The 112,720-nt window shown below is 71.1% G+C and carries 110 protein-coding genes, 2 tRNA genes and 1 pseudogene (1 of these 113 cut by a window edge); 47 read left to right on the top strand and 66 right to left on the bottom strand.

The annotated features are described in order from the left end of the window. A pseudogene (locus tag FYW99_RS09695) lies at positions 1–231 on the top strand (succinate--CoA ligase subunit alpha); the annotation flags it as partial. Then, positions 228–1,775, top strand: a complete 1,548-nt coding sequence (locus FYW99_RS09700) for an aldehyde dehydrogenase family protein (RefSeq protein WP_150251710.1) — start codon at positions 228–230, stop codon at positions 1,773–1,775. The pseudogene FYW99_RS09695 and the gene FYW99_RS09700, both read left to right, overlap by 4 nt. Before the next feature lie 52 nt (positions 1,776–1,827). Here the strand turns inward: FYW99_RS09700 and FYW99_RS09705 are convergent, their stop codons facing one another. The 7 genes from FYW99_RS09705 to FYW99_RS09735 all read right to left on the bottom strand — a co-directional run bounded on the left by FYW99_RS09705 (position 1,828) and on the right by FYW99_RS09735 (position 9,940). Next, a complete protein-coding gene (locus FYW99_RS09705; protein ID WP_150251711.1) occupies positions 1,828–2,220 on the bottom strand; it encodes a DNA-binding protein in 393 nt (130 codons plus the stop codon). After that, positions 2,217–2,501, bottom strand: coding sequence for a hypothetical protein (locus FYW99_RS09710; RefSeq protein WP_150251712.1), 285 nt, complete (start codon positions 2,499–2,501; stop codon positions 2,217–2,219). The genes FYW99_RS09705 and FYW99_RS09710 overlap by 4 nt, the downstream gene beginning before the upstream one ends. 104 nt (positions 2,502–2,605) lie before the next feature. Continuing rightward, positions 2,606–3,487 (bottom strand): formate dehydrogenase accessory sulfurtransferase FdhD, encoded by an 882-nt coding sequence (fdhD, locus tag FYW99_RS09715; protein ID WP_150251713.1) that lies wholly within the window; start codon positions 3,485–3,487, stop codon positions 2,606–2,608. Between the two features lie 102 nt (positions 3,488–3,589). Next, a complete protein-coding gene (locus tag FYW99_RS09720; RefSeq protein ID WP_150251714.1) occupies positions 3,590–4,531 on the bottom strand; it encodes a 2Fe-2S iron-sulfur cluster-binding protein in 942 nt (313 codons plus the stop codon). Next, entirely contained in the window at positions 4,528–6,498 is a 1,971-nt protein-coding gene (locus tag FYW99_RS09725; RefSeq protein ID WP_150251715.1) for an NAD(P)H-dependent oxidoreductase subunit E, read from the bottom strand. The genes FYW99_RS09720 and FYW99_RS09725 overlap by 4 nt, the downstream gene beginning before the upstream one ends. Positions 6,499–6,717: 219 nt before the next feature. Further along, a complete protein-coding gene (locus FYW99_RS09730; RefSeq protein WP_150251716.1) occupies positions 6,718–8,661 on the bottom strand; it encodes a molybdopterin oxidoreductase family protein in 1,944 nt (647 codons plus the stop codon). 268 nt (positions 8,662–8,929) lie between these two features. Next, the gene (locus FYW99_RS09735) at positions 8,930–9,940 is read right to left on the bottom strand and encodes a 2-dehydropantoate 2-reductase (protein WP_150251717.1); all 1,011 of its coding nucleotides are present in this window, start codon (positions 9,938–9,940) and stop codon (positions 8,930–8,932) included. A gap of 204 nt (positions 9,941–10,144) precedes the next feature. On the opposite strand from FYW99_RS09735, the gene FYW99_RS09740 reads away from it, so the two are divergent. Both FYW99_RS09740 and FYW99_RS09745 read left to right on the top strand, forming a co-directional pair. Next, positions 10,145–11,233: a molybdopterin-binding protein gene (locus FYW99_RS09740; protein WP_150252225.1), complete on the top strand. Its 1,089-nt coding sequence runs from the start codon at positions 10,145–10,147 to the stop codon at positions 11,231–11,233. Between the two features lie 67 nt (positions 11,234–11,300). Then, positions 11,301–11,984: a GntR family transcriptional regulator gene (locus FYW99_RS09745; RefSeq protein WP_190394611.1), complete on the top strand. Its 684-nt coding sequence runs from the start codon at positions 11,301–11,303 to the stop codon at positions 11,982–11,984. Between the two features lie 34 nt (positions 11,985–12,018). On the opposite strand, the gene FYW99_RS09750 is transcribed toward FYW99_RS09745, so the two are convergent. The 10 genes from FYW99_RS09750 to FYW99_RS09795 form a co-directional block, all read right to left on the bottom strand. Further along, positions 12,019–12,513: a DUF2087 domain-containing protein gene (locus FYW99_RS09750; protein ID WP_150251718.1), complete on the bottom strand. Its 495-nt coding sequence runs from the start codon at positions 12,511–12,513 to the stop codon at positions 12,019–12,021. A gap of 167 nt (positions 12,514–12,680) precedes the next feature. Beyond that, positions 12,681–13,499 carry an HAD-IIB family hydrolase gene (locus FYW99_RS09755; protein WP_150251719.1) on the bottom strand — a complete coding sequence of 273 codons (819 nt, stop codon included), beginning with the start codon at positions 13,497–13,499 and terminating at the stop codon, positions 12,681–12,683. A 43-nt stretch (positions 13,500–13,542) separates the two neighbouring features. Next, on the bottom strand, positions 13,543–14,469 hold the full coding sequence (locus FYW99_RS09760) for an STM4011 family radical SAM protein (RefSeq protein WP_150251720.1): 927 nt from the start codon (positions 14,467–14,469) through the stop codon (positions 13,543–13,545). Continuing rightward, the gene (locus FYW99_RS09765) at positions 14,466–15,812 is read right to left on the bottom strand and encodes an STM4012 family radical SAM protein (protein ID WP_150251721.1); all 1,347 of its coding nucleotides are present in this window, start codon (positions 15,810–15,812) and stop codon (positions 14,466–14,468) included. Before FYW99_RS09765 ends, FYW99_RS09760 begins: the two co-directional genes overlap by 4 nt. Continuing rightward, entirely contained in the window at positions 15,809–16,669 is an 861-nt protein-coding gene (locus FYW99_RS09770; protein ID WP_150251722.1) for an STM4013/SEN3800 family hydrolase, read from the bottom strand. The genes FYW99_RS09765 and FYW99_RS09770 overlap by 4 nt, the downstream gene beginning before the upstream one ends. Next, positions 16,666–17,793: an STM4014 family protein gene (locus FYW99_RS09775; protein ID WP_150251723.1), complete on the bottom strand. Its 1,128-nt coding sequence runs from the start codon at positions 17,791–17,793 to the stop codon at positions 16,666–16,668. The genes FYW99_RS09770 and FYW99_RS09775 overlap by 4 nt, the downstream gene beginning before the upstream one ends. Then, entirely contained in the window at positions 17,790–18,812 is a 1,023-nt protein-coding gene (locus FYW99_RS09780; protein ID WP_150251724.1) for an STM4015 family protein, read from the bottom strand. The genes FYW99_RS09775 and FYW99_RS09780 overlap by 4 nt, the downstream gene beginning before the upstream one ends. A 76-nt stretch (positions 18,813–18,888) precedes the next feature. Then, a complete protein-coding gene (locus FYW99_RS09785; RefSeq protein WP_150251725.1) occupies positions 18,889–19,938 on the bottom strand; it encodes an STM4015 family protein in 1,050 nt (349 codons plus the stop codon). Between the two features lie 110 nt (positions 19,939–20,048). Next, complete coding sequence (locus tag FYW99_RS09790; RefSeq protein ID WP_150251726.1) at positions 20,049–21,050, bottom strand: STM4015 family protein; 1,002 nt, start codon at positions 21,048–21,050, stop codon at positions 20,049–20,051. Next, complete coding sequence (locus FYW99_RS09795) at positions 21,047–21,502, bottom strand: MerR family transcriptional regulator (protein WP_150251727.1); 456 nt, start codon at positions 21,500–21,502, stop codon at positions 21,047–21,049. The genes FYW99_RS09790 and FYW99_RS09795 overlap by 4 nt, the downstream gene beginning before the upstream one ends. 59 nt (positions 21,503–21,561) lie before the next feature. Here FYW99_RS09795 and FYW99_RS09800 point away from each other — a divergent pair, with 59 nt between their 5' ends. The 4 genes from FYW99_RS09800 to FYW99_RS09815 all read left to right on the top strand — a co-directional run bounded on the left by FYW99_RS09800 (position 21,562) and on the right by FYW99_RS09815 (position 25,328). Next, positions 21,562–22,152 carry a class I SAM-dependent methyltransferase gene (locus FYW99_RS09800; RefSeq protein WP_150251728.1) on the top strand — a complete coding sequence of 197 codons (591 nt, stop codon included), beginning with the start codon at positions 21,562–21,564 and terminating at the stop codon, positions 22,150–22,152. A 141-nt stretch (positions 22,153–22,293) separates the two neighbouring features. After that, positions 22,294–23,091, top strand: a complete 798-nt coding sequence (locus FYW99_RS09805; RefSeq protein WP_017563928.1) for a class I SAM-dependent methyltransferase — start codon at positions 22,294–22,296, stop codon at positions 23,089–23,091. A gap of 143 nt (positions 23,092–23,234) precedes the next feature. After that, positions 23,235–24,476, top strand: coding sequence for a phospholipase D-like domain-containing protein (locus FYW99_RS09810; protein WP_150251729.1), 1,242 nt, complete (start codon positions 23,235–23,237; stop codon positions 24,474–24,476). Positions 24,477–24,569: 93 nt separating this feature from the next. Beyond that, on the top strand, positions 24,570–25,328 hold the full coding sequence (locus tag FYW99_RS09815) for a class I SAM-dependent methyltransferase (RefSeq protein WP_150251730.1): 759 nt from the start codon (positions 24,570–24,572) through the stop codon (positions 25,326–25,328). 35 nt (positions 25,329–25,363) lie between these two features. Here FYW99_RS09815 and FYW99_RS09820 read toward each other — a convergent pair whose 3' ends face one another. The 3 genes from FYW99_RS09820 to FYW99_RS09830 all read right to left on the bottom strand — a co-directional run bounded on the left by FYW99_RS09820 (position 25,364) and on the right by FYW99_RS09830 (position 28,028). Further along, positions 25,364–25,582, bottom strand: coding sequence for a calcium-binding protein (locus tag FYW99_RS09820; RefSeq protein WP_150251731.1), 219 nt, complete (start codon positions 25,580–25,582; stop codon positions 25,364–25,366). Positions 25,583–25,710: 128 nt separating this feature from the next. After that, the gene (locus FYW99_RS09825; protein WP_190394612.1) at positions 25,711–26,631 is read right to left on the bottom strand and encodes a Clp protease N-terminal domain-containing protein; all 921 of its coding nucleotides are present in this window, start codon (positions 26,629–26,631) and stop codon (positions 25,711–25,713) included. Between the two features lie 155 nt (positions 26,632–26,786). Then, on the bottom strand, positions 26,787–28,028 hold the full coding sequence (locus FYW99_RS09830) for an FAD-dependent oxidoreductase (RefSeq protein ID WP_150251733.1): 1,242 nt from the start codon (positions 28,026–28,028) through the stop codon (positions 26,787–26,789). A gap of 141 nt (positions 28,029–28,169) precedes the next feature. Between FYW99_RS09830 and FYW99_RS09835 the strand changes: the two genes are divergently transcribed. Continuing rightward, a complete protein-coding gene (locus tag FYW99_RS09835) occupies positions 28,170–28,772 on the top strand; it encodes a TetR family transcriptional regulator (RefSeq protein WP_150251734.1) in 603 nt (200 codons plus the stop codon). A 155-nt stretch (positions 28,773–28,927) separates the two neighbouring features. Here the strand turns inward: FYW99_RS09835 and FYW99_RS09840 are convergent. Further along, positions 28,928–29,000, bottom strand: a tRNA-Arg gene (locus FYW99_RS09840). 420 nt (positions 29,001–29,420) lie between these two features. Here FYW99_RS09840 and FYW99_RS09845 point away from each other — a divergent pair. After that, positions 29,421–30,527, top strand: coding sequence for a D-alanyl-D-alanine carboxypeptidase family protein (locus FYW99_RS09845; protein ID WP_150251735.1), 1,107 nt, complete (start codon positions 29,421–29,423; stop codon positions 30,525–30,527). 65 nt (positions 30,528–30,592) lie between these two features. Here FYW99_RS09845 and mscL read toward each other — a convergent pair whose 3' ends face one another. The 4 genes from mscL to FYW99_RS09865 all read right to left on the bottom strand — a co-directional run bounded on the left by mscL (position 30,593) and on the right by FYW99_RS09865 (position 33,246). Then, the gene (mscL, locus tag FYW99_RS09850; RefSeq protein WP_150251736.1) at positions 30,593–31,000 is read right to left on the bottom strand and encodes a large conductance mechanosensitive channel protein MscL; all 408 of its coding nucleotides are present in this window, start codon (positions 30,998–31,000) and stop codon (positions 30,593–30,595) included. Positions 31,001–31,106: 106 nt separating this feature from the next. After that, a complete protein-coding gene (locus tag FYW99_RS09855; protein ID WP_150251737.1) occupies positions 31,107–31,763 on the bottom strand; it encodes an SAF domain-containing protein in 657 nt (218 codons plus the stop codon). Between the two features lie 260 nt (positions 31,764–32,023). Next, positions 32,024–32,395, bottom strand: coding sequence for an FmdB family zinc ribbon protein (locus FYW99_RS09860; protein WP_150251738.1), 372 nt, complete (start codon positions 32,393–32,395; stop codon positions 32,024–32,026). Between the two features lie 206 nt (positions 32,396–32,601). Further along, positions 32,602–33,246: a 5-formyltetrahydrofolate cyclo-ligase gene (locus FYW99_RS09865; protein WP_150251739.1), complete on the bottom strand. Its 645-nt coding sequence runs from the start codon at positions 33,244–33,246 to the stop codon at positions 32,602–32,604. Positions 33,247–33,404: 158 nt separating this feature from the next. Between FYW99_RS09865 and galU the strand changes: the two genes are divergently transcribed. From galU to FYW99_RS09905, 8 genes are all read left to right on the top strand, one after another. Beyond that, the gene (gene galU / locus FYW99_RS09870) at positions 33,405–34,343 is read left to right on the top strand and encodes a UTP--glucose-1-phosphate uridylyltransferase GalU (protein ID WP_150251740.1); all 939 of its coding nucleotides are present in this window, start codon (positions 33,405–33,407) and stop codon (positions 34,341–34,343) included. Between the two features lie 138 nt (positions 34,344–34,481). Further along, on the top strand, positions 34,482–35,714 hold the full coding sequence (gene glp / locus FYW99_RS09875) for a molybdotransferase-like divisome protein Glp (protein ID WP_150251741.1): 1,233 nt from the start codon (positions 34,482–34,484) through the stop codon (positions 35,712–35,714). Between the two features lie 139 nt (positions 35,715–35,853). Continuing rightward, positions 35,854–36,363 (top strand): cyclic pyranopterin monophosphate synthase MoaC, encoded by a 510-nt coding sequence (gene moaC, locus FYW99_RS09880; protein ID WP_150251742.1) that lies wholly within the window; start codon positions 35,854–35,856, stop codon positions 36,361–36,363. Beyond that, complete coding sequence (locus FYW99_RS09885; protein ID WP_150251743.1) at positions 36,356–36,874, top strand: MogA/MoaB family molybdenum cofactor biosynthesis protein; 519 nt, start codon at positions 36,356–36,358, stop codon at positions 36,872–36,874. The genes moaC and FYW99_RS09885 overlap by 8 nt, the downstream gene beginning before the upstream one ends. A 250-nt stretch (positions 36,875–37,124) precedes the next feature. Further along, positions 37,125–37,844, top strand: coding sequence for a GNAT family N-acetyltransferase (locus FYW99_RS09890; protein ID WP_150251744.1), 720 nt, complete (start codon positions 37,125–37,127; stop codon positions 37,842–37,844). Positions 37,845–38,239: 395 nt separating this feature from the next. Beyond that, on the top strand, positions 38,240–38,887 hold the full coding sequence (sepX, locus tag FYW99_RS09895) for a divisome protein SepX/GlpR (protein WP_150251745.1): 648 nt from the start codon (positions 38,240–38,242) through the stop codon (positions 38,885–38,887). Between the two features lie 102 nt (positions 38,888–38,989). Beyond that, positions 38,990–39,063, top strand: a tRNA-Ala gene (locus FYW99_RS09900). Positions 39,064–39,337: 274 nt separating this feature from the next. Continuing rightward, positions 39,338–39,958: a TetR/AcrR family transcriptional regulator gene (locus tag FYW99_RS09905; RefSeq protein WP_150251746.1), complete on the top strand. Its 621-nt coding sequence runs from the start codon at positions 39,338–39,340 to the stop codon at positions 39,956–39,958. 252 nt (positions 39,959–40,210) lie between these two features. Here the strand turns inward: FYW99_RS09905 and FYW99_RS09910 are convergent, their stop codons facing one another. After that, positions 40,211–40,936 (bottom strand): response regulator, encoded by a 726-nt coding sequence (locus FYW99_RS09910; protein ID WP_061079965.1) that lies wholly within the window; start codon positions 40,934–40,936, stop codon positions 40,211–40,213. A 1,167-nt stretch (positions 40,937–42,103) separates the two neighbouring features. On the opposite strand from FYW99_RS09910, the gene FYW99_RS09915 reads away from it, so the two are divergent. Next, positions 42,104–42,706: a hypothetical protein gene (locus FYW99_RS09915; protein WP_150251747.1), complete on the top strand. Its 603-nt coding sequence runs from the start codon at positions 42,104–42,106 to the stop codon at positions 42,704–42,706. Positions 42,707–42,742: 36 nt separating this feature from the next. Here FYW99_RS09915 and FYW99_RS09920 read toward each other — a convergent pair whose 3' ends face one another. The 4 genes from FYW99_RS09920 to FYW99_RS09935 form a co-directional block, all read right to left on the bottom strand. Further along, positions 42,743–43,051, bottom strand: coding sequence for a sec-independent translocase (locus FYW99_RS09920; RefSeq protein WP_013155081.1), 309 nt, complete (start codon positions 43,049–43,051; stop codon positions 42,743–42,745). 347 nt (positions 43,052–43,398) lie between these two features. Next, positions 43,399–43,602, bottom strand: coding sequence for a cold-shock protein (locus tag FYW99_RS09925; RefSeq protein WP_061079964.1), 204 nt, complete (start codon positions 43,600–43,602; stop codon positions 43,399–43,401). Positions 43,603–43,912: 310 nt separating this feature from the next. Further along, positions 43,913–45,547, bottom strand: coding sequence for a dolichyl-phosphate-mannose--protein mannosyltransferase (locus tag FYW99_RS09930; RefSeq protein ID WP_150251748.1), 1,635 nt, complete (start codon positions 45,545–45,547; stop codon positions 43,913–43,915). A 28-nt stretch (positions 45,548–45,575) separates the two neighbouring features. Beyond that, positions 45,576–45,875 carry a hypothetical protein gene (locus FYW99_RS09935; RefSeq protein ID WP_190394613.1) on the bottom strand — a complete coding sequence of 100 codons (300 nt, stop codon included), beginning with the start codon at positions 45,873–45,875 and terminating at the stop codon, positions 45,576–45,578. Between the two features lie 340 nt (positions 45,876–46,215). Here FYW99_RS09935 and rsmI point away from each other — a divergent pair, with 340 nt between their 5' ends. Beyond that, positions 46,216–47,094, top strand: coding sequence for a 16S rRNA (cytidine(1402)-2'-O)-methyltransferase (gene rsmI / locus FYW99_RS09940; RefSeq protein WP_394350346.1), 879 nt, complete (start codon positions 46,216–46,218; stop codon positions 47,092–47,094). Between the two features lie 88 nt (positions 47,095–47,182). Then, a complete protein-coding gene (locus FYW99_RS09945) occupies positions 47,183–47,845 on the top strand; it encodes an AIM24 family protein (RefSeq protein WP_017563951.1) in 663 nt (220 codons plus the stop codon). Between the two features lie 400 nt (positions 47,846–48,245). On the opposite strand, the gene secD is transcribed toward FYW99_RS09945, so the two are convergent. Further along, positions 48,246–50,912: a protein translocase subunit SecD gene (gene secD, locus FYW99_RS09950; protein ID WP_150251749.1), complete on the bottom strand. Its 2,667-nt coding sequence runs from the start codon at positions 50,910–50,912 to the stop codon at positions 48,246–48,248. A 76-nt stretch (positions 50,913–50,988) separates the two neighbouring features. Then, a complete protein-coding gene (locus FYW99_RS09955; protein WP_150251750.1) occupies positions 50,989–51,435 on the bottom strand; it encodes a hypothetical protein in 447 nt (148 codons plus the stop codon). A gap of 301 nt (positions 51,436–51,736) precedes the next feature. On the opposite strand from FYW99_RS09955, the gene metG reads away from it, so the two are divergent. Both metG and FYW99_RS09965 read left to right on the top strand, forming a co-directional pair. Beyond that, a complete protein-coding gene (metG, locus tag FYW99_RS09960; protein ID WP_150251751.1) occupies positions 51,737–53,554 on the top strand; it encodes a methionine--tRNA ligase in 1,818 nt (605 codons plus the stop codon). A 79-nt stretch (positions 53,555–53,633) separates the two neighbouring features. After that, positions 53,634–54,557, top strand: coding sequence for a TatD family hydrolase (locus FYW99_RS09965; RefSeq protein WP_150251752.1), 924 nt, complete (start codon positions 53,634–53,636; stop codon positions 54,555–54,557). Between the two features lie 284 nt (positions 54,558–54,841). Here the strand turns inward: FYW99_RS09965 and rsgA are convergent, their stop codons facing one another. From rsgA to FYW99_RS09985, 5 genes are all read right to left on the bottom strand, one after another. After that, the gene (gene rsgA / locus FYW99_RS09970) at positions 54,842–56,005 is read right to left on the bottom strand and encodes a ribosome small subunit-dependent GTPase A (protein ID WP_150251753.1); all 1,164 of its coding nucleotides are present in this window, start codon (positions 56,003–56,005) and stop codon (positions 54,842–54,844) included. Between the two features lie 223 nt (positions 56,006–56,228). After that, positions 56,229–57,095: an MHYT domain-containing protein gene (locus FYW99_RS09975; protein WP_150251754.1), complete on the bottom strand. Its 867-nt coding sequence runs from the start codon at positions 57,093–57,095 to the stop codon at positions 56,229–56,231. A 146-nt stretch (positions 57,096–57,241) separates the two neighbouring features. Then, positions 57,242–58,081 carry an MHYT domain-containing protein gene (locus tag FYW99_RS09980; RefSeq protein WP_150251755.1) on the bottom strand — a complete coding sequence of 280 codons (840 nt, stop codon included), beginning with the start codon at positions 58,079–58,081 and terminating at the stop codon, positions 57,242–57,244. A 39-nt stretch (positions 58,082–58,120) separates the two neighbouring features. Further along, positions 58,121–58,258, bottom strand: a complete 138-nt coding sequence (locus FYW99_RS31725; RefSeq protein WP_190394614.1) for a hypothetical protein — start codon at positions 58,256–58,258, stop codon at positions 58,121–58,123. Between the two features lie 157 nt (positions 58,259–58,415). Next, positions 58,416–58,949 carry a TetR/AcrR family transcriptional regulator gene (locus tag FYW99_RS09985; RefSeq protein ID WP_150252228.1) on the bottom strand — a complete coding sequence of 178 codons (534 nt, stop codon included), beginning with the start codon at positions 58,947–58,949 and terminating at the stop codon, positions 58,416–58,418. 521 nt (positions 58,950–59,470) lie between these two features. Between FYW99_RS09985 and FYW99_RS09990 the strand changes: the two genes are divergently transcribed. The 4 genes from FYW99_RS09990 to FYW99_RS10005 all read left to right on the top strand — a co-directional run bounded on the left by FYW99_RS09990 (position 59,471) and on the right by FYW99_RS10005 (position 61,961). Continuing rightward, complete coding sequence (locus FYW99_RS09990; RefSeq protein WP_150251756.1) at positions 59,471–60,169, top strand: carbonic anhydrase; 699 nt, start codon at positions 59,471–59,473, stop codon at positions 60,167–60,169. A 483-nt stretch (positions 60,170–60,652) separates the two neighbouring features. Beyond that, entirely contained in the window at positions 60,653–61,141 is a 489-nt protein-coding gene (locus FYW99_RS09995; protein ID WP_150251757.1) for a hypothetical protein, read from the top strand. Positions 61,142–61,236: 95 nt separating this feature from the next. Then, on the top strand, positions 61,237–61,608 hold the full coding sequence (locus FYW99_RS10000) for a hypothetical protein (RefSeq protein ID WP_150251758.1): 372 nt from the start codon (positions 61,237–61,239) through the stop codon (positions 61,606–61,608). Between the two features lie 107 nt (positions 61,609–61,715). After that, positions 61,716–61,961, top strand: coding sequence for a hypothetical protein (locus FYW99_RS10005; RefSeq protein ID WP_019609838.1), 246 nt, complete (start codon positions 61,716–61,718; stop codon positions 61,959–61,961). A 64-nt stretch (positions 61,962–62,025) separates the two neighbouring features. On the opposite strand, the gene FYW99_RS10010 is transcribed toward FYW99_RS10005, so the two are convergent. From FYW99_RS10010 to FYW99_RS10045, 8 genes are all read right to left on the bottom strand, one after another. After that, entirely contained in the window at positions 62,026–63,030 is a 1,005-nt protein-coding gene (locus FYW99_RS10010; RefSeq protein WP_150251759.1) for a sugar phosphate isomerase/epimerase family protein, read from the bottom strand. 33 nt (positions 63,031–63,063) lie between these two features. Beyond that, positions 63,064–63,792, bottom strand: coding sequence for a hypothetical protein (locus tag FYW99_RS10015; protein ID WP_150251760.1), 729 nt, complete (start codon positions 63,790–63,792; stop codon positions 63,064–63,066). A gap of 202 nt (positions 63,793–63,994) precedes the next feature. Next, the gene (locus FYW99_RS10020; RefSeq protein WP_150251761.1) at positions 63,995–64,867 is read right to left on the bottom strand and encodes a sugar phosphate isomerase/epimerase family protein; all 873 of its coding nucleotides are present in this window, start codon (positions 64,865–64,867) and stop codon (positions 63,995–63,997) included. Continuing rightward, positions 64,868–66,067, bottom strand: a complete 1,200-nt coding sequence (locus FYW99_RS10025) for a substrate-binding domain-containing protein (RefSeq protein WP_150251762.1) — start codon at positions 66,065–66,067, stop codon at positions 64,868–64,870. 2 nt (positions 66,068–66,069) lie between these two features. Beyond that, positions 66,070–67,167, bottom strand: a complete 1,098-nt coding sequence (locus tag FYW99_RS10030) for an ABC transporter permease (RefSeq protein ID WP_150251763.1) — start codon at positions 67,165–67,167, stop codon at positions 66,070–66,072. After that, on the bottom strand, positions 67,164–68,270 hold the full coding sequence (locus FYW99_RS10035; RefSeq protein WP_150251764.1) for an ABC transporter permease: 1,107 nt from the start codon (positions 68,268–68,270) through the stop codon (positions 67,164–67,166). Before FYW99_RS10035 ends, FYW99_RS10030 begins: the two co-directional genes overlap by 4 nt. Then, positions 68,267–69,964, bottom strand: a complete 1,698-nt coding sequence (locus tag FYW99_RS10040; protein ID WP_150251765.1) for a sugar ABC transporter ATP-binding protein — start codon at positions 69,962–69,964, stop codon at positions 68,267–68,269. The genes FYW99_RS10035 and FYW99_RS10040 overlap by 4 nt, the downstream gene beginning before the upstream one ends. Beyond that, the gene (locus tag FYW99_RS10045; RefSeq protein WP_150252229.1) at positions 69,961–71,103 is read right to left on the bottom strand and encodes a Gfo/Idh/MocA family protein; all 1,143 of its coding nucleotides are present in this window, start codon (positions 71,101–71,103) and stop codon (positions 69,961–69,963) included. Before FYW99_RS10045 ends, FYW99_RS10040 begins: the two co-directional genes overlap by 4 nt. 115 nt (positions 71,104–71,218) lie before the next feature. On the opposite strand from FYW99_RS10045, the gene FYW99_RS10050 reads away from it, so the two are divergent. Further along, on the top strand, positions 71,219–72,436 hold the full coding sequence (locus tag FYW99_RS10050) for an ROK family transcriptional regulator (RefSeq protein ID WP_150251766.1): 1,218 nt from the start codon (positions 71,219–71,221) through the stop codon (positions 72,434–72,436). Between the two features lie 229 nt (positions 72,437–72,665). On the opposite strand, the gene FYW99_RS10055 is transcribed toward FYW99_RS10050, so the two are convergent. The 12 genes from FYW99_RS10055 to FYW99_RS10110 form a co-directional block, all read right to left on the bottom strand. After that, entirely contained in the window at positions 72,666–74,093 is a 1,428-nt protein-coding gene (locus tag FYW99_RS10055) for a DUF6177 family protein (RefSeq protein WP_150251767.1), read from the bottom strand. 91 nt (positions 74,094–74,184) lie between these two features. Further along, the gene (locus tag FYW99_RS10060; RefSeq protein ID WP_223838916.1) at positions 74,185–74,619 is read right to left on the bottom strand and encodes a hypothetical protein; all 435 of its coding nucleotides are present in this window, start codon (positions 74,617–74,619) and stop codon (positions 74,185–74,187) included. A 39-nt stretch (positions 74,620–74,658) separates the two neighbouring features. After that, complete coding sequence (locus FYW99_RS10065; protein ID WP_223838918.1) at positions 74,659–74,844, bottom strand: hypothetical protein; 186 nt, start codon at positions 74,842–74,844, stop codon at positions 74,659–74,661. A 54-nt stretch (positions 74,845–74,898) separates the two neighbouring features. Continuing rightward, positions 74,899–75,666 carry an immunity 49 family protein gene (locus FYW99_RS10070; protein WP_223838919.1) on the bottom strand — a complete coding sequence of 256 codons (768 nt, stop codon included), beginning with the start codon at positions 75,664–75,666 and terminating at the stop codon, positions 74,899–74,901. A 286-nt stretch (positions 75,667–75,952) separates the two neighbouring features. After that, entirely contained in the window at positions 75,953–76,408 is a 456-nt protein-coding gene (locus FYW99_RS10075; RefSeq protein ID WP_150251769.1) for an immunity protein YezG family protein, read from the bottom strand. Between the two features lie 104 nt (positions 76,409–76,512). Continuing rightward, positions 76,513–76,707, bottom strand: coding sequence for a hypothetical protein (locus FYW99_RS10080; RefSeq protein WP_150251770.1), 195 nt, complete (start codon positions 76,705–76,707; stop codon positions 76,513–76,515). 54 nt (positions 76,708–76,761) lie between these two features. Next, on the bottom strand, positions 76,762–77,652 hold the full coding sequence (locus FYW99_RS10085; protein ID WP_150251771.1) for an immunity 49 family protein: 891 nt from the start codon (positions 77,650–77,652) through the stop codon (positions 76,762–76,764). A gap of 60 nt (positions 77,653–77,712) precedes the next feature. Then, positions 77,713–78,174, bottom strand: coding sequence for a hypothetical protein (locus FYW99_RS32285; RefSeq protein ID WP_223838921.1), 462 nt, complete (start codon positions 78,172–78,174; stop codon positions 77,713–77,715). Between the two features lie 9 nt (positions 78,175–78,183). After that, the gene (locus FYW99_RS10095; RefSeq protein WP_150251772.1) at positions 78,184–81,591 is read right to left on the bottom strand and encodes a hypothetical protein; all 3,408 of its coding nucleotides are present in this window, start codon (positions 81,589–81,591) and stop codon (positions 78,184–78,186) included. A gap of 58 nt (positions 81,592–81,649) precedes the next feature. Continuing rightward, positions 81,650–82,024 carry a DUF6507 family protein gene (locus tag FYW99_RS10100; protein WP_150251773.1) on the bottom strand — a complete coding sequence of 125 codons (375 nt, stop codon included), beginning with the start codon at positions 82,022–82,024 and terminating at the stop codon, positions 81,650–81,652. Continuing rightward, entirely contained in the window at positions 82,021–82,392 is a 372-nt protein-coding gene (locus FYW99_RS10105) for a hypothetical protein (RefSeq protein WP_150251774.1), read from the bottom strand. Before FYW99_RS10105 ends, FYW99_RS10100 begins: the two co-directional genes overlap by 4 nt. Positions 82,393–83,673: 1,281 nt before the next feature. Continuing rightward, a complete protein-coding gene (locus tag FYW99_RS10110; protein WP_150251775.1) occupies positions 83,674–84,399 on the bottom strand; it encodes a DUF6069 family protein in 726 nt (241 codons plus the stop codon). 220 nt (positions 84,400–84,619) lie between these two features. Here FYW99_RS10110 and alr point away from each other — a divergent pair, with 220 nt between their 5' ends. The 5 genes from alr (at position 84,620) to tsaD (ending at position 88,775) form a co-directional block, all read left to right on the top strand. Further along, the gene (alr, locus tag FYW99_RS10115) at positions 84,620–85,750 is read left to right on the top strand and encodes an alanine racemase (RefSeq protein ID WP_150251776.1); all 1,131 of its coding nucleotides are present in this window, start codon (positions 84,620–84,622) and stop codon (positions 85,748–85,750) included. A 324-nt stretch (positions 85,751–86,074) separates the two neighbouring features. Then, positions 86,075–86,587 carry a tRNA (adenosine(37)-N6)-threonylcarbamoyltransferase complex ATPase subunit type 1 TsaE gene (gene tsaE / locus FYW99_RS10120; protein WP_150251777.1) on the top strand — a complete coding sequence of 171 codons (513 nt, stop codon included), beginning with the start codon at positions 86,075–86,077 and terminating at the stop codon, positions 86,585–86,587. Between the two features lie 10 nt (positions 86,588–86,597). Then, positions 86,598–87,275, top strand: a complete 678-nt coding sequence (gene tsaB, locus FYW99_RS10125) for a tRNA (adenosine(37)-N6)-threonylcarbamoyltransferase complex dimerization subunit type 1 TsaB (protein WP_150251778.1) — start codon at positions 86,598–86,600, stop codon at positions 87,273–87,275. Next, positions 87,272–87,748 carry a ribosomal protein S18-alanine N-acetyltransferase gene (gene rimI, locus FYW99_RS10130; protein ID WP_150252232.1) on the top strand — a complete coding sequence of 159 codons (477 nt, stop codon included), beginning with the start codon at positions 87,272–87,274 and terminating at the stop codon, positions 87,746–87,748. Before tsaB ends, rimI begins: the two co-directional genes overlap by 4 nt. Then, positions 87,741–88,775, top strand: a complete 1,035-nt coding sequence (gene tsaD / locus FYW99_RS10135) for a tRNA (adenosine(37)-N6)-threonylcarbamoyltransferase complex transferase subunit TsaD (protein ID WP_061079932.1) — start codon at positions 87,741–87,743, stop codon at positions 88,773–88,775. The genes rimI and tsaD overlap by 8 nt, the downstream gene beginning before the upstream one ends. Before the next feature lie 66 nt (positions 88,776–88,841). On the opposite strand, the gene FYW99_RS10140 is transcribed toward tsaD, so the two are convergent. Both FYW99_RS10140 and FYW99_RS31730 read right to left on the bottom strand, forming a co-directional pair. After that, positions 88,842–90,275, bottom strand: coding sequence for a GntP family permease (locus FYW99_RS10140; protein ID WP_150251779.1), 1,434 nt, complete (start codon positions 90,273–90,275; stop codon positions 88,842–88,844). A 130-nt stretch (positions 90,276–90,405) separates the two neighbouring features. Beyond that, a complete protein-coding gene (locus FYW99_RS31730) occupies positions 90,406–90,567 on the bottom strand; it encodes a hypothetical protein (protein ID WP_190394615.1) in 162 nt (53 codons plus the stop codon). Positions 90,568–90,917: 350 nt separating this feature from the next. On the opposite strand from FYW99_RS31730, the gene FYW99_RS10145 reads away from it, so the two are divergent. Continuing rightward, positions 90,918–91,700, top strand: coding sequence for an IclR family transcriptional regulator (locus tag FYW99_RS10145; protein WP_150251780.1), 783 nt, complete (start codon positions 90,918–90,920; stop codon positions 91,698–91,700). A gap of 58 nt (positions 91,701–91,758) precedes the next feature. Here FYW99_RS10145 and FYW99_RS10150 read toward each other — a convergent pair whose 3' ends face one another. The 4 genes from FYW99_RS10150 to FYW99_RS10165 all read right to left on the bottom strand — a co-directional run bounded on the left by FYW99_RS10150 (position 91,759) and on the right by FYW99_RS10165 (position 94,502). After that, positions 91,759–92,634, bottom strand: a complete 876-nt coding sequence (locus FYW99_RS10150) for a hypothetical protein (RefSeq protein ID WP_150251781.1) — start codon at positions 92,632–92,634, stop codon at positions 91,759–91,761. A gap of 37 nt (positions 92,635–92,671) precedes the next feature. Further along, a complete protein-coding gene (locus tag FYW99_RS10155) occupies positions 92,672–93,217 on the bottom strand; it encodes a hypothetical protein (RefSeq protein WP_150251782.1) in 546 nt (181 codons plus the stop codon). A gap of 299 nt (positions 93,218–93,516) precedes the next feature. Next, the gene (locus FYW99_RS10160) at positions 93,517–93,699 is read right to left on the bottom strand and encodes a DUF397 domain-containing protein (RefSeq protein ID WP_150251783.1); all 183 of its coding nucleotides are present in this window, start codon (positions 93,697–93,699) and stop codon (positions 93,517–93,519) included. After that, positions 93,696–94,502 carry a helix-turn-helix domain-containing protein gene (locus FYW99_RS10165; RefSeq protein ID WP_150251784.1) on the bottom strand — a complete coding sequence of 269 codons (807 nt, stop codon included), beginning with the start codon at positions 94,500–94,502 and terminating at the stop codon, positions 93,696–93,698. The genes FYW99_RS10160 and FYW99_RS10165 overlap by 4 nt, the downstream gene beginning before the upstream one ends. Positions 94,503–94,793: 291 nt before the next feature. Between FYW99_RS10165 and FYW99_RS10170 the strand changes: the two genes are divergently transcribed. The 8 genes from FYW99_RS10170 (at position 94,794) to FYW99_RS10205 (ending at position 102,777) form a co-directional block, all read left to right on the top strand. Then, the gene (locus tag FYW99_RS10170) at positions 94,794–95,243 is read left to right on the top strand and encodes an ATP-binding protein (RefSeq protein ID WP_190394616.1); all 450 of its coding nucleotides are present in this window, start codon (positions 94,794–94,796) and stop codon (positions 95,241–95,243) included. Between the two features lie 240 nt (positions 95,244–95,483). Next, entirely contained in the window at positions 95,484–95,789 is a 306-nt protein-coding gene (locus FYW99_RS10175; protein WP_150251785.1) for a glycosyltransferase family 2 protein, read from the top strand. A 38-nt stretch (positions 95,790–95,827) separates the two neighbouring features. Then, entirely contained in the window at positions 95,828–98,437 is a 2,610-nt protein-coding gene (locus tag FYW99_RS10180; RefSeq protein WP_150251786.1) for a TPR repeat domain-containing protein, read from the top strand. Positions 98,438–98,448: 11 nt separating this feature from the next. Continuing rightward, entirely contained in the window at positions 98,449–99,699 is a 1,251-nt protein-coding gene (locus FYW99_RS10185) for a hypothetical protein (RefSeq protein ID WP_150251787.1), read from the top strand. A 28-nt stretch (positions 99,700–99,727) separates the two neighbouring features. Next, on the top strand, positions 99,728–100,093 hold the full coding sequence (locus FYW99_RS10190; protein WP_150251788.1) for a hypothetical protein: 366 nt from the start codon (positions 99,728–99,730) through the stop codon (positions 100,091–100,093). 296 nt (positions 100,094–100,389) lie between these two features. Then, positions 100,390–100,845 (top strand): DUF6098 family protein, encoded by a 456-nt coding sequence (locus FYW99_RS10195; protein ID WP_150251789.1) that lies wholly within the window; start codon positions 100,390–100,392, stop codon positions 100,843–100,845. A gap of 75 nt (positions 100,846–100,920) precedes the next feature. Then, positions 100,921–101,889: a zinc-binding dehydrogenase gene (locus FYW99_RS10200; RefSeq protein WP_150251790.1), complete on the top strand. Its 969-nt coding sequence runs from the start codon at positions 100,921–100,923 to the stop codon at positions 101,887–101,889. A 285-nt stretch (positions 101,890–102,174) separates the two neighbouring features. Beyond that, the gene (locus FYW99_RS10205; protein WP_190394617.1) at positions 102,175–102,777 is read left to right on the top strand and encodes a hypothetical protein; all 603 of its coding nucleotides are present in this window, start codon (positions 102,175–102,177) and stop codon (positions 102,775–102,777) included. Positions 102,778–102,923: 146 nt separating this feature from the next. Here the strand turns inward: FYW99_RS10205 and FYW99_RS10210 are convergent, their stop codons facing one another. Together FYW99_RS10210 and FYW99_RS10215 are read right to left on the bottom strand one after the other, a co-directional pair. Next, on the bottom strand, positions 102,924–105,128 hold the full coding sequence (locus tag FYW99_RS10210) for a hypothetical protein (protein WP_150251792.1): 2,205 nt from the start codon (positions 105,126–105,128) through the stop codon (positions 102,924–102,926). Positions 105,129–105,688: 560 nt separating this feature from the next. After that, positions 105,689–106,267 carry a TetR/AcrR family transcriptional regulator gene (locus FYW99_RS10215; protein WP_150251793.1) on the bottom strand — a complete coding sequence of 193 codons (579 nt, stop codon included), beginning with the start codon at positions 106,265–106,267 and terminating at the stop codon, positions 105,689–105,691. 91 nt (positions 106,268–106,358) lie between these two features. On the opposite strand from FYW99_RS10215, the gene FYW99_RS10220 reads away from it, so the two are divergent. Then, entirely contained in the window at positions 106,359–106,805 is a 447-nt protein-coding gene (locus tag FYW99_RS10220) for an anthrone oxygenase family protein (protein WP_150251794.1), read from the top strand. Positions 106,806–107,324: 519 nt separating this feature from the next. Here FYW99_RS10220 and FYW99_RS10225 read toward each other — a convergent pair. Continuing rightward, positions 107,325–108,629 carry a class I SAM-dependent methyltransferase gene (locus FYW99_RS10225; RefSeq protein ID WP_150251795.1) on the bottom strand — a complete coding sequence of 435 codons (1,305 nt, stop codon included), beginning with the start codon at positions 108,627–108,629 and terminating at the stop codon, positions 107,325–107,327. A 270-nt stretch (positions 108,630–108,899) separates the two neighbouring features. On the opposite strand from FYW99_RS10225, the gene groES reads away from it, so the two are divergent. The 4 genes from groES to guaB all read left to right on the top strand — a co-directional run. Next, positions 108,900–109,211 (top strand): co-chaperone GroES, encoded by a 312-nt coding sequence (gene groES / locus FYW99_RS10230; RefSeq protein WP_061079917.1) that lies wholly within the window; start codon positions 108,900–108,902, stop codon positions 109,209–109,211. A gap of 115 nt (positions 109,212–109,326) precedes the next feature. Then, a complete protein-coding gene (gene groL, locus FYW99_RS10235) occupies positions 109,327–110,937 on the top strand; it encodes a chaperonin GroEL (protein WP_150251796.1) in 1,611 nt (536 codons plus the stop codon). 316 nt (positions 110,938–111,253) lie between these two features. Further along, complete coding sequence (locus FYW99_RS10240) at positions 111,254–111,850, top strand: sigma-70 family RNA polymerase sigma factor (protein ID WP_082768295.1); 597 nt, start codon at positions 111,254–111,256, stop codon at positions 111,848–111,850. Positions 111,851–112,321: 471 nt separating this feature from the next. Further along, positions 112,322–112,720: the beginning of an IMP dehydrogenase gene (gene guaB / locus FYW99_RS10245; RefSeq protein WP_150251797.1), read on the top strand. 1,098 nt of this gene lie beyond the right edge of the window; only the first 399 of its 1,497 coding nucleotides appear in the window; the start codon lies at positions 112,322–112,324; the stop codon falls past the right edge of the window.

Here is a 112,720-nt window from a genome sequence, read left to right on the forward strand (position 1 = left end):
TACGTGGCGGGCTTCACGGCTCCGGAGGGCAAGACGATGGGTCACGCGGGCGCGATCGTCTCGGGTTCCTCGGGCACGGCCGCCGCGAAGAAGGAAGCTCTGGAGGCCGTCGGCGTCAAGGTCGGCACCACCCCCAGCGAAGCGGCCCGGATGGTGCGTACCGTCCTGGCCGGAGCACCCCGCGGAGAGGAGGCGGGCGCCCTCTCCGAGGCGGCGCCCACGGCGCGATGACGGCGACGCTCAAGCCCGGCACCGACTGGGCGACCCTGTACACCCGCTGCCGCGAGGAGGCCCCGGAGGCCTTCGGACCCGACCGGACGCACAACCACTGGGGCGGCCGGTGGCGCGCCGACGGCGAGCCCCGGACCGCGTACTCGCCCGTGGACGGCTCGGAGATCGCGGGCCCGCCCATGCTCGACGGCGCCACCGCGGCCCGCGCGGTCGCCGGGGCCGCCGAGGAGCACCGCCGCTGGAGCGCGCTGCCCCTGGCCGAGCGCCGGGAGCGGGTCCGCGCCGCGGTCCGGGCCTGGGAGCGGCACCGCGACACCCTCGCGCTGGCCCTGGTCTGGGAGATCGGCAAGCCCTGGCGGCTGGCCCGCCAGGACGTGGACCGGGCGATATCGGGGGTCGAGTGGTACCTGGACGGCGTCGAGCCCATGCTGGAGGGACGCCTGCCCCTGGACGGCCCGGTCAGCAACATCGCGAGCTGGAACTACCCGATGAGCGTGCTGGCGCACGCGATGTGCGTCCAGGCGCTGGCGGGCAACGGCGTGATCGCCAAGACCCCCACCGACGGCGGGCTGGTCTGCCTGACCCTGGCCGTGGCCCTGGCGGTCCGCGAGGGCCTGCCGTTCACACTGGTCAGCGGAGGCGGCCGCGACCTCTCCCCGGCGCTGGTGCGCGGGCCCGAGATCGGCTGCGTGTCCTTCGTGGGAGGCCGGGACACCGGCGGCCGGGTGGCGGCCGACCTCGCCGACCTGGGGCGGCCGCACGTCCTGGAGCAGGAGGGGCTCAACTGCTGGGGCGTGTGGGAGTTCGAGGACTGGGAGACCCTCTCCGGGCAGATCCGTAAGACCTTCGACTACGCCAAGCAGCGCTGCACCGCCTATCCCCGGTTCGTCGTGCAGCGCTCGCGCTTCGACGCCTTCCTCGACGCCTACCTCACGGCGGTCCGGGCGGTGCGCTTCGGCCACCCGCTGGCCGTGGAGTCGGCCGGGGACGACCTGCCCGAGCTGGACTTCGGCCCGGTGATCAACGCGGCCAAGGCCAAGGAGCTGACCGACCGGGTGGCCGAGGCCGTCGCGGGCGGGGCCGTGCCGCTGTACCGCGGTGGACTGGAGGACGCGCTCCTGCTGCCGGGCCAGAACACCGACGCCTACGTGGCCCCGGTGGCCCTGTTGGAGCCGCCGCGCTCCTCGCCGCTCTTCCACGCCGAGCCCTTCGGCCCGGTCGACTCGATCGTGCTGGTGGACACCGAGGCCGAGCTGCTGGCCGCCATGAACGCCAGCAACGGCGCCCTGGTCGCCACGGTCTCGTGCGACGACACCGACACGGCCGCGCGCCTGGCCGCCGGGGTGCGGGCCTTCAAGGTCGGCGTCAACCGGCCGCGCTCGCGCGGGGACCGCGAGGAGCTGTTCGGCGGTTGGGGCGACTCCTGGCGGGGCGCCTTCGTCGGCGGTGAGCTGCTGGTCCACGCGGTCACGAGGGGACCTGCGGCCGAGCGCCCGCCCGGCAACTTCCCGCACTACACCCTGCGCCCCGAGGGACGCGTCTAGGGAGAAGCGCGGTCTTCCGGGTGACCGGCGGCTCCCCGGAAGACCGTCCTCCTCAGACAGCGACCAGGCGAACTGCGGAGCCGCACAGCCGGGACATGTCCCCGACATCCGATGTCAGCATCGTGACGGGAGACCGCTGCCGTAGGGCCACCTCCGCCACCATCGCGTCGATGGCGTACTGATGACCGTGCAGACCGGCCCGTTGGAGGAGTGCGGCGGCTGACCGCGCACTGTCCTTGCCGAGGTCCTCAACCCTGAGACGAGAGAGCACCCAGTTCAGCCTCGCGGTACCCACTCCTCGGTGTTGGACCTCGATGATGGTTGCCGCGCTGATGACCAGAGAACGATCCTCCTGGACCGCGGCGTCAATGAGGAGCATGGTCTTGCGGTCTCTGGTGATGAACCCGGACAGCCCTGCCGAGTCCAGGACGAGGGTGCCCCTCACACGGCCTCGCCCGAATCCCTGGCATCCTTCTGCTCGCCAGCCAACTCCGCTTTGGCCCAGGCGCGCTCCTCCTCAGTGAAGGCGCCGTACTCCTCCTGGTAGTCCGCGAGGTCCTGGGCGATCAGGTCGCTGCGCAACCGGTGCTCGACCGCTTCGGTGATGTAGGCGGAGAACTCTCGTTTCCCGGTGATGGCGCGCACCGCCTCAGCGGTGCCCTCCGGAAGCGAGAGGCTGACCCGAACCGAGGAACCACTGCCCACGGGAAGCTTGCCTTCAGTCATACGGCAAGTTTATCAAAGCGAGTGGGAATTGCTTCGGTTCTTCGGGGACCGGATGTCGGGAGCGGTCGGTGCAGGGGGCTGGAGCGCACCGGCCGCTCCCGCGTCTACCGACCCGGACCGCGGACGCCTCCCGTGGCCGCCGAAGGCGTGGTGTGCGCCTTCTTCAGGAGGATCCGGTGCCGTCCGGCGTAGACGTTCATGGAGGTTCCCCGGAGGAAGCCGACCAGGGTGATGCCCGCCTCCGCGGCGAGGTCGACGGCCAGGGACGAGGGCGCGGAGACGGCGGCCATCATCGGGATGCCGGCCATCCACGCCTTCTGGACCAGTTCGAAGGAGGCGCGCCCCGAGACCATCAGCACCGTCTCGCGCAGCGGGAGCCGTCCGGAGCGCAGCGCCCAGCCGACCAGCTTGTCCACCGCGTTGTGGCGGCCCACGTCCTCGCGCAGGGCCAGCAGTTCGCCGTCGGCGGTGAACAGCCCGGCGGCGTGCAGGGCGCCGGTGCGCTCGAACACCCGCTGCGCCTCGCGCAGCCGGTCGGGCAGCGAGGTCAGGGTCCGCGCTTCGACGCGCAGCCCGTCCCCGTCCACCGGCCACACGGCCTGGGTGCGCACGGCGTCCAGGCTCGCCTTGCCGCACAGGCCGCACGAGGACGTGGTGTAGAAGTTGCGCTCCAGGGAGGTGTCCGGGCGGGGGACCCCCGGGGCCAGGGACACGTCGAGCACGTTGTAGGTGTTCGAACCGTCCTCGGTGGCCCCGGCGCAGTAGCGGATCGCGGTGACCTCCTCGCCGCGGGAGACCACGCCCTCGCTCACCAGGAACCCCGCGGCCAGGTCGAAGTCGTTGCCGGGGGTGCGCATGGTGATGCTCAGCGGGTCCCCGTCCAGCCTGATCTCCAGGGGCTCCTCGACGACCAGTGTGTCCACGCGCTCGGTCGCGGACCCGTCCCTGATCCGGAGCACCTTCTCCCGGACCGTGACCCGTCCCATCCGCTCCACCGCCTTCCGGTGTACCTCTGTCCCGGTTCTATCTGATTTCGCCCGGTTTCTCATCCCCCGAGGTGGGCCCGCTCCGGAGCGGGCCCGCGGGGGTCAGCCGCCGCCGCGCCGCTGTACGTGCTGGAAGCCGAACCGGCCCTTGATGCACAGGTTCCCGTGGGTCACCGGGTTGTCGTGCGGCGAGGTGACCTTGACGATCTCGTTCTCCTGCACGTGCAGCGTAACGTTGCAGCCCACCCCGCAGTAGGTGCAGATCGTGGTGGTCTCGGTCTGCGCCTCCTCGTCCCAGGTACCCGCCTCGCGCATGTCGAACTCGGTGCGGAAGGACAGGGCGCCGGTGGGGCACACCTCGATGCAGTTCCCGCAGTACACGCAGGCCGAGTCGGGCAGCGTGACGTCGTGCTCGGTGGAGATGCGGGCGTCGAAGCCGCGCCCGGCCACCCCGATGGCGAAGGTGTTCTGCCACTGGTCACCGCAGGCGTCCACGCACTTGTAGCACATGATGCACTTGGAGTAGTCGCGCACGTACAGGTCGTTGTCCACCTTCGGGGGCTGCTCGACCGTCTCCGCGGCCGCGCCGTCGCCGGGCTCGTGGTCGCCCGCGTGGCGGGCGTCGCGCACGCCCAGCGCCGCGGCCTCGGCGCGCGGGCCGAACCGCTCGGGCTCGGCCTCGTAGCGCTCCATCCACTCGGCCACCTTCGGGGTGGTGGACAGGTCCACGGAGGAGCCGAGCAGTTCCAGGACCATCTTGCGGCTGTGCCGCACCCGCTCGGAGTCCGTGGCCACGCTCATGCCGGGCTCCAGCCTGCGCGAGCAGGCGGGGGCGAGCGTGCGCGCGCCCTCCACCTCCACCACGCACACCCGGCAGGCGTTCCGGGGGGTGAGGGTGTCGCCGTAGCACAGGGTGGGGATCTCGGTGCCCTCCCCGGCGCAGGCCTCCAGGACGGTGGTGCCCTCCGGGACGCGCACGGTGCGCCCGTCGATGGTCGCGTCGATCAGCCGCTTGGGCGGGGCCAGGAGTACGGGGACGGTCATCGGGCCTCCTCGGTTGCCGCCCGGGTGTCCGGGCCGGTGCTCTGGTGGGTGTCGTCGGTCGCGTCGAACAGGCCGAGCCGGTCGATCGCCGACTCCACGGCGTTCCACGCGGTCTGCCCCAGGCCGCAGATCGAGGCGTCGCGCATCGCCAGGCCGACCTCGCGCAGCAGGGGGACCTCGGCGGCGGCGTCGCCTCCGGACCTGATCCGCAGCAGCGACTCCTCCTGGCGCACGGTGCCCACCCGGCAGGGCACGCACTGGCCGCAGGACTCGTCGCGGAAGAAGGCCGCCACCCGGACCAGTGTCGCGACCAGGTCGGCGGTGTCGTCCAGGACCAGCACCACCCCCGAACCCAGGGACGTGCCCGCCGCGCGGGCCCCCTCGAAGGTCAGCGGGATGTCCAGCTCGTCCGCGCGGACGAAGGTCCCGGCCGCGCCGCCGAGCAGGACCGCCTGGATGGTGCGCCCCTCGGGCATCCCCCCGGCCGCCTCGACGAGGTCGCGCAGGGTGGCGCCGAAGGGCAGCTCGTACAACCCCGGGCGGCGCACGCCGCCCGACAGGCAGAACAGCTTGGGGCCGGTGGACTGGCCGGTGCCCACGGCCGCGTAGGCCGGTCCGCCCATCAGCAGGACGGGCAGCACGTTGACCAGCGTCTCGACGTTGTTCACGGCGGTGGGCTTGCCGAACAGCCCCTTCTCCACGGGGAAGGGCGGCTTGCTGCGGGGCTCGCCCCGGTAGCCCTCGATGGAGCCGAAGATCGCGGTCTCCTCGCCGCAGATGTAGGCGCCCGCGCCGCGCCGGATCTCGATGTCGAAGGCGAACCCCGAGCCCAGGATGTCCGGGCCGAGCAGGCCGCGCCCGCGGGCCAGGGCGATGGCGTTCTCCAGGTGGCGCAGCGCCCGGGGGTACTCGCCCCGGATGTAGAGGTAGCCGGTCCGCGCGCCCACGGCGTACCCGGCGACGGTCATCGCCTCGACGACGGAGAACGGGTCGCCCTCCATCAGGACCCGGTCCTTGAAGGTGCCGGGCTCGCTCTCGTCGGCGTTGCACACCAGGTAGTGCGGGCCGTCCGGCTGCTGGGCGGTGGCCTGCCACTTGCGTCCGGTGGGGAAGGCGGCCCCGCCCCGGCCGACGAGGCCGGAGTCGGAGACCTCCCGGATGACGCCGGCGGGGCCCAGGCGCAGCGCCTGGCGCAGCGCGGCGTACCCGCCCGCGGCGCGGTAGTCGTCCAGGCTGAGGGGGTCGACGGTGCCGATCCGGCGCAGCAGCACGTGGTCGGGCGAGCCCGCGTCGGGCACGGCCGCCGCGGGGTCGGGCTCGGGCGTGCTCCCGGGCAGGGGGTCCGCGCCGAAGGTGGTGGCGGGCTGGTGGCCGTTGGTCTCCGGCGCCCCGGTGTCGGGCAGGGCCTCCGCGGCCATGGCGTCCAGCGCCTCGGGCGTGGCGGGGGCGGCGACGGCGTACCGTGCCGGGGCGCCCGCCTCCACGGCCAGGGCGGCGGGCGCGCGCTCGCACATGCCCAGGCACGGGCTCTCGTGCCAGGCCGCCTCCCCGTCGTGGCCGCCGGGCGGGCCGAGGCGCTCGGCCAGCCGGGCGCGCATCCCGTCCGAGCCCGCCGCCGCGCACGCGATGTCGGTGCACAGGTGCACGACCCGGCGGGGCCTGCGGTGCAGGGCGAACATCGCGTAGAAGGAGGCGACGGCGTAGGCCTCCGCCGGGGGGACGGTCAGCCTGCGGCAGATGTGGTCGAGCGCGGGGCGGCTGATCCAGCCCACGCGGTCGTTCACCGCGTGCAGGGCCGGGAGGAGCAGGTCGCGCCGGTCGCGTGCGGAGTGGCCGCCCCGCGCGTAGCGCAGGTCGGCGTCCTGGCGGGTGCCGCCGTCCCAACCGGACTCGGGCGGCCCGAGCACGCTCTCGACGGCCTCGCGTTCGGCGGTGGTGGGCGTCTCGTCCAGGAATCGCAGGTCCACGCCGTGGTCACCTCATATCGAGTGTAATCCAGATCACAGGATTCTGTATACAGAGAACAGTATGATGACGGTGTTCGGGTTGACAACCCCTGTAAGCGGTAAGATCGCGTAAGGATGCCCCAGGGCGTCCGATGCGCTCTTGCAGGGCGTTGACCTGGCACGACGGGCCGTGCCGCCGCCGCAGGGGGCTGGGGCGACGGCACGGCCCTCCTTCTTTCCTCAGCTCGCGGCGGCGGCCGGGCGCGCCGGCCGCTCCACCCGTTCGATCCGCACGGCGGCGGCCTTGTACTCCGCCGTCCCCGCGATGGGGTCCGTGGCGTCGATGGTCAGCAGCTGGGTGTCCACCTGCTCGGGGAAGTGGAAGGTCATGAACACCAGGCCCGGCCGCATGGCCTCGGTGACCGAGACCGGGACCAGGACCGAGCCCCGCCGGGAGGTCACCCGGACCGTCTCCCCGTCGCCGACGCCGAGCTTGGCCGCGTCCTCGGGGGACAGGTCCAGCAGCTCGCCACGGCGCAGCGGCGAGGAGAACCCGCTGGTCTGCACCCCCGTGTTGTAGTCGTCCAGCCGTCGGCCGGTGGTCAGGCGGAAGGGGAAGTCCTCGTCCAGCAGGTCCACCGGCGGCGAGTGGCCCACGATCCCGAACGGCGCGGGTTCGCCGCGCTCGGCGGGGTCCTCCGACCACAGCCGCGCGTGCAGGTAGCTCGGCTCCACGGCGTCCTCGGAGTAGCACGGCCACTGGATGCCGTGCAGTTCGGCCAGACGCGCGTAGCTCATGCCCCGGTGCATGGGGGAGAGTGCGCGGACCTCGTTCCAGATCTCCTCGGCGGAGGGCCGCGCCCAGTCGTGGCCCAGCCGGGTGGCCAGGTCGCACATGATCTCGATGTCGTCGCGGGCGCCCTCCGGCGGGTCCAGCGCCCTGCGCACCAGCTGTACGCGGCGCTCGCTGTTGGTGAAGGTGCCGTCGGACTCGCACCAGGAGGCGCTGGCCGGGAGCACCACGTCGGCCAGTTCGGCGGTGCGGGTCAGGAAGATGTCCTGCACGACCAGGTGGTCCAGGCCGCGCAGGCGGCGGGTGGTCTTGTGCGTCTCGGGCTCGGACTGGACGGGGTTCTCCCCGATCACGTAGAGCGTCTTGAGTTCGTGCTCGTCCATCGCCTCGAACATCTGGGTCAGGTTCAGGCCCTTGTCGGGCTGGATCTCCCGTCCCCAGGCGGCCTCGAAGGGCGCGCGCACCCGGGCGTCCAGGAGGTCCTGGAACCCGACCAGGCGGTCGGGGATGGCGCCCATGTCGCCGCCGCCCTGCACGTTGTTCTGGCCGCGCAGCGGGTTGAGCCCGGACCCGTACCGCCCCACGTGCCCGGTGAGCAGCGACAGGTTGATCAGCGAACGGACGTTGTCGGTGGCGTTGTGGTGCTCGGTGATGCCCAGCGTCCAGCACATCTGGGCGCGTTCGGCGCGGGCGTAGGCGTGCGCCAGCTCGCGGATGGCCTCGGCGGGCACGCCGGTCTCGGCCTCGGCGGCGGCCAGCGTCCACGGCTCCACCAGCGCGCGGTACTCGTCCAGGCCGCTGGTGGCGCGCTGGACGAAGGTGTCGTTGGCCAGTCCCGCGTGCAGGATCTCGCGGCCGATGGCGTGCGCCAGCGGGATGTCGGTGCCCACGTTCAGGCCCAGCCAGCGGTCGGCCCACTCGGCGGTCGGGGTGCGCCGGGGGTCCACCACGAACAGGCGCGCCCCGCGCCGCACGGCCTTGAGCACGTGCTGGAAGAAGATCGGGTGGGCGAAGCGCGGGTTGCCGCCCCAGATCACGATGAGGTCGGTGTCCTCGATCTCGGTGTAGGAGGAGGTGCCCCCGCCCGAGCCGAAGGCCGCGGCCAGCCCGGCGACGCTGGGCGCGTGGCAGGTGCGGTTGCACGAGTCGACGTTGTTGGTGCCGACGACGACGCGGGTGAACTTCTGCGCCATGAAGTTCATCTCGTTGGTGGCCCGGGCGCAGGAGAGCATGCCGAAGGAGTTGGGGCCGTGTTCGGCCACCCCGCGCCGGAACCCGGCGGCCGCGCGGTCCAGGGCCTCCTCCCAGGAGGCCGGGCGCAGCTCGCCGCCGTCACGGACGAGGGGCTGGGTGAGTCGGTTGTGGGGTGCGGAGAAATCGTCGGATCGCATGTGGCCTCGCATGGTGTTCGTGGCCGGATTCGTCCGGGCCGCCGGGCGGCGACATTGTTCGGATACTGCATACAGTATTGAGACGGTGCGGACAAGGGTCAAGAGTGCGTAGGAAAGCGGACTGGTCGGAAGTGTTGTTGGTGTGTCCCGTGGGTTCTGACCTGCGGTGATCTCGTACTTGTGGCGCGTCTCGACCGTCCGACCCCGCTATGAGTACAAGATCACGGCCGGGGAGGGGTCCACCGGCGGACCTTTGCGGTCAGTGCGTCTAGGCCGCGACGGAGGGCTCCGAGGGCGTGGGGGCGGGTGCGTCCAGCATCCGGGCGTTGAGCAGTCCCGCGACGGCGTCGACCGCCCGGAGCGCGGGAGCGGGGGCGCCGGTCAGGTCGGCCAGCTCCACCACGGCGGACAGGATGACGTCCAGCTCCATGGGGCGTCCGCGCTCCAGGTCGTGCAGGGTGGAGGTGCGGTGGTCGCCGGTGCGCTCGGCCCCGGCCAGGCGCCGGTCGATGGAGACGGCGGGGCGCACGCCCAGCCGCGCGGCCACGTCCAGGGTCTCGGCCATCATGGTGCGGGCCAGTTCCCTGGTCGGGCGGTTGCGGCAGATCTGCACCATGGTGGAGCGGCTCAGCGCGCTCAGCGGGTTGAAGACGATGTTGCCCATCAGCTTCACCCAGATGTCCTCGCGCAGGTCCTGCTCGATCGGACACTTGAGCCCGCCCGCCTCCATCGCGGCCTGGAGGTCGCGGCAGCGCCGGGAGGAGGAGCGGTCCGGTTCGCCGATGGAGAACCGGGTCCCCTCGATGTGCCGGATCACGCCGGGTCCGGCGATCTCGGTGGCCGCGTAGACCACGCAGCCCACGGCGCGCTCGACCGGGATCGTCCGGCTGACCGCGCCGCCGGGGTCCACGCTCTCGATCCGGTGCCCGGCCAGGGGCCCCTCGATCCCGTGGAAGTACCACCAGGGGATGCCGTTCTGGGCGGCGACGACCATGGTGGAGGGGCCCATCAGGGGGCGCAGCAGCGGGCCGCAGGCCGCGTAGTGCTGGGCCTTCAGGCCGAGGATGACGGCGTCCACGGGCCCGACCTCGGTGGGGTCGTCGGTGGCGTGGGGGTGCGCGTCGAAGTCCCCGCGCGGGCTGAGGACCCGGACCCCCCGCTCGCGCAGGGCCCGCAGGTGCTCGCCGCGCGCGATGAGGTGCACGTCGGCCCCGCCCCTGTGCAGCGCGGCTCCCGCGTAGGCGCCGATCGCTCCGGCGCCGAGTACGGCGATTCGCATGAGGACTCCTTTCCATAAAATACTGTATACAGTATGCTTCAGGGCAGCGTTCTTCACCCGACGACAGGGAGAGAAGGAATGCCCGACCCGGTTGCCCCGGAAACTTCTCCGCTTCTTCACGGAAAAAGCCACCCGCGCGCACCGCTGCCCTGGACCAAGGCGCGGGAGCTGGCGTGGGTGACCGGCGCCGAGGGTGGACAGCCCATGGCCGAGGAGCCGCTCGACGGCGCCCTCGGTGCCACCCTCGGCGCCGACCTCGTCTCGGCGGTCGACGTCCCGGTACTGGACAGCGCGGCCATGGACGGGTACGCGGTGGCCGGTGAGGGCCCCTGGACCGTCCTCGGCCGCTCGCTCGCCGGGCGCCGGGGACCCGTCGTCCGCCTGAACCCGGGGGAGGCGGTGGAGGTCGCCACGGGCGCCGTCGTGCCGGAGGGCACCACCGCCGTCCTCCCCTGGGAGCGGGCGACGGTGTCCTCCGGGCGCGTGCGCGGCGGGGCCGAGACCGGCAGGCACATCCGCCGCAAGGGCGAGACCACTCCCGCCGGGGCGCTGGCCGCGCGCCGCGGCAGCCCCGTCACCCCCGCCCTCCTGGGCCTGGCCGCGAGCCTGGGCCTGGACACGCTGCCCGTGGTCCGCCCCCCGGTGCGCGTCCTGGTCACCGGGGACGAGGTCGTGCGCGAGGGAACGCCGCGCCCGGGCACCGTGCGCGACGCGATCGGCCCGCTGCTCCCCGGACTGGTCGCCTGGGCCGGAGGGCGCTGCCTGCCCGCCCTGGCGGTCGCCGACCGCGGCAGGGACACGGCACGGGCCCTGGAGGCGTCCCCGCCCTCCGAGGTCGTCGCGGTCTGCGGGTCCTCCTCGGCCGGGCCCGCAGACCACCTGCGCCCGGTACTCGCCGGACTCGGCGCGCGGATGGTCGTCGACGGCGTGGCCTGCCGCCCCGGGCACCCGCAGGTGCTGGCCGTGCTGCCCTCGGGAACGGTGGTCGTGGGCCTGCCGGGCAACCCCGGCGCCGCGCTGGCCGCCGCGCTCACGCTGCTCGTCCCGGTGCTCACCGGCCGCGCGGACCGGCGCGACCCCGCCCACCTCGGCCGCCGGGTCCGGCTCATCGGACCGACCCCGCCGCACCCGACGGACACCCGCCTGGTGCCGGTGCGCGTCAGCCGCGACCTGGCGGTGGAACTGCCCGGCACCGGTTCGGCCGACCTGCGCGCCGCCGCCGTCGCGGACGCCCTCGCGGTCGTGCCGCCGGGCCGCCGGGCCGGCCGAGTCGAACTCGTGGAGCTGCCGTGACGGCGCACCCGCCTGCCGCCTTTTGTACACTGTCTACAAAGCCCACGCATCCGGATGGAGCCGCCCTATGTCCCCACAGGGGTTGAACGCCGTCGCGGGACGGGTCCAGCGCCCCGTGCCGCTGCGTGAAGCCGTGTACGAGGCCATCCTCGACCTGATCACCAACCGGTCGCTCTCGCCCGGTCAGCACCTGGTCGAGACCGAGCTGGCCCAGACCCTCGGCGTCTCGCGCCAGCCGGTCCGCGAGGCGATGCAGCGGCTCAGCAACGAGGGGTGGGTGGACCTGCGGCCCGGATACGGGGCGTTCGTGCACACGCCCACCGAGAGCGAGGCCGACCAGCTCCTGGCCGTGCGCGCCCTGCTGGAGACGGAGTCGGCCCGCCTGGCCGCGCAGAACGCCTCGTCCGAGCAGATCGGGTTCCTGCGCGACCTGGTCGCCGCCGGGCGCGCGGCCACCGACCGCGCCGACACCGACGCGGTCGTCCAGGCCAACGCCGACTTCCACCGCACCGTCACCGAGGCCTCTGGCAACGGGGTGCTCGCCGAGCTGGCCGCGCAGGTCGACCGGCGGGTGCGCTGGTACTACGCCCCGGTCGCCCGCGTCCGAGGGGCGGCCTCCTGGGACGAGCACTCCGCCCTCGTCGACGTCATCGAGGACCGTGACGCGGACGCGGCGCTGAGACTGATGAGCGAGCACACCGAGCGCACCCGGCGCACCTACCACGAGCAGGTGGACGGCGTGGAGGCCTGAGCCGCCGCGGGTGACGGGACGGGCGCGCGGAGGCTCAGGCCTCCACGACCCGGTACGCGCTGCCGTCGTCGTCGCGGGTCAGGTAGCCCTCGTCCACGAGGTGGCGGCGCATGGCCGAGTGGTCGTCACAGCAGGACCGCAGGGCGGCGTTCACCTGCTTCTCGGTGTAGGTCGCCCCGGGGGCGAAGAACCGGTCGGTGATCCGCGCGAGCACCCGCACGCGCAGCTCGCGCCTGGCGGGCAGCGCGCTCAGCCGCCCGTCGTGGAACAGCGCGTCCACCGGGTCCCGGCGCACGGGCCGGTGCTCCTCCAGGGCGGCGGAGAACACCTCCGGCACGCACACCACGCGGCCGTCGTCCTCGCGCACCAGTCCCGCGTCCGAGAGCCGGGCCAGGTTCCTGCGCCCCCGCCCGTCCGCGCGGACCTCCCCGGCGGGCAGCCCCCCGGCTCCCGCGGCGACCACGCGGGCGTAGAGCGCCAGGCGGTCGGAGTTGGCCAGGGACGAGACGATCTGGGTGGGGTGCGGCAACGGTGAGCCCTTCTCCGGGTACGTGTGGGGCGACCCTAGGAGGCGGACCCGAGCCCGGTCCAGGTGTTTTCCGGCGCGGTGTCCGGGGCCGGCTCCCTTCGCCGTGATCTGGTACTTACAGCGAGGCCGAGCGCCGACATCGGCTACGAGTACAAGATCATCGCAGTTCAGCGCTCCGCGAGCAGCTGCTCGACCACCCGGCCCACGCCGTCCTCGTTGCTGGACGGGGCCACCCGCAGTCCCAGCGCGGGGTCGAGCAGGTCGGGGTGCCCGCTGGACATGGCGTACCCCGCGCCCGCCCAGGACAGGGCGGCCAGGTCGTTGGGCATGTCGCCGAAGGCCACCACCTCCTCGGCGGACACCCCCCACCGCTCGCAGACCATCGCGAGTGTGCTGCCCTTGTTCACGCCCGGCGCGCTCAGCTCCAGCAGGCTGTAGCTGCCCGAGTAGGTCACCTCCGCCAGCGACCCGACCGCCGCCGCGGCCGTCTCGTGCAGCTCCTCCACCGGCATGTCGCGGGCGCGCACGAGCAGCTTGGTGATCGGGGTGGCCCGCTTCAGCAGCGTCTCGGTGTCCTCCAGCACCTCGCGCACCCACTCGCCGGACAGCCACGGCTCCAGGTGGTAGTCGGCGTCGTGGAAGAAGTCGGTGCCGGTCTCGATGCCGTAGCCGATCCCGGTCAGCTCCGCGTTGAGCTTCTCGACCACCGAACGGGCGGTGTCCGGGGAGATGGCGCGCACCAGCGGTTCGTCGCCGGGCACGTGGGCCAGCGAGCCGTTGCCGCAGAGCACGGCGGCGCAGGGAAGCTGCTCGGCGATGTGCTGCGTGGTCCGCGGCGGGCGCGCGGTGGAGACCACCACCCTGACGCCCGCCTCCGCGGCGGCGGCCAGCGCCCGCCGGTTGCGTTCGGAGACCAGGCCTCCCGCGTCCAGGAGTGTGCCGTCGAGGTCGGTCGCGATAACCCGGGGAAAGACCATGGTGGGCATTATGTCGGTTCCCTGTGACGTTGCGAAGCGGTTTTGACCCGTCTCACACGAGAGGGAGCGGGGAGCCGAAGGCGGCGGGGACCCGTTCCACCACCCCGCCCCGGAACACGTCGTACAGGTCCAGGGACTCAAGGTGGACGTAGCCGATGTGACAGTCGCAGCTGGTCAGCGGGCACGCGCGGGGGCCGAGTCGGGCGGCGAACGAGCCGTCGTAGAGGTTGCCCATCGGGGTGTCCACGAAGTGGCACCGGCGCACGTCGCCGTCCCCGTCCACGGACAGCACAGTGTCACCGGTACGGCAGGGCAGACCCCGGCTGGGGTGGGGGCTGCGGCTGTAGTGGAAGTGGGGGTCCAGGGCCTGCCACCGCGCGGCCTCCGCGTCGGTGTAGGTCCGGCCCTCGGCGGCGTTCACCCACAGGTACACCTGCTCGGGCAGGTCGGCGCGCATCCGCCGGGCCGCCGCGAGGTGCTCCGGTTCGCCGACCACGCCGACGCTGAACCGCACCCCCATGCCGACCAGCTCGCGCGCCTTGGCCAGGAAGCGCTCATGGGTCACCTGGCCGGGGTGGTAGGTGGTCCACAGCGCGGCGGTGCCGGGGTCGCAGTCGGCCAGCCAGCCCAGGCGTCCGCTCAGGTTGGTCTGGATGGCCACCCGTTCCACGTGCGGCAGGTGGCTGAGCCGGGTGATCGCGGTCCGGTACCAGGACCGCACCAGCCCCTCGCCCCACGGGGTGAACAGCACCGAGACCCGGGTGCCGGGGTGCTCCGCCTCCAGCGCGGCCACCCAGTCGGTGAAGCGCTCCAGCGCGGCGCGGTCGGCGCGCAGCGTCTCGGGGTTGTCGCGCCGCTTGGCGAAGGGGCAGTACGGGCAGTCGTAGTCGCAGCTGGCCAGCGGACCGCGGTAGAGCAGGGTCAGGTGCGACGGGAGCGCGGGGCCCGAGGCCGGGGAGGAGGGGGTCACCGCGCTCACCGGGCCTCGTAGTCGGCCATCAGCGCCGCCACCCCGGCGGAGAAGAACATCGGACCCACCGCGTCGGAGTGGGCGAGCCCCTCCGGGGTCAGCCGCAGCAGGTCCGGCGCACCGTCGCGCTCCAGCCAGCCGCGCCCGTCGAGTACCGCCAGGGTCGCGGCGAAGTCCTCCTCGGGGCGGGAGCCGAACCGCTCGGCGTAGGCGGCGGTGTCCATCCCCTCCGCGAGCAGCAGCGACTGGAGCAGGTGGCGGCGGCGCCGCTCGTCCCCGTCCATGTCGAACCCCACCTCGGCCCGGGCGAAGTCGGCCCGGTCGCGGCCCGTGTAGTCGGCGATGATCGACCGCACCTGCCCCACGCCCACGGCGTAGTCGAAGGAGTAGTGCGCGGCGGAGGTGTAGGAGCGGGCCCCGCAGCCCAGTCCCACCATGCCGTCGGTCTGGCAGGAGTGGTCCGGCCCCTGCGCCGCCGGGGCGTCCGCCCGCCGGAACATGCGCATGGACACCTGCTCGTAGCCGCGTTCGCGCAGGTGGTCGCGGCCCTGGCGGTACAGGCCCAGCCGGTGGTCGTCCCACGCGCGTGCGCGGCGGCCCAGCCCGGTGAGCGGACGCACGTACAGCGGGTACAGGTAGACCTCCTCCGGCTCCCACTCCAGCGCCGTGTCCAGGGAGTAGGCCCAGGTGCGGGCGTCCTGGCGGTCGATGCCGTAGATGAGGTCCAGGTTGAGGTCGGCCGAGGCGTGCTCGCGGATCGCGGCCAGCGCCCGGTCCACCTCGGCGCGCTTCTGCGGACGCCCGGCCGCGTGCGCCTCGGAGTCCAGGAAGCTCTGCACACCCATGCTGATCCGGGTGGCGCCGCGCGCGTCGAGCACCGCCAGCCGGTCGGGCGTGGCCGTGGCCGGGGAGGTCTCCACCGACACCGGGACCGCCGACAGGTCCACCCCGAACGCGCGCTCGGTGAGGTCGTAGACCCGGGTGAGCTCCTCGGCGGTCAGGTAGGTGGGGGTGCCGCCGCCCAGGGCGGCCCGGGCGAAGGCGGCGCCCTCCGGCAGCGCCCCGGCCACCGCCTCCGCCTGCCGCTCCAGCGCGTCCAGGTAGGCGGTGACCTGCTCGGCCGGGGGAGTGGAGCGGGTGAACAGGTTGCAGAACCCGCAGCGCATCTCGCAGAACGGGATGTGCGCGTACAGCGACAGCGCGCCGACGTCCTCGCCGCGCCACAGGTCGGCGAGCGCGGGGCGCTCGGTGAAGGGCCGGTAGGCGCTCTTGTGCGGGTAGGCGTAGACGTAGGACTGGTAGGGGGAGTCGGCGCGCACCGGTTCGGGGCGCGGGGTCAGTGCGGTGGTCACGCGGTCGCCTCCTGGGCGTCGGCGGGAGCGGTGCGTCCCCGGGGCAGGAACGCGTGGGCGTAGGGGACCGTCCACACGGTCTCGTGGCCGATCCGGTGGCCGGTGTAGCCGTCCTCCCCGTAGGCGGTGCCGTGGTCGGAGCACACGATCGCGAAGCAGGGGCGGCGGGCCGACATCGCGGCCAGCAGCGGCGGCAGGTGTCGGTCCACGTACTCCAGGGCCGCGGCGTGGCTGCGCCTGGTGTCGCCGTCCTCCCGGACGGCCCCGGGCAGGTGGAACCAGTTGGGCTGGTGCAGCGCCGACACGTTGAGCAGCAGGAACAGCGGCTGGTCCGCGGGGCGCTCCCCGGCGATCCGGGCGGCGCACGCCACCTGGTGCTCGAAGGAGCGGGGGTCGGTCACGCCGAAGGACTCCTCCCAGTGGCTCTCGGCGAACATGTCCGGGATGACCGAGCCCACCGCCGACCGCCGGTTGAAGAAGCCCGTGCCCCCCACGCAGGCCGTGTGGTAGCCGGCCCGGGCCAGCCCGGAGGCCAGGTCCGGAGCGTCGAAGGTCCAGGTGCCGGGCGCGGTGGACACGCTGCCGGGGAACGCGGCGGCGAACAGGCGCGGGTGCGGCCCCGGAGAGGCGGGGGTGGGCAGGAACCCGGCGAGCATCGCCAGGTGGGAGGCGTAGGTGAAGCTCGCGGGCGCGTGCCTGCGCTCCCACCGCCCGCCCGGCAGCAGGCGGGCCAGGTTCGGGGTGCGGCCCGCCTCGGCCAGTTCGGCGGCCACGTCGTGGCGGAGGGTGTCCAGGGTGAGCAGCAGGATGTCGTGCGTGCCCACCACGGCGTTCATGTCGGGTGCGGTGCTGTTCATGCGCTCTCGGGTTCGGGGACGGGGAAGGGGACGGGGAAACGTCCGGTGGCCAGGGCGTGCAGTTGCTCGGCGTAGGTGTCGCGGCCCTCGTGCAGGACGCCGGGGAGCAGGTCGCCGAAGGCGTTGACCTCGCACACGGCGAACTCCCGCCACCCGGGGGAGGCCAGCAGGTCCACCCCGGCGTGCAGGGTGCGCGGGAAGCACGCGGCGGCGGCCTCGGCGGTGGCCATGGCCCGCGCCCAGGCGTGCGGGCCGACCGACTCCCGCAGGGCCGCCAGGTCGCCCCGGGCGTTGCCCAGGTGCAGGTTGGTCATGGGTGAGGACGAGGAGCGCACCACGACGTGGGCGGCCCGGCCCGCGACCACCACCACGCGCAGGTCCACGGCCTTGCCCGCGAACCCCGCCTTGGGCACCCACCGCTCCACGTGCAGGTGGTCGGGGGCCAGGGCGTCCACCACCGCCGCGACGTCCTCCTCGCTGGTGTAGGTGCGCAGCCGCAGGCTGTTGTACAGCTCCGCGGACCCGTCGGCGCCCCGGACCAGGTCGGCCGAAGTGACCGCGCGGATCCGCCCGCCGGAGGCGGTGGCCAGCGCCACCACGCCGGAGGCCGAGGAGCCGTGCGCGGGCTTGACGAACACCCGCGGCCAGCGGTGGGCGTCCATCGCCGCCCGCAGCGACGCGTAGCCGGTGACCGGCCCGGGCAGGGCGGGCGGCACCGGCACCCCGGCCGCCGCCAGACGGGCGTGGCAGCGCCGCTTGTCGCACATGTCCACCAGGTCCGCGGGCTCCTGGAGCAGGGCCGCGCCCGGCGTGACGCGCACCGCTTCCGCGAGCCGGTCCAGCGCGGCCCGGAACCCGGCGTGCTGGTCGCCGGTGCCCTCGGCCCGGTACAGGTCGGGGGTGTGCTCCCAGCCCCGCAGCAGGCGCTCGGTCTCCGCGTCGCCACCCGGCGAGTCCACCCGGACCACGGCGTCCTCCGGCAGCTCCACCGGCCCGGAGGCCAGCGCGCGCCACGGCACGACCACCGGTCCGGGAAGACCGCGGGCCTCGGCCGCGGCGCCGAACAGCTCCAGGCGCCGGTGGCCGGGGACCCCCACGACGACCAGGGGGCGTTCGGGGGTCATTCGGAGACCGCGGTGAAGTAGTACACCCTGTCCCCGTGGGTGTACGGTTCCCGGTGCTCGGACAGGTCGACCTCCACACCGGGCAGGGCCTCGCGGACGCGCGCCTGCGTCTCCTCGGACAGGTAGTGGTGGTGCAGGTCCAGGCGGCGCAGCCCCGCGAACGCGGACGCGGCCTCCACCAGGGCCTGTCCGCCCTTGTCGGTGAGGACGCCCAGGGACAGGTCCAGGACCTCCAGGGAGGCCAGGGCGGGGGCCTGGGCCAGAACGGGGATCCAGTCGTCGACGTCCTCGGCGTTGCGCAGGCCCAGGTGGCGCAGCTCGGGGAAGGCCTCGCCGGAGAGCACCCGCGCCAGGTCGTCCGGGGCGGTGTCACCCCGGTAGTTCTCCACACCCAGCCACAGTTCGAGGTTCTCCAGCGCGGGCAGCGGCGAGGCGGCGACCTCGCGCGAGACCTGGCCGGGCAGGCCGCCGCTCTGGAGGACCAGGGTCCGCAGGCCGGTGTGCTCGGCCAGGGCCATCTCCAGCTTGCCGTCGCCCAAGTAGGGGTCTCCGGTGCCGCGCACGGTCAGCTCCTCCAACCGGGGGAACGCCGCGACCAGGGGCGCCAGGTCGGTCTGGTGGATCCAGGAGATCTCGTACTCCTCCTGGAGGATCTCGCCGAAGAACAGCGCACGCAGCCGGGGGAACGCGTCGGCGCTGCCGATGAGCGCGTCGCGCGGGACGGTCGAGGGCGGCTCCTCCTCGAAGTCGCCCCAGCCGCCGATGATCAGGGCCCGGATCTGACCGGTGTCCACGGCCGCGAGGAACCGGGCGAAGTAGTCCCCGAAGTCCTCGGCGGGGTAGACCGACGAGACGCGCAGCCGCCACGCCACCGAGCCGGGGTCGGCGATCGCCGCGGCCAGCTCCTCGGGGGACTGGGCGGGCTCCTCGGAGTAGGTGCCGGCCTCCTCGGTCTCGACCGCGGGGAACTCGACCACGGGCAGGCCCGCGAACTCGGTGACGTGGTGGTTGTTCAGCATCGGGGGGCTCCTACCTCGGGGTTTCGGGCAGGAACATATCTAGCAGCCCGGGGCGACACAACGGACGGTGCGGGCCCTACTCGGTGACGGCCGCGTAGTAGCCGGCCGAGTCGTAGTCGAAGTTCTCGCTCTCCCAGTCGCTGTCGACCTCGCGGTCGGACAGGTCCACGTCCACACCGGTCGCGGCGAAGGCGGCCTGGACGTGCTCGCTCATCTCCTCGGACAGGTAGTGGCGGTGCAGGTCGAGCCGCTTCAGGTGCCCGAACGCGGGTGCGGCCTCGACCAGGGCCCGCGCGCCCTTGTCGGTGAGGGTGCCCAGGGACAGGTCCAGGGTGTGCAGGCGCGAGGTGACGGGGGCCCCGGCGAGGACCGGAACCCAGTCGTCGGTGTGCTCGGCGTTGCGCAGCCCCAGCGACCGCAGCCGGGGGAAGGCCTCGCCGGACAGCACCGGGGCGAGGTCCTCCGGGGTGGTGTCGCCCCCGTAGTTCTCCACGCCCAGCCACAGCTCCAGGTGCTCCAGGTTCGGCAGCCCGGACGAGACGGTCTCGCGGGTGAGCTTCGCGGGCAGTCCTCCGCCCTGGAGGGTGAGGCGGCGCAGCGAGTCGTGCCGGGGCACGTGCAGGCTCATGTCGCCCGTGCCGCGCACCGCGAACTCGGTCAGCCGGGGGAGGGCGTCCAGGACCGGGGCCATGTCGCCCAGTTCGATCCACGAGGCCTCGATCTGCTCGTAGGTCACGTCGCAGTAGAAGAGGGAGCGCAGCCCGGTCAGGTCCGGCGCCACCTCCAGGAGGGCGCGCTTGAGGGGGTCGGGACACTGCACGGAGAAGGTCTCCCGCATGTCCCCGAGCACGACGGCGGCGACCCGGTCCTGGTCCACCTGCGCGATGAACCGCCGGTAGTCGTCCAGGGGCTCCTCATCGTCGCTGAGGCGCCAGGCCACCGACCCGGGGTCGGCCAGGGCCGCGGCCAGTGCCGGGGGCGGGTAGGGGCCGGGGCCGGCGAAGCTCCGGCCCAGCCGCTCCGCCCTTTCGCGCTCCTTCTCCGCCTCCCGCGTCCACCCCTCTGAGGAGCGGTACTCCACGACGGGCAGTCCGGCGAACTCGGTCAGGTGGGTGTCGAAGGCCAAGGGGACTCCCGGTCTCTCGGAGGGTGTGCGTCCATACCTACCAGTGCGCTCCGACGTCCCCGGGTCACCCGCGTCCGAGCGGCCCGGAGGCTCCCCGGCGGTTTCCGGGACTACTCCGAGACCGCCGGGTAGTACACGGCGCCGCTCCCCCAGACGTCCGGCTTCCCGCGTTCGGACAGGTCCACCTCCACCCCGGCTCGGGTGAACACCGCGCGGACCTCCTTCTCCGCCTCCTCGGACAGGTAGTGGCGGCGCAGGTCCAGCCTTCGGAGCCCGCGGAACACGGGCGACTCCACCAGGGGCGGGACGTCCTCGTCGCGCAGGGTTCCCAGGGACAGGTCCAGGGTGTGCAGGCGGGAGGTGACCGGTGCCTCGGCGAGGACCCGCACCCAGGCGCCCGTGTGCTCGGCGTTGCGCAGGCCCAGCGAGCGCAGCCCGGGGAAGGCCTCGCCGGACAGCGCCGGCGCGAGGTCCTCCGCCGTGGTGTCGCCCTCGTAGTCCTTCACCCCCAGCCACAGCTCCAGGTGCTCCAGGGCGGGGAGCCGAGCGGAGACGACCTCGCGGGTGAGCCCCGCGGGCAGTCCTCCGCCTTGGAGGGTGAGGCGGCGCAGCCCGTCGTGCTCCAGCGCCTCCAGGCTCAGGCGGATGGTGCCGCGCACCGCGAACTCGGCCAGACCGGGGAGGGCGGTCACCATTGAGGACAGGTTCCCGTGCTCGATCCACGACGCCTCGCACTCCTCGAAGGTCAGGTCGGCGTAGAAGAGGGAGCGCAGGCCGGGCAGGCGCGGAGCGAGCTCCGCGAGGGCGTCGCGGACGGCGTCGGAGGACTCCACCTCGAATTCCTCCAGCAGATCGCCGACCACGAGGGCGCGGACCGCGGCCGGGGCGCCGACGAACTCCAGGAAACCCTCCAGGTGGGCCCGGGGGTCGTCGTCCCCGACGCCGTGCCGGTCCAACCGCCAGGCCACCGACCCGGGGTCGGCCAGGCCGTCCCGCTCCGGAGAACGGACATCGGGAGCGGTGGTCCCCCCGTGCTTTTCCAGGCGACGGGCCTCCGGGTAGCTCGCGACGGGCAGTCCGGCGAACTCGGTCAGGTGGTCGTTGAAGGTCAAGGGGACTCCCGGAGACTCGGAGGGTGTGTGCGGTCATGCATGGCAGCGCACTCCGAAACCGAGGTCTCCTCCAGCACCGCCCTCATGGTCGGGCACTCCAGGATGTCCGGCGCCTCGCAGGAGAGCGTGTGCGCCACCATGTCGCGGACCGCCCGCAGCCGGGCCATGCGCTCGTCCAGCCGCGCCAGGTGTTCGGTCAGGCGCTCGCGTCGTGCCGCCCCGTCCTCGGCGCCGAACAGCTCGCGGATCTGCTCCAGGCTGAACCCTGCCTCCTGGGCGCGCAGCACCAGCGCCACCCGCAGGCGCTGCTCCGGCGTGTACCGGCGCTGGCCCCCCACGCGGCGGGACGGCTCCAGGACGCCGACCGACTCCCAGTGCCGCAGCACGTGGGCGGCCAGTCCGAAGGGTTCGGCCAGTTCGCCGATGGACAGCTCCGACTCGCTTGACTTCATGTGGACATTAACTTCCACACTGGGGCTCCGGTCAAGGAACCGAACTGAGGGAGGACACCGTGGACGAGCGGACCGAGCGTGTGCGCGGCGAGTGGGACCGGATGGCGCGGGGCTACGACCGCGGCGCGAGGGTACAGAGGGCCGTGCTCGGCCGCACCCGCGCCAGGCTGTGCGCCGGGGCGCGCGGCCGGGTCCTGGAGGTCGCCGTGGGCACCGGCCAGAACCTGCCCTACTACCGGGACGGGGTGGAGGTCACCGGGGTGGACCTGAGTCCCGGCATGCTGGCCAGGGCCCGGGAGCGGGCCGCCGGACTGGACGGGCGCTTCACCCTGTGCGAGGGCGACGCGCAGGACCTGCCCTTCGGCGACGGGGAGTTCGACACCGTCCTGTGCGCGCTCGCCCTGTGCACCATCCCCGACCAGTACCGCGCCCTGTCCGAGATGCGCCGCGTCCTGCGGCCGGGCGGGCTCCTGCTGCTGGTCGACCACATCGAGTACACCCGTTGGCCCCTGAGCGCGCTGGAGGCCCGCAGGGACCGGCCCCGGCGGCTGCCCCGGCACGTGGCCGTCGACGCGGGGTTCGCGGTCGACCACCACGACCGGACCGCGCTGGGGTTCGTGGAGCGCGTGGTCGCCCACCGCGTCCCCTGAGCGGCGGACGGTCGGGGTCGCGAGATCCGGCCCTTCGCCTTGAGGACGCCAGGATGTCCGAAAACCGGCCGCACGCGGCTCGCCGGGGCCGTTCCGGCGCTGCGGCGGGACTTCCCGCGGGCGCGGTGTGACAGTGGTCCCATGGCTACGCACAGCGAACTGCGAGACTTCTGGGAACGCCGTCTCGAAGGCGACTGGACCGAGAGCGGCGTCGGCTACCGGGCCCTGGGGCGCCCCTTCAACACGTGGATGTACAAGGTGCGCGAGGAGGTGTTCCTGCGCGAGGCCGCCCGGCTGACCCCCGGCCGGTCCGGCGCCAGCGTCCTCGACGTGGGCAGCGGCACCGGCTTCTACGTGCGCCTGTGGGGGCGCATGGGCGTCGGTGACGTCACCGGGTGCGACATGACCGACGCGGCCGTGCAGCGCCTGCGCGGCAGGTTCCCCGACCACCGGTTCGTCCGCCAGGACGCCGCCGACCTCGACGCCTTCGACGACGACTCCTTCGACGCGCTGTCCTGCATGGACGTGCTCTTCCACATCACCGACGACGAGCGCTACACCCGGGCCGTGGGCGAGTTCGCCCGGGTGCTGCGCCCCGGCGGCCTCCTCGTGGTCTCCGAGAACTGCCTCCGCCGTCCCGAGCAGCGCGGCGAGCACCAGGTCAACCGCACCCTGGAGTGGATCACGGACACCGCGGACCGGGCCGGGTTCGACCTGGTCCGCCGGGTGCCCATGCTCATGCTGATGAATGCCCAGGTGGACGCCCCCGCGCCCTGGCGCAAGGCGTGGGGCGGGGCCCTGCGCGCGGCCACCCTCACCGCGCCGACCGGGTGGCTCGCGGGTGCGGCGCTGTACCCGCTGGAGCGGCGCCTGGTCCGGGGCCGCAGTGAGAGCCCGACCACGGAGCTGGTGGCGTTCCGCCGCCGGGAACGGGGGTAGGGGGAGGGTCCTGTGTCACAGGGGACACGGGGCGGACGCGCCGCCGTCCGCCGGTGCCCCGGGATACGGTTGACGTCCACTTTGTACCAGGGGCGTCCGCGGTCGGGCCCGGCACCGCGGAGGTCCCTGCCCGGGAGGCGACTGTGCGACGCTCCACCATCACCTCGGTGGCCAAGTGGGGGCTCGTCGGGCTGGTGACCACCCAGGTCGCGGTGGCCGCGACCCTCATGGGGGTCAACCACTGGCGCAGGAAGGTGCGGCCGCGCCGGGCCTTCTTCCCCCGCACGGCGCCCGCCGAGCTGCCGATCGGCGACAGCGGGACCACGGCCACCGTGTACACCTACGGCGAGGACCTGTTCGAGGACATGATCGCGGCGATCCGGGGAGCCCGGCGCCGCGTCCTGTTCGAGTCCTACATCGTCAAGGACGACCGGGTGGGCCAGCGGTTCAAGCGCGCGCTCATCGAGGCGGCCGACCGGGGCGTCGAGGTGTACGTCATCTACGACGGCTTCGCGAACCTGGTGGTGCCCCGGTCCTTCTTCCGCTTCCCGTCCAACGTCCGGGTGCTGGAGTACCCGGCCTTCCGGCCCGGCGTGCTGCTGCTGAACATCCGCAAGTCCGGCCGCGACCACCGCAAGATCCTCACCGTCGACGGCGAGGTGGGCTTCGTCGGCGGGTACAACGTGGGCTCGCTCTACGCCACCGACTGGCGCGACACCCACCTGCGCGTGACCGGCCCGGCGGTGTGGGAGCTGGAGAACGCCTTCAGCGACTTCTGGAACATGAACCGGCGGCCGCTCCAGCCCGAGCTGGAGAACTTCGGCGACCCCGACTGGGACGCGCACTTCCGCGTGCACCGCAACGTGCCCGAGATGCTCATCTACCCCATCCGGGCGATGTTCCTGGAGGCCATCGACCGGGCCAAGGAGCGGGTGCTGTTCACCCAGGCCTACTTCATGCCCGACCGGGAGTTCCAGAGCGCCCTGGTCGACGCGGTGGAGCGCGGCGTGGACGTCAACGTCCTCGTGCCGGAGGAGTCCAACCACGTCGTCGCGGACTGGATCTCCCGCAGCCAGTACTCGGTGCTGCTGCGCGGCGGCGTGCGCCTGTGGCTGTACCGCAACGCCATGGTGCACGCCAAGACGGCGACGGTGGACGGACGCTGGTCCACGATCGGCACCGCCAACGTGGACCGGCTGAGCCTGACGGGCAACTACGAGATCAACGTGGAGATCTTCGACGAGGGCGTGGCCGGGCACCTGGAGGAGGTCTTCGCCAACGACCTCGCCAACGCCCGCGAGCTGTCCGAGTGCGAGTGGCGGGAGCGCCCCTGGTACGCCAAGTTCGGCGAGGCCGTGCTGGCCCCCTGGCGGCCCTTCCTGTGAGGGGCGGGGGGAGGGCGCCGCCTCCCCCCGCGAGACCCGCGCCGAACTGCTACGTTCACCGGTGCACCCGTCCTCCAGCGCACCGGAGCGAGCATGGAACCCGACTTCGACGACCCGTCCCTGAAGGCCGCACTGGCCCTGCACGAGGGCCAGGAGCGGCAGGGGCCCGGGTCGCGCGCCACCACCCGCCTCCTGCTCTCCCTGGCGTCCCCCCTGCCGCGGAGCCCGCGGGTACTGGACCTGGGCAGCGGCACCGGAGCGGCCTCGCTGCTCCTGGCGAGGGAGCTGGAGGGGGCGAGGATCACCGCGGTGGACCTGTACCCGCCGTTCCTGGCCGACCTCGCGGCCGCCGCCGAGGCCGCGGGCGCCGCGGACCGCGTCACCACGCGGACGGGCTCCATGGACGACCTGGACGACCTCGCGGACGGGTCCTTCGACCTGCTGTGGAGTGAGGGCGCCGCCTACAACGTCGGGTTCGCGCACGCGCTCGCCTCGTGGCGCCGTCTGCTCTCCCCCGACGGGGCGCTGGTGGTCACCGAGTGCGGGTGGACCACGGACGAGCCGTCGGCCGGGGCCCGGGCCTACTGGGACGCCCTGTACCCGCTGAGCACCACGGCCGAGAACGTGGCGGCGGCGACGGCCGCCGGATACACCGTCACGACCGCGTACCTGCTCCCGGCGAGCGACTGGGAGGCGTACTACGCCCCGCTGGAGGCGCGGGCCGCGCTGACCGACCCGGCCGACCCGCACGCCGCGGCGGCCGCCGCCGAACTGCGCCGCGAGGTCGCGGTGTACCGGGAGCACGGCCACGAGTACGGCTACGTCGGCTACGTGCTCCGGCCGCGGCGCTAGGCGCCCCCACGGTCGTACCGCCGCCGGACGCCCGCTCAGGGGCGGCGGCGTGTGGGCGGCGGCCCCAGCCGGTTGGGGAAGAACGGGTCCGGGTCCGTCTTGCGGGGCCGGGGCCCGCCCCAGTGCTGGGGGCCGGGGTGCGGGGTGCGGTGGAGCGCCCCGGCGATGGCGGCGGGCGAGCCGCCCCGCTGCCGGACGGGCGTTCTGTCCGGTTCCTCCGACCGCTCGTCCCGGAAGTGCTCCGTGTGCGCCATCCGTGTGACCTCCCCCGTCAGGTACCTGCTCCCGCTCCATGATCGGACGAGCCGCCCCCCGGTGTCATGGCGACACGTGGGGGAACCGGCACCGTTGACCAGGGGAGACGCGGACGCACCGGGCCCGGTCACGGGCCGGTCGGCTCCGGAGCCGCGCCGAACAACCGCTGGCGCGCCGTGTCGGCGTCCAGCCCGGCCTCCGTCAGGATCCGCGCGCCCGTGCTCTCGGGCACGCGGAGGATCCCGGTCAGGACGTGTGCGGCGGTGACCTCGCCCTGGGACCGCGTGAGGCGCTCCCGGTGGCTCAGCTCCATGGCGTGCCCGGCGTACGGGGTGAAGGGCAGGACCCTGACCTCCGCGGGCGCCTCCGCCCGCCCGCGGCCGACCAGTTCGTCGACGCGGCGCAGGACCAGGGGCAGGGTGACGCCGTGTTCGAGCATGAGCCGGACGGCGTCGTCACGGTCCTGCCCGGTGTGGAGGAGGCCGAGCAGGAGGTGTTCGGTGCCGATCTCGGCGTGCCGGTGCGCCACGGCCTCCGAACGCGCAAGGCCGACGGCGGTGCGCACCGTGTCGCCGAGGTGGTCGAGCACGCCTTCGGTGTTCCTGGAGGGGGTGTTCGTCTCCGACGCGTCGAGTGTGGTCCGGCGCAGCGCGTCGGGGTCGGTGCCCAGGGCGGCCAGGATCCGGACGGCGGTGCACTCGCGGTCGTGGATCAGCCCGAGCAGCAGGTGTTCGGTCCCGATGTAGTTGCGCTTCAGGGCGAGGGCCTCGCGCAGCGAGTTCTCCAGGGCCTTCTTCGCGCTGCCGGTGAAGGGGACGTGTCCCTCCGGCGCGACGGCGCCCGAGGGGCGCAGCGCCAGCGAGACGCGCTCGATCGCCTCGGCGTCGAGGCCGTGTCCGGTCAGGCAGCGGCCTCCGGTGCTCTGGGCCTCCAACGCCAGGCCCATCAGGAGGTGGTCGGTGTCGATGGTGTCGTGGCGCAGGTGTTTGGCCTGGGCCTGGGCCCGCACGACGATCCGGCGCGCGTTGGTGGTGAACCTCTCGAACACGTGTCCCTGCTTCCGGAGGAGGGGGGCTGGGGCGGGCGCCGTCGGGGACGGGCCGCCGCGGAACGGACGGCGCCAGTCTTCCAGACATCGGGGACCGAGGCCCGCTGCCAGCCGTTCGCCGCGTCCTGCCGCCTGCCGCCTGCCGCGGCCCTCCGTCACCCGTCCGTCGCGGCGTACTGCCTGCTGGCGCGCCGGATGCCGCGCTGGACGAGTCCGCGGACGCCCGGGAGCAGGACGGCCCGGATCGCCAGGTCGTTCATCCACACGTGCGCGCGGCTGGAGGGGGCGTACTGACGCGTCCCCCGGCGTGCGAGTGCCTGCCGCTTGCGGGTCTCGGGGCGCAGTCCCGCCTCCCACCGCGCCAGGGCCCCGGCGACGTCGTCGCCGTGCCGCTCCAGGGCGTCGCCGAGCCGGTCCGCGCCGCTGAGCGCGAGGGCCGCGCCGTACCCGGCGAACAGGGAGGGGCACCAGGCCGCGTCGCCCAGCAGCACGACCCGGCCGCGGCTCCACCTGTCCATGGAGATCTGGCTGACGGAGTCGAAGTAGGCGCCGGACGGGTCGTCGCGCAGCTGGCGGAGCACGTCGGGCACGTCCCCGCCGAGGTCGCCGAACGCCGCGGTGAGCGCCTGGGCGGGTCCCCGCGCCAGTTCGGCGTCCGGGTCCGCGCAGCGGTAGGTGAAGAAGGCCGAGGACCGGCCCGGCCCGAGGTTGACGACCGCCGCCGTGCGCCTCGGTCCGATGAACGTGGTGCCGGTTCCCTCCGGCACGCCCGGAGGGAGCCGGTCGAGCGGGAGCGCGCCCACGACGTGGTTCAGGTCGACGCGGAAGTCCGCCTCGGGACCGAACACGGCCGCGCGGACGCCCGAGTGCAGCCCGTCGGCGCCGACGAGCAGGTCGGCGCGCTCGGTGGTGCCGTCGCTGAGGCCGACCCGGACGCCGCCGGAGTCCTGGGCCACGTCCAGCGCGGTGGTGCCGAAGCGGAGAACCGCGGTCTCGCGCACGGCCTCGTACAGTGCCGACTCCAGGCCTCCCCGGAACACGGTGAGCGCCCGGTCGCCGAGGGCGGCCCTGGCGATCTCGGGAGGGACGGCGAACTTGCGCCGACCGTCGGCCCTCACCAGGACCGTGGAGAACAGGCCGAGGTCGCTGTCGGACAGCGCGGGGACGAGGCCGAGGCGCTCGGCGGCGTCGTAGCCCCACCCGACCAGGTTCACCATGTAGCCGCCGCTGCGGCGGGCCGGGGAGCGCTCGACCACGAGCGTCTCCCAACCGGCCCGGTGGAGCCGCAGCGCGGCGGCGAGACCGGCGATGCCCGCGCCGACGATCACCGCCCGCCTCGGCGGCGGGCCGCCGTCCCCGCCACCGACACGCTGGGAAGCGTCCTCGACGTTCGTCACCGCGACCTCCGGGCCACATGGGATTGGTATGAGCAAGCGTTCATACAAGTATGAGCACGTGTTCATACTGAACGCAAGCCGGTGGCCCGGTGTGCGGCGGACGACCGCGCCGGGGCCGGTCGAGGGCCTAGAATTCCTGGCATGCCACGTGGTGTCGCCATCCCCGAACTCAGGCAGCGGCTCTTCTCCGCGGTCGAGCGGGTGATCGTCCGGGAGGGGCCCGGCGGGCTCAGCGGCCGGGCCGTCACACGCGAGGCCGGTGTCGCCGCCGGGCTGCTGTACGCCCACTTCGCGGACACCGACGACTTCCTGGCCGCCTACGCCGTCGATCGGGGCTTCCAGGTCTGTGCCGGGGCCGCGGCCCTGCCGGGGCGCGCCGGTACGGGCGCGGTCGCGGACAACCTGGCCGAGGCCGTGCTGGCGACCCCGCCGACGGTCCTCCTGGCGCTGGCCAGGCTCATGGTCTCCCGCCCGGAGCTGGCCGGACGCGTCCGCGCGGTCCTCGGCGACCGCACGGCCGGTCTGGAGGCGGTCGAGGCCGAGGCCGCGGCCTACCTCGGCGCGGAGCGGCGCCTGGGGCGCCTCCACGGGACCGCCGACCCCGAGGCCCTGGCGCTGGCGGTGGTCGGCGCGGTCCACCACCTCGTGCTCACCGGCGCGGAGGAGTCCGTGGTCCGCGACAGGATCCGGCGGACGGTGGCCGCGCTGGTCGCGGGTTCCACGGTGGAGGTCGGCCGCCGGTAGCCGCCAGCGGGTGGGGCCGGACGGGTGCGCGCCGCGAAAGGCCCACGCGGGTGCGCGGGCCGCCGCGTGACGAGAGCTGTGGAACGCGGCCCAGAACGGGCCCCGGAAAGCGTTCTGGGGTCCCTCCCCGAAGGAGGAACCCCAGTTCACAGACGCGGCCCCGGCAGGATTCGAACCTGCGGCACCCGCTTTAGGAGAGCGGTGCTCTATCCCCTGAGCTACGGAGCCATGGGTCGGACGCAGGTATGTCTTACCCCGTCACCGGACCAAGCCTAACCCAGGATGGGCGTGGATGGGGTGTCGGTCCGCCTCCGGCGGGGGCGGTTGGGGGACTCTGCGTGCATGGCGGAGTACGCTGACCTACGATTGGTTGTCCTGGTGCGGTGTGACGTTGTTCATGGCGCATGTCGTGTTATGGCCGCGTATGTACCCTCGATAACGACGGGTGACCGGGCTCGGCGTCGACCAGCCCGGCGGTGACCAGGTGTTTCACCGAAGCCCGGAGTGGAGGGCGACGGGGCGGGGAGGGGCCCGCCCGCGACCCGCTCCGCCCGGTGGACCGATCTCGCGTGGCCGCATGTGGACATGTAGTACGTTGCCTTGCGGCCACGGGTAGGTGTTCGAGGAAAAGCAGCCGGAGGATCATTCGTGCCGTTCACTTCTGATGCGGCGCGGCGCAGGTCCCGCGTACCGGGTGGCGGCGGGGCGCTCACCGCCTTCGCCCTGTCCTACCGGGTCCGCTTCGCACAGGCGCTGACGCTCACGCTCGTCACCGCGCTCCTCGTGGCGCCGGTGCACACCGGCGCGCTGGAACCCGCCGAGGCGAGCCTGGAGGAGTTCCGGGAGAGGGCCGAGACCGCCTCCCAGGAGCTCGAGGAGGCCAACCAGGGCCTCGTTGACCGCCAGGAGGCGCTGGAGGACGCCCAGTCGGAGCTGGTCCAGACCATCTACGACCTCCAGCAGACCGAACTCGAACTCAACGAGATGCGCGAACCGCTGGCCCAGCTGGCCAGCACGCTGTACAAGCAGCCCGACGGCGGCATGCTCGCCCTCCTGGCGTCGGGGACACTCACCGAGGACCTGCAGATGCAGGCCTACGCGGCGAAGATCTCCCAGGACAACCAGGTGCTCATCCAGGACGCCACCGACCTGCGCCAGGAGCAGGTCGAGCTGGCGAGCCAGGCGCAGGAGCTACAGACCACCACCCAGCTGGAACAGGTCGAGCTGGCCGCGGACATCGAGGCCCTGCGCGAGCAGTCCGAGCAGACCACGAACGAGCTCGTGCAGGAGCTGGAGGACCGCGGCATCGACCCGGAGGCCTACATGGCCGCCGCGGACTGCGACCCGGACGCGGCCGCGAACGCCCAGGGCGCGGCCAACGGCCTGCTCCCGGCCAACTCCCTGTGCGACCTCTACGACGACAAGAAGCTGCGCGCCGACGCGGCCGTGGACTTCCTCCAGCTCAACGCCAGGTACGTGGACGAGTACGGCGAGAACATGTGCATCACCAGCGCCTACCGCGACCTGCCCAACCAGCACCGTGTCTACGGCCAGGTGGCGCCGGGCTTCGCGGCCGTCCCCGGCACGAGCAACCACGGTCTGGGACAGGCGATCGACCTCGGCTGCGGCATCCAGAACTACCGGTCCGACCGCTGGCTCTGGATGGAGGCCAACGGCGCCGACTTCGGCTGGCATCATCCGGCCTGGGCCAAGTCCAGCCCCTTCGAGCCCTGGCACTGGGAGTACACCGGCTGATCCTCGCCCGGCCCTTTTTCCGGGGGCGGCCCCGCACGGGGCCGCCCCCGACGCGTCCGGCCGCCTCAGACGGCGGTCTCGGGCACCACCTCGCTGGTGCAGTGGGCGCAGCGGGACGCCTTCTTGCTGATCTCGGTGCAGCAGTGCGGGCACTCGCGCGTGGTGGCCTCCTCGGCCTTGACGAAGCGCTCCATCACCTTGGCGACGGGCAGGACCACGAAGAAGTACACGATCGACGCGGTGATCAGGAACGAGATCAGCGCGTCGACGAACGCCCCGTACAGGAACCGGCTCCCGTTGATCTCGAAGTAGAGGTCCCCGAAGGTGGGAACCCCGCCGAAGATGCCGATCAGCGGGGTGATGAACCCCTCGGTGAACGCGGTGATGAGGTTGGCGAAGACCGCGCCGATCACGACCGCGACCGCCAGCTGCACCAGGTTGCCCTGGAGCAGGAACTTCTTGAAGCCTTGCATGGATACAAGCCCTACATACTCGTGGTGTCCGTACGGGCGCCGCGGCGGGGTTCCCCTGGTGGGAGCCCGCGGCGCCCGGCCAGCTTTGCCCACCGGAGGTCGCCGGTCAACCGCGGATGGTGATGGACAGCCGCGAGCCGGCCGCGTGGCCCGCCAGACTCCTGGCCTCGACGGGTGTGGCCGCGATGACGATCAGCGCGCCGCCCTCCCCGCCGCCCGAGGGCTCCTCCTCCGGGAGGGCCAGGACGGGGCGGTCGCTGGCCACCTCCACGGCGGGGCCCGCGCGGGCGGGCGCGAGGTCGTCGCGTCCTCTGGCGGCGAGGACGTCCACCCGGCTGCCGGGGGAGAGCAGGTCCACCGCGCCGGGGTCGGCCACCCGCACCGGGACGGCGACCAGGCCGGGACCGTAGGCCCGCGCGGGAGGGTCGGCGAGCCGGGCGTCGGTGATCACCTCTCCCCGGCGCACCGGGGCGTTGAGGCGGAGCCCCGCGGTCGCGGTGTCGGCCGCGAGCGCGCCGCCCGGCACGGAGCCGGCGGGCAGGTCCCGGGCGGTGAGGTCGCCGTCGGTGAGGGGGTCCGCCGCACCGAGGTCGCGGGAGGCGACCAGGACACGGGAGGTGGGCGCGGGCGGAGGGCGTACGGCCAGGGCGGCGCTGAGGAGCGCGGCGGCGGCCAGGAGGGCGGCGACGACGCGCCGGTGCCGGTCCAGGAGCCGGGTGAGCGCGCGACGGTGCCGGTAGGGAAGGGGCGCGGCGTTGTTCATACCCTCAACGCTAGGTCGCGGAGGGGCCGTTCGGAGGTTGTCCACAGGCCTGATCACACGGGCCGCGCGCCCCGGGTCCGAGCGTTCCCGGACGGGGAGGTGGAGGGCCGCCGGCGCGCCGACGCGCCCGCCGGGTCCGGGCGCTGACGCTCCCGGGCGGGGACGCCGCGGGTGCCCGCCCGGTGCCTCCGCCCCGGGGCCGGACATGCCGCGCGCCGCCGAGGGATCGGCGGCGCGGTGGCGGTCAACGGCCCGGCGGGTCAGCCCGTCGCGGCGGTGGCGCTGGTGCTGCTGCTGGCCTTGCTCGTGGTGCTGGTGCCGCTGCTGGTGTCCGAGGAGGAGCTCTTGGCGTCCGAGGAGGTGGACGAGGCGGAGGAGGAGTCGGTGGAGCCCGAGTTCCCGCCGTCCTTGCCCTCACCGGAGCCCGAACCGGTCAGCACGGAGCTGTTGGAGGACTTGCCGCTGTCGGTGCGGTAGAAGCCGGAGCCCTTGAAGACGATGCCCACGGCGGAGTACACCTTGCGCAGGCGGCCCTCGCACTCGGGGCAGACGGTCAGCGCGTCGTCGCTGAAGCTCTGCACGACCTCCATCTGGGCGCCGCACTCGGTGCACGCGTACTGGTACGTAGGCACTGTTCGGGTCCTCCTTGCTGGCACTCTCGCCCGTTGACTGCTAAATAGTACGCGCTCGCCGACCGGAGCCGTGACAGGGCCTCGCCCACGGAGATCGGTGCGGTGACGCACGCGGCCGGGCGCCGGGCGCCGCCGGAGCGCGACCGCCAGCGACAACGCCCCCGGCGTTCGGGTTAATCCCGCCCTGCGCGTCCCGCCCCTCCCGCTCAGCCCCTCCCGCTCAGCCGGTCCCGCTCCGCCGGTCCGCCCGGCCACACGCCCGTGCCGAGGACCCGCACCCCGCCGGACGGGGTGACCACGGCGTCCACGGGCCGGTCGTGCGACTCGGCGGGCAGCGACTCCACGAACTCCTCGTCGTGGACCAGGGCGATCGCCGGGGTGTGCGGGCCCTTGCGGGCCAGCGCGCGGTCGTAGCACCCGGCGCCGCGCCCCAGGCGCGTCCCCCGCCGGTCCACGGCCAGGGCCGGGCAGACCACCGCGTCGGCCCGGGCCAGCGCGTCGGGCCCGTAGCGGCGGCCCACGGGCTCCAGCAGCCCGTGCCCGGCCGGGACCAGGGAGTCCGGCCCGTCGAAGGCCGCCCAGTCCAGCTCGCCGCCGGGCAGGAACACGGGCAGCAGCACGTAGGCGCCGCGCTTCCACAGCGCCGCCACCAGCTTGCGGGTGTCGGGCTCCCCGCCCACGGAGTAGTAGCAGGCGACCGTTCCGCCCATGGCCAGCCACGGGACGTCCAGCAGCGCGTCGCGGACCGCCGACCCGGTCCGGGAGCGTTCCTCGGGGCTCCGGGCGCGCCGCCGCTCCAGGAAACCCCTCCGCAGCCCGGCCTTGGCCTCACGCAGCTCGCTCTCGCCCATGGCCCCAGTGTGGCACCGCCCCGGCCCCGGCCGTATGCCCCGTGCGGTGAACACGCGGTGGCGGTCCGCCCTCCGCCGCCCGAAACCGTCGGGACTTCTTGGCGCCCTCCCGGGTGTGGAGACGCTGAGACGGCCGACCGCTGTCCTAAAGTGCCGACATGAACGACTCCACCGACCAGAAGCGACCCTCCGGTTCCGCGTCCGTCACGAAGGCGGTCGTACCCGCCGCGGGCCTGGGCACGCGTTTCCTGCCCGCGACCAAGGCCACGCCCAAGGAGATGCTGCCGATCGTGGACAAGCCCGCGATCCAGTACGTCGTGGAGGAGGCGGTGGCCGCCTCCCTCCAGGACGTCCTGATGATCACGGGTCGCAGCAAGCGCTCCATCGAGGACCACTTCGACCGGGCCTACGAGCTGGAGGAGGCGCTGGAGGCCAAGGGCGACGACGCGCGGCTGCGCTCGGTGCGTGAGTCCAGCGACCTCGCCCAGGTGCACTACGTCCGCCAGGGCGAGCCGCGCGGCCTGGGCCACGCGGTGCTGTGCGCGGAGGCGCACGTGGGCGACAACCCCTTCGCCGTCCTGCTGGGCGACGACCTCATCGAGTCCGCCGACCTGCTGCGCCGCATGATCGAGGTGCGCGAGCGCCACGGCGGCAGCGTCGTCGCCCTCATGGAGGTGGAGCCCGAGCAGGTGTCCCTGTACGGGTGCGCGGGCATCGAGCCCACCGACGAGGAGGACGTCGTCACCGTCACCGACCTGGTCGAGAAGCCCGCCCCCGAGCAGGCGCCGAGCCGCTGGGCGATCATCGGCCGCTACGTCTGCGACCCGGCGGTCTTCCCCGTCCTGCACGAGACCCCGCCCGGCCGGGGCGGTGAGATCCAGCTGACCGACGCCCTGCGCGAGCTGGCCCGGCGCAAGCCCGAGGACGGTGGCACGGTGCACGGCGTCCTCTTCCGCGGGCGCCGCTACGACACCGGCAACAAGGCCGACTACATCCGCACGGTCGTGGACTTCGCCTGCCGCCGCCCCGACCTCGCCGACGAACTGCTGCCCTGGCTGCGCGACTTCGTCGACCGTGCGCAGGCCCAGCGCCCCTGACCGGGGACGCCCGAGCGCCCCGACCGGGGCCCGGCGCACCGCACGCGGGGCCGGACGCGGCGAGAATGGGGTGTGAGCCGTCTCCTGAGGGAGGGGAGGCGGGGCCGCCAAAGGAACCGCGAACCGGGAGGAACCCCCGTGAAGAGCGTCGAACAGCACGTCGCCGATGTCCTGGCACTGATCCCCGATCCCGTGCCGACCGAGCTGGACCTGCTCCAGGCACACGGCGCCGTGCTGGCCGAGGCCGTCACCTCGCCCGTGTCGCTGCCGGGCTTCGACAACTCGTCCATGGACGGGTACGCGGTGCGCGCCGCGGACCTGGAGTCGGCCTCGCCGGACACCCCCGTACGGCTGCCGGTCGTCGCCGACATCCCGGCGGGCGACCCCTCCCCGACCGCGGTTCTGCCGGGCAGGTCGGCCCGGATCATGACCGGCGCGCCCATGCCCTCGGGAGCCGACGCGGTGGTCCCGGTCGAGTGGACCGACGGCGGCACGGCCAGGGTGACCTTCGACCGGCCGGTGAAGGCGGGCAACGCCGTGCGCCGCGCGGGGGACGACGTCACCGCGGGTGCCACCGTGCTGCGGCCCGGCGTGCGCGTCGGTCCGGGGGAGATGGGCGTCCTGGCGGCCGTCGGGCGCCGTTCGGTGCCCGTCTACGCCCGCCCCCGTGTGATGGTGCTCTCCACCGGCGAGGAGCTGGTCGAGCCCGGGCGCCCGCTCGGCCCCGGCCAGATCTGGGAGTCCAACAGCTTCATGATCGCCGCCGCCGCGCGCGACGCCGGGTGCGAGGTGCACCGCCACGGGTTCGTGGGCGACCACCCGCAGACGGTGCGCGACACGCTGGATGACCTGCTGGTGCGCGCCGACATCGTGGTGACCACGGGCGGGGTGAGCATGGGCGCCCACGACGTGGTCAAGGAGGTGCTCACCCGCGAGGGCACCGTGGAGTTCACCCAGGTGGCGATGCAGCCGGGCAAGCCCCAGGGCTTCGGCGTGATCGGCCCGGACCGGACCCCCATCGTCACGCTGCCCGGCAACCCGGTGAGCGCCTTCGTGTCCTTCCAGGTCTTCGTCCGGCCCGCGCTGCGCCGCCTGCGCGGGCTCGACCCCCGGCCGCTGCCGAGCATGCGCGCGCTGCTCACCTCGCCGGTCACCTCCCCGCCCGGGCGCCGCTCCTTCCTGCGGGCGGTGCTGGAGGAGTCCCCCTACGGACGCGACGCCGAGTCCACGGTGTCCCCGGCTCTGCACCAGGGCTCGCACCAGCTGTCCGCCCTGGCCGGGGCCAACGCGTTCGTGGTGGTGCCCGAGGAGGTGACCGAGCTGGCCGCGGGCAGCCGCGTCGAGGTGGTGCGCCTGCCCGAACCGGCCTGAGCCGCGCCCTCCCGAACCCGCGGACCTGTGGACGGGGAGCGTCCGAAAGTGCCGTACGGTCGTGGTGGCGCGCTCCGGCGCGCCCGGACGCGGCCGCCCGGCCGCGTCCCGCGTTCCGAGCGGAGGAGTTGGCGGACCCATGACCGACACCCCACGGCGTGAGGGGGCCGACCACCCCTCCGGGTTCACCCACCTGGACGGGTCCGGCGCCGCGCGCATGGTCGACGTCTCACAGAAGACGGTGAGCGCGCGCACGGCCACCGCGTCGGGCCGGGTGCTGCTCGGCTCCGAGGCCGTCGCCGCCCTGCGCGGGGGAGAGGTCCCCAAGGGCGACGCCCTGGCCGTCGCCCGGATCGCCGGGATCCAGGCGGCCAAGCGCACCCCCGACCTGGTGCCCCTGTGCCATCCCATCGCCGTGCACGGCGTGGACGTGGACCTCACCGTCGTGGACGAGGGCGTGGACATCCGTGCCACGGTCCGCACCGCCGACCGCACCGGCGTGGAGATGGAGGCGCTCACCTGCGTCATGGCCGCCGCCCTCGGGCTGGTGGACATGGTCAAGGCGATCGACCCCGGGGCCGAGGTCACCGGGGTGCGCGTCGAGGAGAAGACCGGCGGCAGGAAGGGCCACTGGAGGCGTGGTGACTGAGGCCGTGCCCCCCGTCCTCCGCGTCGCGGTCGTCACGGCGTCCAACCGGGCGGCGGCGGGCGTCTACCCGGACCGCTCCGGACCGGTCGTCGCCGAGGGACTGCGCGGAGTCGGCTGCGCGGTCGTGGGGCCGTGGGTGGTCCCCGACGGCGAACCGGTGGCACAGGCCATCGGCCGCGCCCTGGACGAGCGGCTCGACGCCGTCGTCACCACCGGGGGCACCGGGCTGACCCCGCACGACCACACGCCCGAGGTGACGCGCGCGCTGCTGTCCTACGAGATCCCCGGGATCGCCGAGGCGCTGCGTGCGGCGGGCCGGGACAAGGGCGTGCCCACGGCGATCCTGTCGCGCGGTCTGGCCGGGGTCGCCGAGCGCGCGGGGCACCGGATGCTCGTGGTCAACCTGCCCGGCTCCCGGGGCGGTGCCGCCGACGGGATGGAGGTGCTGGCGCCGGTGCTGCGGCACGCGGTGGACCAGCTGCGCGGAGGGGACCACGCCCACTCCGAATGACACCGGAGAATGACCGGAATCACATCCCGGGCATTCCGACCGTTGAGAATTCCTTGGGGTAGGGCCGGTTTTCGGTACGGAAGTATTGGAGTTAGGAATCATCCGATTCTTGCCCGCTGGGGCGACGACAGCCATGCCGCATCCCAGGGAGTGGAATACTGGAGCCCGTCACCGGCGACGGCAACCCGACGCCCCGGCGTCCGGTGTCGCACCGCTGGGCTACGGTGCCGAGGGCATCGAAGGGACGGTCGTGAATCGCAGACATGGGTGGCCCGTCACCCTCCAGGAGGGGCCGGTCGTACTCCGGCCGCTGCGGCTCCGCGACGCCGCGGCGATCAGGGACACGCGTTCGCGCAACGAGGAGTGGCTGCGTCCCTGGGAGCCCACCTATCCGGAGATGCCGCTGCGTACCACCGGGCTCGCCCCCTACGTCTCGATGCTCCAGTCCATCCGCCACGAGGCCAGGCAGGGCCTGTCCATGCCCTGGGCGGTCCTCTACGACGACAGGTTCGTCGGTCAGATCACGGTGGGGGCCATCGCGTGGGGTTCGGCCAGGTCGGCGCAGGTCGGGTACTGGATCGACAGCGCCCACGCCGGGCGCGGCATCACCCCGACCGCGGTCGCGCTGGCCGTGGACCACTCCTTCTTCCGTGTCGGGCTGCACCGGATCGAGGCCAACGTCCGGCCCGAGAACCGGGCGAGCAGACGCGTGGTCGCCAAGCTGGGCTTCCGCGACGAGGGCGTGCGCAGAAGACAGCTGCACATCGACGGGGCCTGGCGCGACCACATCTGCTACGCGATCACCGCGGAGGAGGTCCCCCGGGGGCTGCTGTACCGGTGGCGCCACGGATCGCCTTCCGGACCGTCCGAGGAACCCGGTTCCGGCCCCGGTTCCGCTTTGGGGCCACAGGGCCCGAACGGTGGCCGGGATCCGCGCGATCCGGCGAGTCCACACCCGGGGCCGAACTGAACGTGCCAACATCACAGAAGCATCTGGAACTTAAACCTGACTTTAGTGACATTGATTCATTACTTTGCGTTGAATTGGGGCTGCGCTCCGCAGTCGTTGACTGACCTGCACTTTCACCCCCGGGGTCAGGGCGTCCGAAACTGAGAGTCCACAATCTTGCGACACTCCGGTCAGAATGTGGCGCATTTATGGACACGGGGTCGTACCGTGCGGAACATAGACGCATTGACGATGCGGGCAACGCGTGGATATGGCGCACCGGAAACTCCCCGGACCGGGGGAGGGGCGGGGGCGGCGTTCCCCGGCGGGACGTCTCCGTCCCCGGGAGCACCACGCGGCGCGGTGTCGACGAGGTGTCGATCAACGTCCAGTGGCCGTCATCGTGAGGAGGGGTGATGAGCAGCTCTCCTCTGTACCTGGCCATCGTGGTGGTGTGGCTCATAGTCCTGGTGCCGATGCTGCTGCGGAAGGACCCCGTGGACACCTTCCACGAGGACCAGCGGGAGGACGGGGAACCCGCGGGGACCGAGGACGGGGAGGACGGGGAGGACGCCGAGGGGCGTGCGGAGGACCCGGACGCCACCGAGACCCGGGTCCTGCGCCGCGACGACTACGTCACCGCCCCGGCGGACGCCCCCGGGCTCCGCGGGGACGCGCCGCGCCCGGGGCGGTACCGCGCCGAGTCCGGACCGCGCGCCCGCGTCATCGCCCGACGCCGCCGTCGCACCACGACGCTGATCCTGGTGAACGTCGCCACCCTCGTGGCCGTGGCCTTCGGGCTGGGGCCCTGGTGGGTGGCCGCCCCGCCGGTGCTGCTGTTCGCCGGACACCTGGTCCTGCTCCGGGAGGCCGCCAAGGCCGACGCCGAGCGCAGGGAGGCGGTCCTGCGGGCACGCCGCAGGGAGGTCCAGCGCGCCCGCCGGGAGGAGGCCGAGCGACGGCGTGAGGCCGAGCGCGAGGCCGAGGTGATCGCCCTCAAGGAGCGGCGCAGCCAGGTGTACGACCAGTACGCGGACGCCCGGCTGCGCGCCGCCGGGGACTGACCCGGGGTCGGACCGCGAGCGGGCCGGTCCGGGGCCGGAGCCGGACCGGGAAAACCCGGTTCGGACCACTCCGGGTTTCCTGCTAGTCTGGATCTCGTCTTCGGGGCTATGGCGCAGTCCGGTAGCGCACCTCGTTCGCATCGAGGGGGTCTGGGGTTCAAATCCCCATAGCTCCACCGCAGACAGCAAGGCCCCGTCCCACCCGTGGGACGGGGCCTTCGCCGTGTCTCCGGGGACTTCCGGGAGACACGCGGGCTCCGGGCCGGAGGCGGTGCTGCTGTTCCCTGCGGCGGGCGGTCGTTTCCGGACCGGAGCCCCGAGTGTCACCGGCGAAGCGGCTATCCCCTGTGGCGGGGTGCCGGTACCCGTCCAGCGTACTCCGCGTCTTCGCCGCGGAGTCGGCCCGTAAAATCTTTACAGTGGAAACTTGTCGGCGTAGGGTGCGGGGTCATGGCAGACGGATACCACCACGGGAACCTCAGGGCCGCCGTCCTGGAGAAGGCGGCGGAGGTCATCGCCAGGGAGGGGCCCTACTCCTTCAGCCTGCGCTCGTTGGCGCTCGAACTCGGGGTGAGCCACACCGCCCCCCGGCACCACTTCGGCAGCCGTGAGGGCGTGCTCAACGCCCTGGCCACCGAGGGCTTCCACGAGTTGGCCGCACGGCTGCGGGCCAACCGCGAGTCAGGCGGGGGCTTCCTGGAGGCGGGTGTGGAGTACGTGCGCTTCGCGACCGGCCATCCGGCGCACTTCGACGTGATGTTCACCCCCAGCCTGCTGAGCGGGGACGACGACGAGCTGAACGCCGCGCGCACGGCGGCCTTCGACGAGCTCCGCGCCGGTGTGGAGTCCCTGGCCGAGGAGGGCCGGGAGGTCGGGGACGCGGCCGCCGCCATGGTCGCGGGCTGGTCGGTCGTGCACGGCATCGCCACGCTCTCCCTCACCGGGAACCTCGAGGGTTCGGGGTTCGGGGACCTGTTCCGCGGCGCCGACCTGCTCACCGTCACCCGCCGCAGCGCCGGACTGCTCTTCGGCCCGTCCTCCGCCGCGCGGGGCCCCTCCGAGGAGGAGTAGGCCCGCCCCGGTCAGCTCCCGGCCGCCCGCGGGACGCGCGCCGGGCGGTGCCGCGCCTCCCCGGCGTCCGCGTGGGACCCTCCGCGCGCAGGACGCGCCCACGCGGACGCTCCTGGTGCTCTTGGGACTCGTGGTGCTCCTGGGACTCTCCACGTGGTGCGCCTGGTGCCCAACGGGCTCCAGCGCCCGGCTGGCGGCCGCCCGGGGGCAGCCACGGGCCGCGCCCGGCGCGACTCCGCCGGGATGCGGGCCTCAGCGCCCGGAGACGTACTCGGCCCGGACGGCGTAGATGGCGGCCTCGGTGCGCGAGTGCACCTGGAGCTTCTCCAGGATCTTGCGGACGTGGTTCTTGACGGTGTTCTCGGTGATGAACAGCCGTTCCCCGATCTCCCGGTTGTTCAGGGAGCGGGCCAGCAGCTTGAGCACCTCGGTCTCGCGCCGGGTCAGCTCGGGGATGGACGCGCGGCTGGGCGGGGCGCTCTCCTGCTTGGCCAGCTCGGCGAACTCCCCGATGAGCTTGGTCGCCATCGCCGGGTTGATGAACGAGTCGCCCTTGACGATGGCGCGCACCGCCTCCGCGAGTTCCGTCACCGAGATGGCCTTGAGCAGGTAACCGGTGGCCCCGGCCTTGAGCGCGTCGAAGAGGTCGCTCTCGTCGTCGCTCATGGTCAGCATGACGAACCTGGTGTGCGGCGCCGCCTCACGGATGCGCGAGCACGCGTCGATGCCGCTGGTGTGCGGCATCATCACGTCCATGATGACGACGTCCGGACGCAGTTCGGCGGCCAGGCGGACGGCTTCCTCCCCGTCACTCGCCTCGCTGACCACGTCGATGTCGGGCTCCTCGTCCAGGACGGACACCAGACCCCGGCGGAACAGCGCGTGGTCGTCCACGACCATGGCGCGGATCGGGGCGGCCGGAGCGGCGGGCTCCCCGGGGTAGGGGGCCTGGGCGGGAAAGAGGGGGTGTGCGCTCATGGGTTCCCCACACGCCCCGTCCCTCGCCGCGGAAGCGGGCTCTCGCGCACCGACACCTCGGGTCTGTCCAGGTGGTTGCGGTACGGGCATGTCCAACCGCTGGCCGGGGGGAGAAGGGCCGGCCGGGGGAAAGAGATGCGCATGGAGACCTCCTGCTGGGGCTGCCCATTGTCTCATGTGCGCTCAGTGAGCGGGGTGGTAACGGAGGAACTCACCGCCCGCTACCCGGGACACACCCGCGGGAAACGGTGCGAACGACACCGCGGGGAGGGCAGCGGAAAGGTGCCACCGGCGTGCGCGTCCGGGAAGCGGTAAGTGAGATATTCGGTTTTGTCCATGACCGAAACAGGTGCCCTGGGGGTTCCCTCTTTGGAGGCGCGTCCGGGTGACCGGACCGAAGGAGTCATGACACGGAGCCGGTCATGACGCGGAGCCGACCATGACGCAGAGTCACGATCAGACAGAACGGGTGTCATGGTGCAAAGCTGGGCATAGCTCTGCTTTCCGACATTCTGTTCGACGGGTTCTCCCTGGTAACAGCCCGTGTTGTTCCGTGGAGTCGCTCCCGGGTCCACCGCCGGATATCCCGATTTCCCGTTCCACGGAAATGGGAACGCCGTCGCTCTCCGTTATATTCATGGTGTTGATTTGACCTGGCCGATGTCCTGTTTTGGCAGGCCACCAAGCCGTGAGGTGTTCTGCCAACGGTAATGGAAGCCCTTCTGAGCTGCGAAAACGGGTCAGGATTCGGTTATTTGGACGATGCCCTGGCAGGCTTTGGTGGTGCCCGTGCCATAAAATGATGAACGTTCGTCTACGGGGCTTGCGGACGGAGAGCGCTCTGCGCCATCGTGGTTCCGGGATGGGCTGGAAGTCATACGAAAGGTAGATGCCATGACCACGCGCGTTATTACTGCCCGTGACAACGGGTGGGCCTGGCTGTAACCAGCCCGCCGAAAGGGTTCCGCCGAACCCCGGCACAGGGACCCGACCGGACCCCCGAGGACCGGTCGGGTCCTTCTTCGTCCCCGGTGCCCCCGTCCGGCCCGCACCGCCGTCGGAAGGCCCCCGGAACGGGGATTTGACCGGGCGCGGCACCGGGTAGGGATCCGGACACCGATCCCGGCCCCGCCAGGGGGCCACCGCGCGACCGTGAAGGGGCGGACCGTGTCCGACTCCCCGAAGTACCCCGGCGGATACCACCCCGAAGAGTTCCCGCCGCAGGACCCCCCGACCCCGCCGCAGGACTCCGTGCCCCCGGCGGAGGGCATCCGGCCCCCGCAGGGGGCCGCACCCGTCGGGGGATACGAGCCCCCGCCCCCGGAGCCCCCGCCTCCCGGACCGCGTGAGACCACGGTGGAACCGGTGGAGGAGGAGCCCGCGGTCGCGGCGGAGCGCTTCCGGCGCACCACCCCGGCCCGGCGCAAGGTCATCCCCGCCCGCAGGGGCGGCGGGCACTGGCGGCTGCTCGCGGGAACGGCGACCTACGTGATGGTGGTCGGCGGGATGGCCGACTACGTCGATCCGCAGACCCGAGCACTCGCCCACCTGGTGTTCTGGCTGCTCATCGGGGCCGCGTTCCTGATCACGCTCAACCGCGAGCGCCGTCACGACTGGGAGCCGGGCGTGCGCTGGCCCTGGCTGGCCGGGGCCTTCGGCGGAGCGCTGGCGGTGGAGGTCCTGGTCCTGGCCTTCGGGTCCCCGGCGATCATCGTCGGCTCGGTGATCCTGCTGGGCCTGGCGCTGTTCGTGCTGATGCTCGTGGGATGAGGCCGCGGGCGGGGGAGGGTGTGGCCGGGGCCGGTGTCAGGTGGCCTCGTCGTCGAAGGGAGGGCGCTTGCCGTTCAGCCGGGCCACGGGCTTGCTCTCCTGCTCCTCTTCCTCCCAGAAGTGCTTCTGCACGAAGCGCCGGGGGTTGAGGTCCTGCACGTCGAAGTCCTTGAACTCCGGGCCGAGCCCCTCCCGGATGTCGTTGGAGGCGGAGTTGGCCATCGTCCGCAGCTGGCGCAGCACCCTGCCCACCTGCTGGGCCGCCTTGGGAAGCTGGTCCGGGCCGAAGATCAGCAGCGCGAGCAGGAGGAGGACGACGAACTCTCCTCCGCTGATGTTGAACATGCGCGACCTCAGTCCTTCGGTGTACCGACCGGCTTCAAGCAGGTTAACCGGTATCGGGGGGCTTGGGTAACCCTGCCCCGGCCGTCCGGAAGGGGTGGACGCGGACCAGCCCCCCGCTCGACGAGCGGGGGGCTGGGTACAGGCGCTCCCGGTGTCATCCGGGGTCGGATCCGGCTCCGGGGCCCGGTGCGGGGCCGTCGGGCGGAGCGCCCCGGTCCGGGGCCGGGAAGGTCGTTGGACGACACCCGGTCCCGGCTGCTCGGGTGTGCCGGTAAGTAAGGGAACGCGGACGCGGACGGTGCCGTCGGGCGACCGTGGATTCCGCCGACCGCGTGGAAAGGACGACTCTAGACCGCTCTGACGTCAGCGGCCTGCGGGCCCTTGGGGCCCTGGATGATGTCGAACGTGACCTTCTGGTCCTCTTCCAGGTTCCGGAAGCCGGTGCCCGTGATCGCCGAGTAGTGGACGAACACGTCGGGCTGGCCGCCCTCGACGGCGATGAACCCGAAACCCTTCTCAGAGTTGAACCACTTCACGGTGCCCTGAGCCATGTGCTCTCCCTTGGGGACTACTGCGGGGCCGCACCCTGCTGGCCCCGGGCCGCCGGGCGCCTGACCGGCGGGTGAATCCCGCATCGACGAGCGCCCACGTGAAGTTCCGCGAGGCGCCCCGGGCATCCATGGAAACTACAACAGCAACCAGTCGCTGACATTACCAGGGAGGGTGCTGCCCTGCCGAGGCTTTCCACGCGGGAATCGCGCTCTTTCCCTGTCCTGTTTCGGCTACTCGTAACTGTTGATTTCCGTCCGCCGGACCACTAATGGAGTGCGGCCGAACACGGATACGCCGGGGCGCCGTTCGCTAACCGCCGTTGCCGTAGACCCACACGTCGAACCACAGGCGTTCGCGCCACATCCCCTCGTCGATCGGATACGCCGACAACACCGGGTAGAAGTAGGCGAAATTGGCCACGATCAACAGCAGGACCACGCCGTAGACGATGCCGCCCACCGCACGCGTGTAGGGGGCGAAGCGCGGACTGTCCTCCCCGGCCCCCATCGCCAGCCCCAGTGCCAGCACGATCGCCAGGACCAGGAAGGGCAGCAGCGGGGCGGCGTAGAACAGGAACATGGGCCGGTCCGGGTAGGCGAACCACGGCAGCCACCCCGCGGCCACGGCCAGCAGCACCGCCCCGGCGCGCCAGTCGCGGAAGGTCACCCACCAGCCGAGCATCACCGTCAGCGCGAGCAGGCTGGACCACCAGATGACCGGCGTGCCGATGGAGACCACCGAGGTGACGCAGTCGCCCGTGTCGCACGAGGCGACCTCGCCGTTGTAGTGGAACATCACCGGAGTGCGCATGACCAGCCACTCCCACGGCGCGGAGATGTAGGCGTGGTCGCTGGTCAGGTCGGTGTGGAAGGTCATCATCCGCCGGTGGTAGTTCACCAGGCTCCACAGCGCCTCCACCGGCTCCCGCAGGAGACCGGGCACCCATTCGGGCACCAGACCGTCCGCGAAGTCGCGGTTGTAGCCGCCGCGGGTGAACAGCCACCCCGACCACGAGACCAGGTAGACGGCCCCCGCGACCACCACGGTCTGCACGAACGCCGGGACGGCGTCGATGCCCAGCCACCGCCAGAAGAAGCGGCGCTGGCCGACGCTGCTGCGGGCCCCGTAGTCCCACGCCACCGTGAGCAGGCCGAACGCCGCGACGAAGAACAGGGCCGACCACTTGGTGCCCACCGCCAGGCCGAAGCACAGCCCGGCCGCCAGCCGCCACCAGCGCATCCCCAGCCAGCCCACCGCCGCCAGGTCCCCTCCCGCCTCCGCCAGGCGGGCCAGCCGCTCCCGGGTGTTGTCCCGGTCGATCACCAGGCACGCGAACCCGGCCAGGATCCACAGGGTGAGGAAGATGTCCACCATGGCGATGCGGCTCAGCGTGAAGTGCAGGCCGTCCAGCGCCATGATCAGCCCCGCCGTGCAGCCCAGCAGCACCGAGCGCGTCAGCCGGGTGGCCAGCCGTACCAGGATGAGGACCGAGAGCACCCCGGCCACGGCGGAGGCGAACCGCCAGGCCTCGGGGGTCATGGTCGTGCCGAACGGCAGGAGCGACCACAGCCAGTCGCCCAGGGCGATCATCCACTTGCCCACCGGCGGGTGCACGATGAAGTCGCCCGTGCCGGTGAAGATGTCCTGGTACCCCTGGGCGAGCAGGTCGTCGGCCTCGACGGGCTCCTCGACGGTCTCGTGCTCGTAGCCGAAGTTCCAGAGCCCGTAGGCGTCCTTGGCGTAGTAGGTCTCGTCGAAGTAGATCCGGTCGGGCTGGCCGAGGTTGACGAACCTCAGCGCTCCGGCGAACAGCGCGACGGCGAAGGCGCCCAGCCAGCCCAGCCAGCGGGGCGCGGGGTTGACGGGCAGGAAACGGGCGCGGATCCGCGCCGACCGCGGCGGGGGCGAGGGCTCTGCCTCGGAGAAAGGTGCGGTGGTGGTCATCGGGTGTACGGGGTGGATACTCCCGCCCTCAGGCGGTGGAGGGAGCCCCTGCCTCCTTCTGGGTGGTGTAGCCGTAACCGTCCGCCCGCTGGAGCAGACGCAGGTTCTTCCATGAGGTCTTGGTCGGCCCGTGCGGGGTCCGCGGGGTGTGGCTGCCGCTCCCGCTGCCGATGCCACTGCTGCGCACCGCCACACGACCGGTGTGCGTCCCCACGTGTCCGCCCGACGGCACGGCCGCCCGGACCAGGTCCCCGGCCCTTACGGGAGCGGGGATGCCGTACCCGACGCCAGGTGAGACACCGAGCGTCTCCCCTCGCGCGTGTTCCACGCCGGCTGCCGCGAGAACGCGGCCTCCGTGCTCCGTTCCGTCCCTGTCCCCGGGGGTGACCACTGACCCGTGTTCCGGAGCAGGCCGCTGAGGAAGCACGGCCTGGTGGGTCTTCTCACCCGTGTGGAACGTGGCCAACTGGTCACCTCCCTGGTGTTGGCTGGTGCTGGTAACGCCAGGCCCTCGACCCGGGGGTCGAAAGCCCCGCCTCCAAGCGGGGAACGCGTTGCCTCGGCTCGTAGGTTGGGGTCGGAGATGGTTGTCCTTTGCGGACGGACCACGAAACCAGGTTTCGGATGGCGTGATGAGCCAACCGTAGCGCGACAGGACGGGGATCACAGTGGTTGAGGGTGGAGCTGGGACGAGTGGGGGGACGGGAACCCTGACGCTCGCCGGTGTGCCCATCGGGAACGTGGAGGACGCGCCGCCCAGGCTGCTGCGCGCCCTGGAGGGCGCCCGCGTCATCGCGGCCGAGGACACCCGAAGGCTACGCCAGTTCGCCTCCCGCGCGGACGTGCGCCTGGGCGGGGACGCGGGCGCCCGCGTCGTGTCCTACTACGACGCCAACGAGAGCCGCCGCACCGACGAGCTGCTCGGCGACCTGCGCGCGGGGAGCGACGTCCTCGTCGTCACCGACGCCGGGATGCCGGGGGTGTCCGACCCCGGCTACCGGCTGGCCGCCGCCTGCGCGGGGGAGGGCATCCCGGTGACCGCGATCCCGGGGCCGTCCGCCGTCACCACGGCGCTCGTGGTCTCGGGCCTGCCCACGGACCGGTTCTGCTTCGAGGGCTTCCCGCCGCGCAAGGGCCTGTCGGGCTACCTGGCCGACCTGGCGGCCGAGCGCCGCACGATGGTGTTCTTCGAGAGCCCCCACCGCGTCGCCGCCACCCTGGAGGCGATGGCCGCGGCCTTCGGCGCCGACCGCCGCGCAGCCGTGTGCCGGGAGCTGACCAAGACCTACGAGGAGGTGCGCCGGGGCGGCCTCGGGGAGCTGGCGGCCTGGGCCGCCGAGGGCGTGCGGGGGGAGATCTCCCTCGTGGTGGAGGGCGCCCGCCGCGATCCCGGGAAGGTCGGGGACGCCGACCTGGTCGCCGCGGTCTCGGACCTGGAGGAGGAGGGCGTGCGCCGCAAGGAGGCGATCACCCGTGTGGCCAGGGAGTTCGGGGTCCCCAAGCGCCGGGTCTACGACCTGGTGCACGGGATCGTGTCCGCCGACTGACCGAAAACGGGGTACCCGCGGCGGAACCTTTCCGGTCCTGGAGCGTCTGACCAGGTGAACCAGCCAGAACGTCGATGGGGAACCGTTCATGAGAAGCCACCTCTTCCAGCAGGCCCAGGAGACCAGCCAGCCGGGTATGCACCTCCAGAACCACAAGATGCTCCGGGTGGGCCTCAACGGCGAGTTCTTCGCCAGGCAGGGCGCCATGGTCGCCTACCAGGGCCAGGTCGACTTCTCCTACGAGGGGGCGGGCAGCGTCAGCAAGTTCTTCAAGAAGGCCTTCACCGGCGAGGGGCTGCCGCTGATGAAGGTGTCCGGGCGCGGCGACGTGTTCCTGGCCCGCGACGCCTGGGACGTGCACCTGGTGGACCTGGAGGACGACCACCTCACGGTCAACGGCGACAACGTGCTCGCCTTCGAGGCCGGGCTGAACTGGGACATCCGCCGGGTGGAGGGCGCGGGCATGGCCGCCGGCGGGCTCTTCAACACGGTCTTCAGCGGCCGAGGCAGGGTGGCCATCGCCTGCCACGGCGCCCCGGTGCTGATCAACGTCGACCAGCCGACCTTCGTGGACACCGACTCCGCGGTCGCCTGGTCCAGCTCGCTGAGCACGGGCGTGCGCCGCACGGCCAAGGCGGGCGCGCTCATCGGCCGGGGCAGCGGCGAGGCGCTCCAGCTCTCCTTCGAGGGCCAGGGGTTCGTCCTGGTGCAGGCCTCCGAGGGCGCGCCGGTCGCGGCCCAGACGGCCTGACCCGTCACAGGTGAAGGGCCCGGGGGACGCGCGTCCCCCGGGCCCTTCGCCGTCCGGCCCGCCGCACCACCTCCGGGGCGGCGGGCTCCCGGCCTCGGGGCCGGAAACCCTTTCGCGGCGCTAGACAGTGTTTTCTTGGACCTTCGCTTCGGCCCGCCCGTCGCCCGCCACCGCCCGCCGGGGGCGCTTCGCGCCGAGGCGGACCACCGCCCTCGACGGACGCTACGCGCAGCATTTTCCTTGTTCGGGCGCCCGGAGCACGGGAATCGGGTTGAAGGAGCGCCGTGGTGCCTGAGGCGGGTTCGCCCGTTCCTCACGAACCCGCCTCCGCCACCTCCAGAACCCGGTGGGCGCCCGAACCAACCCCCCTGGGGCTGTGAGGCCCGTCCAGAAACAGACCCTAGACGACGGCGCCGTCGTCGGCCTCGCGGGCGGCCTTGGCGGCCACCTTCTGCTTGGCCTTGCGCTCCTTGACCACGTGGGGCGGGTCGGTCCTGTCCCACCTCTGGAGCCAGATGGCCAGCGGGACGGCGACGAAGATCGTCGAGAGGACGCCCGTCGTCAGACCCACCAGCATGGCGATCGAGAAGTCCTGGAGCGAGGACCCGCCGAAGAAGGTCAGGAAGCCCAGGATGATCAGCGCGCCGATCGAGGTGTTGACGGTACGCGGCAGGGTGTTGAGCACCGCGCGGTTGGCGATCTCGGAGAACTTCGACTTGTCGTCGCGGGCCCACTCGTCGCGCACCCGGTCGAACACCACCACCGTGTCGTTGACGGAGAAGCCGATGACGCTCAGGAGCGCGGCGAGGAACACGCCGTCGATCGGCTTGCCCAACCAGATGAACAGCCCGATCACCAGGACCAGGTTGAAGGCCAGCGACAGCATGGTGGACACGCCGAACGACCAGCGGAAGCGCCAGGCCAGGTAGACCATCTGGAGAGCGAGGGCCGCGCCCAGGGCGATCAGCGCGCGGTTGCGCAGCTCGTCGCCCATGCTCGGGCCGATCAGCTCGTCGCTGACCAGCTCCACCCCGCCGGTCTGCTCGCCCAGGGCGTCGGCGATCCTGGCCGCGTCGTCGTCGGAGATGCTGCCGGTGCGCACCGAGATGTCGCCGTCACCGGACTCCTGCACCACGGCCGTGTCCGAGCCGGGGAAGTCCAGCGCGGAGATGACCGAGCGGGCCTCGTCGACTGAGACGCCCTCCCCGCTGCTGACCTCGTACTCCAGCACGCGGCCGCCGGTGAACTCCACACCGAGGTTGGTGTCGCGGATGAGCGGCGCGGCGACCGCGGCCGCCACGATCAGACCCGCCACGATCAGACCCTTGGTGCGGTGGCCCATGAGGTCGGGGTTCCTGTTGACCAGCCAGGTGCGGACGCCGCCGATGCGGTTCAGGCCGCTGACGGCCGGGTGCTTGCGCACGACCGCGCGGCGCACCGCCCACTCGACGAACACCCGCGCGATGACCAGCGCGGAGAACATCGAGACGAGGGTACCGATGCTCAGGGTCACACCGAAGCCCTGCACGGTGCCCGAAGCGAAGAAGAACAGCAGGGCGGCGGCGATGAGCGTGGTGATGTTGGTGTCGAGGACGGCGCTCCACGCCTTGCGGGAGCCCACGACGAACGCCTTCTCCAGGCTCGGCGGCACCGCCCGGCGCCGCCTGCGGGTGAGCACTCCGGACTCGGCCTTGGCGGCCTCGTCCTCGGTGGCGTCCCGCAGCCCCGCGGACTTGTTGGCCTCGTAGAGCTTGGCCTGGCGTTGGTGTTCCTCGCGCGTGCGTTCGAAGATCAAGACGTTGGCGTCGATGGCCATACCGATCGCCAGCACGAAGCCCGCCAGGCCCGGCAGTGTCAGTGTTGCGTTGATGGCGACCAGGGCGCCGTAGGCGATGAGCGTGTAGAAGCCCAGCGCGAGGGCGGCCAGGAAGCCGACCAGCCGGTAGACCAGCGTGATGTAGAGCGTGGTGAAGGCCAGGCCCAGGATCGCGGCGACGGCGCTGGCCTGGATGGCCTCGGCGCCCAGGGTCGGGCCGACCGTCTGGCGCTGGACCTCGGTGACCGGCAGCGGCAGTGAGCCGCCCTCGATCAGCACGGCCAGGTCGTTGGCGGTCTCACTGGTGAAGTCGGGGCTGGTGATGGTGGTGGTGTTGCCGGGCATGCCCACGTCGCAGGCGAACTCGGGGTTCACCTCCGGGGCGGAGATGATCTGCCCGTCCAGCACGATGGCCACGCGGCGGCGCGGGTCGCCCTGGTCGTAGCAGGCGGCGTCGGCGGTCAGCGCGGTCCACTGGTCGGCGCCCTCGCCGCGGAAGTTGACGTTGACCGTCCACTGCGCGCGGTTGACGCTGTCCAGCGCGGCGTCGGCGCTGGCCACCTGGTCGCCCTTGATGGCGGTCTCGCCGAGCTGGAGCTGGGTGCCGTCGGAGTCGGGGAGCGTCATCACGACGTCCTCGGGGTTCTCCGCGCTGGGACCGGCGGGGGGCTGCTGGCCGCCCATACCGCCCATGCCGCCCTGCTGCGCCATGAGCTCTTCGAGCTGCTCCTGCGTCATCTCCTGGCCGCCGCCCTCGGCGGCCTCGTCACCGCCCTCGGCCGCGGGGTCGGACGGGGCGCGCGCCTCGTCCGCGGTGGCCTGCGGGGCGTTGGCGGAGTCGCCCGGGGCGGGCGCCTGCACGCCCTGGCCGCCGGCCTGGCCCACGCCCAGCACGGGGTGGAAGGACAGCTGGGCGGTCTGGCCGATGATCTGCGCGGCCTCCGCCGGGTCCTGCACACCGGGCAGTTCGACGATGATCCGGTTCTCGCCCGAGCGCGACATGGTCGCCTCGGACACGCCCAGGCGGTCGATGCGCTGGCGCAGCACCTCGACGACCTGGTCGGTGTTCTCGGAGTTGGCGGGTGTGCCCTCGGGACCGTCCTGGGTCTCCAGGACGATCTGTGTGCCGCCGCTGAGGTCGAGCCCCAGACGCGGCGGGATGAACCACGCCGCGCCGAACGCGACGAGGATGACGAGAAGGGAGATGAGGGCGCGTATCCAACGCGCGCCCGCTCCCGTTTGGCTGGACAAGGGCCTGGTACCTCTTCACTGCGAATACGGGTGATCCCGACGCACGCCGGAGACAGGGGGGTGCGCGCGGGGATGGTCAGATGGCGGTGTTCGCGGTGGGAGGGGGAGCCCGTGTCGGCGGCAGCTCCCCGGGGGAGTCCAGGTCCGGGACGGGAACGGGCGCGGGGGGCGAGAGAGGCCACCAGGGCTGGTCCCACACGGCCAGGCGCAGTGCGCTGCTGGGCACGGTGTCGGGCAGGTCGCGCAGTACCGACCGGTGGTCGCACGTGGAGGCGGGCGGCCCGACGGTGACCATCGGGTTCTCGGCCAGGTCCGCGCGTTCGCGCGGGGTCACCCGGGCCTGGTCCGCAGAGGGGGCCGCGGCGCCCTCGGGGGCGCTGAGAAGGCCGTGCGGCGGCAGGGGCGGTCCGGCCGGCTGCCCGCCGCCGGAGGCGACGGGGAAGGACAGGATGACGAGCAGGACCACGCTGGTCAGCAGCGCGGTCGTGTGCCGGGCAGGGCGGGGTAGGGCACCGGTAACCATGGTGACCACCGCCTTGGGGAGGGACCGGGAGGGAAGTGCTGCCCGACCATGCGTCCCGGTGGCACACGGCTCGTCCAGCAGAGCATACGGGTAGCGGCAAGCCCCGGGGAATGTCCCTTCGGCCCCTGGTGCACCGCGGGGCCGCCGTGCCCCCGGGCCGCGCGCGGGGAAATCGGGCTCGGCACGGTGCGGGCGGCGCCGTGTGGGCGGCACGGTGTGTGAGGCGCCGTGCGCGCGCCCGCGGACCGCGTGCGGGAAAAAGGAGGACGGCGTGGCCCGGCAGTACCTTTAGGCTTGGGTCATGTCGTCGAATCGTCACATCCTGACCGCGGTCGCCTGGCCCTATGCCAACGGACCGCGCCACATCGGTCACGTGTCCGGCTTCGGGGTCCCCTCCGACGTCTTCTCCCGCTTCCAGCGAATGTCGGGCAACCACGTGCTGATGGTCAGCGGGACCGACGAGCACGGCACTCCGGTCCAGGTCCTGGCCGACCAGGAGGGTGTGACCCCCCGCGAGCTGGCCGACCGCTACAACCGGATCATCGCCGAGGACCTGGTGGGCCTGGGCCTGTCCTACGACCTGTTCACCCGCACCACCACCGGCAACCACTACGCCGTCGCGCAGCAGCTGTTCACCGCGCTGTACGAGAACGGGTACGTGTTCGCCCACACCACCAAGGGCGCGGTGTCCCCGTCCACCGGCCGCACGCTGCCCGACCGCTACATCGAGGGCGTCTGCCCCATCTGCGGTTACGACGGCGCTCGCGGCGACCAGTGCGACAACTGCGGCAACCAGCTCGACCCGATCGACCTCATCTCGCCGCGTTCGCGGATCAACGGCGAGAAGCCGGAGTTCGTGGACACCGAGCACTTCATGCTCGACCTGCCCGCCTTCGCCGACGCCCTCACCACCTGGCTCAAGGGCAAGGAGGGGCAGTGGCGTCCCAACGTCCTCAAGTTCTCCCTGAACCTGGTGGAGGACCTCCAGCCGCGCGCGGTCACCCGCGACCTCAACTGGGGCGTGCCCGTCCCCCTGGAGGGCTGGAGCGACAACGCCAACAAGCGCCTGTACGTGTGGTTCGACGCGGTCATCGGCTACCTGTCGGCGTCGGTGGAGTGGGCCCGGCGCATCGGTGAGCCCGAGGCCTGGCGCCGCTGGTGGCAGGGCGACGAGGCCCGGTCCTACTACTTCATGGGCAAGGACAACATCGTCTTCCACTCGGTGGTCTGGCCCGCGATCCTGCTGGGCCACAACGGCGAGGGCGACCGGGGCGGCGAGCCCGGCCCGCTGGGCGGGCTGAACGTGCCCACCGAGGTGGTCTCCAGCGAGTTCCTCACCATGGAGGGGCGCAAGTTCTCCTCCTCGCGGCGCGTGGTCATCTACGTGCGCGACTTCCTGGAGCGCTACTCCGCCGACGCGCTGCGCTACTACATCATGGCCGCCGGTCCCGAGACGCAGGACACCGACTTCACCTGGGCCGAGTTCGTGCGCCGCAACAACGACGAGCTGGTGGCGGCCTGGGGCAACCTGGTCAACCGTTCCATCTCGATGGCGGCCAAGAACCTGGGCGAGATCCCCGCGGCCGGTGAGCTGACCGACGAGGACCGCCGGGTGCTGGAGGACTCGCGGGCCGCGTTCGCCAGGGTGGGCGAGCGGCTGGAGCGGTCCCAGTTCAAGGCGGGCCTCCAGGAGGCCATGCGCACCGTGGCCGAGGCCAACAAGTACATCTCCGACCAGGCCCCGTGGGCGCTGAAGAAGACCGACCCCGACCGGATGGCCACCGTGCTGCACGTGGCCCTCCAGCTGGTCCAGGACGCCAACACGCTGCTCACCCCGTACCTGCCCGAGTCGGCGAACAAGGTGTACGCGATGCTCGGCGGCACCGGCACCTGGACGGGCATGCCCCGTATCGACTCCGGGCGCGACACGATCGGCGGCTCGGAGGAGGAGGTGGAGTACCCGGTCATCACCGGGGACTACGCCGGCAACGAGGCGCGCTGGGAGTCGCGGCCGATCGTGCCGGGCACCCCGCTCGGGCGCCCGGAGCCGCTGTTCGCCAAGCTCGACCAGTCGGTCGTGGACGAGGAGCTGGCCCGGCTGGAGGGCGCCGCCGACTAGGCTCCGGCCACGGCGGCGAGAGGGACGACCGCGCCGGCGGGCACAGCCCGTCGGCGCTTCTTCGTGGAGGAACGTGAGCATGGGAAAGCGCAGCGGTAAAGCGGTCAGGGAGCGCAACGACCAGACGCCCCCTCCGGTACCCGAGCCCCTGCGCGTACCGGTGGCCGACAGCCACACCCACATGGACATGCAGACCCCGGAGGTCGAGGAGATCATCGCCGCCGCCGAGGGCGTCGGGGTGACCCCGCTGGTCCAGGTGGGCGTGGACCTGGCCTCCTCGCGCTGGGCGGCCGAGGTGGCCGCCGCGCACCCGGGCCGCGTGTGGGCGGCCGTGGCCCTGCACCCCAACGAGGCGCCGCGCGTCGTGCACGGTGACGGCGCCCCGGGCGTGGAGGTGGACGACACCGACTGGGCGGGCAAGCTCCGCCAGCCCGGCGGGTCGGCGGAGCTGGAGGCGCAGCTGGCCGCGATCGACGAGCTGGCCGCGCTGCCCCAGGTGGTGGCGGTCGGCGAGACCGGCATGGACACCTTCCGCACCGGTCCCGAGGGCGCGCGGGCCCAGGAGGAGTCCTTCCGCCGCCACATCGCCATCGCCAGGCGCCACGGCAAGGCCGTGATGATCCACGACCGCGACGCCCACGAGGACGTGCTGCGGGTCCTGGAGGAGGAGGGCGCTCCGGACAGGGTGGTCTTCCACTGCTTCTCCGGCGACGCGGCCATGGCCAAGGTGTGCGCCGAGCACGGGTACTTCATGAGCTTCGCGGGCAACGTCACCTTCGCCAGCGCGGAGTCCCTGCGCGAGGCCGCCGCGGCGGCGCCGCCGGAGCTGATGCTGGTGGAGACCGACGCGCCCTTCCTCACCCCCAAGCCCTACCGGGGCCGCCCCAACGCCCCCTACCTGATCCCGCACACGCTGCGGACGCTGGCGAGGGTCAAGGGCATGGACGAGGACGAGCTCGCCGGGGTCATAGCGGGCAACGCGGCGCGCGCCTTCGGGTTCTGACCCGCGGTTCCTGGCTCCGTGTCTCCGCCGCCGGGCTGCGGCGGCCCCGAACGGCGGCGGGGTCCCCGCGTCCCACCGGGAACGCGGGGACCCCGCCGGGCCGACAACCCCGTCCACGAGAGAGGACGAGGCGCCAGCCGGTGTCCGGAAGGGCTCACCGGTCCGCCCGCCCTCTTCACCGTGATCTCGTACCTATGGCGAGCTTCGAGCGCCGACGTCGACTACAGGTACAAGATCATCGCAGGTCGGGGTTTCTCGTATTCCATGGGCAACATTTCTGGTCACTAGCCGCCCCGTTTGCGCGGGAAGGCTGCGCGCGAAGCGCGTCCGTTGAGGGTGGTGGCGGGCGACGGGTGGGAGTTCTCGCGGCCCTGCCGGTCGGCGGCCTTCCACTGCTTCCTGCGCTCGGCGCGCAGGCGCGCGTCGCCCCGGGAGCGGTTCCACCCGGACTCGCGCCGGAGCCGGTTCCAGCGCTCCAGCCGCCTGGCGTCCAGCTCACCCTCGTCCACGGCGGCGTTGACCGCGCAGCCGGGCTCGCTGCCGTGCCGGCAGTCCCGGAAGCGGCACTGTTCGGCGAGGTCGGAGATGTCGGCGAAGGTCCGGTCCAGGCCCTCCGCGTCGCCGGGCACGTCGATGCGCCGTACCCCGGGGATGTCCAGGACCAGCGCGCCGCCCGGCAGCTGGAGGAGCTGGCGGCGGGTGGTGGTGTGCCGTCCCCGCCTGTCGTGGCGGATCTCGCCGGTGTCCATCAGCTCCCGACCGGCCACCGCGTTGACCAGACTGGACTTGCCCGCCCCGGAGGTGCCGAGCAGGACCCAGGTGGCACCGGGCAGGAAGCGCGCGGCCAGCTCCTCCACACCGAGGCCGGTGTGCGCGCTGACGGTGTGCACGTCGGCGCCCGCGGTCACCGAGCGGACGAGTTCGAGCACCTCGGGGAGGCGGTCCCCGGCCAGTTCGGCCTTGGTGACCGCCACGACCGGGGTCGCACCGCTCGCCCAGGCCAGGCTGAGGAAACGTTCCAGGCGGCCCACGTTGGGCCCCTGGTCGGCGGCCTCGCAGATCAGGACGCCGTCGATGTTGGCGGCGAGGACCTGGTCGTGGGAGTCCCGGGCCACGCCCTGGCGGACGAGGCTGCCGGAGCGTTCGAGGACGGCCTCGACGACCCAGGTGTCGCCGGAGCGGCGCACCGCGACCCAGTCGCCGCTGCACGGAGCGGAGGACGGGTCGGCCTGGGCGGCCCTGGTGACGGCGGGGGAGTAGTCGGCGGACGCCTCCCCGGGGAGGCGGACCACCGCCCCGCCGCGGCGCGAGGAGGAGACGCGCGCGGGGACCACCGGGTGGGGGCTCGCCGCGGCGGTGGCGTCGAAGGCCCGCTCGACGCGGCGGTTCCATCCCAGCGCGGTCAGCGGGGAGGGGAGGGGTGTGTCTGTGCTGTTGTGCGTGTTCACGACGGACTCTCTGGAGTGGCGAGCCGTCAGGAGGGGTGCCGCCCCTCAGGGCTCGCGAACGGTCGGGAAGGTCGGGTTCGAACCATGCGCAGGAACGGTCATCACTGCTTCCTCTCCGTCGTCGGCGCCGAGGACACGGCGCGCTCCGCTCCGGTGAGCGTAGGACCGCCGGGCCGGAGCGCGCCACGGGTTTTTCGGGCGGGGGCCGGGGGAGCGGGGCGGCTCAGCGGCGCCGGGTCCACACGTCGTCGGACAGCGCGGTCTGCGGGCCGGTGGCGTGCCGCGGCACGTACCCCGTGGCGGACTCCTCCGGCTCGCTTCCGGAGGCGGGCGGGGCGGGGGCGGCCGTGCGCGGGGAGTAGTCCGGGCGCTCCTCCTCCACCCCCAGCAGGAGGAAGAGGCTGCAGATCAGCATGAAGACGAACAGGCCCGCGAGCAGGGGCAGGACCAGGTCCGGCGCGCTGGAACCGGGCGGGGGGCTGTGCCGGGAGAAGCGCGGCTCCGTGAAGTGGACGCCCATCATGCCGGTGTAGTGCATGGTGGTCACCGCGACGGCCATGGCCACGGAGGCGGCGCTGATGGCCGGGAGGCCGCGCAGCCGGGAGGCGAACCACAGGGAGGCGGTGGCGGCCACCAGCGCCACCGCGCAGGCCAGGGCGACGTAGAGCGGGTCGTGGTGGATCTCCCCGTGCACGTTCATCGAGTACATGCCGAGGTAGTGCATGGCGATGACGCCGGTCCCGGCGATGAACCCGCCCAGCAGGAGCCAGGCGGCCGTCCTCCTGGCGATGGTCAGGGTGAGCGCCACGGCCATCACCACGATGGCGATGACGCCGCTGACCACGGTGAGCGTGGCGTCGTAGCGGATGGCCGTCCCCGACACCTCGAAGCCCATCATGGCGATGAAGTGCATCGACCACACGGCCATCCCGCCCAGGGCGAGGGAGGCCAGGGTCAGCCACTGCCACCGGACGAGTCCCGTGGTCCGGCGCGCACGTGAGGCGAAGGACAGTCCGAGGAACGATCCGATCATCGAGACCGCGAAGGCGATGGAGGGGGTCAGCCAGTCCTGGGCGAGGTGGTCGAGCACGGCTCACTACTTTCCATGACCTTGGTCCCATTTCGGTCGGGTTCCATGGATAGTAGGGAGGCCGGAGACTGGTGCGCCAGAGGTGTTCTCAAACGCGTGTGGCCTGATGTGGCCAGCGGCAACGCAGGGGAACAAGGACGCGACCCTCAGTTCCGCCGGGCCCACACGTCGTCGGAGCGGTGCCGGGCGGCGTAGGCCTCGGCGCTCTCCTCCGGGGGCGCGGAGGGGTCCTCCTCGAACCGTGCCGCGCGGTCCCGGCCCGCACCGGTGTCGTCCACGCCCAGCATCAGCAGCAGGCTGCACGCCAGGAGGAAGACGAACTGCCCGATGACGAGCGGCAGCAGCAGATCCGCGCCGGTCGACCCGGGCACGGGCCCCGCCCCCGCGGCCTCGTCCATCGTGACGTGCACGCCGAACATGCCGGTGTAGTGCATGCAGCAGACCGCGACCGCCATGACCGCGGAGGCGGCGAGGATGGCGAGCACCCCCCGCAGGCGCAGCGCGAACCAGAGGGCGACCGTCGCCGCGACCAGGGCGATGACGGCGGCCAGCACCACGTACAGCGGGTCGTGCCCCATGTGGCCGCGCATGTTGATGGAGGCCATTCCCATGTAGTGCATGGCCACGATGCCGGTCCCGGCGATGGCGCCTCCCGCCAGCAGCGACCAGGTGGTGCGCAGGTTGATGGTCAGGTGCAGGGCGACGCCCATGACCAGGACGGCGAGCAGACCGCTGGCCATGGTGAGCACGGGGTCGTAGCGGATGGCCGTTCCCGACACCTCGAAGCCCATCATCGCGATGAAGTGCATCGACCACACGGCCGTCCCGCCCAGGCAGACCGCGCTGAGCGACAGCCACGTCCAGTGGGGGGCGCCGGTGGTCCGGCGGGCCCGGGCGGCGAACATCAGCCCCACGAAGGAGCCGGTCACGGAGACCGCGTAGGCGATCGCGGGCGTCAGCGGCCCCTGGGTGAAGTGGTCGATCATGGGACGCCGCTCCGGAGGATGAGGGGGAGAAGAATAAGGTCATCCTAAGGAGCACTGGTCAGAGCCGGGACGCACACCGGTGAGGCCGCGGCGGCCGATCCCCGAACAGCGCTCGGCGCGGCCCCGTCCTTCGGGGATGCGGCGCACGGTGACCGCGCCGTCCGTGACGCTTGTCATGCGCGGGATGCTCGTGTGCGGGCCGCCGGGAGGAGCCGCGGAACGCGGCCGTGCGCTCGGGCGCGCAGCCCGGCGAAAGCGTTCCCCGGCCTTCCTCCGCTCCGGCTTCCGGGCCCGCCGACCCGAAGGCGCCTCCTCTGCCCAGGCCCGCGATTCCTCAGGCCCGCAGACCCGCGAAGGCGATCCTCGCCAGGGTGTCGGCGACCTCGTCGGAGCCCAGCCCGCGGTCCGGCTTGTACCACTCCGAGATCGAGTTGACCATGCCGAACAGCAGGCGCGCCGCGACCGCGGGGTCCACGTCCGGGCGGATGTCGCCGTCGGCGGCGCCCTCGCGCACCAGGTCGGCGACCAGGTGGTCGAACTCCCGGCGCCGCTCCAGCGCGCGCTTCTCCACCTCGGTGTTGCCGCGCACCCGCAGCAGCAGGGTCACGTGGGGCAGCTCGTCCACCAGCACCCGGACGCTGCCGCGCAGCACGTGCTCCAGGCGGTCGATGGCCGGGCCGGTGGTCGAGGCCTCCTCGCGGGTGACCGCGAACAGGGCGTCCATGGCCAGGTCCAGGGAGCGGCGCAGCAGCTCGGCCTTGCCGGTGACGTGGTGGTAGATGGCCGACTTGGTCACGCCCAGGGCGCGCGCCAGGTCCTCCATGCTCGTGCCGTCGTACCCGCGTTCGTTGAACACGCGCGCGGCCACGCGCAGGACGGAGTCGGCGTCGTGGCCGGGGCGGCCGGAGCGTCGCCGCCCCGCTGCCCCGCGGCGGGAGGGCGCTGGTTCGACAGGGGAAGATCTGGACACGGTTGTCGAATCTACCTGGTGGGAGCGGCCCTGTGGGCGGGGACGGCCGCAGGCGCGTCCTCAGCCACCGGGCCCCACGAGGATTTCTTAACGAACGGTCGGTTGGTAATGCATCCTAACCCGGACCCGCGGCGTCCCCGGGCGGCTCCTCCGTCCGGTCGCGCGCCGTGTTCGGGGAGGCACGTTTCGTCGGACTCGGAGAAGTCTGCGCAAAGCCGGAGGAAAGCCTCCGAGTCCGGCATTGTTCGAGTTCAGCGGCGCGGAAAGGGCGCTTTCGTATCCGTTCCGGCGTGCGCGCCGCGGTGAAGGACGTTAGGGGCGCGTTAAAAGCCCTTGATCCGGTTCGTGGTGCAAGAGTAATTTGGCCCTCGTTTGGCGGCAAAAGTCCACATTTGTCGACGTCAAGAATGAGACCTCACATGGCCATCACCCGTCGTAACGCACTGCTTGCCTCACTCACCGGAGGGGTCGGGGCCGCGGTCGCCACCGCCGCCTCCGCCCCCGCCTGGTCGGCCCCCATGCCCGCGCCCCGGCCGGGGGACGCCGCGGAGGCGCTGCGCCTCCTCAAACAGGGCAACAGGCGCTGGCGCCGGTACGACTCCCGCCACCCCAACGAGGACCGCGCCCGCAGGGAGGAGATGGCGCAGGGGCAGGCCCCCTTCGCCGTGGTCCTGGCCTGCGGGGACTCCCGTGTGGCGCCCGAGCTGGTCTTCGACCGCGGGCTCGGCGACCTGTTCACCGTCCGCTCCGCGGGACAGGTCCTGGACGAGTCCGTCCTGGGCAGTATCAGCTACGCCGCCGAGCACCTGGCGGTTCCGCTCATCGTCGTCCTGGGGCACTCCTCGTGCGGCGCGGTCACCGCGGCCGTGGAGGCCCACGAGACCGGAGAGGTCCCGCACGGCCACGTCGGCTACCTGGTGGAGGGAATCCTGCCGGTGGTCGAGGCCACCCCCGACGACGGCGGCGACTTCGTGGACGCCTGCGTCCGGGCCAACGCCGAGTACATCGCCGACCTGCTCCGCGTGGACGACGACCTGCGCGAACTCGTCGAGTCCGGGCGCCTGGACGTCGTTCCCGCCCGCTACGACCTGGAGACCTCCGAGGTCGTCTGGCTCTGACCCCGCGCAGCCCCGCGTTCGCTCCGACACGGACCCGTGCCCCCGGTCAGTCCCGCTCCCTCCCCGCTCCCTCCCCGCTCGTCTCCCCCGCCTTCCTCACGGGCGGCCGCTCCGCCCGCCGTCCCGCTCCCGCCTTCCTCCCGGGCGGCCGGTCCGCCCGCGGCCCCGCCGCCCCGCTCCGTCCACCCCTCACCGGCGCGACCCGGGTCCGAGGTCCCGAAGCCCCCTCCGGGGAGAAAAGGTGACCGCGCGCGACACTCCGCCCGATCGCCTTTCTTCGCGGGGCGAAACACGCGCCAGCGCCTCCTCGCTCTCCTTTCGGATTTCCCTCACCCCCTCCGGTCAGGCATAACATAATAAATCACTGAAAAGGCTGCGGTGTGAACGTCTGGCGCCTATTCTCGTGATGTCCGCAAAGGACAGTTAGCCTGATTCGTCGCGGGCCGACGCAAGTCACGGCCCCAGCCTTCGCAAAGGACCGACGTGCGCTTCGACCAGCAGTTGCGGGAGATGCTCCAGACGCCGGGGGTGCGCAGCGCCTGCCTCGTGGACTGGCGGCGAGGGCGCGTCCTCGCCCACGCCGGCGCCGAAGATCCGGCCGCGGACGCTGCGGCGATCCTCAGGGCCGTCCGGGAAGGGCCCCTGTGCGCCGACCAGCGGGTCGAGGACGTTGTCGTCACCGACACCGACCACCACGTGCTGTTCGCCGTCGTGGAGGGCTCCGACCTGTGTGTACGGGTGCGGATGGGCCGCACGGAGGGCAGCCTCGGCTTCGCCCTGCGGCGGCTGCGCGACCTGGTGCGCGCGGCGGGGGTGCCGCCGCCCCGCGACGACACCGACCGCCCGCCGCGGCGGGACCTGCCCCGCCCCGCCGCGCCGGCGGTCGCGTCCGTGGACCGCAAGGTGCTGGAACGCGTGCTCACCGCGCTGCGGACGCTGTCCGTCGACCGCCCCCGGCCGGTGGCAGCGTGACCGGTGGGCAGCCCCGCCGAGGCGCCTCCGGCCTGCGCCGCTGGATCGCCGACCGCGGGGCGCCGCGCCGACCCACGTCAAGGAGAGAGAAGGACATGCCGAACATCGAAGCCGGGCTCAAGGAAATGATGGAGATCGACGGGGCGGTGGGCGCCGCCGTCGTCGACTACAGCAGCGGAATGGCGCTGGGCACCCTCGCCTCCACCAACTCCCTGGACCTCACCGTGGCCGCCGCGGGGAACACCGAGGTGGTCCGCGCGAAGATGCGCACCATGGACCAGCTGGGGCTCAACGACGTGATCGAGGACATCCTCATCACCCTGTCCGGGCAGTACCACATCATCCGGCCCCTCACCAGCCGCAAGGGGCAGGGCCTCTTCCTCTACCTGGCCCTGGACCGCTCCCGGGGCAACCTCGCCCTGGCCAGGCACCGCCTCAAGGGCATCGAGGCGGACCTGGAGGTGTGACCGGGAGGGCCGTCCCGGCGCCCCCGTCCTCCCGGAGGATTCCCAGCCGGGGAGGCGATGGGGCAGAATGCCGGTGTCCGCCCCCCGGCACCCTAGGGAGACAGCACATGTTCCGGGTCGTTATCAGCCGTCTCACCGACAACGGACTGCGTGTCACCCCAGAGCAGAAGGACACCGCCATGTCCGTCCAGGAGGCGGTGTCCTTCATCCGCGAGCACCTGCCCGGGGTGGACACCGCGGCCTTCGGCGACAGCGCGGTGCAGGGTTCCGTCAACCGGGTCAACGACTTCCGCTGCGACGTCTCCACCGCGGACGGGGGGCACTACCGGGTGGTCATCGCCCCGATGATCTGACCCCGCCTCCCGGTGGAGGGGGACCCCCGGTACGCGCCGCCCCGCCGCCGCGCCTGGGCCCGGGTCAGTCCGACCCGAAGGCGGAGTCGAACGACGCCTCGGGAGGGTCGTAGGCGTGGGAGCGCACGAAGTCCACCGCCTCGGCCGCCCCGACCAGCCGGTCCATGCCCGCGTCCTCCCACTCCACCGAGATCGGTCCCTGGTAGTCGATCGCGTTCAACGTGCGGAAGCAGTCCTCCCAGGGCACGTCGCCGTGTCCGGTCGAGACGAAGTCCCAGCCCCGGCGCGGATCGCCCCACGGCAGGTGGGAGCCGAGCCGCCCGTTGCGGCCGTTGCCCACCCGCTTGCGGGCGTCCTTGCAGTCCACGTGGTAGATCCGGTCCCGGAAGTCCCACAGGAACCCGACCGGGTCGATGTCCTGCCACACCATGTGGCTGGGGTCCCAGTTCAGGCCGAAGGCCGGGCGGTGGCCCACCGCCTCCAGCGCACTCTGGGTGGACCAGTAGTCGTAGGCGATCTCGGAGGGGTGCACCTCGTGCGCGAAGCGCACCCCCACCTCGTCGAACACGTCCAGGATCGGGTTCCACCGGTCGGCGAAGTCGCGGTACCCGGCCTCGATGACGTCCTCGCCCACCGGCGGGAACATCGCCACGTACTTCCAGACGGCCGAGCCCGTGAAGCCCACCACGGTGGACACGCCGAGCCTGGCGGCGGCGCGGGCGGTGGCCCTCATCTCCTCGGCGGCCCGCTGGCGCACGCCCTCGGGCTCTCCGTCGCCCCACACCCGCGCGGGCAGGATGTCGCGGTGGCGGTGGTCGATCGGATCGTCGCAGACGGCCTGGCCCAGCAGGTGGTTGGAGATCGCCCACAGGCCCAGCCCGTGGCGTTTGAGCGTGTCCAGTCGGTCGCGCACGTAGTCATCGTCCACGGCGGCACGGGTGACGTCGAGGTGGTCGCCCCAGCAGGCGAGTTCCAGACCGTCGTAGCCCCACGAGGAGGCCAGGGAGCACACCTCCTCGAAGGGCAGGTCGGCCCACTGTCCGGTGAACAGGGTGACTGGTCGCGGCATGTTCGTCTCCTCCTGGAGTAGGGGGTTTGGTGGTCAGTGGTCGTGTCCGCCGCCGGTGCCCTCCCCGGCGTCCTCGGCCCCCGTGCCCTCCTCGGAGCCGTCGGGGGCGAGGGCGCCGCTGTCGGGGGCCGCGGGCAGGTACAGGTGGACGTGGCCGTGACCGGCGTCCACGCTGACCGCGTCCAGGTGCGTGGCTGCCACCGACCACGACACGACCGCCTGGTCGCGCAGTTCCATGGCGATGTGCAGGACGTCCATGCGCAGGTCCTCGTCCTGGACCAGGGCGGCCTTGGCGTAGGTGTCGACCGACATGGACAGCAGCCGGACGGAGGAGACCAGGCCCGCGTGCGCGGTCCGGTGGGCGCCACCGGACTCGGGGACCTCGCCGAAGTGCACCGAGGCGTCCTGGACCTCGGTGCGCCAGGAGTTGACCACCGAGGCCTCGGTCAGCTCCAGGGGCGGATGCGATCCGTCGGTGGGCAGGAACTCCTCCATGTCCTCCACCACGGGGACGAGTCCCTCGTGGGCCGTGCGGGTGTGGGCGAGCAGCGAGCCGACCTGTTCGGCGTCGGGGTGGTCCGCGGAGGCCTCCGGCGCGGCGGAGGCGCCGTTCGCGCCGTTCCCGCCGAGGAACACGACGGAGGCGACGGCGGCACCGGCCACCGCGAACGACACCCCGGTCAGCCACCAGGTGGCGGGGGTGTCCGCCACCGGGTCCGGGAACTCGGATCCGGCGGCGGAGGGGGTCTTGTGAGCGGGCATGGTGACGTCTCCTCGTGGGGATGGAGCCGCCCTACCTCAGTCAGCGCTTTCCGGCGAGCGCGGCACCGAGCGGGGGTGGTGGACGTTTCCTCCTGGCCCGGGGTCACCGTCGGCCGTGGTGCGGACACGGCGGCCGGTTCCCGTCCTCCGCGGGGCACGACCGCCCCTGTGCGGGCGGACCGGAGCCCCCGGGGAGCACTGCCTACCTGCACGGCGGCTCCTCTCGTCGGCTCAGGGCGCGAAGGAAGGCCAGGCCGTCGACGGCGATCGCGTCCTGGGTCGCCGCCAACGGTCGCCAGACGGAGGCCGCCGTGGCGATGCTGGCATTGTCCGCCGTGAACGACTCGATCACCAGGGGTCCTCCGTACCCCGCGTCGCCGAGCGCGCCGAGGATCGCGCTCCAGTCCAGGTGGTCGGCCCCGGGGGCGCCGCGGTCGTTCGCGCACACCTGCACGTGCGCCACCCTGCCCGCGGCGCGCCGCACGGCCGCCGCCACGTCCCGCTCCTCGATGTTCATGTGGTACACGTCCAGGGCCAGCCCGCAGTGCTCCGCGGGCAGGTCGGCCAGCATCTCCAGCCCCTGGTCCACCGTGTTGAGCACACTCGTCTCGTACCGGTTGAGCGGCTCCACCGCCAGGCGGACCCCCGCGGCCGAGCAGTGCCCGACCACGGGGGCCAGCGCCTCGGTCAGCTCCGCGCCGATCCCCGCCCGCTCGCGCGGGGACATCCGCCAGGTGCGGCCGACCGAGGCGTAGGCCGGACCGGCGGCGACGGGGGAGCCCACCGCCGCGGCCGCGTCCACGACCCGCCTGAGGTAGTCCTGCGTGGCCGAGCGGGTGGCCGCGTCGGTCGCGACCAGCTCCCGGCCCGGCCCCATGACCAGTACGACGCTGGCCGTCAGACCCAGCCCGTCCAGCAGGGCACGGGCGCGCCGGGGGTCCCAGTCGCCCGCGTTCTCCACGGGGAGCTCGATCACGTCGAACCCCCACTCCGCCACGCGGGGCGCGATCCGCTCCAGCGCGGCGTCGGTCAGCGGCGACGTCCACACCCAGGTGTTGACCCCCAGCGCGCGCATCTACCGGTCCGTCCAGGCCTCGGGGAAGCCCGGCAGGTCCTCGCCGCCGAACTTCGCGTAGTGCAGGGACGGCATCTCCGCGTTGCGCTCCAGGTACTCGTCCAGCTCGTCCTGGCGGACCGGCTCCTGCGGCAGGACCCACTCCGAGGGCACCTCCTCGCCGGCGAGGATCATGCTGGCGGCCAGGACCGGGGTCCGCCACTGGAAGTTGGAGTAGACGGGCGCGATCGCGGTGAGCTCCTCCTCCTGCCACTTGCGCATGAAGCTCAGCTCGTCCTCCCCGGAGATCACCGGGTAGGGTTGGCCCGCGTCCTCGAAGGCCTCCAGAGCCGCCACGGCGCCGTCCCCGGCGTCCATCCAGATGCCGTCGACCTCGCCGCGCTGGAGGTGCTGGGAGACCAGGTCCTTGATCATGGCGCCGTCGCCCTCGGTGAACTCGTGGCCGAGCACCTCCAGCTCGCTGTCGGCGAAGATCTCCTGGGCCGCCGCCCAGCGGTGTTCGAGCACGTCCACGCCGGGCAGGATGCGCAGCGCCAGCACCGTCGAGCCGGGCTCCAGCTCCTCGACCAGGAACTCGGCCGCGTCCGCGCCGTAGGCGTAGCCGCCGATCGGGTGGATGAACGTGACCATGCAGTCGCTGTTCACGCCGCGGTCGAAGACCACGACCGGGACGCCGCTCTCGCAGGCGGTCTCCACCGCCGGGGTCAGGGTCGCGGTGGTGGAGGGGGAGATGATGATGACGTCGCAGTCCCCGGAGTCCACGAAGGCCTGGATGTCGGAGATCTGCTGGTTGTCGTCGTCGGCGGCGTCCGACACCCGGAACTCGCCGATGCGCCCCTCCTCCTGGAGCGCCTCCACCTGCTGCTCCATGGTGATGAAGCCGGTGACGCGCCAGGGGTTGGACACCGAGGCGTTGGAGAAGCACAGCGTCGCGTCCTCGGGCGCGTCGTGTACGAACTCCGAGGTGTCGATCCACTCGGGCTCGATCGCCTGGAGCCAGGGCTGGTCCTCGGGGCCCTCCGGGGTGATCTCGCGCTGGGCCAGCTGGGCCTCGAACTCGGCCTCGTCGAACCACTCCCCGTCGGGGGTGAGCTCGGCGCCCGCCTCCTCGGGGGCGTCGGTGGGGGCGTCCGTCGTACACGCCGTGAGCGTCAGGGTCAGGCCGGCGGCGCCGGCGAGCAGCACGCGGGGGACGCGCATGGTTACCTCCTGGAAGTGCCGAGCGGCCGCTCGGTCGGGTGGTCCGGTCGCCGTCGCAGGCGCTCCGGCAGTCGAAGGTCGCCCCGGCGGGCGGCGTAGGCCACCGCGGCGATGATGATGAGCCCCTGCACCGTGGGCTGGAGCGTCGAGGGCAGGTACAGCTGGTTGAACAGCGTGAACAGGGCCTCCACGGTCAGGGCGCCCAGGACGGCGGCGACCACGGTGCCGCGCCCGCCGCCCAGCACCACCCCGCCCAGGACCACCGCGGTGATCGCGGTGAACTCCAGCCCGTCGCCGACCTGCGCGGTGACCCCGGCGTAGCCGCCGATGAGGACGGCGGCGACGGTGGCCATGAGGGAGGAGCCGACGAAGGCCGTGGTGCGTACCCGCCACACCCGCACCCCCGAGAACCCGGCGGCGACGTCGTTGTCGCCCGTCGCCACCAGGGAGCGGCCGTAGGGCGAGCGCATGAGCACCACCGCGCCCGCCGCCAGCACCAGCGCGATGAGCAGCGCCCACGGGATCTCGCCGAGGACGGGCACGCCCTCGATCCCGTGCCGCCCGAACACGCGGAAGGACTCCGACAGGGCGCCGGTGGGGGCCCCGCCGGTCCAGTAGCGCACGGCGCCGAACAGGATGAGCATCGTGCCGAGCGTGGTGATGATCGACGGCACCCGCAGCAGTGTGGTCACCAGGCCGTTGACCAGGCCCACGACCAGACCGAAGACCAGCATGACGCCGATCACCGGCAGGGTCATGGCCTCGTCGCCGTCGATGAGGCGGGCCGCGACCACCACCTGCGCGCCCACCAGGGACCCGACCGACAGGTCGAACTCCCCGGAGACGATCACCAGGTACTGGCCGATGGCCAGGATCACCAGCGGTGCGGCCTTCTTGGCGAAGGCCATCAGCGGCGGCCCCTCGAAGAACGAGGGGTTCTGGGTGGCGATCACCACGAAGATCAGCGCCAGCAGCAGGGCGACGGTCGCCGTGCCGCCCCGGCCCAGCGCGGCCAGCGCCGCCAGCGGACCCGGGCCGCGCGACTCGGGCCCGCGCGGCCCGACCGGGCCGCGCGCGTCCTGGGTGGGGGTCGGGGTCATCGACGGCCTCCGAGGGGTTGCGGTGCGGACCCCGGCCCGGGGTCCGGATCGGGGGCGGCCCCGGTGTCCGGGGCGGGCCGCGGCACGGGGGAGGGCGGCGCGCCGCCGGAGGGGAAGCGCGTACGCACGGCGGGGCGCCCGCCGCGGGCGTAGACGGCCACGGCGGCGATGACGATGACGCCGCGCAGCACGTCCTTGACGAACGGGTCGACCGCCAGCACGTTGAACACGGTGTCGAGCGTGGCGAGGATGAGCACGCCCGCCACCGTCCCGGCCACGCCGCCGCGCCCGCCGAGCAGGTAGGTCCCGCCCAGCACCACGGCCGCGATGGCCTCCAGTTCGTAGCCCCCGGAGTAGACGGTGGCGCTGCCGGTGCCGAACCGGGCGGCCAGCAGCAGGCCGGCCACACCGGCGGTGACCGAGCACAGCACGTGCGCGGTGACCGTGGGCACCCCGGAGCGGACCCCGGAGAGCCGGGCCACGTCGGCGTCGCCGCCGACGGCGTAGATGTGGTAGCCCATCCGGGTGCGGCTCAGGAACAGCACCGCCGCCACCGCCACGCCCAGCATGACCAGGGTGGAGACGGGCAGCACGCCGATCCGGGTGTAGCCGAAGGCCTGGAAGGCGGTGGGCACCGATCCGGCCGGGCCCTGGAAGTTCGTGTCCAGGTAGCCCTTGATCACCAGCCCCATGCCCAGGGTGGCGATGAAGGGGTTGACCCGCAGCCCCGTGACCACCAGCCCGTTGACCAGTCCGATCAGCGCGGCCAGACCGAGCGCGGCGGCCACGCCGAGCACGATCCGGGAGGGGTCGCCCGCCATGGTGGTGGCCGCGACCACGGTGGACAGTGCGGCCACGTAGCCGACCGACAGGTCCAGGGAGCGGCACAGGATGACGAGGGTCATCCCGATGGCCAGGAAGCCCAGCAGGCTGCTGCGGGTCAACAGGTCGACGGTGTTGGCCGTGGTGAGCAGGTTGCCGCCCCGGGCGGCCACGAAGGCCGCGCTGACCGCGAGCAGCAGCACCAGGGCCAGGTAGACCAGGCCGGTGGTGCCCGTCCGGGCGCGCAGGCTCCGGAGGAGCGAGGTCGGTGGGCGTGTCACGGGGCGGCCTCCTCGTGCCGTGCGGGGGAGCCGCCGCCGTCGGTCCCGGGGGACGGGGCGCCGGGGGAGGCGTCGTCGGACGAAGCGCGGGGGCGGCGGGCGTCCGTCCCGTTCTCCTCGGGGGCGGGCGGGGTGGGACCGCCCGGGTGCGGCGACCCGGTGGCCGGGTCCTCCCCGGTGGCCGGTACGGCGGATCCGCCCGGGTGCGGAGATCCGGTGGCCATCGCCATGACCGCCTCCTCGGCGGCCCCGCCGGGCAGCTCGCCCGCCACCCGGCCGTCCCGGAGGACGACCAGCCGGTCGGACATACCGATCAGCTCGGGCAGCTCGGAGGAGATGAGCACGATCGCCACGCCGGTCGCCGCCAGCTCGCGCATGAGCCGGTAGACGGCCTGCTTGGCGCCCACGTCGATGCCGCGCGTGGGCTCGTCGAGCACCATCACGCCGGGTTCGGCGGCCAGCCACTTGGCCAGCACGACCTTCTGCTGGTTGCCGCCGGACAGGTACCGGACCTCCTGGTCCTGGCCGCCGCGCGCCACCAGCTCCAGTGAGGAGAGGATGCCGGGCAGCCGCCGGGCCCCGCGGGCGGAGCCCAGGGGCCAGACCGCGTCCAGGACCAGGCGGCCGTTGGCCGCCACCGACTGGTTCAGCGCCAGCCCCTGCGCCTTGCGGTCCTCGGTGACCAGCACCAGCCCGGCGCGTACCGCCGTGCGCGGCGAGCGCGGATCGACCCGCCGCCCGTCCACGCGGACCTCGCCCCGGGTGAAGCGTTCGACGCCGAAGAGGGCGTGGGCGACCTCGGTGCGCCCGCTGCCCTGGAGCCCGCCCAGGCCCAGGATCTCGCCGCCGCGCACCTCGAAGCCGATCCCGTCCAGCTGGGTGTTGCCGCCCGCGTCGACCGACAGCCGCACCCGCCCCACGTGTTCTCCGTGCGGCTCCAGGCGCTCGGGGAAGACCGCCGAGACCGGGCGTCCCACCATCTTGCGGACCAGCTCGGCGGGACCGATCTCGCTGGCGGGGACGGTGTCGACCAGGTGGCCGTCCTTGAGGACGGTGATGGTGTCGGCCAGGTCGAAGATCTCCCGCATGCGGTGCGACACGTACAGCACCGCCACACCGCGTTCGCGCAGGCGGCCGATGATCCGGTAGAGCACCTCCACCTCGTGGTCGGCCAGCGCGGCGGTCGGCTCGTCCATGGAGATGATGCGCGCGTCGTGCGAGAGCGCCTTGACGATCTCCACGATCTGCTGCTCGGCCACCGACAGCGACCGCACCCGGGCACGGGGGTCGATGCCCTCCAGGTCGAGTTCGGCGAGCAGCTCGGCGGTGGCCCGCTCCATGGCCCGGCCGTCCACCAGGCCGCGGCGGCGGATCTCCCGGCCGAGGAAGACGTTCTCGGCGACGGTGCGGTCGGGCAGGAGGTTGAACTCCTGGAAGACCGTGGTCACGCCCGCGCGCTGGGCCTGGACGGGGTGCTCGAAGGAGACGTCCCCGCCCTCCAGTTCGACCGTGCCCCCGTCCGCCCGGTGCACCCCGGCCAGCACCTTCATCAGGGTGGACTTGCCCGCGCCGTTCTCGCCGACCAGGGCGTGCAGCTCACCGGGGTGGAGTTCCAGGTCGATCCCGTGCAGGACGCGCACGCCCAGGAAGGACTTGGTGATGCCGCTCATGCGGAGCAGGGGCGGGCCGCTCATGCCCCGTCCACCTCCGGCACGTCGACCCAGCGGCGCTCCCGGGCCGAGGCCAGGACGGCCTCGGCCAGGACGGCGGCGCGCAGGCCGTCGGCGAACACCGGCAGGCCCTCGGGGGTCCGCCCGGCGACGGCGGCCCCGGTGTCGGCCACGAGCGCGTTGAAGCAGTCCTGGTAGCCCTGCGGATGGCCGACGGGGGTCGTGGACAGGCGCGCGGCGTCGGCGCTCAGTTCGGGGTCGTCGCGGCTGATGGTGCAGGTGCGGCCCCGGCCGCCCGCCCAGAGGGTCTCGGGCCGCTCCTGGTCGAACAGCAGGGTGCCCTCGGTGCCGGAGACCTCCAGCACGAGCCGGTTCTTGCGGCCGGGGGAGACCTGGCTGATGACGGCGCTGCCGACCACGCCCCCCGCCGTGGAGAACTGGAAGGTCACCAGGTCCTCGGTGGCCACCGAGCGCCCGGCGCGGGTGTCGTTGATCCGCGAGGTCTGGGCGCTGACCGAGGTGATGCGGTCGCCGGTGACGAACTCCAGCATGTCGCACCAGTGCGAGCCGATGTCCCCGAACGCGCGGGTGGGGCCGCCCAGTTCGGGGTCCACCCGCCAGTTGTCCTCGTCCGGGTACAGGAGCCAGTCCTGGAGGTAGCCGCCGTGGGCGAGGCTGACGCGGCCGATGGAGCCCGAGGCCACGCGGGCGCGCGCCTCGCGGGCCATGGGGTGGAAGCGGTAGGCGAAGGGAACGACGGCGACCCGGTCGGCCTCCGCCGCGGCCCGGACCAGCTCGCGGGCGGTGTCGGCGTCGGTGGCCAGGGGCTTCTCGCACACGACGTGCTTGCCGGCGGCCAGGGCGGCCAGGCTCAGCGGCGCGTGCAGGTGGTTGGGCGTGCACACGTGGACCACGTCCACGTCGTCGCTGCGGACGAGTTCGAGGGCGTCGGCGTGGGCCCGGGCGAGGCCGTGCGCGGTGCGGAACTGCTCGGCCTTGTCGGGGGAGGAGCCCGCGACCCCGACGACCTCGCCTCCCGCGGCGCGGACGGCGTGGGAATGGACCCGGCCCATGAAGCCGGTGCCGATCACCGCGGCGCGGTAGGCGTTGGGGGCGGTCGACCCGGGATCCGCCGCCTCACCCAGGCTTGTGACCTTACTCACTGACATGCTTCGAACGGTACGCCGGACTTCTGTCGATCGTCAAGCAAAAGTCGTAGGATCTATCTGCAATAGGCGGATGACGGACAGTCAATAGATCCTGTGCTTCACTGTTCGCATGACGGAAGACGCGCTGACCCATGCGGAGGGACGACCCGGACTGGCCGTCGCTCCGACCACCGCACCCGGTGCGGGCACCCTGCTCCGACTCCTGCGCGACGGCCGACCGCGCACCCGCTCGGAGCTGGCCTCGGTCACCGGTCTGGCCCGCTCGACCGTCACCCAGCGCGTGGACGCCCTGCTCGCCAGCGGACTCATCGGGCCCGCCGGGGAGGCCGTCTCCACCGGGGGCAGACCGCCCACGACCTTCTCGTTCCAGCCCGAAGCCCGCGTGGTCCTGGCCGCCGACCTGGGCGCCACCCACGCCCGCCTGGCCCTCACCGACATGTCGGGGACCGTGCTCGCCGAGGAGCGCGCCGACCTGGACATCGCTCTGGGCCCCGAGCACGTCCTGGACTGGGTCGTGGACCGGGGCCGGGGCCTGCTGGAGGGCGCGGACCGGCGGGTGGACGAACTGCTCGGCCTGGGCATCGGCCTGCCCGGCCCGGTCCAGCACACCACCGGGCGCGCGGTGAACCCGCCGATCATGCCGGGGTGGGACAACTTCGACGTGCCCGGCTACGTCCACGACCGGCTCGACGTGCCGGTCCTGGTCGACAACGACGTCAACATCATGGCGATCGGGGAGCACCACACGGCCTGGCCCGAGGCCAGCCACCTGATGTTCGTCAAGGTCGCCACGGGCATCGGCTGCGGCATCGTCAGCGAGGGCAGCGTCTACCGGGGCGCGCAGGGCGCGGCCGGGGACATGGGGCACATCCACGTCCCCAGCGGCCACGAGCGGCCCTGCCGCTGCGGCAACACCGGCTGCCTGGAGGCCGTGGCCAGCGGCGCCGCCCTGGCCGCCGCGCTCACCGCCGAGGGAGTGCCCGCGAGCGGCGCCCGCGCCGTGGTCGAGCTGTCCCGCAACGGGTCGGTGCCCGCCCTGCGCGCGCTGCGCCAGGCGGGCCGCGACATCGGCGAGGTGCTCGCCGCGTCGGTGAACATGTTCAACCCGTCGGTCATCGTCATCGGAGGCGCGCTCGCCCTGGCCGGGGACCACCTGCTCGCCGGGGTGCGGGAGATCATCTACCAGCGGTCGCTGCCGCTGGCCACCGAGCACCTGAGCATCGTCTCGTCCGTGGCGGGGGAGAGCGCGGGCGTGATCGGCGCGGCGGTCATGGTGATCGAGCACTGCCTGAGCCCCGAGCACGCCGACGCACTGATCAACGGCTGAGCCGGGCAAGGCCCGCGGTCCCGGACGGGGGCCTCAGGGCGGGACCCGGACCGTGCCTCGGCGCACGGAGCCGCCCCGGGACGCGGGGCGCTGGAGTGCGGGTGCTTTGTCAGCGTGTGGACGCGCTCGCGCACCCTGAGCGCTCCGCCAGGCGCCGGGCCCGGACGCGTCCTCGGTTCTGGGGTGCTCTGTCAGGGCTCGGACGCTGGTGCGGGCCTCGGGTGTTCCGTCAGCGTGTGGACGCGCCTTGGGGGTCGAGGTGCTCCATCAGCTCCCGGAAGCGGCTCCAGGCGTCGGGTTCCACCCCGTCCCCGATCCGGTACCAGACCAGTGGGGCCATGGGCGGACCGAAGGCGACGCCCGGCACCGGCGCGGCCAGCGCCCGCTCCCGTCCCGCCTCCAGTACCCCCTCCGGTCCCACGGCCAGCCCGACCGGGACGGACACGCCCGCCCACCGGGGCGCGTACGTCAGGTCGGCGCGCCCGAGGGCACGGTGCACGGTCATGCTGCGCAGACCGTCCCGCGCGGTCAGCTCGTGTACCAGCGGGTCGAGGGCGTCCAGGTCGGGCGCCTCCCCGGGCAGGTGCCCCACCGAGAACAGGATCCGCTCGCGCACCCCCGACGGCGTACGCGACACCCGCAGGCTCCCCGCCAGGGGGCGCGCCCCCTCCTCCCGGACGCCCTCGGGCTGCCCGGCGAAGGCCAGCAGGGTCTCACCCGGGGAGCGGCGCCGCGCCATGGCCGTGACCCGCTCGGTGTCCCACGCCCGGGTCAGCGGCTCGGAGACGCCCCACACCGCGGGCGGACCTCCGGCCAGACGCTCGGCGAGCAGTTCCACGGTGGTGCCCAGTTCCAGGCTGTCGCCGACCGGGTGGTCGACGCTCAGGTCCACGTGCAGGTGGGTGCCCGGTTCCTCGTCGGCCGACGCTCGGAAGGCCTGGTTGGGGCCGTCCTCCGCGTTCACCCCGGGGTCGGGCACGAAGCCGGTCTCCGCGTCCCACACCAGCGGCAGACCGTTGAAGCCGTCGTAGTAGCGCCCGTCCGGGGCGCGCACGACCCACGTGGCGCGGGGTCTGCTCAGGAACCAGCGCAGCGCGTGGGTGATGACGCTCGTGGACGGGGTGACCACCTGGAGGCCCCGCCCCTGGCGGCCGTGCTCGGCCAGCGCGTCCACGAACCAGCTGGACAGGGGGACCACCGGCCGGTCCTGCACCAGGACGGCGTTCGCCCCGGTCACCGTGCTCACCGCCGGGTGCTCGGTCGCTCCCAGCAGGTGCGCGTCGTCCCGGGGAAGCCGCGGCTCCGGTTCCCACACCGCTCCGCCGTGCCGTTCGACCAGGCAGCGGGCGAACCGGCTTGCCGTCGCGGCCGTGTCGGTGTCCGCCAGTTCCGTTCCGCGGACCTCGACCCACAGCGGCTGCGCGGGCAGGTCGTCAGCGATCCCGTCGTCCAGGAGGCGGTCGGCCTCCGCCGACACCGCGAGCCGCTGCGCCGCCTGCATGGCGATCACTAGGCGGTCGGAGTCGTCGCGCAGCTGCACCACGGTGCCCTCGGCCACGAGCCGGACCCGCAGCTTGGGTCCGGCGGCGACCAGCGCGTCCAGGAGGGAGCGGCGGCTGGGGCTCTCGGCGAGGAGGGCGACGACGTCGTGGCTCAACGGGGTTCCTTCGCGGGGGTGGGTCGGTGGGAACGGTGCGGTGGGGTCGGTCGGGGCCTGGCCGGTCAGACGGGGAACTCTCCGTGCCAGATCAGCCCTCGTGTGCCTGGCGGATTCTCTCCCGAAGCCAATCAGGGATTTTTTCTTCCGGCCTGGGGAATTTCTTTAGATCCACGTAGTAGGTGTAGGGGTCGATCTCGAACCCGAAGTCGGGTTCGTTATCATAGTCGAAGTCGACGTAGTACTTCTGGTCGCTGGTGATGGTGTACTTGAGACTGAACCATGTTCCGGCGTCGTTCCGGTGCATTCCAGAGCGCAGGTCCGTAAGAAGCTTTTCCGAGCCCATGGGAAGGGTGGGGTAGAAGAATTTCCCATTGGTCGCCGTGGCGGTCATGGTGCTTCCGCTCATCCTGTGCGTGGCAGAGAAGTACATTTCTATTCTTGCCCATGGTTGGCTGATGGAGTCAAGGATTGATATTCCAACACCTCGAAGGATGGCGTTCTCTTCTTCTGGGTTCAGGTTCATTTTCCTCTCTAGGTGGTTGTTGTAGGCGGTCGGCCTCCGCTATACCGCGAGCCGTTGCGCAGCCTGCATGGCGATCACGAGGCGGTCGGAGTCGTCGCGCAGTTGCACCACGGTGCCCTCGGTCACGAGCCGGACCCGCAGCTTGGGTCCGGCGGCGACCAGCGCGTCCAGGAGGGAGCGGCGGCTGGGGCTCTCGGCGAGGAGGGCGACGACGTCGTGGCTCAACGGGGTTCCTTCGTGGGGGGGCAGGGGCGGTGCGGTGGGGCAGGGACTGGCCGGTCAGATGGCGAACTCTCCGTGCCAGCTGCGCTGAAGGATGTGCTTGGGCAGGTAGTCCGAGCTGAGGTCGGGGTTGAAGTCCGGGGCGAGCTGGTTCATGTCGTAGGCCAGGCAGGCGATGCCGAGCAGGAACAGCGGGACCGCGCCGTTGACGTCCTTGGTGCGCTCCTCGTCGGCGGTGTAGTAGTCGTGGAAGAGCTGGATTCCTTGCGCCATGGCTTCGTCGAACTTGGCGGTGTCGTGTTCGGCGAGCCGGTACAGGGCGTTCATCGGGGGGAAGACGAACGTGTTCAGGTTCTCGGCGCTGCTGATCTCGGCGTGGTCGGGGTCGGAGAGCCGCATGGCCTCGTAGAGGTTGTCGCCGAGTTCGGGCCGGTTGAGGATGAAGTCCTGGAGGGCGGCGACCCAGGGGTAGATGTAGTCGTCGTAGCCTCCGCCGTCCCGTTCTCCGGCTTCCTTGAGGAAGGAGACGGGGATCTGGCACAGGGAGCGGACGCGGTCCTCGTCGCGGCAGGTGATGGCGAGGAAGAACGCGGTGATCCAGGTTCCCGCGTCGCTGGTGGGACCGGGGTCGATGGCGTCAAGGGTGCGCGTCTTGTGGTTGATGAGGCGTTCGACCGTGCTGTCCGGGGGCGCGGTGGACATGGCGAAGACGGCTTCCGAAACCTGCATCCAGGTGGTCCAGGCCTCCCAGGTGACCAGCTCGGAGGCGTCCGGGTCCATGGCGAGGGCGATTCTGGCGCCGAGCGCCATCTCGTCTAGGGACATACCCACAGAGAAAGGCACATCCACCATATCGGCGATCTCACTTTCGCGTTCCTCTTCTATGTCCTCCAGAAAGTTCATGTACCCGGGTAGGCTCGCATCATGCCGGATGTGCTGGCGAGCATGGAACATGGTTTCGCTACCACTTTTCAAATCCATGGGTTGGGTTTCGGTGAACACCTTGGCGTCGGTAACGCCCCCTGGGGTGTTCGCAGGGTTCAGAAAATCTGGATCCAGAAGTGTCGCGGACTTCGTTCACTGCTGCTGAGGTCAGAGTTCCAGACCTGAATCAAGAAGGACTTTCCTCTCGGTCGATGATCTCCTGGGCTTTGGAGATCTCGTCTCGCAACCAGTCGGGAACCTGGTCGAAGGGGCGGGGGAATTCGTTGAAGTCATTGTAGTACGTGCGTGGATCGAGGTCGAAGGGGAACTCGGGTTTGGAGTCGTAGTCGTAGTTGACGGTGAAGTTGCCCGGTTGGGTGATGATGTACTCAGCGGCATACCAGGTTCCTGTATCTTCCCGGTGCATTCCGGATCGAAGCTTTTGCAGCAGCGATCCTACTTCGCTGGGAGGGGCGTCCGCCTTATGGGTACCTCCTTCATTGTTCGTCAGGTAGAGCTTGGTAGAAGCAGCGGAACTGGTTGCCGAGTATTTTACCGTGATTTCCTGCCAATCGCTCTCAATTGAGTCCAGGATGAGCCCACCGATCTCTTGCAGGATTTCGTGTTGTTCCTCGGGTGTCATGCGAAGGTTTCCTTGGCCAGGCAAGACGTGGCTAGCAGGATCACCGGAAACGTGCCCTTGACGTCATTGGTGTGTTCCTCGTCAGCGGTGTAGCAGAAGTATTCTTAGGCATATGAAATGGCCAGGGAAAGTTCGCTGTTCAAGGCGTCTCCGTTGGCGGTTTCCGTTTTCAAAGAGGCCGAACAGGCTTCGACGAGGCTGGAGAAGTTCACCTTGATGCGCCGCCAGTCTTGTTGTGCGTCAGAGGCGATGATCCGCACGATCTCCAAGAGCTTTTGTTGTTGCTCTTTGGCTTCCATGAGGAAATCTCTGGTGTCCGGTCGTGGAGTATTCGTCGGGCGGGTCCTGGCCGGTCAGATGGGGAACTCCCCGTGCCAGCTGCGCTGGAGGATGTGCTTGGGCAGGTAACCGGATTCGACGTCGAAGTGGAAGTCGGGATCCTGCCCGGCGGTGTCGTAGGCCAGGCAGGCCAGGGCCAGAAGAGGAATGGAGGTTCCGCCTTCGATTGACTTGGCGCGTTCTTCGTTGGCGGTGCGGAAAGAGCGGAACAGCTCCAGCCCTTCTGCCAGAGCCTCGTTGAACTTGTCGCTGTTGCGCCGCACCAGATGCATCAGGGTGTTCAACGGCGGGAAGGTCAGCTTGTTGAGGACCTCGGTGGTGCCGATCTCCGCGTTCGCGGGGTCGGACAGTTCCATGGCCTTGAGGAGGTTTTCTCCCAGTCCGGGCCGATTGAGGACGAAGGCCTGCAAGGCTTCGACCAAGTGGTAGATGTAGGGGTTGTACTGGCTTCCCAGGCTTTCCCCGGCCTGGCGCAGGGTCTCGACGGGAATCTGGCACAGGGAACGGTAGCGTTCCTGATCGCGGCAGGTCACCGCCAGGTAGAACGCGGTCAGCCAGTTGCTGGCGTTGGTGAAGTAGTCGGGTTCGACCGCGGTCAGGATGTGTTCCTGATGGTTGATCATCCGGGTGAACTGGGTACCCGGTTCGGTGGTGGAGACGGCGAGAGTCGCCTCGCTCATCTGCATGTAGGTGACCCAGGCCTCCCAGGTCTCCAACCTGTCCACATCAGTGTCCATGGACAGACACAACTCGGCCTGGTCTTTAACCCCACTTAGAGGGCCTCCTGCGTCAAAGGGCGAGTCGATCAGCCACTGCACATAGAACTTACGCCTTTCGGGGACCTTGGCGATGAACTGGGGATAATTGGGATTGCTGATGTCGTGGCGCTCGATGTGGAACGTCAATCTCTGAGTTTTTCTTGAAGATGCGGCCGAGGCTCTCCGAGGTAGCGTCGCAAGGAAAGCTCAGCTTCCGCGGTTGGAATCTGCCTCATCGATTTTTTCGCGCAGCCAGTCGGGCATGAAATCTGCATTGCGAGGAAATAGTTTCACCTCTCGTGAGTACTCACGCAGATCGGGATCGAAGAGGAAATCAGGATGTTCGTCATAGTTGAATTCGGTTCGGTACCTTCCTTCGCTCCAAAGCTTTATCTTAAAGGAAAACCAAGTTCCTTCTCCTGGTTTGTACATTCCGGCTCGGAGCTTCATGCACTTCATTCCGGAGTCGGGTGGCAGGTCTGTCCTGACGATTTCCCCGCTTTCTTTCTCTACCTCAACCATTTCGTTGGCATAGCGGCCCATGATTCTCACGTGGTAGGTTGCCGAACTCCAGTCCTCAGGAAAGTAGGGAGGGAGACTGGAGGCGATTTCAGTGATTGACTCCTGTTCGTCAAGCGGTCCCATGTGGCCTTTTTGTGGTCCGTACATAATATACTCCTAGGTGAGGTCGGGGGCGTTCGGGTAAGTGATCTTCTGCTGCGGAAACCCGTTGATCCAGTATTCAACGAAGATGGCGCTGGGTGGTGGATCCAGGATTTCTATCACCTTCCCCTTTTTTGTCTTTACTTCGAATCTAGGGAGGTCTGGATCATAAACCTGGCTCACTCTAACGTGGAGTTTCGGAGGGTTGGGGCCGTTCTCCGCGCAGGATTGCCAGTAGTCTACCTCAGCATGCCAGGATGGTTTGTCAATTTTCCCTCGCGGGTAATCGAAATCGCTGTTCAGGACCGAAAGCATATAACTTTCGAAGTTCCTGTAGGAGGCGCTGAGGCTCCAGTCGTTCATCTGGTGCTTGTTGACCTCCTCCATCATGGCAACCTGATTGAGGCGTTCGGGGATGCCTCCGTACTCTGAGACTCCGATGACGTGTCCTCCGTTCCACCGGGTCAGCTCGTACTGGGGTGCCTCTGTTGAGCCAGGGTACTTTCCGGGGTTCCTTTCAAAATCTTCCTTCAAGATCCTGTTGTAAGCTTCGTAGTACCTCTCGGCCGCCTTCCTTACGGCAGTGTCCTCGCTGGGTATCCGATGCGCCCTGTCCTGGGTGAAGTGCCCGTCGGAGATCAGGTTTCTTCCGCGCGAGTTCGTTTCGAACGTAAACGTAGTGTTGTTCGTTTTGATGTGGTAGGCCGTGTGTGGCCTAGGATTTGCCAGTTCTGGATGCGCCCTATCGCTGTATGTTGCCTCCATTTCTATCCTCCTGATCTCGCCATCTTCGTTGGTTGTATATTCTCCTCTGTGGTTTCCGTTTTCTTCGAATACATCGTATTTGGTGTTTGGGGATAGGCCCCCTCTGTCCCCGAATCTCTCGTCGAATGCTGGTGCAAGGGTGTTGCTCGCTTCGATCTTCTGACTTGCCAAGTCGCGCTCTGGTTTTACTGGTCCCGCGCCTTCGTTGGGTGTGGGTCCGGATCCACCTATATCTTCAATAAACCTTGCTCTGCTAAGTTTAGCTGTTCGCGCCTCTGCAAGGTTCGATGAGCTTCCCCCTGTGGGTTCCTGTGTTCCAGTGACTGCTTGTGTGCTGTTTGCTGAAGTCTCGTCGTGGGCGGAAGCGCTGACATCCTGGTTGACGATGGCAGGTTCCTGGTGGCTGGTCTGTGAGTTGGTGTTGTCGAGACCACCGGCACGGGGTTCGTCACCACGGTCGCCGCGATTGTTGCGTAGTTCGGAGCCGCTCCGCGCGTCAGGTGCACCGACCCGTGAGGCGTCGATCCGGTGGCCGCTGCTGTCCCCCAGGTCCACGTGCTGGACACGGCTGTGGGGGATCGGTTTCTGCGCGCTCACGGTGTCGGCGTGGGGACGCGGTGCCGTCGTCGCGAACTCCTTGTCGGTCTCGGGCTCATCGCGGCCGTCGTGTCCGTTCCGCACGTCCCGCCCGTCGCCGGGGCCACCCTCCCAGTTCACATGGGGGTAGTCGCTCGCCACCGCGCGCATGTCGGAGAAGGTGGCGTTCACGCGGCCGTCCAGCCCGTACCTCTCCGCGACCTGGGAGTCCTTCAGAGGAGAGGAGCCCGGGTCCACGGTGGCGCGGTCGCCCTCGTACAAGGCGGTCTCGGCGCGTTGGTTGACCTGGAAGTTCGCGTGGTCCTCAGTCGTGAACATGCCGTTGACCTGTTGCAGCAGCCTGTTGCTCTCGCTGAGCTGCTCGGCGGTCGGGTCCTGAGAGCTGCTCTCGTTCGGCGAGGACCGGTGGGAGGTGTCCGAGGTGTCCGCGAGCGCTGGTGCGGGAGAGCTGACGCGGTCGTTCTCGGCACCGTCGTCGAGAGAACCCTGTTCGTCGTCCGTCTCGGCACGGTCGGGCTCGGGTTCTGTCCTGGCGGGCTTCCGAGGTTCGTCGGAAACCTCCGTTGTCTCGGTCCTGGGCCTGGCGGGCCTCTCGTTCGCCTCGGTCTCCCGGTCCGCGACCGGCTGCGCGGCGGGCCTCCTCGGCTGGGAGGGGTCGCCCTCACCCTGAACGGGTGTGGACCGCGGTGGAGGGGACCCGTCCGCGTGCGAGCCGTCTGCGGGATCGTTCGCGATCCTCTGCAAGCGGTCCAAAGACCCCCTCAGCTCCCCCAGTTGCTGCGGGCTGAGTCCGTCGGGGTCGAAGACACTGGTGTCGATCCGTAGGACGGGGGCACCGCTGCCCCCGAAGGTGGGGACGTTGGCGGGCAGGTCCACGTCGGTGTCCGTCGCGCCGCCGGATCCGCTGTCACCGCCGCGACCGCCCATGCCGTCCACGATGGCCATGCCGCGCCAGGCCATCAGCGGCACGCCGACCACCGCGCCCACGCCGGTGGCGGACAGCGCGGCGCCCAGGGCGGTGACACCGATGTTGAGCACGGCGGTGCCAATCACGTAGCCGGGCCGCTCGCCCCACTCCTCCCAGGGCACCACCGAGTGGGCCAGGTCCTTCCACGCCGAGCCGACGGTGTCCCAGCCCGACCAGCCGTAGCTGTCGGACTCGGCGTCGTACATGCCCACCAGCGAGGCCACGGACTGGATGTTGCTCTCGTGGTACTCGTACAGGGCGTCGCCCCAGGACATCTCGAACCAGCCCTCGGAGCTGTGCATGCCCAGCATCGCGCCGGTGCCCTCGACCGCCCCGACCCCGAAGTCCCACACCGCGTCCCAGCCGTCGACCAACCAGCTCTCGTCGACGGCGGCCCCGCCCATGCCCCACTCGGTGGCCAGGTCTGACAGGTCCTCCTCGTAGCCGTGGTAGAACACGTCCGGGTCGAGGGCGCCGTCCCCGGAGGGCGTCTTCTCGAACGGGGTGCGGCCGGGGACGAACCGGTTGATGGCGTTGGCGCAGGCGAGCTCGGCGTCCGCGTAGTCCTCGATGATGCGTGTGCCGTCCTCGATGAGGCGCTTGTTCTCCGCGACGTCGGGGTGCTCGCCGATGCCGAAGAAACCGGACACGCCCTCGGCCTTGCGCCAGTCCTCGCCCTTGGCGTCGATGCGGGCCCGGAACCCGAAGGCCTCGGCGCTCAGGCTGGACCAGCGGGACTTGATGTCGCGCAGGTCGGCGGCGAAGGTCTCCAGCGCGCTCGCGGCGTGGCCGAGATCGGTCGAGACCGTGTCGCCGTCAGCGGCCACCGGGTCGAGCACGGAGTGGAGCACCTCCGCCTCGGGGGCCTTGTAGTGGGTCGTCAGCCCGCCCCAGGCGGACGTGATGTCGTTTCCGGTGTCACCGACCGACTCCCCCGCGCTGCGCAGGTCGGAGGCCAGGGTCTCGATGTAGTCGGGGGAGGGGGTGGGCACGGGGAAGGTCGCGGGGCTGACCTTGTCGTCAACGCCGGTGAGCATGTCGGTCTGTTCGCCGATGGTCAGTGGCGCGCTCGGGGCGATGTCGGGAGGAAGCACGTGGGAGGACTCCGGGGGAGAGGTGACCGGGGGAGGAGGCGGCGAGGGGCGGTCGGGGTCAGACGAGTTCGGCGTTTCCGCCCGGAGCGGGCGGCGGGGGCGGGTCGGGGACCACGCCGACGTTGCGCTGCGCCTCCAGCGCCATCTCCTCGTTGCCCGTGACGTAGGCGGTGGTCGCCTCGCTGGTCTGTGTGACGGCGTTGCCGGTCAGGGAGAGCATGTCGCCCATGAGCCCGAAGTAGTGCTCGGCGAACTCGCCCAGGGCGACCCCGATGGGGGCGCTGTTGATGTGGGTGCTGAGGGTGGTGACGCGTTCCTCGATCGTCGTCATGTCACCGAACAGGCCCTCGGACCCGCCCTCCTCGCCGAGGTGGGAGAGGGTGGTGACGAGCACGGCGCCGATCTCCGGGGGGTTGATGTCCCAGACGGTCACGGGGATTCCTCCTGACACTGTTCACGGGGTTCTTCGGGGGCGGGGCGGGAGCGGAAGGCCTCGGGGCGGAAGGTCCCGGTCCCGTGGTCGGGGCCGGAGCGGACCACGGGCTCGGGCTCGGCCCGGAGCGCCTCGACGGTGTGGAGCATCTGGTTCAGGGCAGAGCGGACCCGGGTGAGGTCGGTGTGGGCGCGCAGGCGCATGTACTCCGAGGAACGCTGGATCCTGAGCCCGGGGTGCGGATGCGGATGCGGGTGCGGATGCGGTGCCGACGGCCCCCCTTCCTGCCCGGGGACCCGCGCCGGGGGCCGCTTCCGCGGTGGGAGTGCCTCCTCGTCCTGGTCGAGGCGCACGATGTCGAACTTCACCGGTCGTTCTCCCCTCTCCGTCGTCCCCCGCGGCATCCGCATGGACGCGCTCACCATGTGGTGTGTACCGACGTACGGAATGTAGGCAATGGTTCCATTGTGGAGTGGTCCGCCGACATCCGCCGAGACGGGTGTGGACGTCTGCCGGGGCGGGGTGTCAACGATCCGCGGGCACAGGAGCAGGTCGGGAGCGGTGCACGCGGAGCACGGACGCTCCGAAACCGTCCGGATCCGTGCGGTGTGCCACATGTGCCTGGCCGGATGCGGCCAGGTCCGACGCACCCGCTCGGTTTCCCATGCCCGGACGGAGGCTCCGAGACGCCCCGCACGGCGGGTGGTGAGGGCCCTGGTGGACCGCGCGGTCGCCCGGGTGCGAACGGGACGCCCGCCCCCCGGTCGGTATCGCGCATGCGGCTGGCGGCCGGGACGCGTACCGGATTCCCGGAAGGAGATCCGGGCCCCCGCACGCGTCGTCCGCCCTTGCTGGAAAAGGAGATCCGGCCGGTCCTGGAGGGCGGGGACACGGCCGGATCTCCGCTTCACGGACCCGGAGGTCGGCTCATACGGGGCGGCTCGCCGCGGTGGCGTCGTGGACAGGCGCCGACCCGCTGGCCGACATCCTCTTCGGGGTCCTCGGGGGAGCGTGTTGGGCTGGAAACGGCAGAAGGTGCGGGGTTCCGGTCCGGGAGGCGCGCAGGTGGGCGCGCAACCTCCGGAAGGCGGACGCGGTGAATCCCTTTTTCTTTTCCCTTTTCCTTGCTCTGACTGTGCTGTGGTTTTGCCCGGGCACGCGTACCCCGAAACACCCGCTTGCGGCTTCACCGGTCGTTTATTCGGGGTGTTCTTGTTGTGTCCCGACAGAAATTGGTGTGCTTTTTCCTGAGAATGGAGAAGATGAGGAGATATGCGGATCAGGTGATGTTTTCGGGGTGGCTGCGGTCATACGAACCGCTTGGTGGTGCTTCGTCGTGCCCGGTGCCCATCCCGTCCCCGTTCGCGCCCGTCCCGCACCCGCCTCGTCCCGCGCCTCACCCGGGCCCGCGCATCTCCGTTCCCACCCCGCCTCCGCCCCGCGCCCGCCTCCTCCCCTCACCCGGACACACGGGCCCGGGCATGCGAAAGGGGGCGGAGCCGCTCGGCTCCGCCCCCTCGTGCGCCGCGGGTCAGGGGGCGCCGCTCTGGTTCCCGGGGTCACGGGTCACCTGGTCCGGTTGCGCGTCCGGATCGTCCGGGTCGTTCGGCGTGCTGGTCGACCGGCGTGTCGGCCGCCCGGCCCGCCGCTCATCCGGCGTGCTGGTCACCCGGCGCCTGCCGGTCGTGTCGCTCGCGGCTGGCCTGTTCCGCCTCCGCGTCCATCTCCTGGGCGCGGATCTGGTTCCTGTGGTACTCGCCCTGCTTCACGTCGGGCAGGATGCCCTCGTGTCGCAGGACGGGCTCCTCGCGGGGGCTCCGCGCGGGCTCCCGAGGATCCACGGGCTGCGTCTCGTCCCTCGGCTCGGGTGCCGGTTCCCCGACGGGCCGCACGGTCGCCTCCTGCGCCGTGTACGCCGTCCGGCCATCCCTCGGTGTCCGGCTGCTCAGGGTGGAGGCGCGCCCCACGCTCCGCAGCAGGGTGATGATCGCGACGCCCGTGACCAGGTTGATCACGGCCGTGCTGACCTGGCTCGACGTGTCCACGGGTTCGCTGAACGGGGCGACGGCGGCGATCGCCGTGATCAGCCCCAGGATCCACCCGAAGAACTTCATCGCCCGCGGGGCGCTGAGCAGCAGCATGTGCATCAGCCCCGTGGCCAGCAGCGCCGCGACGGCTGCCATCAGCGCGTAGGCCACCGTGCTCGCGTCGCCCAGTGCCCCCGCGCTCTCCGGTGCGAGCACCGGAACCCCGAACACCCCCCGGAAGACCAGGGCGCCCGCGAAGATCACCAGTGCCGCCACGACGGCGGTGGCCATCCCTCCGTACCACAGCCTCGTGGTGTTGACGGGTCGTTCGCTACCTATCTCGGTCATGCCAGTACCCCCAGATACTGTGCCTCTGGGCCGATCCCCTACCCCGCATGCGCCCATGTACTACGAGTGACCGAGAAAACCCGCGTCGTGCCTGGTCATCCGGGACGCCCTGGGGCGCCGGGAAAAACGGTCACGCCTTCCCGGGCGTGTCCGGGCCTCTCCCCGGGCGTGTCCGGGCGTCGCTCCGCCCCGGTCCCCCGCGCGTGGAACACTGGAGTACATGTCTCACTTCGCGCACGCTCGCGTCGACCTCGACGCGATCTCCCACAACGCGCGGGTGCTCCGCGAGTTCGCAGGGGGCACCCCGCTCATGGGTGTGGTCAAGGCCGACGGCTACGGGCACGGCATGCTCCCGTCCGCCCGCGCCCTGATCGCGGGTGGCGCGACCTGGCTGGGCACGGCCTTCATCGGCGAGGCCCTCGAACTGCGCCGTGCCGGGCTGACCCTGCCCGTCCTGGCCTGGATCATCCCGCCCGGTGAGCCGGTCGCGGAGGCCGTCGGGGCCGACATCGACCTCGGGGTGAGCGACCGCGCGGTCCTGGACACCGTGATCGCCGAGGCCCGCCGCCTGGGCCGCACCGCCCGTGTGCAGCTCAAGGCCGACACCGGCCTCAACCGCGGCGGCGCGGGTCCCGCCGACTGGGGCTCCCTGACCGAGGCCGCCGCCCGCGCCGAGGACGAGGGGCACCTGCGCGTCACTGGCGTGTGGTCGCACTTCGCCTGCGCCGACGAGCCGGGCCACCCCTCCGTCGCGCGCCAGCTCTCCCGCTTCCACGAGGCCCTGGAGGTCGCGGACAAGGTCGGCCTGACCCCCGAGGTCCGGCACATCGCCAACTCGGCCGCGCTGCTCACCCTCCCCGAGGCCCGCTTCGACCTCGTCCGCGGCGGGATCGCCGGTTACGGCCTGTCTCCGATCCCCGGCTTCACGGCGGCCGGACTGCGGCCCGCGATGACGCTGCGCTCCCGGCTCGCCCTCACCAAGCGCGTCCCCGAGGGCAGCGGCGTCTCCTACGGCCACCGCTACGTGACCGACAGGGAGACCACCCTGGCCCTGGTACCGCTGGGTTACGCCGACGGGGTCCCCCGCGCCGCCACCAACCGGGGGCCCGTCCTCCTGGGCGGACGCCGCCGCGTCATCGCGGGAACAGTCTGCATGGACCAGTTCGTTGTGGATGTCGGCGACGACGCCGTGGAGGCCGGTGAGTACGCGGTGCTCTTCGGGAACCCGGACGAGCACCCGGACACCCCGACCGCCGAGGACTGGGCCGAGATCCTGGACACCATCCCGTACGAGATCGTCACGCGGGTGGGGCCCCGGGTCCCGCGCGAGTACGTCGGCGGGGACGCCTGAGCCCCTCCGCCGCGCCAGTCCGTCCGCGGGCGTGGTCCGTCCGCAAGCGGACCCCGTCCGGCACGGAGTCCGTCCGAGCGCCACGGAGCCCGGCACCGGCGCGGCACGGCTGCGCGGGTCCCGCCGGACCACACGGCACACCGCGGCGGCACGGCGGCCCACACGGCGGCGGGAGTCTGACCGGTCACCGCGATCCGGTCACAGACCTCCTCCATCCGGCCTAACCTGGGTGAAGGGGGTGCGCTCCGGCGGCCCCGCCCGCACACGCCCTGACCCGGCGCGCCGCGATCCACCATCCACACCAGATCACGAGCAGCGAATCTGATGACAGACGCGACAGCAACCACTCCAGGTGCGGCCACCGTCCGCGAGGTCACCGCGGCCACCGACGACGCCATGCGCACCCTCGGCCGCGACCTCGCCGCCCTCGCCCGACCCGGCGACCTGCTGATCCTGTCCGGGCCGCTCGGCGCGGGAAAGACCACCCTCACCCAGGGCCTGGGCGAGGGCCTGGGCGTGCGCGGATCGGTCACCTCCCCGACCTTCGTCATCTCCCGGATCCACCCCTCCCTGACCGGAGGCCCCGACCTCGTCCACGTGGACGCCTACCGGCTCGGCGGGCCCGGCGAGATCGACGACATCGACCTGGACATGACCCTCCCCGACTCCGTCACCGTGGTGGAGTGGGGCGAGGGCGTGGCCGAGGGGCTCTCCGACGACCGGTTGGAGATCCGCATCGAACGCCACCCCGACGACACCCGCTCCGTCCACCTGCGCGCCGTCGGCGCCCGGTGGACCGGCGCTGACCTGCCCGGCACCGCCGCCGGGCGCGGATAGGCGGTCACCCGTGCTTCTCCTGGCCTTCGACACCGCCACCCCGGCGGTCACCGCCGCCATCGGCGAGACCGGCGCCGACGGCTCCTTCACGCTGCGCGCCAGCGCGAGCTCCGTGGACGCCCGCCGCCACGGCGAACTGCTCGGCCCCACGATCGCGCGGCTCACCGAGGAGGCCGGGATCGTCCTGGCCGACCTCGACCACGTCGCCGTCGGCGTCGGCCCCGGGCCCTACACCGGCCTGCGGGTCGGGCTGGCCACCGCGCACGCCCTGGCCGACGCCCTCGGCGTCCCCTGCCACGGCGTCACCACCCTGGACGCGCTGGCCTTCGCCACCGGGCGCTCCGAGCCCTTCGTCGCGATGACCGACGCCCGCCGCAAGGAGGTGTTCTGGGCCCGCTACGACGACCGCCTCACCCGCGTGGGCGAGGTGCGCGTCGACCGCCCCGCCGAGGTGGACACCGGCGGGCTCGCGCTGGTCGGCGACGGCGCCCGCATGTACGCCGACGTGCTCGGCGCCGGTTCCGCCGCGCCGGACCCCCTGCACCCGGACGCCGCCGCCATGGCGGAGCTGGCCCTGCTGCGCCTGGGCCGCGGCGAGGAGCTGCCCGCGCCCACCCCGCTCTACCTGCGCCGTCCGGACGCGGTGGAGCCCGGTGCCCCGAAGAAGGTGCGCCAGTGGGTGAAGTGACGCCGACGCCGGGCCTGACCGGCGTGAGCCTGCGCGCGATGACCTCCGACGACGTTGCGGCCGTCATGGACCTCGAACACGCCCTGTTCCCGCTCGACGCCTGGAGCGAGGGCATGCTCAGGGACGAGCTGGCCGAGCCCACGCGCCACTACCTGGTCGCCGTGTCCGGGGACGCCGTCGTCGGCTACGCCGGGCTGCGCGCCGTCCCGCCCGAGGGCGACGTGCAGACCATGGCCGTGTCCGAGCAGGTCTGGGGCCGGGGCGTGGGCAGCTCGCTGCTCACCGAACTCCTCACCGAGGCCGGACGGCGCGGCGTCACCCACATGTTCCTGGAGGTGCGCTCGGACAACCCGCGCGCCCAGAGGCTCTACGGCCGGTTCGGCTTCGTGCAGATCGGTGTGCGGCGCGGCTACTACAACGGGGCGGACGCGCTCGTCATGCGGCGCGTCGCCGAGGAGGGGAACCATGAGTGACCTGCCGCTGGTCATGGGGATCGAGACGTCCTGCGACGAGACCGGCGTCGCCCTGGTGCGCGGCTGCGAGCTGCTCGGCGACGCCGTGGCCTCCAGCGTGGACCAGCACGTCCGGTTCGGCGGTGTGGTGCCCGAGGTGGCCAGCCGCGCGCACCTGGAGGCGATGACCCCAACCGTGCACCGGGCGCTGGAGCAGGCCGGGGCCAAGCTGTCGGACGTGGACGCCGTCGCGGTCACCGCCGGCCCGGGCCTGGCGGGCGCCCTGCTCGTGGGCGTGTCCGCGGCCAAGGCGTACGCGATGGCCCTGGGCAAGCCGCTCTACGGCGTGAACCACCTGGTGGGCCACGTGGCCGTGGACCAGCTGGAGCACGGCCCGCTGCCCAAACCCTCGATCGCCCTGCTGGTGTCGGGCGGCCACACCTCGCTGCTGCTGGTCAACGACCTGGCCACCGAGGTGGTCTCGCTCGGCGACACCGTGGACGACGCGGCCGGTGAGGCCTACGACAAGGTGGCGCGCCTGCTCGACCTGCCCTACCCGGGCGGTCCGCCCATCGACAAGGCGGCGCAGCGGGGCGACCCCAAGGCGATCCGCTTCCCGCGCGGCAAGTGGGGCGACGGCACCTACGACTTCTCGTTCTCGGGCCTGAAGACCGCCGTGGCCCGCCACGTGGAGGACACCGACCGCCGGGGCGAGCCCCTGGTGGTCGCCGACATCGCCGCCGCCTTCCAGGAGTCGGTGGTGGACGTGCTCACCCGCAAGGCCGTGGACGCCTGCGTGGAGCACGGCGTGAGCACGCTGGTCATCAGCGGCGGCGTGGCGGCGAACTCGGCGCTGCGCGCGCTGGCCGAGCAGCGCTGCCGGGAGGCGGGCGTCGAACTGCGCGTCCCGCGCCCGCGCCTGTGCACCGACAACGGCGCGATGATCGCCGCCCTGGGCGCCGAGGTCGTGGCGGCGGGCCTGCCCGCGTCCGCCCTGGACCTGGCCACGGACACGTCCCTGCCGGTGAGCTCCCCGCTGGCGATGTAGCCCACACGTGACCGCCCCGGCCCGGCCCGGAACGGTTCCGGGCCGGGGCGGTCACGCCGGTGTCCCTCATCCGGCCAGCGCCAGACCCGCGCTGATGGCGGCGGCGATCAGGAACGCGATGGACCCCATGAGGGTCTCCATCACGGTCCAGCTCTTGAGGGTGGTCTTGATGTCGATGTCGAGGTAGCGGTTCATCAGCCAGAAGCCGGAGTCGTTGACGTGCGAGAGCACCGTCCCGCCCGCCGCGATCGCGATGACCACGAGCGCGATCTCGGGCTGCGACATCCCCGCCTCCGCGATGAGCGGGGCCACGATCGGGGCGGTGGTGACGATCGCGACCGTCTTCGACCCCAGGGCCACGCGCATGATCGTGGCGATGATGAACGCCAGGACGACGGCGGGCAGGGCCGTGGCGGACAGGATCCCTGCCACGGCGTCGCCCGCGCCCGTCGCCTCCAGGACCTCGCCGAAGACCCCGCCCGCGCCGGTGACGAGCAGGACCAGGGCGGTCGGGCCCAGGGACGCGGAGGCGGCCTTCTCCACCCGCTCGCGCGTCATGCCCCCGCGCAGGCCCAGCAGCCAGAAGGACAGCAGGGTGGCGATCGTCAGCGCGGTGACGGGGTTGCCGACGAAGAGCAGGGCCTCCAGCACGGGCCCCTCGGGGACCACCAGCGGGGAGAAGGTGTTGAGCAGGATGAGGGCCACCGGCAGGACCACCACGGCCAGGGTCAGCGACAGCGGGGGCGCGTTCTCGGGGACCTCGCTCAGCTCGTCGCCCTCCCCCTGGAAGGAGGCGGGGACGGGGACGAAGTTGCGGTCGCCCAGCCGCTTGCCGAACACGTAGGCGCCCAGGTACCAGGCGGGCAGGCCGCAGACCAGGCCCATGAAGGCGATCCAGCCCAGGTGCCCGCCGAGCAGCTCGGCCGCGGCCACGGGGCCGGGGTGGGGCGGCAGTACCGCGTGCATGATGGCCAGCCCGCCCGCCGCGGGCAGCGCGACGCTGATCAGTGACCGGCCAGTCCGAGCGGCGACCGCGTACAGCAGCGGGACCATGATGATGAAGCCCACGTCGAAGAAGACGGGGACGCCCAGGAGCAGCGCGGTCAGCCCCATGGCGAGCGGGGCGCGGCCCTCGCCGAAGAGGGTGAGCAGGCGCTGTGACAGGAGCTGGGCGGCGCCCGTCTCCTGCATCATGCGGCCCAGCATCGCGCCGAGGGCGACGATGATGGCGATGCCGCCGAGGGTGTCGCCCATCCCGGCTTCGAGCAGGCCCGGAATGCTGCTCAGGGGCAGGCCCGCGGTGAACGCCACGGCCGCGCTCACCAGGAGCAGCGCGATGAAGGCGTGCAGTTTGGCCCGCAGGACCAGCACGAGCAGCAGGCCCACGCCGAGGGCGACGGTGAGGATGAGGGCCCACGGCGGGAGGGACCAGGCCGCGGCGGGGGCTTCGCTCGCGGAGAGGAACGCCCCGGCGGCGGAGGGGTGGGTGGTGGAGAGCATGGGAGACCTTGTCTCGGAAGGTGCGGGCGCTCCGCCGAGGCGGGACGCCGGGGGCCGCGGCACCGGAGGGGGATCCGGTGGCGGAGGTGGTTCCTGGAGCTGGTTGAGGCTCCGGAGAACCCGGGGAGAGCTACCGGCGCGGTAGGTCGGCGGCGGGGTCGAGCCCGGTGGCGAGGACGGGTCCGACCCGGCTGCGCTCGGCGGGCGGGGTGCGGGGGAGGGAGAGCGCCGATCGGCGCATGCGTTCGGTGAGCCTCCCGGGGAATTCGGGATCGGTCCCGATGACGCTCATATCGTCTCCATGTGTAGATGGCATCTTTGTGTGTAGCCGCAGGTTATTTTGGGGGACACATCACGTCAACCTGGGACACGGAGCACAGAGGATGATGAAACGGGCAACACCCCGGCCAGTGCTGCGCGTGGCGCCGCAGGCGCGGGCCCGGGGGAGGGCAGGGGTACGGGCGGCGGGAACTCCTGTGGCGGAAGGGTTTCGCCACGGGTTCCGGGGCGCGCGGGACGGTGTCCGGGCGAACGGCGTTCTACACTGAGAACCCCGAGGCGGACGTCCTCGCTCGCCCCCGGCGGGCCGTCCCCGGCCGGGGGGCCGACCCGGCCCGCACGCAGCAGGAAGGAGGCGGTCGAGTGTCGGCCGCGGAAGGTCACGGCGGTGTCCGAGAGGTCAAGTCGGCGGCGCGCACCGTCGAACTCCTGGAGATCCTGGCGCGCTACCGGGACCCGGTCACCCTGCGCACCCTCTCGGAGGAGATGGGTATTCCCCGCAGCAGCCTGTACGCGCTGGTGCAGACCCTCGTGAACCGCGGCTGGGTGCGCTCCGACCCCACCGGGGCCCTCTACGCGCTGGGCATCCGCGCGCTCTTCACCGGGACCGGCTACATCGACGCCGACGCCCGCGTGGCCCAGGCGCGCGGCCACCTGGACTCCCTCGCCGAGAAGCTGGGGGAGACGGTCCACCTCGCCCGGCTCGACGGCGGCGACGTCGTCTACCTGGCCACCCAGGAGTCACGGCACTACCTGCGGCCCTTCAGCCGGGTGGGCCGACGGCTGCCCGCGCACAGCACCGCCCTGGGCAAGGCCCTGCTGGCCGAGCGCGAGGACGGGCAGGTGCGCGACCTGCTGCCCGCGAAGCTGGAGGCGCTCACCGCCGAGACGATCACCGACGTGGACGCGTTGCTTGAGGAGCTCGCGCGCATCCGCGAGCGGGGCTACTCCACGGACGACGGGGAGAACGTCGTGGGCCTGCGGTGCGTGGCGGTGTCCCTGCGCTACGACAATCCGGCCGTGGACGCCCTGAGCTGCTCGGTCCCGACCCCCCGGTACACCGAGGACGTGGCCGCGGCCGTGCTGGAGGCTTTGATGGAGGCGCGGGCGATCCTGGAGCGCTACTGGCCCCCGACCCTGGGGTGAGGCGTGCGGGGGCGGGGAGCCGTGGCTGCCCGTCCCCACACGATTGTGGTGTCCGGCCTCAGTCGAAGAGTTCCTCGGGGCTGTTCACCTTGGCGGCCTTGCGGGCCCAGCCTTCGAGGGTGTCGAGGTCGTCACAGGATTCGATCCGCTGGCGGACGGAATCGGAGACTTCGAAGCCCCGGGAGGAGAGGAAGAGGATCACGCTGCGCGCGACGCCCTCCTCGCGGCCCTCCTCACGGCCCTCCTCGCGCCCAATGCCGACGTACTCGCGGGCGAAGTCGCTCTGCCAGTTGTAGGTTCCCACGGACATCAGGTCCTCCAGGTATTTCCGGGCCTCGTCGGAGCGCCCGGCCAGTACGTAGTCATAGTAGAACGCGCGGTGGTCGGGGGACACGGCGTTCAGTGCCTCCATCACCGCGTCCAGGGTGCGCGGATCGTGGTCACCGTGCGCCTTGGCCGACAGCACCGCCAGTTCGGGCATATTCCGTGCCTGCTCCGGGTCGGCGACCACCGGAGTGTTGGACGGTCCCACCACGAGAGGCGTGAGGTGGTCGCCCGGATGCCCGGTGTGGATCGGACCGGTGTAGTACCGGGCGAGTGCGTCGGTGGGACACAGCGCCAGCAGCACTGTCGGGCACTTGACCTGGGCTCGGACAGTGGCGTGATAGACCGGCCAGGTCCAGAACTTGTCCTGTTCCTGCTTGTGCTGGCGCTCCACGACCACGGCCAGGACCTTCTCGGTGCCGTTGCGCAGCACCACTGCGCCATCGCTGGTGTAGACGCGCGGTTTGCTGTCGGTGCACTCGGAGGAGGTCATCGAGGCCTCGGTGTACTCGGGCAGTTCGAAGCCCGCCGCGTCACGGAGCAGGGGGATGACCACCTCCGGTGCGTTCCGAATGATCTTCAGGGGTATCTCGTGTTCTTCGCTGGGCACTGCGTTCCTTGCTGTTGTCGTAGGGGCGGGGAAGAGCTCACGCGGGTGCGGCCTGGCGTTGCTGGTCGTGCCAGGTGCGGACGAGGGAGGCCAGTTCTCCCCACTCGGCGTAGAGGGTGGGCGTGGTGGGCTTCACGGGTTCGCTGGGCCGGACGACGCCGAAACGGGGCGCGGGTTCGCCGAGCAGGTCGCCGCCGGGATCCTCCCTCCACTGCTGGAGCAGGGCGGCGGCGCGTTCCTGGACGAGGGCGAACGCACGCCGGACCTCGTCGGCCCCGGCTTCGGGCTCGGGGCTGCGGGGCGCGGGAACTCGAACCGTGGACGCGCGTGCGCGGAGGCGCTCGTGGGCGGCGAAGTAGGGCCTGACCAGCGCGATGTCCTCGGCGGGCGGGGACTGGCTGGGCGGTGCCAGGCGGGGAGGCGGGAGCTGAGCAGGGGGAGGGGCGGGGACGTGGCGGCGGACGCGGGTGGAGCGGCGTCGGCGGCGACCGGCCACCGTGGAGTGGCGTCCGCAGGGAGCGGAGAGGAAGGCGATCAGCGGGCCGAGGGCACGGCGGAGAAGGGCAGCGCTAAACTGGCGCATGCTGGCAATCCTTGTGGTTGAAGAGGTGAATGTTGCTGGCCAAGGCCCCGGGCGGTTGTATCCGCTGCGGGGTCATTTCATGGGTTCAGTTGTGTGTTCGGGAAAAGGGTAAGGCATCGCGGGAGTACTTGGCGAAACTACGTCGAAGTAAGGTTCGAAAATTTCACAGAACGGCCGTTGTGGCAGCTCAGCAGCCTCACGAGAACATTTCTCGTCAAAAAGGCAAAAGGTTCCATCCGGGCATGGAACGCAAAAAGGCCCCCGTCCCGGAAGGTGGGACAGGGGCCGGTGCGGTGCGGTCAGCGGTCGCCCTTGACGGAGGCGAGGAAGCCGGACCAGGCGGGGCTTCCGAAGGCGAGGTGGCCGTGGTCGCGGTGTTGGGTGTCGCGGACCAGGGTGCGCTCGGAGCCCTCGGCGACCTCCACGCAGTCCTGGTGCGAGCCACCGCTGTAGCTGCTCTTGTGCCACTGGACGTCACTCATGGCGGAAATCCCTCAATCGTCTCTTCGACCAGCCGCAGCGACCGGCTCGGTGGCATGGCCGCTGCTTGCAGGCGGTGGAACCTCAGTTTGAACTCTCCCACGGCGTCGGGATCGTGGACGAACTGACCTTTGTAGGCCGACTCCGCGTAGACGAGCTCCCGTTCCGGCGGGGGGTCGAGGATCTTGAAGGGCCCGACCAGTCCGGGGTGCAGAGGCTCCTCCGTGATCTGCAAGGTTATCCGCTCGCGCGCGGCGAGAGCGTGGATGCGCTCCAGCTGCTCGCGCATGATCGGCCCGTGGTCGACGGGTTCGGTGAGGACCGCGCGGCCGATCACCACCATCATCACCGGGGTGTCCGCGCTCTGGAAGCGCTCGCCGCGAGCGATCCGCTCGCGCACGCTCGCCTCGGTCCGCGCGGGCGGCTCCCATGGGGTGACCGCCCGCATGACGGCCGTGGCGTAGGCGGTGGTCTGGAGCAGCGAGGGGACCAGGAAGGGGTGGAACTCCAGGATGGAGGCCGCCTTCTTCTCCAGGTCCTCCATCTGGCCCAGCCACGGGATCTTGCCCTCCTTGACGAGCTCGTCCCACAGTCGTTCCAGCTCATCGCCGGTCTCCAGGGCCTCATCCAGCGACTCCAGCACCTCGCGGGTCGGTGTGGTCCGGCCGCGTTCGAGGTTGGACACCGCCGTGCCCTTCACCCCCAGGGCGCGGCCCAACCTCTCCTGGGTCATCCCGAGGTCCTCGCGTCGCTGTTGGACGACGCTGCCCCAGCGTTCCTTGATGTCGGTGCTCACCTTCGGCATGCCTGATATTCGCACATCAGAAATGGACAAAAGGGTACTACCCTGCTTTTCCTTCATGCGATGGAGTTTCGCAGGAACTCCATCCGCGCGAATGGACTTTCGCGGGAACTCCATACGGAGAGGCCAAGGGCCTGGGCCGCGGCCAAGCTGTTCGGTGACGGCTAAGCGCAGGTCAGGGGAGTGGCAGCGACGGTGAACGGCAGCGGCGAGGGCTGGAAGCAGTGGCGGGCGGAACTCCCGAAGAGGATTCCGTCCCGAATTCCGGGCGTCCGGATGGTGAGTTGGGGATCGATGCCGCAGCAGGTGGCCTCCGCCCGGATGTGGTGCTGGAACGGCAGCAAACTCGACTACCACCGGGCCCATCCCCTCCTGACGGTCCTGTCCGAACTCCACACGAACGCCCTGCGCCACACGGCCTCGGGAAGCGCGTGCGGTCGCGTGCGGATGGAGATGGAGGGCTACCGGGGCGTGTTCTGGCTCGCGGTGACCGACGACGGGGCCCTGCCGGGCAGGGCGCTCACCGTCCCGGAGGTGGGTACCGGCTTCGGCCTGCGCCTGGTCGACCGTATGGCTGTGGCCTGGGGATGGTTCGGTCGGCCGGGACACCCGATCACGGTCTGGGCGGTGGTGGACCCGCGCGGGGAAGCGTCCCAGGCGGTTCCGGGGCGGAAGCCGGGGGTTCCGGCATGTGGTCCAGCGGTGCCCGAGGTGGTGGTCCCCGCCCAGCGCGCCGCCGGTTGAGCGGGGTTTGCCGGGGCGGGCCGCGAGGGTTGGCGGCCCGCCCTTCGCTGTGCAAGGACTCCTCGGTGACCTGACCACATCCGGACACGGCTGGGACGTCGTCCCAGTTGGTAGGAGCCGACTGACCAGCGGTGTTCCCAAGTCTCGGTATTGTCGGTGGAGTAATCAGCCCATTACCTCCCACTATCCCCCTTCTGGCCATGTACTCCCAGGCCAGCGCAGCGAAGCAGGTGGAATGTCATGCCATCCAACACGGCAGGGGTCAACCCCGAGGATGCCCATACCGGAGGTGTGGCCGCAGAGCAGGCCGCAGCACTCCTGAAGGATCTTCCGACGGAGTTCGACGAAGCCGTCCAAGCCGTCCAGAGTGCGATGAACCCGGAACCAGGTGTGAAGGGATGGAGTGCTTTCGGCGATGACCATGTGGAGCACATGGAGGACGTCAAGCGCCACGCGGACACCATCGCCGGGAACATCCAAGGCGGAGCCGAAGAAGGTGCCAGGACCGACCAGGAGTCGGCCGAGCAGTTCCCTCCCAACATCTGACAGCAGCCTTAATCCCCCGATCCCCTGGAGTAAGAGACGTGGCTTCCCTCAGCTACACCGAGTGTGAGATCGACACCGGGGCCCTTGAGTCCCAAGCCGAAACATTTCAGGAGCTTCACGCCAAGATCAGCGGCCGGTCCGGAGAGTTCAACACCATCGCTGAGCCCGTCGCCACGCACTTCGAAGGCTTGGTCGGCGAGGGGCTCAAAAGCGTCGCTACCGAGAACCAGGAAGCATGGAGCAGCGCCATGATGGCGTGCTACCACGCCTACGGCATGGTCCAGAAGGTCATCACGGACGTCGAATGGTACGAGGGCAGGATCGAGGAGATCAAGGCGGAGCTGGCGACCGCGTTGGGTTCCTCTCCCTCCACGGGAGATGAGACAGATGACGCCAGTCTACGCAATGCTGTCGTTGTGAGACACAACGAGCTGGCAAAAGAAGCCTGGGAGAAATTGGAGACCCGGTGCGAAACCACTGAGGAACGACTAAGGGAGGGGCCCACTCCAGAAAATATCAAGGAGCTTATCGAGGCAGGGCACCTCGGGGGCGACATCGCCTACTACACGACCGGTGATGTAGATTATTTCTATTTCGATGGGGATTCTGGAGAAAACGTCGCATGGGCAATCAAGAACGCCGCACTGGATGGGGGCACAGGGAGTGAAGAATTCCTTGAAGAACAGCTTTCTATCATCGCTGCCATGGTCGCGCTGGCTGCCAGAAAGCAGGAAGGCGGGGAACAGCTCACGGAAGAAGAACTTGCTTTCCTTGAAGCATTGAATGGTGAGTTGGACATAGCGGGCTCTGAGTCCACCTATACACGAATCGAGGAGATCGACGGGGAGTATCTCAGTACGATCAGAAGCATCAGTGAAAGCGAGTGGTTGACAGGCGACCAGAAGGAGCGAATTTCTGAACTTTTGGGTGGCGCACTTCTTGCATCAACAAACGAGGAAATCGGCGGGTCCTATGAAAACCTTCCTGAAAGTTTGCAGAATGTAGTTGAAGGCCCAATGCCCAGTGATTTCAATGGCACTAACGATGATCCGCAAGGGTTGGCAGAGTGGACTGAAGATGTAGAAACTTTGGCGGAGCTCCTTGGAAGTACGGAAAATGGGGTTCAAGGGGGAACGGAGTTTTCTGCGACAGTGACCACAACTTTCGGCCACATCATGGGGCAAGCAGGCGAGTCGCTTGAACTCTCCGCTGCTATAGAAACTTCGGAAGCTTCAATCGGCCAGCTACTTGAAGTGGCCATGAGAAACGAGGATGCCAATTATACAGTTCTTGTGGGAGAAGGGCCCGAGGCAGATTCGGATGTTTTTGAGCACCCAATCTATGGGGAAGTTGGCCTGGGTGAAATTATTGATTCTCTTTATACTTACGAATGGGAAGACGGTGGAAAATCCATAACTGGACTTACTGACTGGATCGTTGACTATGAGATGAGTGGTGATACCACAGAAGACAGAATGGCAACGCGAGCAGCCTTCGAGCTTATATCAACTATGACGGAGGAACCTCTTCGGACTCAGCTTCAGGGGACCGGAAACGAAGTCAATGGAAATGTCGATGCAGCATTTACGGAATACAATAACTACCTTGCAGCAAGTCTGAACAATTTGTATATTGTGAACATTGACGATTTTGCGATGTTCCCTGACCCTCAAGGGGGGGACGTTGAGGATCGATGGGGTCTAATGTCAGTCGACGACCTCGATCGGAATCCCCTCCATGAAAACGATGACATCGCACTGTTCCTATCCCAGGACACGAAAAGAGACTTCCTGCAAATTCTCCTTGCAAATGACGAGCTCGCCCCAAATATTCTTGCTGCAACAAGTTCCTATGAGACAGAGCTCATTGGATTTGCTCTCACGGGATCTGGTGATTGGGAATATGAATTGGACGGCATTGAAGGAGACACTGGAAGCGAAGCTAAGGATCTGGGGCAGCGCGCGGGTATGCTGAGAAATTTGGTCAGTGAGGCCGTTGTTCAGGAACTCCATGATCGTGGGGCAACAGAGAGTGAAGCGAGAGCGGAACTCGCCCAGAAGTGGACGACGGGTTATGAAGTAGCAAAAATCGCTGCTACTGATATAGCAGGCGCTGGCGAATCTGGACTACCTGGAACGATTGTCAATATCGTTATGGAGCTTGCCAAGGAGGATGTTAAGAGTTCGTTCGTTGAACAGGCAGAAGCGCAGATCAATGACAATTATTCTGATGGCTCTTCCGCGGAGTGGATGTTTGAGAATGATGCAGAATTGTCTCGAATGCTTAGGTTGCAGGCATTGAACTACGCCGTAGACAATGGGTTCATTTCTGGAGGTTCACTGCCTCCGGATCTGAACGATCCGACGAGTAACGGCGAGGGCCTTCCTCGGGACCCTGGAGTCTGGGGCGAAGGGGCACCGGCCAATGACAGACTTATGGAAAGACTGCTCTATGCGTTGGAGAAGGGAGATGCTCCGATCGAAGACCTCAACGAGAGCGGCGTTCGGATCAATCCATTCGGTGACAACGTGGAGTCGACCATAGAGGACTTCCAAGACGGATATGGATCTCACCATGAGAGCCTCAGTGACCTTTTCAGAACTGCCGAAGAGGTTGCTGAAGAGCGCAAAGAAAACTCCAAGGATTAATGTTGTCGGACATGTCTATTATTAATTCCGGTTTCTCAAGAAGGAACTATGTATACGCCTCGATCTTCCTCGCTATGGTTCTCCTGATTGCTGGCTCCTTGTATTTCACTTTGTCGTCTGGGGTGGAGTACTCTTCTGACCCCGATGTCGAAAGTTATGTGCTCTCTTCTGAGGACATGGAACGAGCGAGGGAGGATTTTTCGGAATACGAGGGGGATAAGGTAAACGATATTATTGCGACCGCTGATGGCGCTGTGCTAGTCCTCAGAGACCGTTTGGTTTCAGTCGGCGGACCCGAGTGGCGCGAGATGTGGAGCTATGAGAGAAGGGGGGAAGTCAGGCAGGTGTTCGTTTCTCCTTCGGGAAAGAGAATCCATGTCCTCTTCGAGGATGGAATTATTTCCTGGGGGAGTGGCAGTGTTGTGGGATTGCGGTCATCAAATGGAAGCAGTTTTTATGAGCATTCTGCCGATTCTCTGATGGGAGGGGGTTCAGGCGAGGAATATTATTTTTCTGATAAATATTTTATGAGGATCTCTCCTGAAGGCGAAGACATGTCCATGGAATCCTATGAACTTGGTTCCGGAGAGCTGTCCTGGAAGGAAAACGTTAGTTCTCTCTGTACAACCGGCCGATTCGATGCCTCTGTCGGAGTGGACGTGATCCCTGCCCCTGTGGGATTTATTGCTTCTTTGGCCTGCCTTATGGAAGATGGTGGAGTACGGCAGGCTCTGGTGCATGTAGAGGAGGACAAAGGAGGTGAACACTGGAGAGAGGAGTGGGATGCAGAGGAGCCCGAGAAAATAGACATGTTCTACCTGTCGGGCGCGACGGTCCCTGGTGCAGCGGATGATCTGTTGGGGCAGGCGTTGGCTTCCCAAAACAGTGATATCGAGTACGCACTTGTTGCGGATGGCGCCCGAATGGCTGCGGGCGCAGATTATGTAGTCCCGTCGGTCTTTGATTACCAGCCTCTGCGCGAGGTGTTCCCGGCTCCTCTTGAAGACGACGAGGTCCGCCCCGACTTGGTTGTCTTCGGTATGCCTGCGGAGATCGAACTCCAAGTGGCTGTTCAGGGTGCTTGGCAGCTCATTCAGGACCCGGAAATCGATGTGGAAATAGAAGACTTCTCTATCTTGGAATTCCGTGAGCAAGGCGAGTCGGTGCACGCCACCAGCTATAGAAACTGGGAGGAGCAGAGCTCTCCGTCTGCTGCAAGGACTTTGATCAACGAGATGCTTCTTTCTTTGGGGGAGGAGTAGCGTCCTTTCTGGGGCGCATGCCGCTCTCATGCCAGATCGTGTCCGTGTTGTTGGGGCGGGAGAAGACAACGGGGATGGTGTCAGTCTTTCTGGCTTTTCTCTTTCTGATGGAGAGGCGGAGGAGGTGGGCAGGATGGGAGTTGATGGCGAGGATGCTCAGGGTGAAGATTATGAGGTGGCTGTTCTAGAGGGGGCGATCGTGGTTTCTGGAGATGTGGGTTCCGGGGAAGGTTCATGGGCTACTGTGCGAGAATGGGGAGGTGATGTCGAAGAGATCAAGGCGGATGTGGATTCTTCGGGTCATCGCGTCAATGATGTAATTTCAGTGCCGGGTGCTGTTGTTGTATCTCATGGTGATGGCGAGGGAGAGAGCGGACTTGTCGGCTTGCATTAGCCGCGATTCATCAGTGGGCTTCGGCCGCTGGTCGGCCCGGTGATTCGCCCGTTGTGTCCCCGGGTGGTGGAGGACAAGTTCTCGCGTCACGCCGCAGGATGTGTCGGCTCCCATGAGCCAGGGAACGCCTGTGTCCTCTTTCCCGGCCCTCGGTGGGTCGGTCCGCTTGTGCGGTGTCGTTCGAAGGCGTCGCGGTCTTGGCCCGGGGAACTGGCGGCGAACGCTGGACGGCGGCCTTGCCTCCGTGTTGATGCGGCATCGGGCTTCCACCCCGGCGGGCGGGGTAGTCGGGCCCTATGGACGCGACTCCTCAGCACCACGGTTCACCGGCATCCCTGCCCACCGTCACCAGCCTTTCCGAGCTGGCCGACCTCGTCCGCGACCACGACCGCCTCTACCTGCGCTACTCGGACGGTCCCGAGCAGGACCGCCACGTCGTGAGCAAGGACTACGAGAGCGAACTCGACCTCCCCGGGCTCTCGGTCACCGTCCTCACCCCCGAGTCCTGGTGGACCCGCCCCCTGGAGGACTGGCTCTCCCGCCAGGTGCGCAAGTACGCCTCACTGGTCGAGGAGGACCCGGACCGGGTGGGGTGGGTGCTCCAGGGCGACACCGTCGCCCACGGCCCCGACCACGAACCGCTCCTGGGCCGGGTGCGGCCGGTCGCCTACCTCTCCGAGGCCGTGATGGAGGAGGCGCAGCGCAGGTACCGGGAGCGTTTCGAGGCGGGCAGGAAACCGACGGACCCGTAGCCGCCGGTCCGCTCCCCGGCCGTTTCGGCCCCCGGGGGTGGAACCGGATTCGGTCTCCGTGGTTGGCTTCGGAGTATGTTCGCTATCACCGCAGCACGCTTCGCGCCCGACGACCCCGTCTCCGCCCTGGAGGCGGGCGAACGACCCGACCCCGAACCCCGTGAGGGGTGGACGACCGTCGACGTCAGGGCCGCGTCCCTCAACCACCACGACCTGTGGAGTCTGCGCGGCGTCGGGCTCAGCGAGAAGCGCCTGCCCATGATCCTGGGCTGCGACGCGGCCGGGGTGGACGAGGACGGCAACGAGGTCATCGTGCACGGGGTCGTCGGCGACCCGGCGGCCGGGGGAGGCGACGAGACGCGCGACCCCCGCCGTTCTCTGCTCTCGGAGGTCCACAACGGCACCTTCGCCGAGAAGGTCCTGGTGCCCCGCGGCAACCTGGTGCCCAAGCCGGAGGAGCTGTCCTTCGAGGAGGCCGCCTGCCTTCCCACCGCGTGGCTCACCGCCTACAGCATGCTCTTCGGCAAGGCCGACCTGCGGCCGGGCTCCACGGTGCTCGTCCAGGGCGCAGGGGGAGGCGTGGCCGCGGCGCTCATCCGGCTGGCCTCCCAGGTGGGCCACCGGGTCTACGCCACCAGCCGCAGCGAGGAGAAGCGGACCAGGGCCCTCTCCCTGGGCGCGCACGCGGCGCTGCCCACGGGCGAGCGCCTGCCGGAGAAGGCGGACGCCGTCTTCGACTCGGTCGGCCAGGCCACGTGGGCGCACTCGCTGCGCTCCCTGAAGCCGGGCGGCGCCGTCATCACCTGCGGCGCGACCAGCGGCGACGCGCCCCCGGCCGAACTCAACCGGGTGTTCTTCCTCCAGCTGCGGGTCCTGGGCTCCACCATGGGCACCCGGGAGGAGTTGGCCGCCCTGGCCCGGATGTGCGTGCGCACCGGCGTACGGCCCGAGATCGACCGGGTGCTGCCCCTGTCGCGGGCCGAGGAGGGCTTCCGGGCGATGGCCGAGGGGGAGCAGTTCGGCAAGATCGTCTTCACGGTCTGACGACTGGTGTGCTGGTCCGGGACCTGGCGGCCCCGCTCGGGTTCCGGACCGCTTCCGGAGGTAGCGCGGCCGCGTGAACCCGACGGTGTCCCTCAGGGTCCTACCGGTGTGTACGAGAATTCACCTGAGGCGGCCATCCCGTGGAGTGGGCCCAACCGGGCCGTTCCGGTGGCGCGCTTCCTCGCCGCCCTGTCGGTCTCCCTGCACGGAACGTGCGCAGCGCTGCTGTGGGTGTTCGTCCCGCCTCCGCACATACGTGAGCCCGTGGATACGGTGTTTCCCGCGATGTTCCTGGGATCCGCCGTGGCGGCGGCCACCGGGCTGCTCCTGGCGACACGGAGGGGCCGCCGGAGCGCGATCCTCTACACGTGTGCCCCGATCCCGGCCGTCGTCCTCCTGGGCTGGGCGCTCTTCGGATCGGCGTACCCCCTGGAAGAACCCGAGATCCTGGGCCCGGTGCTGACCGCGACAGCCGTCGCCGCGGGCGCCGCCGCGGCCGCCGGCCTGTCGCTGACACGGACGACCGCGGAAGGGGACGGGTGGTCCGACGGCACCGGGGCCGTCCCCAGGTCCGGCCTCGGCTCGGTCCTCAAGGCCGCACAGACCGTTTCGATCCTGATGGCCAGCCTCATCGCCGGTTGGGCCGGATGGATGTTCTTCGTCTTCATGGGGGGCTTCTCCATGTTCTCGGGGGGCTTCTCCGCGGAGCAGCCGACCAACGGCGGCGTCTACCTCACGGTGACCGCTCTCCCGGTGTGGGCCCTGCTCCTGGTCGGTTTCGCGCTCAGTGTGTCCATGCGCGCTGGGAGGGCCAAGACGCTCCTCACCCGCTGCCTGACCGTGCTGGCGGCGCTGATCCTTCTCCCCTGCCTCCTCTCCCTCCTGTAGTACCTCGGCCGGGCGGCCCCAACGGCGAGGGGCCCGCCCCGGACACACGAAGGCCGGGGCACCTCTTCGGATGCCCCGGCCCCTCGCCGCCCGCCTGTCCGCGTCCGCCCGGCGGTCACCGGGCGGACGCGAACGGGGACCTCCCGCTACTCGTCGTCCTCGTCCTCGTCGCGGCGGCGCTTCTTCTTGCCGTCCCGGCCCGGGCGCAGCAGCGCCTCGGCCAGGGCGAGCACCGTCTCCTCCAGGGAGGCGAACCGCTTGGTGATGTCGTCGTGCGAATTCTCGACGGCCTCGGTGACGGTCTCCTCCAGCTCGTGCCGGTCCGGGCGCTGCTTCAGCTCGCGCAGCACCGGCGCCACGGCCGAGGTGACGTGCTCGTCGATCTCGTCCAGCTTGCCGGTGTGGTCCATCTGCGGCCGGTCCACCAGCTCGCTCAGGCGGCGGTGCAGCTCGCTGACCTCCATGGTCTGCGGCAGCTGGTTGAGCCGCTGGTTGAGCGCCTCCAGCCGGTCGTCGAGGGCTTCCATGCGGCCGTCCACGCCCTCGAAGTGCCCGCTGACGCCCTCGAACTGGCCCTCGACCCCGTTGACCCGGCCGTCCAGGCCGTCCAGGCGGCCGTTGACGCCGTCCATGCGGCCGTCGATGCGGTCGAGCTTGCCCTCGACCCCCTCGAAGCTTCCCTCGAAGTGCCCCTCGAAGGTGTCGAAGCGGTCGGTGAGGCGACCCAGCTCGTGGTCCACCTTGCCGGTGATCTGCGCCAGGTGGGTGTCGACCTTGCCGGTCAGGGCCTCGCGCTGGCGCTCCAACCGCTCGTCCAGCGCCGTCCGGTGCGCCTCCACCTGCTCGGTGAGCGACTCGGTCAGCGTCCGCGAGCGCTCCTCGGACTCGGTGGCGAGACGGTCGCCGCTCTCCTGGACGAACGTCCGCAGCTCGGCGAAGTCGGAGGTGACGCGCTCGGCGTCCTCGGCGATCCGGGCGCCCAGGGCGTCGGTGCGCTCGGTCACCGCCTCGCGCAGGCGGTCGGAGGCGGCCTCGGCCTGTTCCCGGGTCTCGGTGCGGCCCAGCTCCATCTGCTCGTTGAGCTCGGCCAGGCGCTGGCGCAGGTGGGCGCGCATCTCGGTGAGCGAGGACCCGTGGTCCTCGCGGAGCTTGGCGAGCGCGCCGGTGACGTCGGCGACCGCGGCGGTGGTCTCGGCGTTGTTCTCCTCGGCCTGGGTGCTGAGGTAGCCGACGCTCTCGGCCAGCTTGGCGGCGAGGGACTCGTGGCGCTCGGCGGAGGAGGTGGACAGGGCGCCCAGCTCCTCGGCCAGGGCGGCGGTGCGCTCGCCCAGTTCGCCGGTGTTCTCCTGAAGGCGTGACAGCAGCGTCTCGTGCTGCTCGGCGGTGCGCTCCTCCATCGAGGTGCGCAGCCGCTCGGTGCGCTCCTCCACGAGCGTGCGCAGCTCGCCCTTGGCCTGTTCCGCCTTGGCGGCGGCCTCCTCGGCCTTGGCCGCGACGGTCTCGCCCAGCTGGGCGTCGGCGGCGGCCAGGGCCTCACGGCTCTCGCTGACGGCGGCGGTGAGGCTCTCGCGGCTCGCGGCCACGGCCTCGGCCAGCTCGGTGCGGCCCTCGGCCAGGGCCTCGGAGATCTCGGTCCGCCCGCTGGTGACGACCTCGACCAGTTCGGTGCGGCTCTCGCCGACCGCGGTGGTGAGGGCCTCGTGGCGGCTCTCCGCGGACTCCGAGAGCGCGGACAGCGACGCCTGTACGGCCTCGGCCTTGGCCGTCAGGGAGGCCAGGGCGGTGTCGAGGGCGTCCAGACGGGCGCCGAACGTCTCACTCAGCCCGTCCAGGCGGGCGCCGAGGGTCTCACCGAGTCCGTTCAGACGGGTGTCGAGGGTCTCGTCCAGCCCGTTCAGGCGCTCGCCGAGCTCGTTGACCTGCTCGGAGGTGCGGTTGCCCGTCTCGGCCATCCGCTGGAGGCGGGTGAGCGCGGTGTCCAGGTGACCGGCGATGCGGTGGGTGTCCGCGCGCAGGGAGGGCAGGTCCGACAGGGGCTTGACCTGCTGAGCGACGACCTCGATGTGCTCGGCGAGGGTCTCCGCCCATTCCGGCGGCCGGGCGAGGAACTCGTCGACGCGGCCGTTGACCGTGGCGACCGACTCGGTGAGGGCGGTGAGCTCGCGCTCGCGCAGCTCGCGGAGCAACCACTCCATGCCCTCCAGGCGCTGACGCATCTCCTCGCTGACGGCGCCCTGCGACTTCTGCTCGGAGACGTGCTCCTGGGCGGCCTGGGAGAGCAGGTCGCGCATCCGGTCGGAGATCCCCGCCTGCCCTCCTCCGTTGAGGAAGTTGTGATTGGTCTGTTCCACCGAGGTGCTCCTTATTTTTCTGGCGCTCCCGTACCCGTCCGGGAGGAGTGGACGGTGGGTTCCGGACGGCTCGGGTTCTCGATGGTCCCCGGGCGGGTGGCACTCCCGCATCCGCACGGCCTCATCGTGACTGGGGTGTTACTGAGCGTATACACATGAGGCAAGGTTCGTGCTTCGGCTGAACCGCGGGGGCGGGTCAACGATCACGACCTTCCGGGTGAATCCATGAGAAGGGAAAGAATTCGCGCCGCCAGTTTAACGACACGTGCCCCTGCTCCCCCAGGAGACCGCCAAAGATCTGGGTGGGGAAGGTAACGATCTGGCCCGATGTCGTGATCCGCGGCCCCAGAGTGCACTCCAGCCACCTCGTCCACGGTTGTCCACAGGTGGGAACGTGCCCTTGTGGGCCGGTCGCGGAGAGAGGGGCACTCGGGCACGGGGGCGGCGCGCCCGCCCGGCGGTCTGCGGCTGTGCCGTGTGGACACGAGTGACCGGCAGTAGTGCCGCAGGCGGGCAGAGGGGCCTGAGGGCCCCGGCTGCGTGCCCGCCGGGGCGGGTCGTCAGACCATGGCGAGCCGGTCCACCAGCAGCCCCACCCTCCGCTCGGTGTCCTCCGGCGGCAGCCGTCCCGCCCGGGTCAGGGTCGCCAGCCCGTGCAGGGCCGCCCAGAACACCTCGGTGAACAGTGCCGGGTGGACACCGTCCCCGGCGACCTCGCCAAGGCTCTCCAGCAGGGCGGCGAAGGCGTCCTTCAACGGCCCCGGGGTGTCCTCGTGTGCGAACGCCAGGCCGCCGTCGAGCTGGAACATGGCGTCGTAGACCGCCGGGTTGCGTTCGGCGAAGTCGAGGTAGGCGCGGGCCAGGGCGGTGACCCGGGCGCGGGAGCCGTCTGCGGCGGAGGTCGCGGTCCGCAGCGCCACGGCCATCTCGGCGGCGCCCTCCAGGGCGACTGCGCCGATGATCTCGCGCTTGCCGCGGAAATGGCTGTAGAGGACGGGCTGGCTGTATTCGATGCGCTCGGCGAGCCGGCGGGTGGTGACCGCGTCCCAGCCCTGCTGCTCGGCGAGTCCGCGGGCCGTCGCCACGATGAGGCGCTCGCGCTCCGCCCGTTCGCGCTGCTTGCGTTCCTGTACCGACATGGTTCGATCCTAGCATTGCTAGACAATCGAGCGGCGGTAGTACTAGCGTTGCCTTATCAGCTAGCAGCGCTAGATTCCTGGAGGGGTCGTCATGCTCAACGCACTCGAGGTGCTCACCACCGTGGTCGTCGGCCTGATGGTGGGGGTGGAGCTCTCCGTCGCCTTCGTCATCAACCCGATCCTCAACGCACTCCCCGAGGACAGCGGCCAACTCGGCCGCGCCCACGGGGGCCGGATGCTCGGCGCCCTGATGCCGGTCTGGTACGTCACCTCGCTCGTCCTCACCGCTGTCTGGGCCGTCGCCGGATGGCACCGCCCCGGCGCCGTCCTCGTCGTCATCGCCGGCGCGCTGCTGATCCTCAGCGTGGCCATGTCGCTTCTGCTGCTCGTCCCGATCAACAACCGGGGCAAGACGTGGACCCCCGAGAACCGGCCCGCCGACTGGAAGGAGCAGAGGAACCGCTGGGACCGCTTCCACTACGTCCGCGTCGCCCTCATCATCGCCGCCTTCACCCTGCTGGTCACCGCCCTCGCCTGAGCCCGCGGGCCGACACCGCGCCGGTGGAGCACGAGCCCCACTGCCCCCGGCGGTAGCGGGCCCACGCGAGGCGTCCTGCGGGGGCCAGGCGAGCGTTGGCATGGGTGGTGCGGGGGCATCGGGGGCCTCCTGGCGGCTGGTGAAGATGTCGCGTTCCGCGCCGATGCCGGAGGCCCTCTTCGTTTGTGTCAGGCGGGGTGGGTGTTGCCAACCTCAGTGGTCAGTACACCTGATATGTAGGGTCTTTATGTCAAGAGCGCAGCGTTGACCTGCGGTGATGTGTAGGGCCTCACCACCGCAGACTTGTTGTCACCACGTGCGACAGGCGTTGTGTAAGACCGGTGGAAGCGCACCGCGCGGCTCGCGTGGCGTGCACGTCCAGTCCCACGGTCGTAGTCTCGAAGGACACCGGGACCTCCCGCACATGTAGGCACTACTGCCCAGGTTCTGCCTGGTCAGCAACCCACGGCAACGTGCGCGTGAGGTCCCGGCCCTCAGCGAACCCCTCCTACATACCGTCTAGCCCCGGGCCGGGTCGCCGACCTCGCGGCACAGCAGGCAGAAGGGCCGCTCGCCGATCCGCGTGAGCACGACCGTCACCGACTCCGGGCCGGACGCGCGCAGGTCCCGGCGCAGCTTCTCGGTGTCCACCGCCGACCCCCGCTTCTTGACGGTCACCGTCCCCGCCCCGAGGGCGCGCACCGCCGAGCGCAGCCGCTTCAGCGAGAACGGCAGCACCTCCACCACCTCCAGCACCCGCCACAGCGGCGAGAGCACCGCGGTGTCCGCGGTGAAGTACGCGATCCGCTCGTCCAGCAGGGCGCCGTCCACCCGGGCCGCCGCCTCCGCCACCAGGTGCGAGCGCACCACGGCCGGGTCCGGGTCGTACAGGTAGCGCCGGGCCGCCGCCACCGGGGCCTGACCGAGGCCGGGATCGGCGTCCAGGTGCGCCACCGCGCCCTCGCGGGCGAGCAGCCCCTCGCGCTCGTGCAGCACCGTCGCCCGGCGCCGCGGCCCGTCGGCCAGCGCGCCGAACCACAGGGCGGTCTCCTTCAGCTCCCCGTCCACCGAGATCCACTCGGCCGCCGCCGCCCCGGGCAGCGCCTCGTGAGGGATGCCCGGCGCGGCCTTGAGGCAGGCCGCCTCCGCCCCCGCGGCCAGGCCCACGGCCACGTCCCACGGCGGGGAGTAGGCCGAGGGGTCGAACACCCGGCCGCGCCCGCCCCGCCGGGCGGGGTCGCAGAACAGCAGCGGGTACCGGCCGGGCGCGGTCGCGGAGGCGTCGCCCTCGCGGACCCGGGCCAGTCCGGACAGGCCCAGGGCCTCGATGTTGGCGCGGGCCACCGCGACCGTGAGGGGGTCGGCGTCCACCCCCTCCACCGGAACGCCGCGCGCGGCCAGGGCCAGCAGGTCCGCGCCGACCCCGCAGCACAGGTCGCCCGCGGTGACACCGTCCAGGCCCCGCCCCGACGACCCGGCCGACCCCGGAGAGCGGACGGCGCGAGCCGCCCCCGCCATGCGTTCGGCGCGGTAGCCGGCCACCACGCGTCGGGTGGACTGCTCCAGCCCGTGGGGGGTGAAGAACATCCGCTCCGCGAGTTCGCCGAACTTGGCCCGCCCGCGTTCGCGCAGGGAGACCTGGGTCAGGACGGCGTTTACCAGCTCGGAGACGGGTAGACCGGGGTCGAGGGCGGCCACGCGCGGATCACCGCGCAGCAGCGAGGCCGCGGCGAGCTGGTCCCCGGCGGCGGCCTTCGGGTCCACCCCGGCCAGGACCTCCCGGCCCGCGTCGGTGAGCAGGGCCTCGAAGGCGGGCGCGCGCATGGGTTCCCCCCGGGCGTCGAAGGAGCGGTGTGCGGGAGCGACCGAGCCCCGCTCCCTCCGGCAGGGGAGCCACCCGGATGGAAGTCCCTGACCGGGGGTCACGGTCACATTTCCATTCTGGCACTCTCGGGGGTAGAGTGCTAATCGCGACGAGGCCGGTCTGGCACCCGCGACGACAGGCCGCCGCGGTCGCCCCTTTTTCGCAGTCGGTCCGTGCACCAGCACGGGCCGAGATCAGTACACCGAAACTTTGAAGGGGGAGGTCACACCGTGTCGACCGCCACCAAGACCGTGCTGAAGCCGCTCGAGGACCGCGTCGTGGTCCGGACGCTGGAGGCCGAGCAGACCACTGCTTCCGGTCTGGTCATCCCGGACACCGCCAAGGAGAAGCCCCAGGAGGGCGAGGTCCTGGCCGTGGGCCCGGGCCGCTGGGACGACGAGGGTGACAAGCGCATCCCGCTGGACGTGAAGGTCGGCGACGTCGTTCTCTACAGCAAGTACGGCGGCACCGAGGTCAAGTACGACGGCGAGGAGTACCTGGTGCTCTCCGCCCGCGACCTTCTCGCTGTCGTCGAGAAGTAGGTCTCTACGGGGCCCGCTCCGTCGGGCCCGGAGCCATTCGCATCCCGCACCGGTCGGCGCACAGCCGGGCGGGCGGGATGCCCGCTTTCGACCAGCCTGAAGAGGAAGCACCCACATGCCGAAGATCCTGGAGTTCGAGGACGACGCCCGTCGCGCCCTCGAACGGGGCGTCGACCGCCTCGCCAACGCCGTCAAGGTGACGCTCGGCCCGCGTGGTCGCAACGTCGTCATCGACAAGAAGTTCGGCGCCCCCACCATCACGAACGACGGCGTGACCGTCGCCCGTGAGGTCGAGCTGGACGACCCCTACGAGAACCTGGGCGCCCAGCTGGTCAAGGAGGTCGCCACCAAGACCAACGACGCCGCCGGTGACGGCACCACCACCGCGACCGTCCTGGCCCAGGCCCTCGTCCGCGAGGGTCTGCGCAGCGTGGCCGCCGGCGCCTCCCCGATGTCCCTGAAGAAGGGCATCGACGCCGCCGCCGCCAAGGTGTCGGAGGTCCTCCTGGAGCGCGCCCGCCCCGTCGAGGAGCGCGCGGACATCGCCTACGTCGCCACCAACTCCGCCCAGGACGCCCAGATCGGCGACCTGATCGCCGAGGCGTTCGACAAGGTCGGCAAGGACGGCGTCATCACGGTGGAGGAGGCCCCGACCTTCGGTCTGGACCTGGACTTCACCGAGGGCATGCAGTTCGACAAGGGCTACGTCTCGCCCTACTTCGTCACCGACGGCGACCGCCAGGAGGCGGTGCTGGAGGACGCGCTGATCCTGATCAACCAGGGCAAGATCAGCAGCCTCAACGACCTGCTGCCCGTGCTGGAGAAGGTCGTCCAGAGCAAGAAGCCCCTGCTCATCATCGCCGAGGACATCGACGGTGACGCCCTGGGCGCCCTGGTGCTCAACAAGATCCGCGGCACCCTCAACGTCGCCGCGGTCAAGGCGCCCGGCTTCGGCGAGCGCCGCAAGGCCATGCTCCAGGACATCGCGGTCCTCACCGGCGGCCAGGTCGTCGCCGAGGAGGTCGGCCTGACCCTGGAGAACGTGGACCTCGACGCGCTGGGCGGAGCCCGCCGCATCACGATCACCAAGGACGCCACCACCATCGTGGACGGCGCCGGCGAGCAGTCCGAGGTCGAGGACCGCGTCCGCCAGATCCGCAAGGAGATCGAGGCGAGCGACTCCGACTGGGACCGCGAGAAGCTCCAGGAGCGCCTGGCCAAGCTCGCGGGCGGTGTCTCCGTCCTGCGTGTGGGCGCCGCCACCGAGGTGGAGCTCAAGGAGAAGAAGCACCGCCTGGAGGACGCCATCTCGGCGACCCGCGCGGCCATCGAGGAGGGCATCGTCGCCGGTGGCGGCGCCTCCCTGGTGCACGCTTCCAAGGTCCTGAGCGCGGACGACCTCGGCCTGACGGGCGACGAGGCCACCGGTGTGGCGATCGTGCGCCGCGCCCTGGTCGAGCCCGCCCGGTGGATCGCGGAGAACGCGGGCGCCGAGGGCTACGTGGTCACCCACCGCGTGTCGGAGCTGGAGGTCGGCCACGGCTACAACGCCGCGACCGGCACCTACGGCGACCTGACCTCGCAGGGCATCCTCGACCCGGTCAAGGTGTCCCGCTCCGCCGTGCAGAACGCCGCCTCCATCGCGGGCATGCTGCTGACCACCGAGGTGCTGGTGGCGGACAAGCCCGAGGACGACGAGGACGACGGGCACGGCCACAGCCACTAGGCACGGTCGCCGGGCCTTCGTGCCTCCGGGCCTTCGAGCCCTGAGGCACGGGTCCGGCCGCCGGGGCGCGGTCAGCCGGGCCGGGCCCCGGAGCCACGGTCGCAACACGCGGCCGCCGGGGGAGTGTCCCGCCGGACACGGCCCGGCGCCAACGGGGGCGGAGCGGTTGCTCCGCCCCCGCGCACTATCACGCACGTCACAGGTTTCCCTTGGCGGCACAGACGTTTTCGGGTGATTTTCCCGAAACGTGACCATTCTGTAGTTGCCGATCCGCGTGGTTGAGTCCCGCGGTGGGGGCATCATTCCTAGCGTGACGGTGACGGATGCAGGCGCCCGGGGGCAGCGGGACCACACGGGGTTGAACCATCTGGGATCGCTCGCGGTCCGGGGGGACGACGGGGCGATGGACTCGCTGCTGCGCGAGGTCCGCCCCATGGTGGTCAGGTACTGCCGTGCCCGCCTGGCCCGGGTCTCCGGGCTGGCCCACTACTCCGACGACGTGGCCCAGGAGGTGTGTATCGCCCTGCTCTCGGCGATACCGCGCTACCAGGACCGCGGCCGCCCCTTCGCGGCCTTCGTGTTCGGCATAGCGGCCCACAAGGTGGCCGACACCCTGCGCGGCGCGGGCAGGGCCGAGACGGTGTCCACCGACTCCGTGCCCGAGCGCCCCGACGAGGGTCCCGGACCCGAGGAGTCGGCGGTGCGGGTGATCGAGGCCCAGCGAGCCCGGGAGCTTCTCGACGAGCTGCCGGAACAACAGCGCAAGCTGCTGGTCATGAGGGTGATCGCAGGACTTACGGCGGATGAGACGGGACATGTTCTTGGAATGTCGGCGGGAGCGGTACGGGTTGCCCAGCACCGAGCTATTGCTCGGCTTCGGCAGGTGGCCGTGGCGAACCGCCTTGTCCCCTGAGCACGCCGGACGCCCCCGGCCCGGACGCCGCCGGTGCCCCGACCGCCCCCGGGTGCGCGGGTACTGCCGCGCCCTCGGGCCGTCGGGCTACCTCCGCCCCTAGAGCTCCCGGTTTCCCCGAGGCACGGGCCGCGGTCCGGGTCATGGGTTGATCCCCTCATCCGATTGAACGTGTGGCCACCGCCGGGGGCCGTGGTGCCGGTCCGGAACGGCCCCGACCACCGGCCACCGGACCACGTCTCCGGCGGGCGGCAGGAGCGGGGAGCCCCCGAACCCCTGAGCCGCAGGAGGATCCGCGTGCTGGTCGGCAGCGGGGGGAGGGCCGCGCAAACCGTGAGGCTGGTCACTTTCGGCCCGGGGTGACGGGTCAAACACCTCGTTCCACCGGAGGCGCACGGGACCACGACCTAGGATGAGACGACACGCGAGGGCGAGTCCGCGCAGGTGTGCCGGGAAAGCGGAGGTTGTGTCATGGGCCAGAGCCAGGAGTACAGCGACTACGGGGACAAACTCCTTCCCCCCGGGTTGACCTACGACGACGTCCTTCTGGTCCCGGCCTACTCCGATCTCCAGCCGGGCGAGGTCGACACCACCAGCCGCCTGTCCCGCAACCTCACGCTGCGGATCCCGCTGCTCTCCGCGGCGATGGACACCGTGACCGAGGCCCGCATGGCCGTGGCGATGGCGCGCCAGGGCGGCGCGGGCGTCCTGCACCGCAACCTCTCCGTCGAGGACCAGGCCAGCCAGGTCGACCTGGTCAAGCGCTCCGAGGCGGGCATGGTCACCGATCCGGTCACCTGCCAGCCCGAGGACACCCTCGCCGAGGTCGAGCGCCTGTGCGCCCACTACCGGATCTCCGGTGTGCCCGTC

Origin of the sequence: Nocardiopsis deserti, assembly GCF_008638355.1 — a bacterium.
Lineage (GTDB): Bacteria > Actinomycetota > Actinomycetes > Streptosporangiales > Streptosporangiaceae > Nocardiopsis > Nocardiopsis alborubida.

Bases quoted from the DNA above. Each gene is read 5' to 3' on its own strand.
- FYW99_RS10185 (WP_150251787.1), top strand. From the start codon at position 98,449: ATGTCTATTATTAATTCCGGTTTCTCAAGAAGGAACTATGTATACGCC.
- moaC (WP_150251742.1), top strand. From the start codon at position 35,854: ATGACCGACACCCCACGGCGTGAGGGGGCCGACCACCCCTCCGGGTTC.
- FYW99_RS09815 (WP_150251730.1), top strand. From the start codon at position 24,570: ATGGAACCCGACTTCGACGACCCGTCCCTGAAGGCCGCACTGGCCCTG.
- galU (WP_150251740.1), top strand. From the start codon at position 33,405: ATGAACGACTCCACCGACCAGAAGCGACCCTCCGGTTCCGCGTCCGTC.
- FYW99_RS09805 (WP_017563928.1), top strand. From the start codon at position 22,294: ATGGCTACGCACAGCGAACTGCGAGACTTCTGGGAACGCCGTCTCGAA.
- FYW99_RS09730 (WP_150251716.1), bottom strand. From the start codon at position 8,661: ATGCGATCCGACGATTTCTCCGCACCCCACAACCGACTCACCCAGCCC.
- FYW99_RS09770 (WP_150251722.1), bottom strand. From the start codon at position 16,669: ATGAACAGCACCGCACCCGACATGAACGCCGTGGTGGGCACGCACGAC.
- FYW99_RS10190 (WP_150251788.1), top strand. From the start codon at position 99,728: ATGCCAGATCGTGTCCGTGTTGTTGGGGCGGGAGAAGACAACGGGGAT.
- FYW99_RS10225 (WP_150251795.1), bottom strand. From the start codon at position 108,629: ATGCGCGCGCCCGCCTTCGAGGCCCTGCTCACCGACGCGGGCCGGGAG.
- FYW99_RS10155 (WP_150251782.1), bottom strand. From the start codon at position 93,217: ATGCGCCAGTTTAGCGCTGCCCTTCTCCGCCGTGCCCTCGGCCCGCTG.
- FYW99_RS09955 (WP_150251750.1), bottom strand. From the start codon at position 51,435: ATGGTTACCGGTGCCCTACCCCGCCCTGCCCGGCACACGACCGCGCTG.
- FYW99_RS10110 (WP_150251775.1), bottom strand. From the start codon at position 84,399: ATGACCGAGATAGGTAGCGAACGACCCGTCAACACCACGAGGCTGTGG.
- FYW99_RS09740 (WP_150252225.1), top strand. From the start codon at position 10,145: ATGGCCGAGGAGCCGCTCGACGGCGCCCTCGGTGCCACCCTCGGCGCC.
- FYW99_RS10205 (WP_190394617.1), top strand. From the start codon at position 102,175: ATGTTCCTGGGATCCGCCGTGGCGGCGGCCACCGGGCTGCTCCTGGCG.
- FYW99_RS31725 (WP_190394614.1), bottom strand. From the start codon at position 58,258: ATGACAAGCGTCACGGACGGCGCGGTCACCGTGCGCCGCATCCCCGAA.
- FYW99_RS09980 (WP_150251755.1), bottom strand. From the start codon at position 58,081: ATGATCGACCACTTCACCCAGGGGCCGCTGACGCCCGCGATCGCCTAC.
- FYW99_RS09990 (WP_150251756.1), top strand. From the start codon at position 59,471: ATGGCCATCACCCGTCGTAACGCACTGCTTGCCTCACTCACCGGAGGG.
- groL (WP_150251796.1), top strand. From the start codon at position 109,327: ATGCCGAAGATCCTGGAGTTCGAGGACGACGCCCGTCGCGCCCTCGAA.
- FYW99_RS10000 (WP_150251758.1), top strand. From the start codon at position 61,237: ATGCCGAACATCGAAGCCGGGCTCAAGGAAATGATGGAGATCGACGGG.
- FYW99_RS31730 (WP_190394615.1), bottom strand. From the start codon at position 90,567: ATGAGCGTCATCGGGACCGATCCCGAATTCCCCGGGAGGCTCACCGAA.
- FYW99_RS09855 (WP_150251737.1), bottom strand. From the start codon at position 31,763: ATGAACAACGCCGCGCCCCTTCCCTACCGGCACCGTCGCGCGCTCACC.
- FYW99_RS09735 (WP_150251717.1), bottom strand. From the start codon at position 9,940: ATGCGAATCGCCGTACTCGGCGCCGGAGCGATCGGCGCCTACGCGGGA.
- FYW99_RS10015 (WP_150251760.1), bottom strand. From the start codon at position 63,792: ATGCCCGCTCACAAGACCCCCTCCGCCGCCGGATCCGAGTTCCCGGAC.
- FYW99_RS09905 (WP_150251746.1), top strand. From the start codon at position 39,338: ATGGCAGACGGATACCACCACGGGAACCTCAGGGCCGCCGTCCTGGAG.
- FYW99_RS10170 (WP_190394616.1), top strand. From the start codon at position 94,794: ATGCCGCAGCAGGTGGCCTCCGCCCGGATGTGGTGCTGGAACGGCAGC.
- FYW99_RS10165 (WP_150251784.1), bottom strand. From the start codon at position 94,502: ATGCCGAAGGTGAGCACCGACATCAAGGAACGCTGGGGCAGCGTCGTC.
- FYW99_RS09865 (WP_150251739.1), bottom strand. From the start codon at position 33,246: ATGGGCGAGAGCGAGCTGCGTGAGGCCAAGGCCGGGCTGCGGAGGGGT.
- FYW99_RS09710 (WP_150251712.1), bottom strand. From the start codon at position 2,501: ATGACTGAAGGCAAGCTTCCCGTGGGCAGTGGTTCCTCGGTTCGGGTC.
- fdhD (WP_150251713.1), bottom strand. From the start codon at position 3,487: ATGGGACGGGTCACGGTCCGGGAGAAGGTGCTCCGGATCAGGGACGGG.
- FYW99_RS09930 (WP_150251748.1), bottom strand. From the start codon at position 45,547: ATGACCACCACCGCACCTTTCTCCGAGGCAGAGCCCTCGCCCCCGCCG.
- FYW99_RS10220 (WP_150251794.1), top strand. From the start codon at position 106,359: ATGCTCAACGCACTCGAGGTGCTCACCACCGTGGTCGTCGGCCTGATG.
- FYW99_RS09925 (WP_061079964.1), bottom strand. From the start codon at position 43,602: ATGGCTCAGGGCACCGTGAAGTGGTTCAACTCTGAGAAGGGTTTCGGG.
- FYW99_RS09780 (WP_150251724.1), bottom strand. From the start codon at position 18,812: ATGCTGAACAACCACCACGTCACCGAGTTCGCGGGCCTGCCCGTGGTC.
- FYW99_RS09700 (WP_150251710.1), top strand. From the start codon at position 228: ATGACGGCGACGCTCAAGCCCGGCACCGACTGGGCGACCCTGTACACC.
- FYW99_RS10010 (WP_150251759.1), bottom strand. From the start codon at position 63,030: ATGCCGCGACCAGTCACCCTGTTCACCGGACAGTGGGCCGACCTGCCC.
- FYW99_RS10025 (WP_150251762.1), bottom strand. From the start codon at position 66,067: ATGCGCGTCCCCCGCGTGCTGCTCGCCGGCGCCGCCGGCCTGACCCTG.
- FYW99_RS10215 (WP_150251793.1), bottom strand. From the start codon at position 106,267: ATGTCGGTACAGGAACGCAAGCAGCGCGAACGGGCGGAGCGCGAGCGC.
- FYW99_RS10075 (WP_150251769.1), bottom strand. From the start codon at position 76,408: ATGACACCCGAGGAACAACACGAAATCCTGCAAGAGATCGGTGGGCTC.
- metG (WP_150251751.1), top strand. From the start codon at position 51,737: ATGTCGTCGAATCGTCACATCCTGACCGCGGTCGCCTGGCCCTATGCC.
- FYW99_RS10140 (WP_150251779.1), bottom strand. From the start codon at position 90,275: ATGCTCTCCACCACCCACCCCTCCGCCGCCGGGGCGTTCCTCTCCGCG.
- alr (WP_150251776.1), top strand. From the start codon at position 84,620: ATGTCTCACTTCGCGCACGCTCGCGTCGACCTCGACGCGATCTCCCAC.
- FYW99_RS09910 (WP_061079965.1), bottom strand. From the start codon at position 40,936: ATGAGCGCACACCCCCTCTTTCCCGCCCAGGCCCCCTACCCCGGGGAG.
- FYW99_RS09795 (WP_150251727.1), bottom strand. From the start codon at position 21,502: ATGAAGTCAAGCGAGTCGGAGCTGTCCATCGGCGAACTGGCCGAACCC.
- FYW99_RS09755 (WP_150251719.1), bottom strand. From the start codon at position 13,499: ATGCCCACCATGGTCTTTCCCCGGGTTATCGCGACCGACCTCGACGGC.
- FYW99_RS09835 (WP_150251734.1), top strand. From the start codon at position 28,170: ATGCCACGTGGTGTCGCCATCCCCGAACTCAGGCAGCGGCTCTTCTCC.
- FYW99_RS10060 (WP_223838916.1), bottom strand. From the start codon at position 74,619: ATGAACCTGAACCCAGAAGAAGAGAACGCCATCCTTCGAGGTGTTGGA.
- FYW99_RS09920 (WP_013155081.1), bottom strand. From the start codon at position 43,051: ATGTTCAACATCAGCGGAGGAGAGTTCGTCGTCCTCCTCCTGCTCGCG.
- FYW99_RS10195 (WP_150251789.1), top strand. From the start codon at position 100,390: ATGGACGCGACTCCTCAGCACCACGGTTCACCGGCATCCCTGCCCACC.
- mscL (WP_150251736.1), bottom strand. From the start codon at position 31,000: ATGCAAGGCTTCAAGAAGTTCCTGCTCCAGGGCAACCTGGTGCAGCTG.
- sepX (WP_150251745.1), top strand. From the start codon at position 38,240: ATGAGCAGCTCTCCTCTGTACCTGGCCATCGTGGTGGTGTGGCTCATA.
- FYW99_RS09745 (WP_190394611.1), top strand. From the start codon at position 11,301: ATGTCCCCACAGGGGTTGAACGCCGTCGCGGGACGGGTCCAGCGCCCC.
- FYW99_RS09965 (WP_150251752.1), top strand. From the start codon at position 53,634: ATGGGAAAGCGCAGCGGTAAAGCGGTCAGGGAGCGCAACGACCAGACG.
- FYW99_RS10160 (WP_150251783.1), bottom strand. From the start codon at position 93,699: ATGAGTGACGTCCAGTGGCACAAGAGCAGCTACAGCGGTGGCTCGCAC.
- FYW99_RS10070 (WP_223838919.1), bottom strand. From the start codon at position 75,666: ATGTCCCTAGACGAGATGGCGCTCGGCGCCAGAATCGCCCTCGCCATG.
- FYW99_RS10050 (WP_150251766.1), top strand. From the start codon at position 71,219: ATGACGGAAGACGCGCTGACCCATGCGGAGGGACGACCCGGACTGGCC.
- FYW99_RS09720 (WP_150251714.1), bottom strand. From the start codon at position 4,531: ATGACCGTCCCCGTACTCCTGGCCCCGCCCAAGCGGCTGATCGACGCG.
- FYW99_RS10020 (WP_150251761.1), bottom strand. From the start codon at position 64,867: ATGCGCGCGCTGGGGGTCAACACCTGGGTGTGGACGTCGCCGCTGACC.
- tsaE (WP_150251777.1), top strand. From the start codon at position 86,075: ATGACAGACGCGACAGCAACCACTCCAGGTGCGGCCACCGTCCGCGAG.
- FYW99_RS10005 (WP_019609838.1), top strand. From the start codon at position 61,716: ATGTTCCGGGTCGTTATCAGCCGTCTCACCGACAACGGACTGCGTGTC.
- FYW99_RS10030 (WP_150251763.1), bottom strand. From the start codon at position 67,167: ATGACCCCGACCCCCACCCAGGACGCGCGCGGCCCGGTCGGGCCGCGC.
- FYW99_RS10175 (WP_150251785.1), top strand. From the start codon at position 95,484: ATGCCATCCAACACGGCAGGGGTCAACCCCGAGGATGCCCATACCGGA.
- FYW99_RS10080 (WP_150251770.1), bottom strand. From the start codon at position 76,707: ATGGAAGCCAAAGAGCAACAACAAAAGCTCTTGGAGATCGTGCGGATC.
- FYW99_RS09945 (WP_017563951.1), top strand. From the start codon at position 47,183: ATGAGAAGCCACCTCTTCCAGCAGGCCCAGGAGACCAGCCAGCCGGGT.
- FYW99_RS10040 (WP_150251765.1), bottom strand. From the start codon at position 69,964: ATGAGCGGCCCGCCCCTGCTCCGCATGAGCGGCATCACCAAGTCCTTC.
- FYW99_RS09775 (WP_150251723.1), bottom strand. From the start codon at position 17,793: ATGACCCCCGAACGCCCCCTGGTCGTCGTGGGGGTCCCCGGCCACCGG.
- FYW99_RS09820 (WP_150251731.1), bottom strand. From the start codon at position 25,582: ATGGCGCACACGGAGCACTTCCGGGACGAGCGGTCGGAGGAACCGGAC.
- FYW99_RS10200 (WP_150251790.1), top strand. From the start codon at position 100,921: ATGTTCGCTATCACCGCAGCACGCTTCGCGCCCGACGACCCCGTCTCC.
- tsaD (WP_061079932.1), top strand. From the start codon at position 87,741: ATGAGTGACCTGCCGCTGGTCATGGGGATCGAGACGTCCTGCGACGAG.
- FYW99_RS32285 (WP_223838921.1), bottom strand. From the start codon at position 78,174: ATGTACGGACCACAAAAAGGCCACATGGGACCGCTTGACGAACAGGAG.